This window comes from Microcystis sp. Msp_OC_L_20101000_S702 (assembly GCF_007095705.1).
Lineage (GTDB): Bacteria > Cyanobacteriota > Cyanobacteriia > Cyanobacteriales > Microcystaceae > Microcystis > Microcystis ichthyoblabe_A.
On record NZ_SFBO01000090.1, the window covers coordinates 1 to 82181 of the forward strand.

At 41.5% G+C, this 82181-nt stretch carries 79 protein-coding genes and 4 pseudogenes; 49 read left to right on the plus strand and 34 right to left on the minus strand.

The window, feature by feature from the left end; all coding sequences use genetic code 11:
- Positions 1 to 217: 217 nt before the first annotated feature.
- Positions 218 to 2017, minus strand: a complete 1800-nt coding sequence (gene thrS / locus EWV60_RS09640) for a threonine--tRNA ligase (protein WP_287232069.1) — start codon at positions 2015 to 2017, stop codon at positions 218 to 220.
- Positions 2018 to 2151: 134 nt separating this feature from the next.
- Here thrS and EWV60_RS09645 point away from each other — a divergent pair, with 134 nt between their 5' ends.
- Positions 2152 to 3072, plus strand: coding sequence for a metal ABC transporter solute-binding protein, Zn/Mn family (locus EWV60_RS09645; RefSeq protein ID WP_271935914.1), 921 nt, complete (start codon positions 2152 to 2154; stop codon positions 3070 to 3072).
- 302 nt (positions 3073 to 3374) lie between these two features.
- Here the strand turns inward: EWV60_RS09645 and EWV60_RS09650 are convergent, their stop codons facing one another.
- Positions 3375 to 4478 carry a CobW family GTP-binding protein gene (locus tag EWV60_RS09650; protein WP_193978716.1) on the minus strand — a complete coding sequence of 368 codons (1104 nt, stop codon included), beginning with the start codon at positions 4476 to 4478 and terminating at the stop codon, positions 3375 to 3377.
- 102 nt (positions 4479 to 4580) lie between these two features.
- Positions 4581 to 5018: a DUF4079 domain-containing protein gene (locus EWV60_RS09655; protein WP_287232075.1), complete on the minus strand. Its 438-nt coding sequence runs from the start codon at positions 5016 to 5018 to the stop codon at positions 4581 to 4583.
- Between the two features lie 4 nt (positions 5019 to 5022).
- On the opposite strand from EWV60_RS09655, the gene EWV60_RS09660 reads away from it, so the two are divergent.
- Positions 5023 to 7659, plus strand: a complete 2637-nt coding sequence (locus tag EWV60_RS09660) for a M1 family metallopeptidase (protein ID WP_287232077.1) — start codon at positions 5023 to 5025, stop codon at positions 7657 to 7659.
- A gap of 38 nt (positions 7660 to 7697) precedes the next feature.
- Here the strand turns inward: EWV60_RS09660 and EWV60_RS09665 are convergent, their stop codons facing one another.
- Positions 7698 to 8315, minus strand: coding sequence for a 7-carboxy-7-deazaguanine synthase QueE (locus EWV60_RS09665; RefSeq protein ID WP_024968899.1), 618 nt, complete (start codon positions 8313 to 8315; stop codon positions 7698 to 7700).
- Between EWV60_RS09665 and EWV60_RS09670 the strand changes: the two genes are divergently transcribed.
- The 8 genes from EWV60_RS09670 (at position 8292) to EWV60_RS09705 (ending at position 13541) form a co-directional block, all read left to right on the plus strand.
- On the plus strand, positions 8292 to 8849 hold the full coding sequence (locus EWV60_RS09670) for a Ycf51 family protein (protein ID WP_271935911.1): 558 nt from the start codon (positions 8292 to 8294) through the stop codon (positions 8847 to 8849). The two genes, EWV60_RS09665 and EWV60_RS09670, sit on opposite strands and share 24 nt — an antisense overlap.
- 19 nt (positions 8850 to 8868) lie before the next feature.
- Positions 8869 to 9978 carry an iron-containing alcohol dehydrogenase family protein gene (locus EWV60_RS09675; RefSeq protein ID WP_002750186.1) on the plus strand — a complete coding sequence of 370 codons (1110 nt, stop codon included), beginning with the start codon at positions 8869 to 8871 and terminating at the stop codon, positions 9976 to 9978.
- 171 nt (positions 9979 to 10149) lie between these two features.
- A complete protein-coding gene (locus tag EWV60_RS09680) occupies positions 10150 to 10359 on the plus strand; it encodes a type II toxin-antitoxin system HicB family antitoxin (protein WP_002739801.1) in 210 nt (69 codons plus the stop codon).
- A 40-nt stretch (positions 10360 to 10399) separates the two neighbouring features.
- Positions 10400 to 10480: a type II toxin-antitoxin system HigB family toxin gene (locus tag EWV60_RS09685; RefSeq protein WP_370445040.1), complete on the plus strand. Its 81-nt coding sequence runs from the start codon at positions 10400 to 10402 to the stop codon at positions 10478 to 10480.
- 4 nt (positions 10481 to 10484) lie between these two features.
- Positions 10485 to 10706, plus strand: a complete 222-nt coding sequence (locus EWV60_RS09690) for a hypothetical protein (RefSeq protein ID WP_024968901.1) — start codon at positions 10485 to 10487, stop codon at positions 10704 to 10706.
- Positions 10707 to 10797: 91 nt separating this feature from the next.
- The gene (locus tag EWV60_RS09695; protein ID WP_002740048.1) at positions 10798 to 11097 is read left to right on the plus strand and encodes a hypothetical protein; all 300 of its coding nucleotides are present in this window, start codon (positions 10798 to 10800) and stop codon (positions 11095 to 11097) included.
- A gap of 319 nt (positions 11098 to 11416) precedes the next feature.
- Positions 11417 to 12022: a hypothetical protein gene (locus tag EWV60_RS09700; RefSeq protein WP_002739496.1), complete on the plus strand. Its 606-nt coding sequence runs from the start codon at positions 11417 to 11419 to the stop codon at positions 12020 to 12022.
- A gap of 601 nt (positions 12023 to 12623) precedes the next feature.
- Entirely contained in the window at positions 12624 to 13541 is a 918-nt protein-coding gene (locus EWV60_RS09705) for a hypothetical protein (RefSeq protein ID WP_002740064.1), read from the plus strand.
- A gap of 67 nt (positions 13542 to 13608) precedes the next feature.
- Here the strand turns inward: EWV60_RS09705 and EWV60_RS09710 are convergent, their stop codons facing one another.
- From EWV60_RS09710 to EWV60_RS09725, 4 genes are all read right to left on the minus strand, one after another.
- Positions 13609 to 14475: a hypothetical protein gene (locus EWV60_RS09710; protein WP_002739646.1), complete on the minus strand. Its 867-nt coding sequence runs from the start codon at positions 14473 to 14475 to the stop codon at positions 13609 to 13611.
- 18 nt (positions 14476 to 14493) lie between these two features.
- Positions 14494 to 15138 (minus strand): hypothetical protein, encoded by a 645-nt coding sequence (locus EWV60_RS09715; protein WP_002739853.1) that lies wholly within the window; start codon positions 15136 to 15138, stop codon positions 14494 to 14496.
- A gap of 3 nt (positions 15139 to 15141) precedes the next feature.
- Positions 15142 to 16170: a GUN4 domain-containing protein gene (locus EWV60_RS09720; RefSeq protein WP_002750179.1), complete on the minus strand. Its 1029-nt coding sequence runs from the start codon at positions 16168 to 16170 to the stop codon at positions 15142 to 15144.
- A 73-nt stretch (positions 16171 to 16243) separates the two neighbouring features.
- Positions 16244 to 17452 (minus strand): hypothetical protein, encoded by a 1209-nt coding sequence (locus tag EWV60_RS09725; protein WP_002739520.1) that lies wholly within the window; start codon positions 17450 to 17452, stop codon positions 16244 to 16246.
- A gap of 373 nt (positions 17453 to 17825) precedes the next feature.
- Here EWV60_RS09725 and EWV60_RS09730 point away from each other — a divergent pair, with 373 nt between their 5' ends.
- The 6 genes from EWV60_RS09730 to EWV60_RS09755 all read left to right on the plus strand — a co-directional run bounded on the left by EWV60_RS09730 (position 17826) and on the right by EWV60_RS09755 (position 22179).
- Positions 17826 to 17966 (plus strand): hypothetical protein, encoded by a 141-nt coding sequence (locus EWV60_RS09730; RefSeq protein WP_002740097.1) that lies wholly within the window; start codon positions 17826 to 17828, stop codon positions 17964 to 17966.
- A 352-nt stretch (positions 17967 to 18318) separates the two neighbouring features.
- Positions 18319 to 19452 (plus strand): HetZ-related protein 2, encoded by a 1134-nt coding sequence (locus EWV60_RS09735; RefSeq protein WP_287232085.1) that lies wholly within the window; start codon positions 18319 to 18321, stop codon positions 19450 to 19452.
- Between the two features lie 110 nt (positions 19453 to 19562).
- Complete coding sequence (locus EWV60_RS09740; RefSeq protein ID WP_287232087.1) at positions 19563 to 19721, plus strand: hypothetical protein; 159 nt, start codon at positions 19563 to 19565, stop codon at positions 19719 to 19721.
- Between the two features lie 2 nt (positions 19722 to 19723).
- On the plus strand, positions 19724 to 21238 hold the full coding sequence (locus tag EWV60_RS09745) for a cryptochrome/photolyase family protein (RefSeq protein WP_149107089.1): 1515 nt from the start codon (positions 19724 to 19726) through the stop codon (positions 21236 to 21238).
- Between the two features lie 122 nt (positions 21239 to 21360).
- Positions 21361 to 21702, plus strand: coding sequence for a translation initiation factor (locus EWV60_RS09750; RefSeq protein ID WP_287232089.1), 342 nt, complete (start codon positions 21361 to 21363; stop codon positions 21700 to 21702).
- 9 nt (positions 21703 to 21711) lie between these two features.
- Positions 21712 to 22179, plus strand: coding sequence for a TspO/MBR family protein (locus tag EWV60_RS09755; protein ID WP_002750165.1), 468 nt, complete (start codon positions 21712 to 21714; stop codon positions 22177 to 22179).
- A gap of 71 nt (positions 22180 to 22250) precedes the next feature.
- On the opposite strand, the gene EWV60_RS09760 is transcribed toward EWV60_RS09755, so the two are convergent.
- The gene (locus EWV60_RS09760; protein WP_193746286.1) at positions 22251 to 22409 is read right to left on the minus strand and encodes a hypothetical protein; all 159 of its coding nucleotides are present in this window, start codon (positions 22407 to 22409) and stop codon (positions 22251 to 22253) included.
- 135 nt (positions 22410 to 22544) lie between these two features.
- Positions 22545 to 23333, minus strand: a complete 789-nt coding sequence (cobM, locus tag EWV60_RS09765) for a precorrin-4 C(11)-methyltransferase (protein ID WP_002750163.1) — start codon at positions 23331 to 23333, stop codon at positions 22545 to 22547.
- Positions 23334 to 23524: 191 nt separating this feature from the next.
- On the opposite strand from cobM, the gene dnaB reads away from it, so the two are divergent.
- From dnaB to EWV60_RS09780, 3 genes are all read left to right on the plus strand, one after another.
- Entirely contained in the window at positions 23525 to 25282 is a 1758-nt protein-coding gene (gene dnaB, locus EWV60_RS09770) for a replicative DNA helicase (protein ID WP_271935324.1), read from the plus strand.
- A 1-nt stretch (position 25283) separates the two neighbouring features.
- Complete coding sequence (locus EWV60_RS09775) at positions 25284 to 26861, plus strand: glycosyltransferase family 39 protein (protein ID WP_287232090.1); 1578 nt, start codon at positions 25284 to 25286, stop codon at positions 26859 to 26861.
- Positions 26862 to 26953: 92 nt separating this feature from the next.
- Complete coding sequence (locus EWV60_RS09780) at positions 26954 to 28270, plus strand: family 10 glycosylhydrolase (protein ID WP_287232091.1); 1317 nt, start codon at positions 26954 to 26956, stop codon at positions 28268 to 28270.
- Positions 28271 to 28642: 372 nt separating this feature from the next.
- On the opposite strand, the gene EWV60_RS09785 is transcribed toward EWV60_RS09780, so the two are convergent.
- Positions 28643 to 31063 (minus strand): phosphoketolase family protein, encoded by a 2421-nt coding sequence (locus tag EWV60_RS09785; RefSeq protein ID WP_002739607.1) that lies wholly within the window; start codon positions 31061 to 31063, stop codon positions 28643 to 28645.
- A 536-nt stretch (positions 31064 to 31599) separates the two neighbouring features.
- Between EWV60_RS09785 and gap the strand changes: the two genes are divergently transcribed.
- From gap to ygfZ, 3 genes are read left to right on the plus strand one after another with little or no spacing between them, the layout of a single operon-like run.
- The gene (gene gap, locus EWV60_RS09790) at positions 31600 to 32634 is read left to right on the plus strand and encodes a type I glyceraldehyde-3-phosphate dehydrogenase (protein WP_002793129.1); all 1035 of its coding nucleotides are present in this window, start codon (positions 31600 to 31602) and stop codon (positions 32632 to 32634) included.
- Between the two features lie 59 nt (positions 32635 to 32693).
- On the plus strand, positions 32694 to 33062 hold the full coding sequence (locus EWV60_RS09795; protein ID WP_149975807.1) for a hypothetical protein: 369 nt from the start codon (positions 32694 to 32696) through the stop codon (positions 33060 to 33062).
- Positions 33059 to 34072: a CAF17-like 4Fe-4S cluster assembly/insertion protein YgfZ gene (gene ygfZ / locus EWV60_RS09800; RefSeq protein ID WP_287232093.1), complete on the plus strand. Its 1014-nt coding sequence runs from the start codon at positions 33059 to 33061 to the stop codon at positions 34070 to 34072. The genes EWV60_RS09795 and ygfZ overlap by 4 nt, the downstream gene beginning before the upstream one ends.
- A gap of 256 nt (positions 34073 to 34328) precedes the next feature.
- Here ygfZ and EWV60_RS09805 read toward each other — a convergent pair whose 3' ends face one another.
- The 8 genes from EWV60_RS09805 to EWV60_RS09840 all read right to left on the minus strand — a co-directional run bounded on the left by EWV60_RS09805 (position 34329) and on the right by EWV60_RS09840 (position 39884).
- Positions 34329 to 35987, minus strand: coding sequence for an NAD+ synthase (locus tag EWV60_RS09805; protein ID WP_287232094.1), 1659 nt, complete (start codon positions 35985 to 35987; stop codon positions 34329 to 34331).
- Between the two features lie 12 nt (positions 35988 to 35999).
- Positions 36000 to 36728 carry an NUDIX hydrolase gene (locus EWV60_RS09810; protein ID WP_002739973.1) on the minus strand — a complete coding sequence of 243 codons (729 nt, stop codon included), beginning with the start codon at positions 36726 to 36728 and terminating at the stop codon, positions 36000 to 36002.
- A complete protein-coding gene (locus EWV60_RS09815; RefSeq protein WP_159252016.1) occupies positions 36725 to 37291 on the minus strand; it encodes a nicotinate-nucleotide adenylyltransferase in 567 nt (188 codons plus the stop codon). The genes EWV60_RS09810 and EWV60_RS09815 overlap by 4 nt, the downstream gene beginning before the upstream one ends.
- Before the next feature lie 580 nt (positions 37292 to 37871).
- Entirely contained in the window at positions 37872 to 38312 is a 441-nt protein-coding gene (locus EWV60_RS09820) for a hypothetical protein (protein WP_287232097.1), read from the minus strand.
- A 136-nt stretch (positions 38313 to 38448) separates the two neighbouring features.
- Entirely contained in the window at positions 38449 to 38769 is a 321-nt protein-coding gene (locus EWV60_RS09825; RefSeq protein WP_002793132.1) for a hypothetical protein, read from the minus strand.
- Between the two features lie 42 nt (positions 38770 to 38811).
- Entirely contained in the window at positions 38812 to 39297 is a 486-nt protein-coding gene (locus EWV60_RS09830) for a retropepsin-like aspartic protease (RefSeq protein ID WP_287232099.1), read from the minus strand.
- Positions 39298 to 39312: 15 nt separating this feature from the next.
- Positions 39313 to 39549: a hypothetical protein gene (locus EWV60_RS09835; protein WP_287232101.1), complete on the minus strand. Its 237-nt coding sequence runs from the start codon at positions 39547 to 39549 to the stop codon at positions 39313 to 39315.
- Between the two features lie 101 nt (positions 39550 to 39650).
- On the minus strand, positions 39651 to 39884 hold the full coding sequence (locus EWV60_RS09840; protein WP_287232103.1) for a DUF1830 domain-containing protein: 234 nt from the start codon (positions 39882 to 39884) through the stop codon (positions 39651 to 39653).
- 288 nt (positions 39885 to 40172) lie between these two features.
- On the opposite strand from EWV60_RS09840, the gene EWV60_RS09845 reads away from it, so the two are divergent.
- The 3 genes from EWV60_RS09845 (at position 40173) to EWV60_RS09855 (ending at position 43396) form a co-directional block, all read left to right on the plus strand.
- Positions 40173 to 40301: a hypothetical protein gene (locus tag EWV60_RS09845; protein WP_002739494.1), complete on the plus strand. Its 129-nt coding sequence runs from the start codon at positions 40173 to 40175 to the stop codon at positions 40299 to 40301.
- Positions 40302 to 40694: 393 nt separating this feature from the next.
- Positions 40695 to 41195 (plus strand): hypothetical protein, encoded by a 501-nt coding sequence (locus tag EWV60_RS09850; RefSeq protein WP_502705820.1) that lies wholly within the window; start codon positions 40695 to 40697, stop codon positions 41193 to 41195.
- 41 nt (positions 41196 to 41236) lie between these two features.
- On the plus strand, positions 41237 to 43396 hold the full coding sequence (locus tag EWV60_RS09855; RefSeq protein ID WP_287232107.1) for a pentapeptide repeat-containing protein: 2160 nt from the start codon (positions 41237 to 41239) through the stop codon (positions 43394 to 43396).
- A 78-nt stretch (positions 43397 to 43474) separates the two neighbouring features.
- Here EWV60_RS09855 and EWV60_RS09860 read toward each other — a convergent pair whose 3' ends face one another.
- Positions 43475 to 43681, minus strand: a complete 207-nt coding sequence (locus EWV60_RS09860) for a UPF0223 family protein (protein WP_002750139.1) — start codon at positions 43679 to 43681, stop codon at positions 43475 to 43477.
- Positions 43682 to 43911: 230 nt separating this feature from the next.
- On the opposite strand from EWV60_RS09860, the gene EWV60_RS09865 reads away from it, so the two are divergent.
- On the plus strand, positions 43912 to 44523 hold the full coding sequence (locus EWV60_RS09865) for a Uma2 family endonuclease (RefSeq protein ID WP_287232108.1): 612 nt from the start codon (positions 43912 to 43914) through the stop codon (positions 44521 to 44523).
- A 117-nt stretch (positions 44524 to 44640) separates the two neighbouring features.
- On the opposite strand, the gene EWV60_RS09870 is transcribed toward EWV60_RS09865, so the two are convergent.
- Positions 44641 to 44895 carry a hypothetical protein gene (locus tag EWV60_RS09870; RefSeq protein WP_002750132.1) on the minus strand — a complete coding sequence of 85 codons (255 nt, stop codon included), beginning with the start codon at positions 44893 to 44895 and terminating at the stop codon, positions 44641 to 44643.
- On the minus strand, positions 44892 to 46598 hold the full coding sequence (locus tag EWV60_RS09875; RefSeq protein WP_287232110.1) for a potassium channel family protein: 1707 nt from the start codon (positions 46596 to 46598) through the stop codon (positions 44892 to 44894). Before EWV60_RS09875 ends, EWV60_RS09870 begins: the two co-directional genes overlap by 4 nt.
- A 150-nt stretch (positions 46599 to 46748) precedes the next feature.
- On the opposite strand from EWV60_RS09875, the gene EWV60_RS09880 reads away from it, so the two are divergent.
- The 9 genes and pseudogenes from EWV60_RS09880 (at position 46749) to EWV60_RS09925 (ending at position 55460) form a co-directional block, all read left to right on the plus strand.
- The gene (locus EWV60_RS09880; protein ID WP_287232112.1) at positions 46749 to 47687 is read left to right on the plus strand and encodes a DUF4351 domain-containing protein; all 939 of its coding nucleotides are present in this window, start codon (positions 46749 to 46751) and stop codon (positions 47685 to 47687) included.
- A 57-nt stretch (positions 47688 to 47744) separates the two neighbouring features.
- A pseudogene (locus EWV60_RS09885) lies at positions 47745 to 48636 on the plus strand (DUF4351 domain-containing protein).
- Between the two features lie 57 nt (positions 48637 to 48693).
- Positions 48694 to 49075, plus strand: a pseudogene (locus EWV60_RS23185) (DUF4351 domain-containing protein); the annotation flags it as partial.
- 212 nt (positions 49076 to 49287) lie between these two features.
- On the plus strand, positions 49288 to 49425 hold the full coding sequence (locus EWV60_RS09900; protein ID WP_287232141.1) for a type II toxin-antitoxin system RelE family toxin: 138 nt from the start codon (positions 49288 to 49290) through the stop codon (positions 49423 to 49425).
- Between the two features lie 215 nt (positions 49426 to 49640).
- Complete coding sequence (gene larE, locus EWV60_RS09905; protein ID WP_002740227.1) at positions 49641 to 50450, plus strand: ATP-dependent sacrificial sulfur transferase LarE; 810 nt, start codon at positions 49641 to 49643, stop codon at positions 50448 to 50450.
- A 257-nt stretch (positions 50451 to 50707) separates the two neighbouring features.
- Positions 50708 to 51718, plus strand: a complete 1011-nt coding sequence (locus tag EWV60_RS09910) for a permease (RefSeq protein WP_002750120.1) — start codon at positions 50708 to 50710, stop codon at positions 51716 to 51718.
- 24 nt (positions 51719 to 51742) lie between these two features.
- Positions 51743 to 52534: a TIGR03943 family putative permease subunit gene (locus EWV60_RS09915; protein WP_002750118.1), complete on the plus strand. Its 792-nt coding sequence runs from the start codon at positions 51743 to 51745 to the stop codon at positions 52532 to 52534.
- A 39-nt stretch (positions 52535 to 52573) separates the two neighbouring features.
- A complete protein-coding gene (locus EWV60_RS09920) occupies positions 52574 to 54052 on the plus strand; it encodes an Ig-like domain-containing domain (RefSeq protein ID WP_287232120.1) in 1479 nt (492 codons plus the stop codon).
- Positions 54053 to 54083: 31 nt separating this feature from the next.
- Positions 54084 to 55460: an aldehyde dehydrogenase gene (locus EWV60_RS09925; protein WP_287232121.1), complete on the plus strand. Its 1377-nt coding sequence runs from the start codon at positions 54084 to 54086 to the stop codon at positions 55458 to 55460.
- An 11-nt stretch (positions 55461 to 55471) separates the two neighbouring features.
- Here the strand turns inward: EWV60_RS09925 and EWV60_RS09930 are convergent, their stop codons facing one another.
- From EWV60_RS09930 to EWV60_RS09940, 3 genes are all read right to left on the minus strand, one after another.
- Complete coding sequence (locus tag EWV60_RS09930) at positions 55472 to 56881, minus strand: isochorismate synthase (RefSeq protein WP_287232122.1); 1410 nt, start codon at positions 56879 to 56881, stop codon at positions 55472 to 55474.
- A gap of 235 nt (positions 56882 to 57116) precedes the next feature.
- On the minus strand, positions 57117 to 57521 hold the full coding sequence (locus EWV60_RS09935) for an NIL domain-containing protein (RefSeq protein ID WP_002739790.1): 405 nt from the start codon (positions 57519 to 57521) through the stop codon (positions 57117 to 57119).
- A gap of 32 nt (positions 57522 to 57553) precedes the next feature.
- On the minus strand, positions 57554 to 57820 hold the full coding sequence (locus tag EWV60_RS09940; protein ID WP_002740128.1) for a ssr2422 family thylakoid membrane protein: 267 nt from the start codon (positions 57818 to 57820) through the stop codon (positions 57554 to 57556).
- A gap of 103 nt (positions 57821 to 57923) precedes the next feature.
- Between EWV60_RS09940 and EWV60_RS09945 the strand changes: the two genes are divergently transcribed.
- The 3 genes from EWV60_RS09945 to EWV60_RS09955 all read left to right on the plus strand — a co-directional run bounded on the left by EWV60_RS09945 (position 57924) and on the right by EWV60_RS09955 (position 60825).
- Positions 57924 to 58475 carry a thioredoxin family protein gene (locus EWV60_RS09945; protein WP_002750106.1) on the plus strand — a complete coding sequence of 184 codons (552 nt, stop codon included), beginning with the start codon at positions 57924 to 57926 and terminating at the stop codon, positions 58473 to 58475.
- Between the two features lie 111 nt (positions 58476 to 58586).
- Positions 58587 to 58940: a hypothetical protein gene (locus EWV60_RS09950; RefSeq protein WP_103111515.1), complete on the plus strand. Its 354-nt coding sequence runs from the start codon at positions 58587 to 58589 to the stop codon at positions 58938 to 58940.
- Positions 58909 to 60825 carry a hypothetical protein gene (locus EWV60_RS09955; protein WP_287232123.1) on the plus strand — a complete coding sequence of 639 codons (1917 nt, stop codon included), beginning with the start codon at positions 58909 to 58911 and terminating at the stop codon, positions 60823 to 60825. The genes EWV60_RS09950 and EWV60_RS09955 overlap by 32 nt, the downstream gene beginning before the upstream one ends.
- 196 nt (positions 60826 to 61021) lie before the next feature.
- On the opposite strand, the gene ftsH is transcribed toward EWV60_RS09955, so the two are convergent.
- Positions 61022 to 62986, minus strand: a complete 1965-nt coding sequence (gene ftsH, locus EWV60_RS09960; RefSeq protein WP_287232125.1) for an ATP-dependent zinc metalloprotease FtsH — start codon at positions 62984 to 62986, stop codon at positions 61022 to 61024.
- Between the two features lie 132 nt (positions 62987 to 63118).
- Here ftsH and ccsB point away from each other — a divergent pair, with 132 nt between their 5' ends.
- The 5 genes from ccsB to EWV60_RS09985 all read left to right on the plus strand — a co-directional run bounded on the left by ccsB (position 63119) and on the right by EWV60_RS09985 (position 68766).
- Entirely contained in the window at positions 63119 to 64105 is a 987-nt protein-coding gene (gene ccsB, locus EWV60_RS09965; RefSeq protein WP_002750103.1) for a c-type cytochrome biogenesis protein CcsB, read from the plus strand.
- A 128-nt stretch (positions 64106 to 64233) separates the two neighbouring features.
- Entirely contained in the window at positions 64234 to 65127 is an 894-nt protein-coding gene (locus EWV60_RS09970) for an aspartoacylase (RefSeq protein ID WP_002750102.1), read from the plus strand.
- A gap of 56 nt (positions 65128 to 65183) precedes the next feature.
- Entirely contained in the window at positions 65184 to 66506 is a 1323-nt protein-coding gene (locus EWV60_RS09975) for a serine/threonine protein kinase (RefSeq protein ID WP_069474805.1), read from the plus strand.
- A gap of 384 nt (positions 66507 to 66890) precedes the next feature.
- A complete protein-coding gene (locus EWV60_RS09980; RefSeq protein WP_002740076.1) occupies positions 66891 to 68135 on the plus strand; it encodes an ATP-binding protein in 1245 nt (414 codons plus the stop codon).
- Between the two features lie 46 nt (positions 68136 to 68181).
- Positions 68182 to 68766: a Uma2 family endonuclease gene (locus EWV60_RS09985; RefSeq protein ID WP_287232128.1), complete on the plus strand. Its 585-nt coding sequence runs from the start codon at positions 68182 to 68184 to the stop codon at positions 68764 to 68766.
- Positions 68767 to 68779: 13 nt separating this feature from the next.
- On the opposite strand, the gene EWV60_RS09990 is transcribed toward EWV60_RS09985, so the two are convergent.
- Together EWV60_RS09990 and ntcA are read right to left on the minus strand one after the other, a co-directional pair.
- Positions 68780 to 70267 carry a DUF3084 domain-containing protein gene (locus tag EWV60_RS09990; protein WP_002750098.1) on the minus strand — a complete coding sequence of 496 codons (1488 nt, stop codon included), beginning with the start codon at positions 70265 to 70267 and terminating at the stop codon, positions 68780 to 68782.
- 7 nt (positions 70268 to 70274) lie between these two features.
- Positions 70275 to 70952, minus strand: coding sequence for a global nitrogen regulator NtcA (ntcA, locus tag EWV60_RS09995; RefSeq protein ID WP_002750097.1), 678 nt, complete (start codon positions 70950 to 70952; stop codon positions 70275 to 70277).
- Between the two features lie 214 nt (positions 70953 to 71166).
- Here ntcA and fabI point away from each other — a divergent pair, with 214 nt between their 5' ends.
- The 3 genes from fabI to glyQ all read left to right on the plus strand — a co-directional run bounded on the left by fabI (position 71167) and on the right by glyQ (position 74212).
- Positions 71167 to 71943 (plus strand): enoyl-ACP reductase FabI, encoded by a 777-nt coding sequence (gene fabI, locus EWV60_RS10000; RefSeq protein WP_002740281.1) that lies wholly within the window; start codon positions 71167 to 71169, stop codon positions 71941 to 71943.
- 286 nt (positions 71944 to 72229) lie between these two features.
- On the plus strand, positions 72230 to 73153 hold the full coding sequence (locus EWV60_RS10005) for a serine/threonine protein kinase (protein ID WP_287232131.1): 924 nt from the start codon (positions 72230 to 72232) through the stop codon (positions 73151 to 73153).
- 183 nt (positions 73154 to 73336) lie between these two features.
- Positions 73337 to 74212, plus strand: a complete 876-nt coding sequence (glyQ, locus tag EWV60_RS10010) for a glycine--tRNA ligase subunit alpha (RefSeq protein WP_002739739.1) — start codon at positions 73337 to 73339, stop codon at positions 74210 to 74212.
- Between the two features lie 145 nt (positions 74213 to 74357).
- Here glyQ and rpsJ read toward each other — a convergent pair whose 3' ends face one another.
- The 5 genes from rpsJ to rpsL all read right to left on the minus strand — a co-directional run bounded on the left by rpsJ (position 74358) and on the right by rpsL (position 79367).
- A complete protein-coding gene (gene rpsJ / locus EWV60_RS10015) occupies positions 74358 to 74675 on the minus strand; it encodes a 30S ribosomal protein S10 (protein WP_002740287.1) in 318 nt (105 codons plus the stop codon).
- Positions 74676 to 74767: 92 nt separating this feature from the next.
- Positions 74768 to 75997, minus strand: coding sequence for an elongation factor Tu (gene tuf, locus EWV60_RS10020; protein ID WP_287232133.1), 1230 nt, complete (start codon positions 75995 to 75997; stop codon positions 74768 to 74770).
- Positions 75998 to 76150: 153 nt separating this feature from the next.
- On the minus strand, positions 76151 to 78226 hold the full coding sequence (gene fusA / locus EWV60_RS10025) for an elongation factor G (RefSeq protein WP_016517178.1): 2076 nt from the start codon (positions 78224 to 78226) through the stop codon (positions 76151 to 76153).
- 131 nt (positions 78227 to 78357) lie between these two features.
- Positions 78358 to 78828, minus strand: coding sequence for a 30S ribosomal protein S7 (gene rpsG / locus EWV60_RS10030; protein WP_002739653.1), 471 nt, complete (start codon positions 78826 to 78828; stop codon positions 78358 to 78360).
- Positions 78829 to 78983: 155 nt separating this feature from the next.
- A complete protein-coding gene (gene rpsL / locus EWV60_RS10035) occupies positions 78984 to 79367 on the minus strand; it encodes a 30S ribosomal protein S12 (protein ID WP_002740176.1) in 384 nt (127 codons plus the stop codon).
- Between the two features lie 424 nt (positions 79368 to 79791).
- On the opposite strand from rpsL, the gene EWV60_RS10040 reads away from it, so the two are divergent.
- A complete protein-coding gene (locus EWV60_RS10040; RefSeq protein ID WP_130756796.1) occupies positions 79792 to 80076 on the plus strand; it encodes a type II toxin-antitoxin system RelE/ParE family toxin in 285 nt (94 codons plus the stop codon).
- 43 nt (positions 80077 to 80119) lie between these two features.
- A pseudogene (locus EWV60_RS10045) lies at positions 80120 to 80257 on the plus strand (XRE family transcriptional regulator); the annotation flags it as partial.
- Between the two features lie 19 nt (positions 80258 to 80276).
- Here the strand turns inward: EWV60_RS10045 and EWV60_RS10050 are convergent.
- Positions 80277 to 81523: pseudogene (locus EWV60_RS10050) on the minus strand (RNA-guided endonuclease InsQ/TnpB family protein).
- 53 nt (positions 81524 to 81576) lie between these two features.
- Here EWV60_RS10050 and tnpA point away from each other — a divergent pair.
- Complete coding sequence (gene tnpA, locus EWV60_RS10055) at positions 81577 to 81978, plus strand: IS200/IS605 family transposase (RefSeq protein ID WP_287232138.1); 402 nt, start codon at positions 81577 to 81579, stop codon at positions 81976 to 81978.
- The last annotated feature ends 203 nt before the right edge of the window (positions 81979 to 82181 follow it).

Sequence of the window (82181 nt, forward strand, 5' to 3'; positions counted from 1 at the left end):
AACCTATTTGTGCCTTAAGTCCTTTCCTGTATGAATTTCAGCTACTTTTGAGCGTAGTTGCTCTCATCGAATTTTATTTTAAGTTAATTATTTGCATAACAATTCCCGAAGAGCCGAAAGTCACAAATATCAGATGCACCCGAAAAATCTCCTGGGTTGATCAAAAATACTGGGACAGAAATATTTTCTGTCCCCATAGAATTAGATAAGCAAACGCTTAAAAATTACCGTGATTTTGGATGGCACTTTCTAATTTTGCCCCCACTTCCTCGACGCTAATTACTCCTAAATCGCCCGTGGCACGGGTGCGAATACTTAAACTATTACTTTCCATTTCTTTTGCCCCCACCACTGCCATCACGGGAATTTTTGCGGTTTCAGCATTGCGAATCATTTTACCCAAACGTTCGCCACTGGTATCGGTTTCGGCGCGAATTCCTAACAACTGCATTTTCGCTGTCACCTCTTTAGCGTAATCCAATTGACTATCACTAACCGGTAATAATCGTATCTGGACAGGGGCTAACCAAAGAGGAAAATCCCCCGCGTATTCTTCGATTAAAATACCGATTAAACGTTCCAAAGAACCAAAAGGTGCGCGATGAATCATCACCGGACGTTTACGATTACCATCTTCGGCAACGTATTCTAATTCAAAACGTTCGGGTAAATTATAATCCACCTGTACCGTTCCTAACTGCCATTCTCTTTCGAGGGCATCTTGGAAAATAAAGTCTAATTTTGGACCATAAAAAGCCGCTTCTCCGGGGGCTTCAAAATAATCCATCCCCAAAGTTTGCACCGCTTTTCTAATCGCTGATTGTGCCTTTTCCCAAGCTTCATCGGAACCGATATACTTATCCGATTCGGGGTCACGAAAACTCAATCGCGCCTTAAAATTCTTTAATTGTAAACTCTTAAACACCGTCAAAATTAAATCAACAACGCTTAAAAATTCCTTGTCTAATTGTTCGGGAGTGACAAACAAATGGGAATCATCGACGGTAAAACCGCGAACTCTAGTTAATCCTCCCAATTCTCCCGATTGTTCGTAACGATAAACTGTCCCGAATTCTGCCAAACGCATCGGCAATTCCCGATAGGATCTCAAATCACTTTTATAGATTTGAATATGAAAAGGACAGTTCATCGGTTTGAGGACAAATCCTATTTCTTTACTAGCAGATTCCTCATCGTCTGCCATCATGGGAAACATATCTTCTTTGTACTTTTGCCAGTGACCGGAAATTTTAAACAAATCGACGCGAGCAATATGGGGAGTAACTACGGGTAAATAACCGCGTTTTAACTGTTCTTTTTTGAGAAAATCTTCTAACAAAGAACGAATTAAAGTGCCTTTCGGTGTCCATAAAGGCAATCCAGGACCGACAGAATCAGAGAAAATAAATAAACCTAATTCTTTGCCTAATTTGCGATGGTCCCGTTTCAGTGCTTCTTCCTTGCGGCGCTTGTATTCGGCTAATTGTTGGGGATTTTCCCATGCCGTGCCGTAAATGCGCTGTAATTGGGCTTTATTCTCATCCCCGCGCCAATAAGCACCCGCTACCGTCTCTAATTCGATCGCTTTCGGGTCTAGTTCACTTGTATTACTTAGGTGCGGACCGGCGCACAAATCCCACCAAGCGTCACCAAGATGATAAAGGGTGATGGGTTCTTGAATTCCCGCCAGAATTTCCAGCTTATAGGGTTCATTAATCGCTTTAATGCGCTTTTCCGCCTCTTCCCGAGAAACTTGCTCGCGAATCACCGGCAGTTTTTTATTGATAATTTTGACCATCTCTTTTTTGATGTCCTTGAGATCCTTATCGGTAAAAGGTTCCGGCACATCAAAATCGTAGTAAAATCCGGTTTCAGTCCAAGGCCCGATAGTAACTTGGGCTTTCGGGAATAATTTCTGCACCGCCATGGCCATCACATGGGAGGTGGTGTGACGAATGCGCTTGAGGTGGTCGGATTCGCTGGTTTTCGGTAGTTTAATCGGGGCTTGGTTATCCATATCTCTTCAATTTACACCTTCTCTATTCTCTATTTTAATGGTAAAAGGAGTCTTTAGTCAGGAAAAAAATCAAGATAGATATCAATGCCATTTACCCTCATCTCTAACCCCTAAACCCTCATCTCTATTTCTCGATGAAAAAACTAATTTTATCCTGTTTATTTTTGGTATTGGTTGCTTGTCATGCCTCGGTTAATACTACTGATAACCAAAAACCCAAGGTAATCTCCACTAGCACAATTATCGCCGATTTAACCGCACGAGTGGGCGGTGAAGAAATTGACCATCAAGACATTTTAAAACCCGGGGATGATCCCCACGTTTATGAACCAGTTCCCGCCGATAGTGTGGCTTTAGAAAAAGCCGATTTAATTCTCTATAACGGTTATAATCTCGAACCGGGGTTAATTAAAATGATCAATTCTACGGGAATTAAAGCTAAAAAAGTGGCTGTGGGAGAAGCAATCAAGCCTTTACAATTGGAAAAAGAGGGGCAGAAAGTCCCCGATCCCCACGTTTGGGGTTCAGCAAAAAATGGTATAATCATGGTGGAAAAAATCCGAGATCAATTGATTGAATTAAGTCCCGAAGATAAAGAGATTTTTACCCAAAATGCCGCCCAATTAATCGCAGAATTAGAAAATCTTGATCGCTGGATTACTGTGGCTATTGAAACTATCCCCCCTTCCCAAAGACAATTAGTCACCACTCATGACGCTTTTCAGTATTATGCCCATGCCTACGGGTTAAAAGTTGCGGGAACTTTAATTGGCATTAGTACGGAAGAACAACCTAGCGCCCAAACGGTGAAAAATTTAGCCGATGCTATTAAAAATCTCCGGGTTGCTGCTATCTTTGCCGAGACGACTATTAATCCCGCTTTAATTACCACTGTAGCCGAAGAAGCGGGGGTGAAATTAGCACCACAACAATTATATTCTGATTCGATCGGTGCGGTGGGTACTAGAGGGGATAGTTATGTAAAAATGCTCAGGGAAAATACTCGCTTGATCGTGGAATCTTTAGGAGGAAAAGTACCTCAAGAAGGTCAATAGACCTCTTGTAAAAATCAAAAAATTGTCCTTAGAGTCAGGAGTTAGGAAGGCAGAAATACCGACAATCAGCAATTATCGGTGACTTTTAGATGATGACAAATAGATCAGCAGCTGCCTGTAAGCATCCCACCGAAAAGCTAATGCGCGGGGGGTTTGGGGGCGGCGCCACGCCCCCAACGGGGGGTTTGGGGGGTAGAACCCCCCAAAAGCTTGGATTGAGGGAAAAAATCGAAAGTAACGCCCGACTTTAGCAGAGAGTTTCCCCTTAAAAATCCCAACTTAGTAGATTTACAAAGCGGGGTTTATTTCCCAAATCCTTTACCGCGATTGACAGCAGGTAAACTGAGACAATTGTTAATCTGTTCTTTTAGGGTTTCATGATCGAGATTTTGACCGATAAGAACTAGCTGATTTTTGGGAGTACCTTTCCATTCGTCATCTTCGAGAGTGAAACGCTTACCACTGAGGTGGAAAATATGACGTTTAGGACTTTCATCAAACCAGAGAATACCCTTAGCGCGGAAAACGCTTTCCGGTAACTGATTATCGAGGAAATATTGGAACTTCCGAATCGAAAAAGGTTGGTCACTAGCAAAGGAAATAGAAGTAAATCCATCCACCTCTAAATGATTGGAATGGTCGTGATGGTCATGATCGTGATCGTGGTGGTGATCATGGTCGTGATCATGATCGCAATGCTCGTGATCGTGGTCGTGGTGATCATGGTCGTGGTGTTCTTCTTCTGTGTCGAAATATTTATCCGATTCAAATAGTCCGACGCTGAGAATTAAGGGTAAAGGGACTTGACTTTTGCTAGTACGAAGAATTCTCGCTCCTTCCTTCATGTCCCGGATTCTTATTTCTAAAGAATCCACATCCGCTTCATCCACTAGATCGGTTTTATTGAGAACAATAATATCACCGTAGGTGATTTGACTTAAGGCCGCTTGCGAGTTGAATAAATCAAGACTAAAATTGGCACAATCCACCATAGTGACAATGGAATCTAAACGGGTCATTTCCCGTAATTCCGTCCCTAAAAAGGTTAAAGCTACCGGTAAAGGATCGGCCAATCCCGTGGTTTCTACGACTAAATAATCGATTTTTTCGGGACGTTCGAGAATTTTATAAACTGCTTGAATTAAATCCTCGTTAATCGTGCAGCAAATACAGCCATTATTTAATTCTACCATGCTGTCATCACTGCTGATAATCAGTTCGTTATCGATACCGATTTCACCGAATTCATTGACAAGAACAGCAGTTTTTAATCCCTGTTGATTGCTGAGAATATGATTGAGGAGAGTAGTCTTACCACTACCAAGAAACCCAGTAATAATTGTTACCGGTAGCCCTTTTTTTGGCACTGACATCGTGTTAATAGCTTGTGATTCGACGGTTTGCATAATGATTTGGGGGTGAGTATTCTGTCACTAAAAAGCGATTTTTCGGGATGAGATGGCTAGTTTTTCTTGATCAAACAGTCTCCACTCGATCGCCGACTATTTTTATTGTAGATATTTTTGGACCACATCCCATCCTGTTAGGGTAACAAAAAGAAAACCCAGAAACAATAAAAGATTAGTGCCGATGTGGAGAGACCGCGCTAGAGGTGGACGAGTTGTAATGTTCAGGCCGGTAATTGCGGAAACAAAAACCAGAAAAACCACCAATAAACCCGCTATCAGGTGGGAAGAGTGGCCTAAACTGCCATAATGACCGATTGTTCCCACTAATCCGATTCCCAGCAGAATTAAGACCAAAGCAACCATGATCAGGCCGCTGAGGAGATGAAAGGGTCTTAACCATTTCGGTCGAGATTGGCCCGCAAGTCGTCGATAACCCATGTTTACCCCCGAAACTGCCAGTAAAAAATAGGCAAAGAGGGTAAATCCCATCGACCAAGCGGCAATTTTCCATAACCAGAGAAAGGAGGGGAGATTCATAGGGGTGGGATTATTGTTAGCAAGGAAAGGGACGACCGATCGTGTTAATTTAAGTTTACCGGACAAAAATCAGCAAGTTAGGGCTAATATGTCTCATCTCACCATCGACACGGAAAATAATCAGCGTCAACCCTTTGAATTACCGGGGGCTAAACCCCATTATAACCCCGATCGACCCGGACAAGTTAATCATATTTTTCTCGATTTAATTATTGATATTCCCCGACAAAGTTTTCAGGGCAGCTGTCAGATTACCCTCACCCCCATTCGTCAGGGAATTAGCAGTTTAACTCTGGATGCGGTGGCTCTAAATATTAATTCTGTGTTCATTGAAGGTATCAGTCAACCCTTTGACTATGATCGTTCTCTTCTGACCATTCATCTGCTACAACCCACCACCGATAAACCGATTATCCTGACGATTAACTATCAGGTTAACCAACCACAACGGGGATTATATTTTATCGGACCCGACGAATATTATCCCGACAAACCGATGCAAGTTTGGACCCAGGGAGAAGATGAAGATTCTCGCTTTTGGTTTCCCTGTTTTGATTACCCTGGCCAATTAGCCACTTCCGAAATTCGGGTTAAAATTCCCCAACCCTATATCGCTATTTCTAACGGGGAATTAATCTCAGTGGAACCCGTGGGTGAAGACAGAATTTATCACTGGTCACAAAAGCAAATTCATCCTACCTATTTAATGACTCTTGCGGTGGGAGATTTTGCTGAATTATGCGACTCATGGAATGGTGTTCCTGTCACTTATTATGTGGAAAAAGGACGGGAAGAAGAGGGACAAAGAAGTATGGGTAAAACTCCCCGCATGATCGAGTTTTTTAGCCAAAAGTTTGGTTATCCCTATCCCTATCCTAAATACGCGCAAGTTTGTGTAGATGATTTTATTTTTGGTGGGATGGAAAATACTTCCACCACAATTTTAACCGATCGCTGTTTAATTGATCAAAGAGCCAGCATCGATCATACTTGGACAGAAAGCTTAGTTGCCCATGAATTAGCTCATCAATGGTTCGGTGATTTAGTCGTGATTAAACACTGGTCTCACGCTTGGATTAAAGAGGGAATGGCTTCCTATTCTGAGGTTTTATGGACAGAATCGGAATACGGAAAAGCATCCGGTAGTTATTATTTATTAGGGGAAGCAAGAAGTTATTTAGAAGAAGATACTTCCCGCTATCGTCGTCCGATTGTTACTCATGTTTATCGAGAAGCGATCGAACTTTATGATCGTCATCTCTACGAAAAAGGTGCTTGTGTTTATCACATGATCCGCTCTATTTTAGGGGAAGATTTATTCGAAAAAGCGATTCATACTTTTGTGCGGGATAATGCCCATAAAACCGTAGAAACCGTGGACTTATTACGGGCGATCGAAAAAGCGACCGGGTACAATTTATTATTCCTCTTTGATCAGTACGTTTATCGCGGTGGTCATCCCGATTATAAGGTGGCCTACAGTTGGGACAATCAGAATAATTTAGCCCAATTAACTGTCACCCAAACCCAGGACGAAAAGGAACTATTCGACTTGAAAATTCCCGTCGCTTTTGCCTATCTCAACTCTGAGGATATTACCTACAATCTGCGGATTCACCAAAAAGAACAAAGTTTCTATTTTCCCCTAGCACAAAAGCCCGATTTTGTCAAGTTCGATCGGGGTAATAATTTCCTCAAAACCGTCACTCTTGAGTATCCCATCGGCGAATTAAAAGCGCAATTACAACAGGATCCCGACCCAATTTCCCGTATCTATGCAGCGACGGCCATTGCTAAAAAAGGCGGTTTAGAAGCGATCGAAGCTTTAGGGACATCCCTAGAAAATGAGCCTTTTTGGGGGGTGCGTGTGGAGGTTGCCAAACAGTTAGCAACTCTTGGTTTAGATCAGGCAGTTACTGCTTTAATTAAAGGTTTAAACGACGAAAAAGCCCAAGTACGTCGGGCAGTTGTCGAGGGATTAAGTGAAATTAAAACCTTAGATAGTTATAACGCGCTTAAATCCCTACTAGAAGCTGGAGATGCTAGTTATTATGTGGAAGCGGCCACAGCGCGAGGATTAGGCCCCATGGCCGTGGGACAATTGCAAAATCAAGAAGGGGAAATTATTGACCTGCTCAATCAGATTTTACAGTCAAGAAAGGGGTGGAATGAGGTAGTAAGAGCGGGCGCAATTGGCGGTTTAAGCCAGTTAAAAACCTCGCCGGCGGCTTTAGAGTCAATTTTGACCTACACGGCTTTAGGCACGCCTCAACCCCTGAGATTAGGAGCTATCCGCGCCCTAGGAGCGATTTCTTCCGGACAAACCACCGACAAATTAACCGTAATTTTGGAACGTTTAGAAACCATTGCCAAGGAAACTTTTTTCTTGACACAAGTGGCAGTGTGTAACGCTTTAGGACAGATAGAAAATGCCAAAGCTATCGCTATTTTACAAGCTTTGAGCGATCGAACTCCCGATGGTCGCGTTCGTCGTGTAGCGGAGGAAGCAGTACAAAAAGTCCAGAAAAAATTAGGTTCCGACAAAGCAATTCAGGAAATTCGCGAGCAATTAGAAAAAATGAAACAGGAAAATCAGGAACTTAAAAGTCGTTTGACCAAATTAGAGGCGAAAAATAGTTAGTTAACCTGAGTTATCAGTTATCAGTTATCAGTTATCAGTTAGCGGACTCCTAAAAACTTATGGGTTTGGAGACTGAGACGCCATTGGGGATGCCGAAGAACATAATTAAAGACTAACTCTTTGCTTTCTGCTGTATTCCATTCGGGTTGTAGATATTTAATCACCCCTTCCGATAACTTACTTTCCTGCATAGCTGCCCAGTCTAAATCCTCTGGATGAGCCACGACAATTTTTAACTCATTTACCCGTGCATAAATACTAGGATCGGGCATTTTATAAGTTTTAGGAGAAAAAGTCACCCAATCGAAAACCCCAGTAAAAGGATGAGCGCCAGAAGTTTCTAAATGTACCCGTAAACCCTGATTTTTTAATTCCCTGGTTAAAGGATCAAGATTGTGCATCAAAGGTTCACCCCCGGTAATCACCACCATAGCGGGGTTAGCCCCTTTTGCCATCTCAACCAATTCCCCCAGGGATTTTTGGGGATAACGGTGGGCATTCCAAGACTCTTTTTGGTCGCACCAAGGACAATAGACATCGCAACCTCCCAAACGGAGGAAAAAAGCATTGCTTCCCGTCCAAAAGCCTTCGCCCTGCACAGAATGGAAAGTTTCGACAACAGGATAGGTACAATGGTTTATGCTAACCGTTTTCATAGAATTAGTATTATAGAAAATATGGACATTCCCCTGAACTTCGCCAAATACATCCAATGGTCTGGTATTGCCACGCTGGTTTTTTTGGTACTCACGATTATCGCTTTTCTCGTCGGTTGGGGAATCCGCTTTCGTCTCGTCGGTGTCACTAGCTTTATGGCTGTGTTGACGGTGGGAATTTTCGGTCTTGGGTTGGGACTGTTTACCCGCACAGAAATTCCGGGAGCGGTGAGATTCTCCCTTGTCTATGATAACGGAGCTAATCAAGCTGTTATCTCCCTGCCCAATACTGTTACTCCCGAGCAGGTGGAAGCAACCCTAAAACAAGCCGCTAGTGACTTGTTTTCCTCCGGTCGCGCCGGTGCTGGCGGTAATAATCAATTTATCATTAGCGCTCGCACTCTCGTTCATCCTCAGCCCGGTTTATCTTCTCCTTTGTACCTGGGACAGATTAAAAAATCCTTCTCCGCCCCGGGGGATAATACTCCTGAACTACAGCTTTTTCCCGAAAGTTTCGCTAAAATTAGCCAATAATCCTTGAGGTTGTCAAAAAATGTCCAATGCTGTCGCTGTTTTGCCCCTGTTAATCGCCCCCGCACAAGTGATTCGGGGTGACAATGCCCTAGAAGAATCCACCGGCAAGTTAGCGGATTTGGGTAAACGTCCCCTGGTGGTGGGCGGCGATCGCAATTTAGCTTTTTTGTCATCTCCCCTGAAAAATCTCACTCCTAGCTATCACAGTTACGCCCCCGATTGTTCGGAAAATTCCCTAGCATATTTAAAGGCATCTGTCAAGAGTCATGAGGCAGATTTTATCATCGGTGTGGGTGGCGGCAAAGCCCTCGATACGGCCAAATTACTCGCCCATCAGTGCCATTTGCCGATCGCCACAATTCCCACCTCCGCCGCCACCTGTGCCGCTTGGACAGCCCTATCTAACGTCTATTCTGACGCAGGGGCGTTTCTTTACGATCTGTCCCTAGCCCGTTGTCCGGATTTATTAATTCTCGATTACGGTATTATCCAAACTGCCCCGAAAAGAACCTTAATCGCCGGTATTGGCGATGCGATCGCTAAATGGTACGAGGCCTCCGTCAGTAGCGGTCATTCCACAGAAACCCTGATCATTGCCGCTGTCCAACAGGCCCGGGTTTTGCGGGATATCCTTTTCCAAAAATCCCCGGCAGCTCTGGAAAATATCGGCGGGGAGGACTGGAAACAGGTAGTAGATGCCACCGTTTTATTAGCCGGAGTAATTGGTGGTTTAGGGGGTGCTAATTGTCGTACCGTGGCCGCCCATGCAATTCATAATGGTTTAACCCATATTCCCGCTTGCCATCATGCCCTGCACGGGGAAAAAGTCGCCTACGGCATTCTCGCCCAATTGCGTCTAGAGGAAATAGTTTTGGGTAATCAATTAGCAGTATCGGCCCGGGGGCAACTAATCCAGTTTTATGAACAAATTGGTTTACCGAAATCCCTAGAGGATTTAGGATTAAGAGATGTTTCCCTTGCCCAATTGCGCCACGCAGCCGCAATTGCCTGTCAGCCTAATTCGGACATTCATCGTTTGCCTTTTACGGTTTCCCCGGAACAAGTTATGGCGGCCATGGTTTCTACTACCACTGCCGATACAATCGGGCAGAAAGTTAAGGCTAATTAAGGGCAATATTTTCGGGATTTATGGCTTTATCTGCTGCGGGTGAGTAGTGATTTTATTGTAGTGGTGATAGCTCAAATCTTTGCTTTGTTGGTCGAAATCCAGCGTTGATGTTCCTATTGGGACTCTTAAAAATATATGGCGACAAGCTCAAATTGAGGAGGACAAAATATAATGCGATATGCAGTTGTTATTGAAAAAGGAGAAAATAGCTACGGTGCTTATGTTCCCGATCTTCCCGGTTGTGTTGCGGTTGCAGAAACATTAGAAGAAGTTAAACAATTAATTGCTGAGGCAATAATTTTTCATTTGGAAGGCTTAAAAGAAGATGGATTAACTGTTCCTGAATCATTGTCGATCTGTGAGTATGTAGATGTAGCTTAGGGGGTTCCAAGGTGGAAATAAGATTAGACTAATAGCAGCGATTCATTACAATCGACAAAAAATTTATATTCGAGAAGTTTTAACTCATTCTGAATACGACAAAAACAAATGGAAGGAGTAAAAAAATGCCGACGATAGATATAGAGAAAACACGGCAAGCCTGGACAAACTTAAAGCCAATACTCTTTATACCCCGTAGCGAATCAGAATATGAACAATTAGTAATTATGTTAGATAATTTGATAGATGAAATAGGAGAAAATGAAAATCATTCTCTTGCTTCTTTAATGGAAATTTTGGGAATATTAATAGAAAATTATGAACAGGAAAATGTTCCCGAATTATAAATGGTAGGGGTGGTGCGTTCCCAAATATTGGTTAACCTTGAAATTGTCATGTTTTCAGGGAACACACCCTAGGAAAGAATGCGATCGCCCTGTGAGAAAATATCTTACCCTCCTGATCGCCTACGAAACCGCCGGCGATCGAGAACGGGCGATATCAGCCCAACTGTCCAATCATGACCTCTTGACCAGGATTACCGAGATAGATTACCGTCTGGGCGGTTCATCCACCGAAACCTATCTAACAAGAATCGCCCAACGAGAACAGTTAGAGATTCAGTTGAACCGTTACCGTCTCGAACGGGAAACCGCTAAACGACAGCTTCTATCCCTGACGGGGTTTTCCACTCCCCAACCCGCCGGAGAAACTTCTAACGAGTCGATAGCTCTATAGACAGTCCATTAATTGCGTCGAATAATTGTAAATTTTTGTGGAGAAGTGCGGTCAGAACTAGAAATCTTAGCTAGTCTTTTAGAAGAGTTCCGTTATTTCAGCTTACTGTCATAAATTTAGTTAATGGGGTGATATACCGAAAGTTTCTACATATAGCAGTTTTCATCAGAATAAGGTATGGGCAAGGGTCTTAAACCCTTTGTTGGCAAAACTTGTCGATACCTCAGTAACGTGAAAAGTGCTATATCGTTACTCTGGAGAGTGTTGTACAGATATTCTCTCGTAAACCCCTGAACATTTACGCATTAAGGAGACTCTCGTGATTCCATATAAACCAAAACAACTGCCCCACGCGCTCAAGGTTTTGCGGCAGGCATTTCTAAGATGGATCGCAGTCGGTTTTAGCAGTGCAATTCTTGCTTCCTGTGGACTCCAAAATCAGACCAGCGGGTTGAGGTTGCTGGATACAGCGAAAAATCGAGTGACGAACGATTTGCAATCCAACGATTTGCAATCCGAACGAGGGGTGGACTACACCCGCCTGCGCGACCTGCTGAAGGAAGCGTACGTTGTAACTGTAACTAACATCGAGACGGGATCTCTGACGAGAGAGAGGAGTGAAAAAATCTTAAACGATTATCATTATCCAGCTCTTGACGAAACTCAAAAGGTAATTGCCCAGTCCGTGGGATTAGAATCGAGCTGCTACGAATCGAATCGAGCCAGAAAAGATCCGACGTGGTCTGCCCTTTGCCCGCGAGATAAATTACTGAACATACCCTGTACTGACCTCAATACCATAGAACGTCTGTGGACAAGCGGCAATCCGGAGCGCTCGCGCTCGGTGAGGGAAAGATGGATAGGCCCGCTACCGGAGCTAACGAGGGCTGCTATCTTCCACTCCTTGAAAACATGTAAACTATAGATTGCCATCGCCGTAGGGTGCGTTCCCTAATAGACATCTTCAAAAATTATAACCCAGTCACAGCTTGCTTTTAGCCTATATACTAATTAAGTAGTTCGATAGCTGAAATGTATATCTATCGTTGCTAATTCAATTTCACTGAAAAAATATGAGGCAATTAAAATAATTTTTATTCGGGTAGATTCCTTAACTAGAAAGACTTTTGGTCTTGAGATAATATTAGGTCGAGGTCTAATGCAAGTCCTACTGCTCCACCGATCGATTTTGGGTAACGCACCACGCACATTCTATCTCCCGATAGCGATCGCTAAGGGTCGAATAATTGTAAATTTTTGTCAAGAGGTGCGGTCAGATTGACGAATAGTTGTTATAACACCAGAAAACTCGTGTTATTTCAGCCTATTGTCAGGAATTTAGTTAAACAAGGTTTTTGGCAATGTGCTATGGCTAACACGCTTTTGGGTATGATATGGGGAAATTTTTCTTGCGATTGCACTAAAATAGATGGATATACAGAAAGTTGACCCATATCGTTACCGTAGAAAGTGTTATACAGAATAATGACAGACATTTATTTTTATTACAATTTAGGGTAAAACTTATGGTTTTGAAGGATGGTTTAAGTGATGATGAGTTTAAAAAATTGATTGAACGACTTTCCTATAGAAAACAGTATAATCAAGAGGTTATCACTCTTGATGCTGTTAAAGAGAGTCTTCAAGAACTAGGATTATCTGACTTGTTAATGGATAATGACATTGAGGAGGTTCGCAGACAAGTGAATAAAGAATTTAAAAAACAACAAAGAAAAAATTACCTAATATTTGCTTCTGTTTTATTAGTTTTAACTATTCCCTTATCTGCTTTTGGCGGCTATAAATTTAAGGAATGGATTTCCAGTTTTTTTCAGCAATCTAGCAATTCCGATTTAGTTCAGTTATCAGAAAAATTAAATACACTTGAGTCGGAAAACAAAGATTTGCAAAGAAAAATAAAAGAGCTTGAAGATGAAAATCAATCTTTAAAAGGTTCAAATGTACCCAGTCCCTCGGCTTCATTCGCACCTGATAATGAAACTGTGTCAGAGCCGTCTTCTTTTAATACGGATAAGATTGTTAAAGTCCAATCTTTAATTTTTCAGTTCAAAGAATGCCAAAGATCAGCAATTTCTTCAACACTTCAAAATATTAAGTGTTCTCTTTTGGTGACAAGTACACAAGATAAAAACAAGCTCTATATACACGGAAATTATAATTCTAACAATAGAAGTCGAATCATTGAGGATGGCAAAGAACTAATTGCAACCAAAGTGGATTTTGGCAGTAATTCTGGCACTTATCAAGCCGACAATATTTTGATTAAAGATACTCCTATTGAGGTTATTATTACTTTTGAAAACGTTCCACAAAGTATTAATAAAGTTGGGGTAATTGAAGTTAGTTCTTATCTAGAAAGTCCTGAATTTAATGATAATGTTAAGGCCGAATTTTATAATAAAACGTTATCAAGTTCTCAATAAGTTTACTGGAGGCCATCGTGCCAGTGAAACTCCAGTTCTCTACCTGATTATGGTTTAACTGTTTATCTCAGTCACTTAAAGTTTGTTTGATAATTTTCCTGAGTTCTTTCCATACTATTTCACCTCTGAAAAACTCCCAAGGTTTAGACTCTAACACTTCTTCGTAAAAATAAACTTGCTTTTCATTAAGAGTGTAAACAATTGGTACAATATACCATAGAAGATCTACCGTTTCTTCAAAGGGATTTGTCTCTGTAATTTGTTGTTTTGTTTTCTCATCTATGAAGTTTGTCATAGAGATAGAAAAACAAATATTTGTAGGTATCTTCAAGTTAAAAACAGTTTGTAAAATACTAGAAAAGTTAGAGTTTTTTTTGGCGTAATTGAAACAATTCGTTGCAAACTCTCTTAATGAGTTATCATTAACAGAAGAAAAATAGGAAAAGATAAAAAAAGCTTCTCCTCTCATTGGCAGACCACCAATTGATGTTTTAAAACTAGCTGCCTTAGCTACTTGTTTAAAAACTTTGCCATCATAGATAATATCATTGTAAATGGATGAGCAACCTTGACTGATAAGTTTTGGTTTGACTTTTACTAAGTATTTAGTGATGCAATCTTCGTTGCTATTGACGTAATCAAAGTTTTGATAAAGTGAATTCCTCGCTTTTCTTAGTGATTCACAGCCTGGATTTTCTTCACATAATTTGGTGAATACTTGTCGTAATTGCAGAATATTAAGAGAATTACATTGACAAATAAAGTCTTGAATGATAATCCGTAAAGTTTGTTCATTCCTCAAATTTGCTGTAGAAAATCCCCCTTCCCAAATGATAGCAATAAAAAGAGAAGGGTTAGATTCATAGAGAGAAATTAAATCTCTAATAATTTGATTTTTGAGAGAGCCTAAATAAGATTCAAAAGGAGTATTCATAAATTAAATGTTTAACTGCTATATTTGGTTTGAGGATTTTTCTTGTAGCAAAGCACTCACCAATTGCAAAACTTTACTATTTGGATTTTCTTTATGTAGTGCTTTAAATATTTTAAACTGATCGTTAAGTTTCAAAGTATAACAACGATTAATAAATTGAAAGACAATAACTTTGGGTGCTTGATTTTGAGGAATTGTTGCTAAAGGAAACCCTGCTGACCCAACAGTTGCTTTAAATAGTTCGCTATCTGCTCCGTAAAGTTCTGACAATTCCTTTACCAAAACATCTTTGGTCAAAAAACCAGCTTCCTCAAGTTTTTCCTTTTGTCGATCAAGTAAAAGTGAAAACTTATCTTCAAAATTTTCAGAATTTTGCAATAATTCTTGATTTTGCATAAGAATAGTAAAACAAAATTGTATTCCTAAAATAAATTGTTCTCGTAATTCTTTTATTTCAGTTTTTGTCTCAAAGATAGCATCAAGAGACTTACGAGTAAGGCTTTGACCTTCGGCAATCATTGCATCTAGTTTGGCCTCACGGGAGTTCTCTATTTGATCATCATAAAGACTCAAGACAAACTCAACAGGAACTCCAAATGGGCCTACTACGGAAGCAAGAGATTTGGCGATCGCTCGAAGGTAATTAGGTATTTTTTGAGACATAATTTAAAATTGTAATAAAGGAATACTGATTACTTTTTGCTGGAGAACTGAAATAAAAGTATCTTCGGCAAAATGTTTGTCACCTAAATTCAATGTCCAAGCACTAAAATGGAAGTCTCTCATTTGCTTTTCTGTGGGATATGCTTTTTTCCCCTGTAGCCAAGGTAAATGACCGATTGGAGCGTCCAAATGCCAAGTCAGATCATTGTAACCTAACCACCGTCCATTTTTTCGCCATCCGACACGATTCGCAAAAGCATAGTAATCTTCCCCTTCTTGTTCATAGATACGAGCTTGAGTGGACAAACCAAATTTGTTGTGGCTATACTTTTTCCAAAGATTATCAAGAATAATTAAGTCATTATCAGATATTCTTTTAAGTTCAGTTGATGATAAGGCCTCATTGGGAATTTTTACAACAGAAAAATGAGAGGTTGATGTAAATTCTGGTTTATCGGTAGCTTTATAAAGAAGCCTGATCGTTTCCTGATCAGCTTCTAGCCAACTTTGTGCTTCTAGGAGTTGGCGAAGTTTGCTATAGCTAACCCCTTTATCAGAAATCAACTTATCTCTGTTTAAAAAATCATTTACGCTTTTTTGATCTTTAAATTTAAGCGTTGTTTTTTCTGACAAGTGAGGTAAAAGAGCTTCAATAATTGTATCTGCATTGCCGTTCCAAGTTTGGTATAGTTTATCATTGAGTAACGGTAAACTTTCTAATACCTTTTGTTTTTGTTTATTATCTGAAAATAAGGGAAGTACCTTAGTTTGGTCGGAATAAATTTCCTGATTGAGGACGGCAAAAAGCTCTCGCTTAGGAAAATTTTTGTTTAGAAAAGCTTCGCTCAAGACAACGATCACAAAACGAGAGATTCTTAAACCCTCATTTACTTTGGCTGTAATACTATCTCCCCATTTAATTTCAGCCCGATCATACCAAAAAGTAATGTCAGCTTTTTCTAAGCCTGAAACTAAAGGTTCCACAATCAGGAGTTTGTCTTCACTGGTATGACAAATAAATACGTCTTTCATAGTCTCTTTTACAAATGATTCTGGATTATTCAATTAGAAAAAAAATTGTTAACAGATAACGAATTAGATTGCTTTAAGCTTCTGATTCAGCCTCCTGTTTTATGTCAGAGTTTGATAGGTTTTTTGAGAAAATCCATAATAAACCTAAGATTATTGCCAAACTTATCAAGAAAATGACGACTCCCATTATTAGTTGTGAGCTTAGATAATTATTCGATACAAAAGCAATACTTGATGGTATGTTATAACTTCTATGATGAGAGAGACTATCCTCAACAGGAACCTCAATTAAAACAGACTTTGATGAGCCATCAAAAGCTGATTGATTAATTTGGAAAAATTTAGAATATCGCAATACCCAAAAAAGTGAATTCTTATTATTAGTCATACTGGTTACACCAGTCCCATATTTAGGCTCAGCAATCATTGATGGATTTTGTCCATCAAAATCAGAACGAACAATTCCGTCGCCATAATTAGGATTAAGTAAACCAATAGTAAAGTATAAAAACTTACCATCTGTTAATAAAGTATCCTCATAATTATTAATGGACAAAACTCCTTCACCTGTCCAGTTTCGTAAAATCGACAGTGCATCAATGGCTAATAAAACGGGATTGCTTATTTCTATTTTTAATAGAAGTTCGGTTGGCTTCCCGAAGCCGCCAGATTGATTACGAAGATTGCCGTCAATATGTGTATAAATAAATTTTCCATCTGTTGTTAAATGTTTTATCTGAGGTTTAAATGTTGTAGATTCATAGGGAAATTCAAAAAGCATGGAAAAATTATCCCCGTTGATATCTGATCTATAAATAAAAGGCTTTCCCTCTAAATTTTGTCCTAACCAAAAAAGAAACTTCCCGTCTGTCGTTAAAGAACTAGGAAGCCATCGTACTATTTGAGACCCGGCTTTTTGAGAAAGATCAACAACAACAGATGGTTTAGAACTATCAATGTCCATCTTATAAACATACATGGAAATGTTATTGTCATTACCTTCTTTAAACTCATAATCATAATCCAGCCAAAAAATAGATTTCCCACTACTAACCAGATTGATTCCTGTCTCATATTTCTCCTCAATATTAAATGTTTTTGGAATATCAAGAAATATAGATGGTTCAGTGTTATTACTTCTTAAAATATAAAATATGTCTTCTTTTTTCGTCGTCCAAATTAAATTACCTTCCTTTAGTTGTCCAAAAGCAGGGTACGCAGTTATAACTAGCGACAGTATGAAGATGAATAAAATAGTCAGTAATCTTAGTGTTTTTTTCATATTTAAGCCAGATGCGAATCAATTTAGCTTTCTTGGGTTTCTTGTGATCTATAGCTTTTCAAATGGAGTCTGGACAAGGCTTTCATGGCTTAGTTACCCAAGAAACTGTTCACAATACCCTTTGTCACAAATCGCCGAGAAGAACGTTACTGAGCGTTCGGTCGAACCGTAATCAAACTTAAGGACTTAACCTCCGCATCCGCATGAATGGCTCACTGAAAAAACCTATCCTTATAATATTCCATCACCCCCTAAGCGATCAAGTCCTTACACCGAAGATTGTGTTCTATAGTCATTTCAATTAAGATTGAGAATATTAATGCCAGAGTTCATAAGGGTTTAACTGGTCTAGAGTGTATCAGACTTATCTGAAATGACTATAATTCGCTTCTTATATAACACTTGCCGATTCCTCGCCGAACATTTCTCAGGCAACTTCGCCAGTTGGCTGCTGAAAGAGACTGTCATGATGGCGAAACTCAAACCATCGGAACTTTCCCTCGATCCGATTTGAGCCGATGCGATGATTGTACTCTAATCCGAGGATTCTATTCTTCACATCCAGTTCCAAACGTTGCCAAAGGAGGAAATCCCATTTCGGATGTTAGATTGCCGAGTTCGAGGTTTGCAGGGCTTGCTTTAGGGTGGCTCTTCGTTACTTGGTATGGTTTGATCGGGGGGCATAAATCGACTAAATCCTTATCTGGCAAAAGACTTAATTGATTAGTTCGTTCTAGTCGGGTGTTGGGTAAAATCGGTGCGATCGGCTTTCTCCATGGCTCAGGTTTTAGCATATATCGTGTAAATGCGCTAATATTCAAACTAAAGCCGTCCTAAAAAGACGGGGTTTGGAACTCAATTTTTCGATGACGACAATAATCGACGAGTTAAGGCAACAATGGCAAGATCGCCTCTCTCAAACAGAGGATTCCTTAACCGATCGCCAACGGGATACCATTATCAATTGGTTACTCGGTGAAGATAGCCAACGTTGGGAAAATTTAGACGAGAGAGATTTAGAAATCGCTAAACGGGGATTAGTCTATCTTTGGCAAATTTTGCGGCAACGCTATCTGAAAGTTAATCCCACCCGCGCCTATCGTAACCTGATCGATCGTCTCGGTGCTTGTGTCACTCTCCGGCAAAAAATTCGCACTTGGGTTTCCTTAAGTCGCGATCGTCGGCAAGCGGTGGCCGATGTCTTGCAAGAAATTATTCAAGAAATGTTAAATAGCGATCGCTATCTGCAATCCCAGTTAGCATGGATCGCTCGTTGTACCAACGATCAAGCTACTCGTGATCAGCTGCTGTTAGCCACCCTAGAGGAATACGCTCTGCGTCCGATCCGCAATCAACCCCTGTTAGCCTATCGTTTTGTTAATTATCTCCGTCGTCAATCGAGAAGCGGTATTACTAACGTGCCGCAGCAAGAAATGATCCGGATTCTCTCCGATGAAATTAGTGGCGATGAGGGGGAAACTAGCTTAAGTTTACTGGATCAAAATGCGATCGCTACCTACGAAGATCAACGCACTTGTCAAGAAGCGCAAATTCAACGGGCAAAAGTTCAAGAGAGTTTTGCCAAGTATCTAGAGGAAAATGTTAGTCCGGAGGCGGTGACTTGGTTTAATCTCTATCTAGGAGGCGAAAGCCAAGATGAGATCGCCTTGGCGATGAATATTCCCGTCCAACGGATTTATCGTCTCCGGGAAAAAGTTGGCTATCATGCGATTAAGGTTTTTGCCCTCAAGGAAGGGACAGAATTAATCGCTGAATGGTTAGAAATCAGCCCGAAAGAGCATAATTTTGGCTTAACTCTCAGTCAATGGCAAAGTTACTATGCTGGCCTGTCTCCCACGGGTAAAAGCGTTATCGATGGCTTAAAAGCGGGTAAAACCCTTGAGGAAATCGCTGGCGAATTAAACTGTAAACGCACGCAATTGGTCAAAGAATGGACGAAACTTTATCTAAGCGCCCAAAGTCTCAGGACAAAAACCTAATCAGTTATCAGTTATCAGTTATCAGTTATCAGTTATCAGTTCACTGAGAAAACACCCCACACCCCACACCCCACTTCCCATCCCCTTTTTGATTTTTGACTTCAAGAAATATGTGGATTATTAGCAAAAAAGTCGGGGTATTTACCCATTATTTAACCCCTATGGGGACATTTACCCCCAGCATCGACAAAGCCAGTAAATTTTCTGCTCGGGAAATGGCGGATATTATGGCTAAAAAATACGGGGGAATAGTCGAGGCAATGAAATAATTATGACCATTGGTATTTGGATTTTAGGTGATCAATTATGGACAGGACAAGCGGCCTTAGCTAATCGTCAAGCCTATGCACAGGAAACGCCGGTTATTTTAATTGAATCCCACAATCATATTCGACAAAGACCCTATCATCAGCAAAAATTAGTTTTAATCTGGTCGGCGATGCGTCATTTTGCCGAAGAATTAAAAACTTTAGGATGGTCTGTAACCTACGAAGTTACTGAAGATTTTGAGCTGATTTTATCTGCTTGGATTAAACGATTAGGTATTAAAGAATTACAGATTATGATGCCTAATAATTTGCCTTTTCTTAGATTAATTAAAAATCTCAATTTAGACTGTGTTATAACCCTAATTGATAATAATCACTTTCTCTGGACTAGGACAGATTTTAATAATTGGGCTAAATCTCGTAAAAGACTATTACTAGAGGATTTCTATCGAGAAAGTCGCAAAAAATGGCAGATTTTAATCGAGGATAATCAACCCATAGGAGGACAATGGAACTTTGATAAACAAAACCGCAAACCGCCCAAGGATGGATTAAAAACTGCTGCTCCTCTTTGGTTTGAACCCGATGAAATTACCCTTCAGGTTATCGCTGATGTGGAAGCTTTAGATATTCCTAAATATGGAAAAATCAAACCTTTTCCCTGGGCAGTAAACCGCAGACAAGCTTTACAGGTTTTGGAGCATTTTATTACTAATTGTCTGCCCAACTTTGGACCCTACCAAGATGCGATGGTAACGGGAGAAGAAACCCTCTGGCATTCCCTATTATCTCCCTATCTTAATCTAGGATTACTAACGCCGTTGGAAGTGATTCAAGGGGCAGAAATTGCCTATAAAAAAGATAATTTAGCCCTAAATAGCATCGAAGGATTTATCCGTCAGGTGTTGGGATGGCGGGAATATATGCAGGGTATTTATCATTATTTGGGAGAAGATTACGCTAATCATAATTGGTTTGAGCATCAACAACCCTTACCGGCTTTCTTTTGGGATAGTAACCAAACCGAGATGAATTGCCTCAAACAAGTATTATCACAGGTGGAAAATACTGGTTATGCCCATCATATTCAAAGATTAATGATTTTGAGCAATTTTGCCTTAATTTTTGGTTGCTCTCCCCAAGAGATTGAAAACTGGTTTCATAGTGTTTTTATCGATGCCTACGATTGGGTAATGCAGACTAATGTACTGGGAATGGGACAATTTGCCGATGGGGGAATTCTCGCTTCCAAACCCTACGCTTCCTCGGCCAACTATATTGATAAAATGAGTGATTATTGTCGGGGTTGTCTGTATAAAAAAAATGAACGAGTCGGGGATTTAGCCTGTCCTTTTAACTTTCTTTACTGGGATTTTTTGGCACGACATCGAGAAAAATTAAAATCCCAAGGTCGAGTTAATATGATTTTAGGTCATCTCGATCGAATGTCGGCAGCTGAACTTAATCAAATGCGCTGCCAGTCCAACCAATTAAGAGCTATCAGCAGTCAGCTTTGAATCAGTTATCAGTTATCAGTTATCAGTTATCAGTTATCAGATGCCAGTTTTCAGTTCACTGATTACTGTTTACTGTTTACTGGTCACTGAAAAACCCCGAAACCCAGTATGATAATTGCTATATGAGTAAATCTAAGGAAAAAAACCGGATTGCCTATCAGGAATTTGGAGATAAAAGCAATTCTCAAGCTTTTGAGCGTTCCATCCCTGAATTACCCCCAAATCAGCAGAATTTGCGAGTACAAACCTCCCGCTCTGGTCGTGCGGGAAAAACCGTTACCATAGTTACAGGTTTTCAATGCCAAACCGAAACTCTGACGAAATTATTAAAACAGTTAAAAACTGCTTGCGGAACGGGTGGTACAGTTAAAGAAAATGCCATTGAGATCCAAGGAGATCATCGCCAAAAAATTCTACAAATTCTCATTGAATCGGGTTACAAAGCCAAAATTAGCGGAGGATAGCTTAAAATCATGATTCCCTCTTGGTTGCTTATCGGTGTCGTGGGGTTTTTGGTAGCGTTAGCTGGGGGATTACTCAATTCTCGCGATGTGCGTTGGTTTGCGCGTTTGCGTCGTCCCGATTGGTTAAGCTTTGAAAGATTAATCCCTCTTATCTGGACAATTATCTATATTTGTGGGGCAATTTCTGCTTATTTAGTCTGGGAAGCTCAACCGGCTAATCGCTGGTTTTTGATGGCTTTTTATCTGTTGGTGGAATTGACTATTAGTGCCTATACTCCCGTCACCTGTAAACTACGCAGTCTCAAAGCGGGAACGATTATCGGAGGTACGGGTTTTTTCTTGGGTTGTCTTCTGGCGCTCTTGGTTTTCCCTGTTTCTTCTTGGGCGGGCATCCTACTCCTACCCTACCTGATTTGGAGTCCGATCGGTACCTATGTGACTTGGGAAATGATCCATCTCAATCCTCGGGATGTATAGATAGGTAAAGTGGGATGTGTTAATTTTTAACACATCCCACAGGTCTTATTGCCATCTACCAACTTAAAAATCTAGACTGTTTTTTCCGCTCTAACTCGCTCTACCCTGGCAGGACTGGAGCAATCAAGGAAGTTAGGAACCTCCTGACGACAGTGAGGACAATACCAGTAGGCACGACTAGCTACAAGGTGACGAAGGGTAATTCCCGAACAAATCGGGCAGCTGTGCATGGATTGTTAGAGGAATTTTAAACGTTTTTAAAATTGTCCTACCTCTCACTGCGATTTTAAACAAAATCGCCGCTCTTTAAATCTATCTTTAGGTAGAAACCCAGTGTTTCTTTCGATAGATTCCCCAGAAAATACTTAAGGATGAGGACGGAAAAGATGGGAATGTTGCGGGTGATAAAGTTGCGATCGAGTTCCTGTAATCTGGTTTAAAGCGGGACTAATGAGATAAAGGGTAGTTCTAGTTAAATTTTCCCGATGGGTTAGTTTGGCCATCTCTGACAGGGGGACAACCCAGATTTTTTCGTCGGGCCAACCGAGACGGAAACAAACGGCCACCTGTTGCTCTGCCGGATAGTATCTTAGGAGTTTTTCCTGGGCTTTGTCAACATGACGGGCGGCTAAATATAGGCATAAACTGGCTTTATGAGCGGCTAAAGAGGCTAATTCTTCACTTTCTGGCATGGGAGAGGCTTTTCCTTCCACCCGGGTTAGAATAATTGTCTGGACTAATTCCGGAATCGTTAATTCTAGGGCCAATTTGGCCGCTAATCCTTGAAAGGCACTAATTCCGGGGATTAGCTGAAAGGGTATATCTGCTGCTGTCAAAAGCTCAATTTGTTCTTGGATGGCACTATAGAGACTTAAATCCCCCGATTGCAGTCGCACCACCGCTAAACCCCGACGCACGCGATCGATCATTAAAGGGATAATTTCCTCTAGGGTGATGCTACTGGTGGGAATTAACTCGGCATCTTTAGGAGTGTCCTCAAGAATCTGTTTGGGGACGAGGGAATCAGCAAAGACGATAACATCGGCTTTTTGGAGAATTTTATAGGCTTTTACCGTCAATAATTCTGGATCTCCAGGGCCCGCACCAATAAAATAGACGGCCGGGGAGAGCGCCGAGGAGTCAATTAAAGTCATACTAAATCCTGTTTAAAAGGGGTGTGGGGTGTGGGGTGTGGGGTGTGGGGTGTGGGGTGTGGGGATGTGGGGAGAATAAATAAAAACAATCTCCTGACTCCTGAATACTGAATCCTATCATTAACCTGAACATTTGTATTTAATTAGGGTGAATGACTATAATTAATGATAAAGCACAGTCAGCATTGACAATGATTAGCGATCAATCCCTCCCCCCCCAAAATATTGAAGCGGAAGAATCTATCTTAGGTGGTATTTTACTAGATCCAAAAGCGTTAGGTAGAATCAGTGATTTTTTAATTCCAGAAGCTTTCTATGTAAAAACCCATCAAGATATTTATCGTGCGGCGCTTGCTTTACAAGGGAAGGGAAAACCGACGGATTTAATGACGGTTAGCAGTTGGTTACAGGATAATCATCTGCTGGAAGAAATCGGGGGAATGCCGCGATTGTTACAATTAATTGAGCGCACTGTCTCGGCTGCCAACATCGATCGCTATGCTGAATTAGTGATGGATAAATATATGCGTCGTCAGTTAATTTCCACCGGGGGAGAAATTATCGAGTTAGCCAGGGATACGACGCTAGAATTAGAAAATGTTTTCGATGAATCGGAACAAAAGATTTTTCGTCTCACCCAAAAACGACCCCAGGAGGGTTTAATTTTTCTGGGGGATACTTTAATCGAAACTTTTAACGAAATTGAGAAGATGCAGGAGACAACCACCCTACCTGGTATCGAAACTCAATTTTATGATCTCGATGCGATGACCAGTGGTTTACAACCCTCGGATTTAGTTATTATCGCGGGTAGGCCTTCCATGGGAAAAACTTCTTTTGCTCTTAATATTGCCTATAATATCGCTCAACAGAATTTACCCGTGGCTGTCTTTAGTTTGGAGATGTCTAAGGAACAATTAGCCCAACGTTTGTTATCGAATGAGGCTAAAATCGAAAGTAATCGGATTCGATCGGGCCGTTTGGGACAAAATGATTTAGAGAAGGTTCTTGGGGGACTAGAAAAGTTATTAAATTTGCCCATATATATCGATGACAGTGCCAATTTAAGTGTGATTCAAATGCGTTCCCAAGTGCGGCGTTTACAGGCAGAAAAAAAAGGACAAATGGGATTAGTTTTAATCGATTATCTGCAATTAATGGAAGGTGGAGGTGATAATCGCGTTCAGGAAATTTCTAAAATCACCCGCAGTCTTAAGGGTTTAGCCAGAGAAATTCATGCTCCAGTAATTGCTCTTTCTCAGTTAAGTCGCGCTGTGGAATCTCGCAATAATAAAAGACCGATGATGTCCGATTTACGCGAGTCGGGATGTTTAGCGGGTGATAGTTTAGTTGAGTTAGCCGATCCTCGTGCTAAAGTGCCAATTTGTGAGTTAGTGAATTGCTCTAATTTTACGGTTTTTGCTCTTAATGAGGAAACAATGAAATTAGAAAAAGCACTGGTAACTAAGGTCTTTTCCACAGGATTTAAGCCAGTTTTTCGATTAACAACTCGTTTAGGTCGCACGATTAGAGCTACAGCCAATCATAAGTTTTTGACTGTCCACGGTTGGCAAAGATTAGATGAATTAAATATTGGTAATTATATCGCTTTACCTCGCTCTCTGAGTAATTCAGACCTAACTTTTAATTGGGATGAAGTTATGGCAATTCAAGCGGATGGAGAGACAGAAGTGTATGATTTAACAGTAGATAAATTGCATAACTTTATTGCCAATAATATCATCGTCCATAATAGTATCGAACAGGATGCGGATTTAATTATGATGTTATACCGAGATGAATATTATAACCCCGATAGTCCCGATCGAGGTGTGGCCGAAGTAATTATTACTAAACACCGTAACGGTCCCACCGGCACAATTAAGCTACTTTTTCAACCAGAATTTACCAAGTTTCTCAATCTTAAACAAAGTCGCTCTAATTATTAAAATGAAAGCAAATATTAATTATAAAACTCCCAATTGGCTCTTAATACTTTTGGCAATTATCCTAACTCTCGGTGTGGTTTTTCGTTTCGCAAATATCGATAAAAAAATCTATTGGCATGATGAATCCTACACCACCATTAGAACCACTGGTTATCAAGCAAAGGAAATCGCTGATACTATCTTTCAAAACCGTCTTTTATCTACCACAGAATTAGGAAAATTTCAACAACTGAAACCCGAAAGCAATGTTTTTGATACGATTCAATCTCTCGCTAAAGAAGACCCTCAACACCCACCTTTATACTTTATTATCTCTCGCTACTGGGAAAAAATATTCGGTTTTTCTCCCGTTTCTTCCCGCAGTTTAGCGATTGTTTTTAGTCTTCTCTCCCTGCCATTTATTTACTATCTATCCCTAGAATTATTTACATCAAAGTTAACGGCAATTTTAGCAGTAATTTTATTGGCACTGTCCCCAGTTGATATAATATTTGCTCAAATGTCCCGTCAGTATAGTCTTTTAGTTTTGTTAACGATAATCAGTCAATTGATGCTGTTAAAATGTCTCAAAAAAAGAACTCTTGTTAATTGGTCTTTATACACCTTATCTAATACTCTCGGACTCTACACCCATCTCTTTTTTATTCTCAACTTATTTGCTCAAGCAGCCTTGATAATTTGGTATCTTGTTATGAAACCAGAGCGAAAAAATAACTTGATATTTTTCCTGTTATCTGGGTTAACAATGATAATTTTATATATACCCTGGTTACAGGTTTTTTTAACTAACTCTCAAAGAGCCTTTAACTCCACCAGTTGGGCTGCCGTTAACTATCTCGATTGGGGATTGTTCGGTAAATTATGGCTCTTAACTTTTACTTCTCTATTTAGCGATAGCGATTTTGGTTTTAATAACATCTTCACCTATATATATAGAATGATTTTTTTAATCTTAATTATCTATGCTTTTGAGCGAGTTTATCGCTACAATAACCCGATAGTTTTTACTTTTCTGATTACCTCAACCCTAGTACCTTTCCTAGCTTTAGTCATTCCCGATCTAATTTTGACCACCACTAGATCAACTGTCACCCGTTATCTAATTGCCTCCTTTCCCACTATCTATATAACTGTGGCTTTTTTCTTGTCACAATTGCTTAATCAAGGTAAATTTTTAGGTAAAATTATCTTGACTTTTTTGTTAACTGCTAGTATAATATCGAACTTTAATAATGCTCTTTCCGAAACCAGTTGGGCAAAAGTTCCTAGTTATTGGAATGGCGAAGTTGCCAGAAAAATTAATGCTGTACCCAATGCCATTATTATCAGCGACGAAGGTAATGACTGGACTAACTTAGGTGATTTGCTTTCCCTTAATTATCGTCTTAATGCTGATGTACAATACTTCCTGACTACCACTAACCCCGATACCGATAAGTTAAAAGAAGTTCTAGAAATTCCCCAGGCCAACTTATTTCTTTTTCGTCCTTCCAATCGGTTATTAGTGGCCATAGATCAATTCGATATTCGTCTTGATTATTTCTATCCTCAAGGTCAATTGTCGCGAGTGAAGAAATAGGTAAATATATATTTTGGGTCAATCTAGCCTCAAAGAGTTGAGCAAAGCTGTTATTATAACCAGTTAAAACCGTTAATCTTCACCCTAAAGAAATGACTTTTCTAATTCCGACTAACGTTTGGCGGCAAATTCTTAAAAAGTTCCCTATACTACTATTCTTAGCATCTTTTCTGATAGTCGTATTCTTAGGCTATTTTTCTACCGCTTTCTCTCAAAGTCGGGATACCGATATTCGCGGTGTTTGGATTACCACCAACGATACTGCGATGCTGATGGACAGGGATAAACGACAACAGGCGATCGAGCAATTAGTTAATCTTAATTTTAATGCTATCTATCCCGTGGTCTGGAATTCCGGTTATGCTCTCTATCCTAGCGCGATCGCGAAACGGGAAGGAATACAGCCTTTTGTGCCTACGGGAGCGCAGGGACAAGATATCTTGGCAGAATTGGTGGAACAAACCCGTGGCAGGGGATTATTGGTCATTCCTTGGTTTGAATTCGGATTTATGGCCCCTCCCACCTCAGAATTAGCCTTAAAACATCAGAACTGGTTAACTCAAAAACGCGACGGGGGGACCACTTGGGTGGGGGCAGCCGGTGAGGTGGTGTGGTTGAATCCTTTCCGTCCCGAGGTGCAGAATTTTCTGCGGGAGTTAGTCTTGGAAGTGGTGGGACAATACGATATTAACGGCATCCAATTCGACGATCATCTGAGTTTACCGAATGAATTCGGCTATGATCCCTATACTATCGCCCTTTATCAACAGGAAACGGAAAAAACACCTCCGGCTAACCCCCGGGATCCCGAATGGACAAAATGGCGGGCCGATAAAATCACCGCTTTTCTGGCTAATCTCAAAGAATCAATTGAGGCAATTAAACCGAATATACTGCTTTCGATCGCCCCTAATCCCTACGAATTCGCCTATAATGGTCATTTACAGGATTGGCTCGCTTGGGTGCGGCAAGGATTAGTCGATGAGTTAATCGTACAGGTTTATCGTCCCGATCTGCCCAGTTTTCTCAAACAATTAGAGCGTCCCGAAATTCAAGAAACCCAGCAAACTATCCCCACAGGTGTGGGGGTTTTAACCGGTTTACGCAATCGACCGATTGCCCTACCCTTGATTGAAGAAAAGGTATTGGCTGCTCGTCAACGGGGTTTAGGGGTGATTTTCTTCTTTTATGAAAGTCTCTGGCAGCAAGCTTTGGAACCTCCAGAAACCAGAAAAGCGGCAATTCAAGCAATGTTTTCGCAACCCATTACTCCCCGTCTTCCCGTGGTGGACAATCTCCCCTTAGTTAGTACGCCTGAACCTGTTTATCAGCCAGAACTAACCCCCACACCTCCCCCCTTAGCGCCGGACGGTATCGAAATTCCTGTAATTCCCCCTCCAGGTAGTTAATAGCAATTTTTGCCCAGAGAAATTACAGATCAAATCATCGAATTTAAGTCCCCCTTTTTCCCTTTTTTTTAACAGGGATGGAGATGCTGGGGGGATGAAAATTTTTTTAGTCAGATTTTGGAGAATTGGTATGAGTTAGACTTACTCATTCTCCGTATTGACATCTCAAACTGAATTGCTATGGTAAATCCCTTGATAGATAGGCATTTCAGTGTTTCAATCGGGACTCACTTCTGTGAAAACCGCTATATACAAACTCTATTAATTGCACCATAATTAAACTCAAATAATATTTTATTTAGGTGGAATAGGAAGATGAAATTTATCGATAAACTAATAAATTATCATCACCTAAACCACTTTCTAGCCTAATTAATAGGGCCATTTCCAGTTAGTAATCTCGTCCTTATCGATGCCATTGGTAAAAGCATAATCGAGATTATCGATAATGGCATTTTTCATTCGTTCTTTCACATGACCGGCAGCAGAACCTAATTTTGGCACGCGATCAATCACATCAATTACTAGATGAAAACGATCAACTTGGTTACGAATCGCTAATTCTAGGGGAGTATTAATATTCCCTTCTTCCTTGTAACCGCGCACATGAATACGTTCCTGATTACTGCGACGGTAGGTAAGTTTATGAATCAGCCAAGGATAACCGTGGAAATTAAAGATAATTGGCTTATCAGTGGTAAATAAACTATCAAAATCCCGTTCCGATAAACCATGAGGGTGTTCACTTTCCGACTGTAATTTAAACAGATCAACCACATTGATAAAGCGAACTTTTAAGTAAGGGAATTCCTCCCGCAGAATTGCCGTGGCCGCTAAAGATTCTTTAGTGATAATATCCCCACAGCAAGCCATAATTACATCTGGTTCATCGGGATTTGTTCCGTCATCATCGTTACTTGCCCAATCCCAAATACCGATACCTTTAGTGCAGTGTTTAATTGCTTCTTCAATGGTCAAGTATTGCAGGTGTTTCTGTTTATCAGCAACGATAATATTAGTGTAATCCTTGCTCTTGAGGCAGTGATTAGTCACACTTAATAAACAATTCCCATCGGGGGGAAGATAAACCCGCACCACGTCGGCACTTTTATTGGTTACTAAATCGATAAAACCGGGGTCTTGGTGACTAAAACCATTGTGATCCTGCCGCCAAACCACCGAGGATAATAACAGATTCCAAGAGGAAACAGAAGCACGCCAAGGCACATGATTTTTGCAGATATCGAGCCATTTAGCGTGTTGGTTGAACATGGAATCGATAACGTGGGCAAAAGCCTCGTAGGAGTGAAATAAACCGTGACGACCGGATAATAAATAACCCTCTAACCAACCGACTAAAGTATGTTCACTCAGCATCTCCATCACCCGACCATCGGCAGATAATTGGCTACCATCTAAATCCTCCGGATAGGTATCAGCTAACCAAGCTTTTTTAGTCACTTCATAGAGAGCCGCTAAACGATTAGAAGCAGTTTCATCGGGACCAAAAACGCGAAAATTAGTCATATTATTTCGCATTACATCCCGCAAAAATACCCCCATCACTCCCGTGTTTTCCGCTTCCACTTGGCCCGGGTGGGTGACATCTACGGCATATTGACGAAAATCGGGCATTTTTAGGTCTTTACGCAGCAATCCGCCATTAGCGTGCGGATTAGCACTCATGCGACGATGACCAATAGGAGCGAGTTCTTTAAATTCCGGCTTAAATTGACCCGTGGCATAGTCAAATAATTCCTCCGGGTTATAGCTTTTCATCCACTCCTCTAATTTTCTCAAGTGGTCCGGGTTTTCGTGCATGGCACCCATGGGGACTTGGTGAGCGCGCCAGAATCCTTCTACTTTATGACCATCAACCTTTTTCGGACCCGTCCAACCCTTGGGAGACCGGAGGATAATCATCGGCCAGGGGTAACGTTTAGCCACTCCTGTGCTGCGAGCTTCCTGTTGATAGGAGCGAATCTGATTGATACAGTGTTCTAGGGTAGCGGCCATTTTTTGATGGCAGTGCATGAGGTCTTCATCCTCCTTACATTCGACGATGTAGGGAGTGTAACCGTAACCGACAAAGAGACTTTCTAACTCGTGGGTCGAAATACGGGAGAGAATGGTGGGATTAGCGATTTTATAACCGTTTAAGTTTAAAATTGGCAGTACCGCACCATCGCGAATCGGGTTAAGGAATTTATTCGAGTGCCATGCGGTGGCAAGGGGGCCGGTTTCTGCTTCCCCATCACCCACCACCACGGCCGTAATTAGGTCGGGATTGTCAAAAACAGAACCGTAGGCATGGGAAACACTATAACCCAGTTCGCCGCCCTCATGGATAGAACCGGGGGTTTCGGGGGTGACGTGACTACCGATGTGACCGGGAAAAGAAAATTGTTTAAAGAATTTTTGTAATCCTTCCTCGTCTTCACTTTTATCGGGGTAAATTTCCGAATAGGTTCCTTCTAGATAAACCGGACCGAGTACCCCCGGCGCCCCATGGCCGGGACCGGCCATAAAAATCATATCGAGGTCGTATTTTTTGATTAAACGGTTGAGGTGAACGTAGGTAAAACTTAAGGCCGGACTCGCTCCCCAGTGACCAAGTAAGCGATACTTAACGTGTTCGGGTTTAAGATGTTCTTTGAGCAGGGGATTATCGCGCAGATAAATCATACCTACAGCTAAATAGTTACAAGCGCGCCAATAGGCATGGGTTTTATAGAGTTCGTCTTGAGAAAGGGGATTTTGCTCTGTTAAGGGTCTTTCTGGTGCGGATACCATGAATATTTCTCCGATATCTATGAAGGATGAGATTAAGAGAGTTGATAGACAATTTCTCCAGATTATCGAGAGGGTTAACCCTCGGTCAGTTTTCAAACTGTAATCAAGAGTCTAACCTTTCGGAGCGTAAAAAACTATTAAAATAAGCTATATTTTGCCAATCCGGCCAGGGGAATTTATGTCAGTCGGGCGGCGTTTTTAAATCGCTTTTAAAGGAAAATTAATATCTTCTTAACTTAGGTAACAATAATTCTCAGAAAAATTTTAATTATTTTTTAATGTCAGCTTTTCCCAAAATACTATAGGGTTACACCCTAGTTTGTCGGGAAGAGCCTAATTAGGCCTTCTCGATGCCAGTGGTGAGGACTACTAGGATAGCTTTTGAAGCACTGAAACTTAAAATCTTTCTATACTTCATCTAGCGAGCAACAAAAGCTGATTAGCATATATAGTGATTCTCTAGAGGCCAATCAATTCTCAAATTATTGTTTCTTGATCGTGCCTAAGCTTATCGCAGCTGCAAAGGAGTTTTTTTCATGACAAAAGTAAGAGTCGCTATCAACGGATTTGGTCGTATCGGTCGCCTCGTTTTTAGGGCGGGTATCCAAAATCCTGATTTCGAGTTTGTTGGTATCAATGATCTCGTCCCCCCCGATAATATTGCCTATCTGCTCAAATACGACTCCACCCACGGACGTTTTCAGGGTACGGTAGAAGCGAAAGAAGATGGCATCGTCGTGGATGGTAAGTTTATCCCCTGTTACTCGATTAAAGACCCCGCTCAACTACCCTGGGGTGCAACCGGGGCCGATTATGTGGTCGAGTCCACCGGTTTATTTACCACCGCCGAAGGAGCAGGAAAACACCTAGAAGCCGGGGCCAAACGGGTAGTTATCTCCGCACCCACCAAAGATCCCGACAAGATTCGTACTATTGTACTGGGCGTTAACGACAATGAGTACGATCCCGCTAAGGATCTGATCGTCTCTAACGCTAGTTGTACCACCAATTGTTTAGCCCCGATCACCAAAGTTATTAACGATAACTTCGGACTAGCGGAAGGATTAATGACCACGGTACACTCGATGACCGCCACTCAACCCACCGTGGATGGTCCATCGAAAAAAGATTGGCGCGGTGGTCGCGGCGCTGGTCAAAATATTATCCCCTCCTCCACGGGAGCAGCCAAAGCAGTAACCCTAGTTATTCCTTCCCTAAAAGGCAAATTAACCGGTATGGCCTTCCGTGTACCAACTCCCAACGTTTCGGCGGTGGATTTAACCTTTAAAACCGAAAAAGCCACCAGTTACGAGGAAATCTGCGCCGCTATGAAAGCCGCCAGCGAAGGACCGATGAAAGGTATCCTCGGTTATACCGATGAGGAAGTGGTATCGAGTGACTTTATCACTGACCCCCGTTCCAGTATCTTTGATGCTAAAGCTGGCATTCAACTTAATGCCAATTTCTTTAAGGTCGTCTCTTGGTACGATAACGAATGGGGTTACTCCTGCCGGATGTTAGACCTAATGAAAATGATGGCAGCTAAGGAAGCAACCCTAGTAACAGCCTAAATCAGTTATCAGTTATCAGTAAACAGTAAACTGATAACTGATAACTGATAACTGATAAGATGAATCCAAAATTTAAAGATATTATCGCTTGGGAACAGGCACAATTATTAATGCAGCCGGCATTTATTCGGGTGCTGGATAATCTGCGTAAACAGTTAGAAAATTCCCTCTGGAAAGGAACTTATACAGAAATTCAAGATCCCTATCCCAGTTATCTGCTCTGTTTGACTTATCTCGATCGCTCCGTTACTGTAAATATTTGGGAACTTTGTTTTCAAGTCTGTTTTCTCGATTATCCCACCGATGAGGGAGAGAGCGTCACCATCGATACCAGCCTCCTCGATCCCACCGGTGAACTGGATTGGCAGAGTTTGGAAACGAAAACCGAGCGCATTATTAAGCAATTATTCGCTAATTTACCCCAATGAAAGCAGATTTAGAAACGATCAAGGCAGAGTATGCCGCTAATTTTCTCAAAGATTACAGCAATGATCCCCAAAGTTTAGCATCCCAAACAATTTTAATCGATCGCTCCGATTGGGGTTTATTAGAATTAAAAGGCCAGGACCGACTGCGTTTTCTCCACAATCAAACCAGTAACGCGATCGATCGCCTGAAACCGGGTCAGGGTTGTGAGACAATTTTCCTTAACTCTACCGGTCGTACCCTCGATTTTGTCACAGTTTACGCCGGCGATGATTCCCTCCTCATCCTCGTTTCTCCCCAACGTCGTCAATTTTTACTGGAATTGATCGATCGCTATATTTTCCCCTTCGATAAAGTGGAAATTAGCGACTTAACCGATAATTTTGCCATTTTCACCCTAATCGGTGCTAAAAGCGGGCAATACCTGCAAAAAATCGCCATTCCAGAGCAGATTTTAACGGGGGTGCAGCATAGTCATTATCTCCTTTCCGAACCCCCCCTGAGAGTGGCCGTCGGCACCGGCTTAGACCTACCCGGATATACTTTAATCGTTGCCGCCGCCGAAGCCGGTCCCCTCTGGGAAAATTTAATTAAAAATGGCGTTACTCCCGCAGATGAGCAGGTGTGGGAATACCTGAGAATCCATCAGGGCCGACCGGCAGTCGATCGAGAATTAACCGAAGACTATAACCCTTTAGAGGCCGGTTTATGGCGAGCGATCGTCTTTGATAAGGGCTGTTATATTGGTCAAGAAACTATCGCCCGTCTCAACACCTATAAAGGCGTAAAACAAAGACTTTGGGGCATAAAACTCAGCCAACCCGTCCCCAGCAATACCCCGATTATTTTAGAAGCGCAAAAAGTCGGTTTACTCACCAGTGTGCTGGAGGATTTTGGCTTGGGTTATGTGAAAACAAAAGCGGGAGGAGAGGGTTTAAAAGTACAAATCGGCGAGGCAACAGGAGAATTAATCCCTTTACCCTTCCTCTCTCACGAATACCCCTTTCAGTGAACAGTAATCAGTAAACAGTAATCAGTAATCAGTGACCAATCACTAATCAATGATAACTGATAACTCACATCTTATAAGTAGTTGTGCAAAATTAATTTATTGGTTAGGATAGGCAAAAGGCAGGAGGCAAAAGGCAAAAGCTTTATCGAAATGTGTAATTAATTTTGCTTAGATACTTAACTAATAACTAATAACTAATAACTAATAACTAATAACTGATAACTGATAACTGATAACTGATAACTGAAAAACCCCCCTAACCCCAGCGACTAGCGATAGGCATTCGCCAACCAGTGCCAAAAGCGCGATCGCTAATTTTTAGGCCCGGGGGGGCTTGTTTGCGCTTAAATTCGGCATTTTTAACCAATTTAATCACTTTCTGCACAATTTCAGGCTCAAAGCCGGCGGCGATAATTTGTTCGGCGGATTGATGGCGATCGATTAATAGTGCTAAAATAGCATCTAAAATCTCGTAGGGAGGTAAAGAATCTTGATCCTTCTGATTGGGTTTTAATTCAGCACTAGGAGCTTTATTAATCACATTAAGGGGAATAATTTCCCCGTGCCGATTTAACCAGCGACAGAGGGAATAAACCCTCGTTTTCGGCACATCAGCAATCACTGCTAAACCACCATTCATATCACCGTAAAGGGTGCAATATCCCACCGCCATTTCTGATTTATTGCCAGTGGATAATAGTAAATGACCGAATTTATTAGAGAGAGCCATTAATAAATTACCGCGAATGCGTGACTGAAGATTTTCTTCAGCAATACCGAAATCAGTACCAGCGAAAAGCCGCTCTAAAAGTTGATCATAAGCGGTCATAATTTCTTTAATTGCTAACTTCTCACTTTTGATACCTAAATTATTAACTAAAGCCACTGCATCGCTAATGGAATGGTCGGAACTATAGGGAGAAGGCATCATCACAGCGAGAACATTTTCTTTACCCAATGCGTCGCTGGCAATAGCGGCAACTAAACTGGAATCAATGCCACCACTCAAGCCGAAAATTACCCGTTTAAAACCGCATTTCTGCACATAATCTCGTACTCCTAAGACTAAGGCTCGATAAATTTCCTCATCTTCATCGACAGGTAAAGGATGAATAACCGCAGGTAACAAATCTTGATTAAACTCGATCAACTCTAGGCTAGAAGTAAATGCCTGAGCGCGATAAATCACTTCTCCTTGTCGGTTAAAAGCCACGCTGTCACCATCAAAAATTAAATCATCATTTCCTCCCACTTGATTGACATAAACTATCGGTAAATTATATCTAGTGGCACTATGGGATAATAAAGATTCTCGCAATTTTTGCTTACCGACACTGTAGGGAGAAGCGGAAAGATTAACGATTAAATCCACTCCCAAATTAGCTAAATCGGCGATGGGATTAACCGCGTATTGACGCTGACCCCAAAATTGTTCATCATTCCAAACATCTTCACAGATAGTTACACCGATTTTTACATTATTTTCTGTTAGTTGAAAATATTGACTTTCTTTCCCAGAAGCAAAGTAACGATCCTCATCAAAAACATCGTAGGTAGGCAATAAACGTTTAGTAAAAATTTGTTTAATCTCTTGACTTTTTAGCAAAGCTATGCTATTAAATAACGGCTTTTCTCCTCTGACCGTTGCCGAGGGATTTTTTTCGACAAAACCGACTAAGACGGCTAACTTTTCTGGTAATTGTTGGGACAATAATTGCAATTGTCGAGACATTTTCTCCACAAAACCCAGATTTAATAACAAGTCTCTGGGAGGATAACCACAGAGGGATAATTCCGGAGTTAAAAGTAATTCTGCTCCCTGATTAAATGCCGTTTGAGCAGCCTCTAAAATTCTTTGGGCATTTCCTTCGATATCTCCAACAATGGGATTTAATTGAGCGATAGCAATTCTCATATTTTTTCCTATTTAAACAAAAACTAACGGTTGCTCTTTAAAGGGAGCAAAAGCTTTTTCATCAAAGCGATATAAACTAGCAGGACGACCGGCACCACGAGAGACTTTTAAACCCATATCCTTGAGAAATCCTAATTTCAATAGCCGATTTCTGAAGTTAGAATAATCACTAAAATTTTTACCTAAAATTGTCTCATAAAATTGATAAAGATCATTTAAAGTAAATAATTCTGGTAAAACCTCAAAAGCGACGGGACTATATTCTACTTTATTGCGTAATCTTCGCCAGCCATATTCCAAAATTTGACCGTGATTAAAGGCTAAATCTGGCACTTTATCAATCATATACCAAGTGATATTATAATCCCGTTCAGTGATTAACTTTGCTTCTTCAAACCGCACTAAAGCGAAGTAACTCACCGATAGATAACGTTTCCCAAAACTCTCGGCCGCTGCCGGGGAATCTCCCTCTGGACTGCCAAAAGTATATAACTGTTCCAGATAGAGATTATTGACGCTAATTTTCTCGGCTAAAATTCGATAGGCTGCCGTTTCCAGTGATTCCCCATTTCTCACTAAAGTCCCGGGTAAACTCCAGTAATTACTAAAAGGTTCTTCCCGTCGTTTAATCAGAAGCACTAGCAGCCGGTTTAATTGGGTATCAACGGAAAAGATCACGTTATCAACTCCGACTTTAAAATCAGCTAGAGATTTATTAGCTAGGGTATTTGGCGATTTCATGCGTAAAGTTTTTGACCTTCGATATAATCTTTAATCGGTGCAGGAACAGCCTGTTTATCGCCTTTTTCTCGATAATCTGTTGAGGATACAGCCGGAGCAAATACATCGGCAATTAGACAATCACCCCCCAATGTTTGCAGTTGTTCAATATCATCTTGGTTAATAGGATATCCTGGACGAGGAATCACAAGAATTTTGACTTTTTCTAGTAATTCTTGGCTACGATACCAGTGCCTAATTTGTCCGGCTAAATCGGAACCAATGACTAGGGTATATTCCTCCTGTTCTCCCCAAATTGCTTGCGCTTTTTCCACACTAATTAAGCTACGTCGATCGCTTAATTCTCGTCGCAGTTGTATATTATCCCTTGAGGGTTGAATATCCCGGATGAGCAAATTTAACATCCTCAGACGATGTTCGAGACTGGTTTGATGATTTTTAAAGGGATTATCGGCAGCCCAAACCGCAACAATATCGTACTGTTCCGATAACCATTTTAGTATGGCTTGATGACCGGCAGTAGGAGGATCGGCACTGGTTCCAAAAAGGGCAATTTTAAGCATAGGATTCAATTGCTTGCTCACTGAGGGATTAGTTTAAGTCTGCTCAAGCTTGGCAAAGATTAACTTCTCCCCATTATAGTTGATTTTACCAAAATAGGGCAAGAGGATCAGTCATCTCCTGCAAAAGTAAGTTATCGAGCCGCTATCGGGTGAAAATATCTAAAACCCCGGATAAATTCGACATAATCTTAGGTTTTATGAATAGGATAGTTAGGGACTTGCGCTTTGATAATGTACCTTTTGGGCGAACGCAGTTCGCCCCTACATTGTGGACAAAATCCGTTACTGTAGGGGCGCAATGCTTGCGCCCTCCGATCGATCAGGTTTGCTGATCACCCTAAGTAGGGGGAGAGCCTTCGAGGTGTTAGGGACTTGCGCTTTGATAATGTGCCATCTGGCTGGTCTGGTTCTTCTACAGAGCGATTTTCTGGCTGGGATATTATTCCTACGCAAGTCCCTTATCTCTTATCTTTTGTCTGCTACTGAAGATTTTTGATTCTTGCAGGAGATATTATTTTTTATAAAATTGGTGAACTAATTCTCAAACGTACTAACCCACAAACAGAAGGAGGCAAACCCATTACGCTGCGCTATGACTCCCGTAGCACTTAGCGGCCCAAACCACTGGATCGATTTCTCCCTTTTGGAGTTTTTCTAGCGGGGTTGCTCCGTCTAAACGAATATCACCCGTAAGCAGAAAGAGCATTTGTGTCCAAGCACCATCTTCTTTTAAAACGGCTAACACTTGGTCTAAACCTGACAAAACTTTGCCATCAATAAATTGCCAAGCGGGATAAACTAATTCCTCGTTGACAGATAAACCTAAGACCCGATGATTGAGCCTCATAGTTTCTAATTCCAAAGAACTACAGGCTAAAACACTACAAATCTCGGCGCTGGTTAAGGTTCCGCCTTGCTTAGATAGGAACCGCTTCTTCGCTTCTTCGCCTCGTTTAATGGCAGCTGCCAACGGAGGGGCCAAAGCTAAAGGAGATTGTGTTTTTTGTATGGATTCTAACATTTTTAAGCAACCCTACCACCGCGAACGTATTTTGAATCCCTGATTAGTTTCTAGGAAGACCCTATCTACCCCTCATAATAACAGATGGTGGGCATTGCCCACAGGTGGGCGTTATCTACAAAGGCACAATTGCGGTTCATTCTTTTTTCGGTGATATTTTAAGTTTTGCTGTAAATTTGACTCCAAACTCCATTCCTAACTCTAATTCAGCCTCCCATTCGAGATTCCGTTTTTTGCAAGCATTATTAAACTCATCATGAACTTTATCAATCAACTGGCTTAAGTCATCAATTGCCTGCTCAGGATCGATGAAGAGTGGAGCTAAAATCACGGACTCATCTTCACTTTCGCCAGATTTTTCAGTATTTCGACTCAGATCATCTCGTTGTACAAAAACGATTTTAGGTTCTAAGGAAACAATTTTTAGTTTTTGAGTTGGCTGGAGATTATCAGACACTTAATCTTTCCTAAATCTTGATGAATAATAGAGGAAACCACGTTAAAGCGAAATAAATAGCTTTTCTAGTTTAAGAGTTTTTTGAGGATAATCAATGATTACCTTTAATTCTTTGAGAATGTCCCCTCCTAACATCCCATCAATATAGTATTTTGAGGATACTCCTGGAATAGAGCCAAAAAAAACTTCTGTTTCACTAAACAAAATAGAACCTATTTCCAGTCTATCAAGCCTAGCAGTCCTATACCGAGAACTACCCGTTGCACCACTTCCCCGAACAGATGATTGAGATGTCGGTAAATCTAGAAAGTCTAATAAATCTGGATGAAAGACAGTCACCTGTGACCCCGTATCGAGTAGGACATTAACCGTTCTTTGGTTGTCGTTAAACTCAACAGTGACTGGAATCACCCACATAGACAATCTCTCAAGATTGTGGTCTCCCTCAAATGTATGTTCAACGACAATGACGGCCATGTAGAGTAAGGATGATGGAGCAAGGATAAAAGCTGTAGCGTTGATAGCCAAGACTCATTATCAACTTTAAGCAACTTTACTTCCGTCAACAAGACCTGTATAAAACAAATATAAGTCTCCCTTCAAATGTTTAGTCTCTTGTATCAGCTTACTTTTATCGTCTGAATACCCAATAACCTTACCTTTCTCTGGCCAGCCATATTTGTCGCGACCAGTGATCTCTACGACCACCCATTGATCGGGGTAATAGGATGAGACATCGGCTATACTCAAATCTTCTGTTTTGTGGCTAAGTGCTTTCATGGCCAAGTTTGTTTTTGTTACTCTATTTCTATAGATCCTAACATTTTTAAGCTAATAAGAAATAATAATTTTGGCAAGACCTTAATCAGACGATCCTTTCCTTATATCGCCAATTCTCGGCAAGGAATTCTATGCTCCAGAATCATCGCAGCCATCTCATAGGTAAAAATATCTAAGTGTCCCCCTTCAGGAGCGTTAAAACAAAACTCTTCGCCCACCTCAACGACTCGCTCCCGCCATTGTCCCATAAAGTCAATTTTGAGAATAGCCGTTTTTTCTGTGCGGTTTACATATACACAGTTGATAATTGCTTGATTAACAGTTGCCTTCGACATAACATTTCTCTCCATTTCAGCAATATGGATTTGTTTTTGCCTAGTAGTGTTTTGCTCCTCGTGTCAGGAATCCCTAACATTATTAGCTTGACTCAATCTGCCCTCATGGGCCACTATGGGGGGATGATAATGATGAGTAAAGAGCCAGCACCCGCAAGGGTACTGGCCCTCTCCTAGCTTCGCATCATCGGGATTAGCCCTCTCAACAGCCCACCAGGAGACTTAAAAACCTTAGTGTGGACTTAAGAAGCCAGGAGGTCAATCAATATGAAGAACTTACTCACTGTCATGCTCCTAAGCTCCCTTGCTTACGGCGTAGCTGTCGGGAAGATTCATCCCTATGACTACGTTTTTATCTACACCATCAACGAACTAGCAAAACGTCAGGGTGGAGATAATCAAGGCGGGAAGCGATAGGTAGAACGTTTACCGAATTCAAGCTGGGCAGTGCGCCAACACTCGATCCAGCTTTTTTGCCCTCACTATATCTCCATCGGTAGGTAGATCGTTTACTTAATTCAAGCTGGGCAGTGCGCCAACACTCGATCCAGCTTTTTTGTCCTATCACTCTATCTCGTTCGGTTAGGGGGATTCTCGTTCGGTTAGGGGGATCCTCGATCTTAAGGTAATCAACATAGCTGTATTTGTAGTTACCGATACTTTTTCAAAGTGGATTACAACAACAACTGGAAAGTTATGTTGCTACTAGGATTACATGAGACAAAAGAGAATTCAACCAATAATTGTCGGTGCTCCATTTCAAAATATGCTAACTAGCTCGAAAATACAGCCATGAAGACGCTCTCGTCAATGCCCCAAAACCTATCCGAAATGCCCCAAAACCTATCCGATGCCGAAAGGCAGGCAAGAAACTGTAATACAGCCATGAAGACGCTCTCGTCAATGCCCCCATCACTGTGTGATGCCCAAAAGCAGGCAAGAAACTGTGGTTTGGATATACCCAAGCTAGAAGCTTTGTTGGCAGAAATCGAACCCCTATCTCAAAAGTACAAAATTATGTTCTATCTGGCGGCTACAGGGCTTTATTCCGCTGATGATTTGGCTGAAATGTTCAATCATAGCAGCGGCAAAAATCTAAACGGAGATTTCAACAGATATATAGGAGACAATCTTAAACCTTCCCTTGATTTAGATGAAAGTGGTCGTCTGGGAATTACTTCCCTAAGAAGGATTCTCTTTAAAAAGGGCTATTTTGTTGACATTAATGACGATGAATCAGTGGAAGTTTTGCCAACACGCTACGCTGAAAATTCTCAAACAGAGCAGTCTTTTACTGTCAGACAAAATTAGTGCGGATGAGAAGACCACCAATCAAGGAGATTGATTTAAAAATGGAAAACACAGAGTTATTGTGCGAGATACCAACATCGGTCACTCCCCGTGCTGACATTATTAATGATTTGTTAGCTCAACTAGACAATGAACAGGATAGCGATATCCGTGCTGAAATCATAAGGAAATTAGGGGAATATCCTGAGCCTCAAGTGATTAAAAAACTTTGGGATTTGAGAAATAATCTCGAAAACGAATCTGATGATTTTGTGCAGTACGAAATCAAGCTTAGTTTGCATAAAGTGACTAATCATCCTAGTATAAATATTGATTTTTTTCTGGGTAACTTAGAAGTATTCCAATTAAAAGACAACAATTCTCAAGCTCCAAAAGTCTTAATTGACGCTGCTCTGATTGAAGAGTTTTTATTACGAAATAAGACGACTCTTAACAGGGAAGCTACTAGGGTTATGGGACTTGTTTTAGAGGGGAAAATTAATCCTTACATTGGCGAAATAGGATTAATCAAAATTTGGCATAATATCAAAAATCTTAAATCTCAAGAATATGCCAATCGTTCGATCATTGAACTTCTGAGTAAGATTAACGTCGGTCAAGTTGACTTGAAAGAAATTGACCTAGAAAAATATCCTAACGTTAACTTAAAAACGGCAATTCAAGTTGAGATTGCCAGAAAGTATAGCGTAGCAGGTATTATCACCATCAGAGATCGAGAATTCATTGCCAGTGGATATCCTTTTGTGGGTTCCCCTTCCCTATTCTTACAGTCTTTAGGGGAAGATACCTCGCCAGCTTCTATCGAAAGAACTCTCAAAAATCTCGGTAAAGCTGCCATGGAAAATGAAAAAGTAAAACTCAATCAGCTTTTAGAAAACGAGCCTCAACACAACTTATTCTTTGAAGATAATCTTTTGCTTTTTCAAGGCTGGAAAATTGAGAACTTTGAAATTCTTTGTGCTAACAACAATTTAACTGCTGCGACAGTTATTCTATGTAATACAAAAACCCAAGAGCGTTACACTGAATCGGCCTTTAAAAAAGGTTCAGTAGATGCACTTTTTACTGCTTTTAATGAGGCTCTAGCTCATTTAGTTAAAATTAAACATCACCTTAAATCTGTCTATTTGGCCAACTTAAAAGAAGGTCAACAAGGAGACGTAACTGTCAAGGTGATGGTCGAGTATGATGGTAAAGAAGTTATTACCATCCACACCCATGAAAATATTCTCAAGGCTTATTTTTTCGCCTACGTCAAAGCGATGATTGCCGTTTATGCACCCAAGGAATATCACCCCGATATTCATAGCACAAAAGAATTGACATATTTGCACAAAATTGGCCGACGAGATTTTCATGGACTGAATTTCAGCCAAGTCAATTTAATGGATACCCCAGGCAATCTTTCCGATGCAAAATTGATGGGATGTAACTTCAGTCAGGCTAATCTTTCGGGGTTTAATTTAACTGATGCTGATTTAACAGGAGCCGATTTAAGTCATGCTAATTTGAGCAAAGCTAATTTAACGGGAGCCGATTTAAGTCATGCCGATTTGAGCAAAGCTAATTTAACGGGAGCTAACTTGACCGATGTTAAATTAGATGAAAATAATCTAACCCTCCTTGATGGCACAATTTTGGCTAACACAATTATGCCTGAAATTAACATTGAAATTAGCGGCGAATCTCGTTTAGAAAAGGTTGGTCAACTACTCAAACACATTGATCCTCAAAGTCAATCTCGAATCTTGGCTGTTCACTCCATGACAGATTCCATCTGGTGGGATAATCCTCCCGGTCAAAAATTCTGGGAAGTTAACAAAGAACTAATCGAAAGGAAGATTTCTATTCAACGAGTCTTTATTCTTCCTGAAGCTCGGAATCCAAAGCATTTACAGGTGATTCAGGAACAACTTAACTCTGGCATAGAAGTTGCTTTGATTTGTCAGGAAAAAGCCAAAGATGTTGAAGGCTATCGTTGGGATGATACCAACCTATTGATTAGCGAAAACTTATCTGTTCCAAGAAATTCTTTTACAGCGAGAAGAACTATGAATGGTCAAACAGAATCAGGTTATATTTCCTATCAAACAAGAGTTGTCGAGACAGATAAAAGTATCTTTAACGCTCTATGGGAAAAATCCGAAAAACTCTCTACTGAAGCTAATATTCAGGAACAATTAGCAAACCTGAATACCTGACCCCGAATTTTATTGTTTTATTAACTGATGCTCACAAGGCGATCGCTTTTTCTATTTTGTTTTCATAAAAAGCGATCGCTAAAAAGTGAGTTCTCGGTCGTTTGTCACACAATCCTGAAGATATAAATCAATTAATTCCTGATAAGAAATTCCTTTTTCTTTTGCTTTTTTTTCAAAGAAATCAATGACATCAATCCTTAAAGGTAAAGTGACCTGCCGCTTGAGTTGTTGAGCAAAAGGATTAGGACGACTTTTCATATTAGCGAGATCATACTCTGATTTCATAAACAATAACCTCGATGAGGACAGTATAGTATTTTGTTTAAATTTAACGACTCAATTATAGTACATACAATCAAATTAACGATAGTTTGCTCTTAAAAAATTTTTCTCTCTCACCTCAGAAAAACTGCGATCGCCATTCTAATTCTATTTTGATAAAAAGCGATCGCTTCCCCACAATCCCTAAAAAATAACCATAAAATTAATTAATAGAATATCGGAGAAAGACAAACATGATTATCGCTCAAGAAAAACCAACTATTGCGACAGTCACCAAAACCCCTGTCACTTTGGAAGCATATCGGGCGATCGCTGAAACTTCTCAGGAACGTTATGAATATTGCCATGGAGAAATGATTCTTATGCCTGGAGGAACCGCAACCCACAGCGCAATCGCGATCAATATCTCGGTTTTTTTGGGATTTTTATTAAGAGATAGGGATTTTCGCCTGTATAACAGCGATCTGCGGCTGTGGATTCCTGAATATAATTGTGGAACCTATACCGATCTCATGATCGTTAACCATGAACCGGAATTTAACGGCGATCGCAAAGACGAAATTCTTAATCCTTTATTTATTGTAGAGGTGCTTTCCCCCGCCACGGAAGCCTATGATCGAGGTGATAAATTTAGAAAATATCGTTCCCTGCCAAGTTTTTGTGAATATCTGCTCGTTAGTCAAACTGAACCCTACATTGAGCAATATTTTAGACTCGCACAGAGCGATCGCTGGCAACTACAAACCTACGATCAACTTAGTCAAATAATCCCTCTGGAGAGTTTAAACGTTGAACTTCCCTTGCTAGAAATTTATCGTCGTGTTAGTTTTGCCGCAGTTTCATAAATCGCTTAATCCGATTAATACCCTTTCTATTTTGTTTGCATAAAAAGCGATCGCCCCACAGTTTAAACTTATAAAACCGCCATCGACAAAGAAGCGGCGATTAGTAGTTCATTAGAACTACTCTGGATAGTTAGGCAGAGAATGATATTGAAAGATGCCAAATATACTGCCGACACTGCCGACACTTAGAATACTGCCAACACTGCCAATACTGAGAATACTGCCGACACTGCCAATACTGAGCATACTGCCGATACTAACCAGACTTAAAATGCTGCTGGCACTAGCGAGACTTAAAATACTGCCGGCACTGCCTAAACTCAAGATACAGCGATAACTAGCTTTGCTCAGATAATTAAGACCAGAAATCATTTTAAATCGGGGAAAGATTGGGGAATAGTTAGGGAAGTATTTTGCCAAACCTGTTGTAAACGCATAGCCGGCATAGTTAGATAAAGAATATCACCTTGATCGAGAGTAATTTCTAGTAATTGCCAACCGTGGATAGTTTGACCCTGTTTTTCTAGGTAAAGTGGCACAAAATCGGCATTCATCGCCGCTTCCTTGATAATTTGCCCCATAAAAGGATGATTAGGTGTGATTAATGTAGCCAAAGCAACCCAGAGGAGATCATCGGTCATGCCATTACCGAGAATTCTACCGCCCAAAGCGGCCGCAGCGAAGGAATAGGTAGCCAGATCCCGGGGACATAATACCGTATCAAAATCAAAAACCTCTTGAATCGATCGCCCGAATTGTTCCTGAGAGCAGCGTAAAACTAGATTAATTTTAGGAGCGATCGCTTTAGCAGTGAGGGCAATCTCCACATTAATCATATCCTCGTAAGTAACCACGATCAAAGATTCGGCGTTGTTAATATTAGCGGTTTCTAGGGTAGCCACTAGACGCGCATCCTCGATGATAACGGGGATTCCCCAGGAGCGCACGGAATGCAAAAATCGATTATTGGGGTCCGATTCGATCACCACCACTTCACAGCCTTGGTCGTGCAATTGTCGCACAATGCGGGTGCCGATACCTCCTAAACCACAGATAATGTGATGATTGCGGACGGGAATGCGGGTAGCATCCCAAAACTGCTTAAAGCGACTACCGAGAATAAAATCGTTGAGGAGAGCATAACAGATACCGATAACCCCGGCACCGACAATCATCATGACCACAGTAAAAATTTTGATACTATCGGGGGTAGATTCGGCGACTTTTTCGTTACCTCCGGCGCCGGTAATCATCCCGACAGAGAAATAGAGGGAATCGACGAGGGAAATTTTTTGATTAACGCTGAGATAGGTAATGGTAGCAAGGGAAATCATCCCCAGGAGGGAAAGGGTGACAAGAATTACCGGTTGGATATAGTGCTGATAGGGACGGAGATTGAGTAGATTTCTCAGCCACTTTTGCAGTTTAAAACGCTGTTTTGCCTTAATTGTCGGTTTATTGCCGATAATGAGATGATCGCCAGTTTGGAGTTTTTTGCCTAAAAGAACTGCTGAAACCAGATCAATTTCGTCGTGGGCTGGGAGATAATAGATTAACATTCGGGCCGGATCGTCCCAAAGTTCGTAGAGGGGTAATCCCCACCAAGGATGATTTTCCTCGATAATTATCTCTTGAATTGGCCAAAGGCGATCGAATAGCTGTAATTGACCGATAGCTTTATTACCAAGGGCAGCAAAGGAAAAGATTGGAGCCGCTAGGGAAGCAACGCTCATGCTAACGTGAGCAGGGAGGGTTTGATCGAGTCTTTCTCCTAAAGTTTCGTTAAATAGTCGGTTAACTATCCGAATTTTCGGGTTAATTATCCTTGCGCGGGTGAGAATTTCCAGATTGAGTGCGTCGTTATCGATGGCCAAAACTAGGGTTTCTGCATCCGGAAGGCCAGCTTGCAGGAGAGTTTTAGGAGAGCAGGGATCGCCGATAATAATATCAGACTGGTATTCACAGACCATTTGGCGATCGCTAATCGCTACTACTGCCGCAGATTGTTGTTTGAGTAAACAAAAGATTTTATAACCGGTGCGACCTAATCCACAGACGATGATTTGCGGTTTCATTCGTCGAGCGCGTTTTTTGCTGATTAACCTTTCAGTTCTAGCGCAAAAACTAGGAAAAATCTGTAACTAAAGCTGCAATGCTGCCAATTTTCCTAATCAGGCTTTTAAAATGATAAAATAACCCTGATCATCGATTGAATCACTTCAGCCTTGACTCGCTTTCTTTGGGACAAATTTAGTAAAGATTACCTCGAAACTTTTCTTGCTTCTTCCGGTGACGTGAAAACCAGCCTTGATGTGACGGCAGAAACTCAAGAAATTGATGTGTATTTTCGACCGACTTCCTCCAAAATACCGCCCGAATTAGGCTTATTGGGCCGATTAGCTCAAACCCCTTGTCTATTAGAACCCTATCGCAATCCGGTCACGATTGATGGCATTATTGCCTGTTTATCTAAACTGTTTACTGTGCGGGAACAATTACAAAGAGAAGCTCACCGCAATCAACAACCCTTATTAGCAGAAAATATCCCTAGACTATGGATACTAACTCCTACGGCCAGTCAGAGGATTATAACTGCTTTTTCCGCTCTCAATCATCCAGATTGGGGAGAAGGAATTTATTTTTTACCTCCAGCATTAACCACAGCCATTATTGTCCTGCATCAATTACCTGAAACCCCTGAAACCCTTTGGTTAAGATTATTAGGTAGAGGAGGAACCAGAAGCAGAGCGATTGATGAATTAGAGGCCTTGTCTCCTAGTCATCCCTTTAAATCAGCTTCCTTAAAATTATTATACAATTTGAGTAGGAACTTGCAAGCCTTACCCAAAAGAACCCAGGAGGAGAGAAAATTTATCATGCGTTTAGCCCCTTTATACGAACAAGATAGAGAAAAAGCTATTCAACAAGGAGAAGCTATCGGACTTCAAAAAGGTAGAATCGAAGGGATTCAACAAGGAGAAGCTATCGGACTTCAAAAAGAAGCATCCAAGTTAGTGCTACGTCAACTAAAGCGACGTTTTGGTGAATTGCCCCCGCATATCACCGAAACTATTCAAAAACTCTCAGTAGAAAAATTAGAAGACTTAGGAGAAGCATTACTAGACTTTGAGACTCAAGCTGACTTAATTAATTGGCTGAACTAATAAATAGGCTTTGAAGATGATAAAATAACCATCATCATTGATTGAATCACTTCAGCCTTGACTCGCTTTCTTTGGGATAAATTTAGTGAAAGACTACCTCGAAACCTTTCTATCTTCTTCTGGTGACGTGAAAACTAGCCTTGACGTGACGGCAGAAACTCAAGAAATCGATGTGTATTTTCGACCGACTTCCCCAGAAATACCGCCCGAATTAGGCCTATTGGGCAAATTAGCTCAAACCCCTTGTCTATTGGAACCCTATCGCAATCCGGTCACGATTGATGGCATTATTGCCTGTTTATCTAAACTGTTTACTGTGCGGGAACAATTACAAAGAGAAGCTCACCGTCATCAACAACCCTTATTAGCAGAAAAGATTCCTAGACTATGGATACTAACTCCTACGGCCAGTCAGAGGATTATAACTGCTTTTTCCGCTCTCAATAATCCAGATTGGGGAGAAGGAATTCATTTTTTACCTCCAGCATTAACCACAGCCATTATTGTCCTGCATCAATTACCTGAAACCCCTGAAACCCTTTGGTTAAGATTATTAGGTAGAGGAGGAACCAGAACCAGAGCGATTGATGAATTAGAGGCGTTGTCTCCTAGTCATCCCTTTAAATCAGCTTCCTTAAAATTATTATACAATTTGAGTAGGAACCTGCAAGCCTTACCCAAAAGAACCCAGGAGGAGAGGAAATTTATTATGCGTTTAGCCCCTTTATACGAACAAGATAGAGAAGCAGCGATTCAAAAAGGTAGAATCGAAGGGATTCAACAAGGAGAAGCCAACCTAGTGCTACGCTTGCTTAACCGACGTTTTGGTGAACTGCCCCCGCATATTACTGAAACTATCCAAAAACTAGCCGTTGAACAATTAGAAGACTTAGGAGAAGCATTACTAGACTTTGAGACTCAAGCTGACTTAATTAATTGGCTGAACTAATAAATAGGCTTTGAAGATGATAAAATAATCATCATCACTGATTTAATAACTTAGGTCTTGACTTGCTTTTTTTGGGATAAATTTAGTGAAAGATTACCTCGAAACTTTTCTCGCTTCTTCCGGTGACGTGAAAACCAGCCTTGATGTGACGGCAGAAACTCAAGAAATCGATGTCTATTTTCGACCGACTTCCCCAGAAATACCGCCAGAATTAGGTTTATTGGGCTGATTAGCTCAAACCCCTTGTCTATTGGAACCCTATCGCAATCCGGTCACGATTGAGGGCATTATTGCCTGTTTATCTAAACTGTTTACTGTGCGGGAACAATTACAAAGAGAAGCTCACCGTCATCAACAACCCTTATTATCAGAAAATATTCCCAGACTATGGATACTAACTCCTACTGCCAGTCAAAGAATTATAACTGTTTTTTCCGCTAAAGAAAAGTTATTATAAATCCAACAAAAAAGATTACAAGGAAGAGCGACTATTCCCGCAGCTGAGGTGGATAAAATATATGGGATAGAACCTTAAATGAGCTATTCTGTTACTTTTGAACCAGAGTCGATAACTGATTTAGATTTGATCACCGATTTTATCAGACTGAGATTCTTAATAAAATTGAATGGTTAGCCATCAACTTTGAACAGATAACCCCCCTTCCTCTTACGAGAGAATGGTCAGGGTTTTATAAATTAAGATTAGGAGATGATCGGATTATTTATGAATTTGATCGAGAGAGTAGGATAATTATTAGAGTAGGTCATAGAAGTGAAGTTTATGACTAAATACTTACTAAAATAATTGGGATCAGCAATAAGCTAATACCCATTTTAAACGCCTATCCTTAGAATAGCGAGATTATTTTCTAGTAAAAATTGCCAAAGACAGCCCAATTATTGACAAAATTATGGCAGTATAAATCGAGCGGTAGCCCTGATTAATTACGGCACGGCATATAATAAAAAACGGTCTCCCTAAACCAGTTGCCAAAATCGCCGCCATGGACAGTCAATTACTTGATAAACTCGGACAATTACAAAACCTCTTACAAACCAGTGAAAAGGCTCTGATTGCCTATTCTGGGGGCGTGGATAGTACCCTAGTGGCCAAAGTGGCCTATGATTTGCTAGGGAGTCAAGCATTGGCAATTACGGCGGTTTCCCCTTCCCTACTGCCGGAAGAATTGGAAGAAGCGATCGCTCAGGCCGATTATATCGGTATTCGGCATGAATTGGTGGAAACCGAGGAAATGAATAACCCTAATTACACCAGTAATCCCGTTAATCGCTGTTATTTCTGCAAAAGTGAGCTACACGACACCCTTAAACCCCTTGCTCTCGCTCGTGGTTATTCCTACGTCATCGATGGCGTTAATGCTGATGATTTAAGGGATTATCGTCCCGGGATTCAAGCAGCTAGGGAACGGGGCGCTCGTTCACCTTTGGCGGAAATTGCTATCACAAAAAGCGAAGTTCGTCAACTATCCCGTTACTTAAATTTACCTTGGTGGGATAAACCGGCGCAACCCTGTTTAAGTTCCCGTTTTCCCTACGGGGAGGAAATTAGCTTGGAGAAATTGCAAAGAGTCGGGCGGGCAGAGATTTATCTGCGAAAATTAGGTTATCGTCAATTACGGGTGCGATCGAGCGGCGATACGGCACGGATTGAATTACCGGCAGCAGAAATCCCCGACTTTATTAATCGGACAAATTTAAGCGAATTAGTCGCTGATCTGCAAAAATTAGGCTTTATCTATGTCACCCTCGATCTAGAAGGTTATCAAAGCGGCAAGCTTAACCGAGTCCTCTAGTTCAGTGGTCAGTAAACAGTAAACAGTGGACTGAAAACTCAAATCTGCTCTAACAGTTATCTTAATGATGAGGTACGAAGCTTTCCTTTTGGGGAGTAGGTCGTCAATACCAAATTGGGTTATACTTCATCTTGACGAGAAAGGCTGTAACGGATAACTGGTCACTGATAACTGGTCACTGATAACTGATAGATGAACCTTTTTCTAGGGTTCCTAAGTCTTTACCCTTAAACCTCTAATTGCCAAGGCGAGGATAGATGAGTCAACTACAAAATGCCTTTACCCTATTCCTGAGCCTGTTGGTGGAAGCGATGCCTTTCTTACTGCTAGGGGTGATTCTCTCTAGTATTCTTTTAATATTTGTCGATGAACGTCGCCTAGTTGCCTTGATGCCTCGAAATGCTGTTTTAGGAGCATTTGTGGGGGGATGTATTGGGTTTTTGTTCCCCGTCTGCGAGTGTGGCAATGTGCCGGTGGCGCGACGTTTACTTGTGCAAGGAATGCCGAATGCAGTAGCGGTTAGTTTTCTCTTAGCAGCGCCGACAATCAACCCGATTGTTATCTGGTCTACCTGGGTAGCTTTTCGCGATCAACCGGAAATTGTTTTCTATCGAGTTATCTTTTCTTTGTTCATCGCTACGGTTATCGGGATTATCTTTAGTATCCAAAAAGATCCGCGACCACTCCTCCAAACCTCTTTGGCAAAAAGTCTCAATTGGCAACCGCAAACACCGGAAAAAGAATCTATCCCACTACTACTACAATCCGGGTCTTTTCTGATCGGTAATTCCGGGCAAACTTTGCGCTTAGACGAAAGTTTTGCCGCTACTGCTGTCCTACCGGCAGTGCAAGCTATCCCGATGAAAAGGCGCTGGTTAACTTTTCTGGAAAACGTGGTGATGGAATTACGCGAATTAGGAGGAGTGTTAATCTTAGGAAGTGCTATAGCGGCCGGTTTACAGGTGTTTGTTCCCCGGGAATTTATTCTTAATTTGGGTCAGGATCCGATTACTTCGATCTTGGCAATGATGCTGTTAGCGGTAATTGTTTCGATTTGTTCCACAGTTGATTCTTTTTTTGCTCTCTCCTTTGCCTCTAGTTTTACCAGTAGTTCCCTGCTGGCTTTTCTAGTGTTTGGTCCAATGATTGACCTGAAAGGGATTGGTTTAATGTTGTCTATTTTTAAACCGAGAATGTTAATTTATCTCTTTGCTTTAGCAGCGCAAATGACTTTTTTACTCACCTTGGCTCACAGTTATTTATTTTAGGTCAGTCCCTAGATAGTTTTTCCCATGAATTCATCACGTCTAAAAATAATCGCCCCCCAATTTATCGATATTATTGCCCTAATCGGTTGGGGTTCATTACTATTTAAATACTGGATAACTGGACAATTAAATTTACTGATCCATCCTAATTATTTTATTCTTGTTCTCATCACCAGTATTGCTTTATTTGCCCTAGGATTAGTCAAGCTTTGGACATTATTAAAACAGTGGCAAAAAAAGATTAATTTAGATAGTAACGATAATCGATCGCATATTACCATTCTTCCCCAACATTTTGGCTCAGGTTTATTAGTAATAACTGCCCTTTTAGGCCTATTTATCGCTCCGCAGCCCCTCAGTAGTCAAATCGCATTACAGAGGGGAATTAGTGAATCTTTACCCCTAACTCGCGTGCAAACTCAATCCTTTGGTACTACCGTTAAACCGGAGGAAAAAAGTTTAATTGAATGGGTAAGAACTTTGAATGCTTACCCTGAACCTGATGCTTACACAGGACAACCGGTAAAAGTCACAGGTTTTGTGGTGCAATTGCCCCAATTACCCGATAATTATTTATTAATTAGTCGCTTTATTCTTACCTGTTGTGCCGTGGATGCTTATCCCGTGGGTTTACCAGTGAAACTATCAGGAAGTCGCAGTCAATATCCCAATGATACCTGGTTAGAAATCACCGGAGAAATGGCCACGGAATCTTTACCCGTAGAGGTAGGAAAATCAACCACCAGAAGACAATTAGTAATTAAGGCCAAATCCGTGAAACCTATACCCACTCCTGCGGATCCCTACGGATATTAACAGTTAACTGTTATCAGTTGTTTCTAACCATCTACTATAATGCTGAAAACCTTACAACTACAACCGATTGATAAATTAGCGATAACATTAATTGTATCCCTAACCTTAGTAATTGGTGGCTTAATTTGGTTGGGTAATAGCTGTGGTAATCAATGTCTTTTACAAACTGGTCCAAGAGTCAAGGAATTTAGCTGGGAAAATCGAGAAATTGGAGCGGAAGATCAAGCATTTATTATCACTTTTGATCGCCCCATGGATCATGCTAGTGTAGAAAAAAATCTAGTTATCGATCCTGCGCTGCCGGGGAAGTTTAGTTGGGCCGGAAGACGATTAGCTTATACCCTCACCTCTCCCATTCCCTACGGAGAAAAATATCATCTGCAAATTGAAGGTGCGAGGGAACAATTTCGCAGCGGTAATCGATTAGGACAAACCCTGGCAATTTTTGAAAGAGAATTTAAAAGTCGGGATCGTGCTTTTGCCTATATTGGCACTAATGGGGAAGAACAGGGAAGATTAATTTTTTATAACTTGACCGAGGAGAAGAAAACCCTCTTAACCCCCGCAAATTTGACCGTTATGGCTTTTGAATTCTACTCTGATGGTAAAAAAATCCTCTTTTCGGCCGTGGCGAAAAATCAGGGAATACAGGGAATTCGTGAACTACAGCTTTACCAAGTTGATTTTGGCCAATCTTCCCCAAAAATTGAGTTAGTGCTAGACAATAAAGATTATCAAAATAATCATTTTGATTTATCTAAAGATGGGGAAACTATTGTCGTGCAGAGAATTGAGCGCCGCAATCCGATTAACTTCGATTTATGGGCAGTTAAATCGGGGGAAAAACCCAAACAATTAAACATTCAAGGTGGAGAATTTTTGATTGCACCTGATAGTAAAACTTTGGCTGTCACCCAGGGGGAAGGAATCGCACTTTTGCCTTTAAAAACTGAAACAAAACCCCTGGATTTTTTACCAAAATTTGGGCGAATTTTGAATTTTTCTGCTGATGGTACGGCTGCGGCAATGGTAAATTTTAATACTGATAATGCCAAAATGCGTTATATTCGATCGCTTTTTTATGTCAATAATCAAGGATTACAAAAACGCTTACTCAATCTACAAGGTTCGATTATAGATTGTCAATTTAATGCCACTGGTAGTGATTTATATTGTTTGTTAACTGAGTTAGTTACTAACAGTCAAGAGTACAAAGAAAAACCCTATTTTGCTAAAATAGATGTGAAGACTGGTCAAGTGACTCCCCTACTGGAATTAGCCGATTATCGTGATATTCACATTAGTTTATCTCCCGATAGTTTAGCGATTATTTTTGATCAACTTCGCACCAGTTATGATACTAATCCGACTAATCCCTTGACTACTGACTCAGGAGAAACAATTATCGGTGGTCGTTTGTGGATGTTAATTCCTCCCCTACAAGATGGAGTGAAAGCAAGTAAATCTGATTTAATTGAATTACCTCTAGCGGGAATTCGTCCCCAGTGGATGCCATAGAATTACCATCATTAAGTTAGGAATTATTTCGATGCTGTCAAACTCAGAAAAATTAGCCAAATTGCGTCAGTATTTTGTTAGTGGTGCCACTCGTTCCTATCAATTCCGTCGTCAGAAGTTAGAGAAGTTAAAACAGGCAATTATTAAATATGAAGGAGAGATATATCAAGCTTTATATAGGGATTTAAAGAAAAGTCCCGAAGATTGTTGGATTACTGAAAATGGTTTCCTTTTGGGGGAAATTAATAACGCTTTAAAAAATTTGCGCTCATGGATGCAACCCAAACCTGTTAAAACTAATCTCTTAAATTTTCCTTCCTCCAGTCAAATTATTCGGGAACCTTTGGGAGTGGTGTTAATTATTGGTGCTTGGAATTATCCCCTCCAATTGTTATTAGTGCCTTTAGTTGGTGCTATTGTTGCCGGTAACTGTGCGGTATTAAAACCGAGTGAATTTGCCTCAGCGACGGAAAAATTAGTAATTAAAATAATTCAAGAAATATTCCCTGAAGAATATGTGTTAATTGTACCCGGAGATGGTGCGGAAGTAATTCCGAATATGTTAGACAGTTTCACCTTTGATCATATATTTTTTACTGGCAGTACAAGGGTAGGAAAAATTATTTATCAACTAGCGGCAGAAAAGTTAATTCCTGTTACTCTAGAATTAGGGGGAAAAAGTCCCTGTGTTATCGAAGCTGATGCTAATATTTCCGTGGCAACTCGTCGCATTGCCGTGACAAAATTCTCTAATTGTGGTCAAATGTGTATCGCAGCTGATTATGTTTTAGTACATCAATCCCAGCAGGAGAATTTGATCAGAGAATTAGCTAATACTATTGTTAATTTTTTTGGTGAAGATGCCAGATTAAGTGCTGATTATGGTAAGATAATTAATGATAAACAATTTGATCGCCTGATTGACTTGCTCAAAGATGGTGAGATTGTTTTTGGTGGCAAAACTGATCGAGAAAATTTATATATTCAACCAACTTTATTAACTAATGTTTCCCTTGATGCTCCTATTATGCAAGGGGAAATATTCGGTCCAATTTTACCGATCATTGCCTTTAGCACTTTTGAGGAAGCTTTAGCAATTATTGCTAAAAACCCTAACCCTCTAGCTTTTTATCTGTTTACTACCAAGGCAAATACCGAAAAGAAATGGTTAGAATCAGTCCAGTTTGGGGGAGGTTGTATTAACAACAATAGTTTTCATTTTACTAATCCTAGTTTACCCTTTGGTGGTCGAGGAAATAGCGGTATTGGTAGCTATCATGGTCGTTTTTCCTTTGAGAATTTTAGTCACCAGAAAGCGATTATGAAAACACCTCTTTGGTTCAATCCTGTTTTAAAATATCCGCCTTTTAAGGGTAAATTAAACTTATTTAAGTTATTAGTTCGCTAAAAAGCTATAGTTTAGGTTAAAGCTTTTAAGAGAGCTTGAAATTTAAGCTGAATTTCTGCTAGTTCTTTTTCTGGATCGGAACCGGCAACAATACCCGCACCGGCGTATAATCGCGCTTGATCGCCTTTAATTAATGCCGAACGAATACCAACAATAAACTCACTATTATTGTGACAATCAATCCAACCCAAAGGAGCGGCATAAAGAGAGCGATCAAAGGTTTCATAATGACGAATTTGTGCTAAAGCGATCTCGGTGGGAACCCCAGCAACAGCAGGAGTGGGGTGTAGTTGGGCAACAATTTCGAGGGGATGGATAGAGGGTTTTAGTTTGGCATGGATAGGAGTCCAGAGATGTTGAATATTGGAGAGTTTTAACAATCTAGAGGGAGAATTTTGCGGATTTAAGCCAATTTGTCGCAGTTTTTGGTTAATAAAGTCACTAACAGCCCGATGTTCCCGTTGTTCTTTTTCACTAGCGAGGAGTTTATTGGCAAAGAGAGCATCTTCGATCGCATTTTCTCCCCGGGGGGCGGATCCCGCTAAAGCATCGGTGATTAATTGCCCCTGATGGACAGTTAACAATCGTTCGGGACTAGCACCGATAAAATGATCTCCCCGTCCATTGCCGAGGGAAAAAGTGTAGCAATCGGGATGACGCTGACGCAAATTATCGAGACAGTTTACCAGATGAAAAGGACGAGGAGAAATCACGTCAAGAGCGTGAGCGAGGACAATTTTGCTAAATTTTTGAGCATGGATAGATTGGATGGCATCGGCAACAGCCGCTTGAAAATTATAGGTAGGATGAATATAATAACTACAGGAATCCTGGTGAGGATTTTGTCGGCAATTGCTGGAGTTATTTTGGATAATTTTGAGGTTATTAATAGTTTCTTCGAGGGAGTTTTCTATTTCTTTTTCGCCGGTGATTAAGAGATTAGTCAGGAAAAAATATTCCGATTGTTTTTTGATAATTTGAAACTTAGGCAGGGTTAGGGTAGCTGAGGGAAAGGGGGTAGCTGTTGCCGAGTCGAAAAAAGTGAAACTACAAAAGATGCGGGGAGTAATCTCGCTATAGTTATCAATTTTAATAATTCTTTGTTGACAGTTTTCAATAAATTTTTGAGCTTTTAAAAAACGTTGTTTGCCGTGGAAAGTAGCAGTAAAAGCGATGCCGTAGCCGAGAAAAGCAGTTTCTCGTTCGGGATTTTCCCAATAACAATGGGTGGGATAGCTAGAAGCAATCCGAGAGAGAATTTCTAGGAGATCAAGGGGGGAAATTTTTTGACAAAAACTGACGATCGACCGATTTCCCTTTTCTGCGGCTAACAGTTGCGGGTTGAGGATAAAGTTATAGAGGCCGCGAAGATCAGCAATCGGACTATCAGGATAGGAAAGGCGAGGAACGGCAGAAGTCATGTCAAGTTTTTTGTATTTTTTGCAAAAAAACCATGATTAATGGTATGTAATCCCCACAGATGTGGCCAGAGTCAAGGCTCTCTTTTTAACTATGGTATCGGAGAAAGGGTCTTTAGGCAGAAAGCGAGCGGGATATTTGTGGCGATTAACCTTCTTGGCAACACATCAAGGCTTAAAATCTCCAGAGATGGCTATTATTTAAATGGGCAAAAAAATTAATTTAATAATTTCTATTTTACAAGTTTGTGGAAATTGCCACCACGGGACAAGTGGGGATACATTGTTCACAAACCACACAACGGGAACGCAAAAACTTAAGACGAAAACTTTCGGGATCAAGGGTTAAAGCTTCCGTGGGACAAACTCCCGTACATAAGCCACAATCGACGCATTTTTCTTCATCAATAACGATTTCGCGACTAACTTGGGAAACGCCAATATTTTGTAATTGTAACCATTCGATCGCCGCTTCTAACTCATCGATATCTCCCGATAATTCTAATACTAATGTTCCCACTTGATTGGGGGCAACTTGGGCGCGGATAATATTAGCGGCGACGTTAAAATCCTTTGCCAGTCGATAGGTAACGGGCATATGGACGGCTTTTTTGGGAAAAGTGAGAGTAACGCGTTTTTTCATGCAGCCTTTCCAATCAAAGAATCTTTTTTTGCTTATTTGCCGAAAACGGCTGGAATTACAATAGTAGCAGTGGCGGCAACGATCAGACCAAAAGCCAAATTAACTACCTGTTGATCAGCTTTTTGGTAGGTATCGATGCTAAGACTAAGTTCACGGATTTGGTTGATCACGTCTCCTAGCTTTTTTTCAATGTTTTGAACGTTACTTTCTAAAGTTTCTAATCGCCCCTCAATTGTATGAACGTCCCCTCCTAGCCTTTTTAGCTGTCCCTCTATTCGATCGAGTCTTTCTTCTGTCATAATTATTACCCATCTCTAACTTAATTGTAACTCAATCGACACCAATACTAAAAGAGCGCAGCAGTCGTTACAATAGGACAAAGTAAACTTTGATTAAATATCCATGACAGCCACCACACCCACCAACAAAACCAGAAATCTTCTGCTGGCAGTAACGGCAGTTATCCTTAGTGTAGCGATTTTCTTCGGCTTTCAAACCACCGCTAGTTCCGTATCTTTGGAAGCGCAAGCGGAAAAAGCGACACCTTTCGATCTTGCCGTCAGCAATGGTAAACCCACCCTGACAGAATTTTATGCTAATTGGTGTACCAGTTGTCAGGCGATGGCCCCTGAAATTGCCGAAATTAAAAAACAATACGGTAATGCCATTAATTTTGTTATGCTCAACGTTGATAATAATAAATGGTTGCCGGAAATTCTCCGTTATCGTGTGGATGGGATTCCCCATTTTGTATTTTTAAATAACCAAGGACAACCGGTTGCCCAAGCGATCGGAGAACAACCAAAATCAATTTTAACTGCTAATTTAGAAGCACTTTTAACTAATTCTACCCTACCCTATGCCACCACTACGGGAGAGACTTCTGATTTTAATATCCTTGTGGGTGCTAGTCAAACCGATCCCCGCAGTCACGGCAGTCAAGTTAAACAGTAAGCAGTAAGCAGTAAGCAGTTATCAGTTATCATTGGAAAGCTTCGGGCTGAAAGCTATCATTCAAGAGTCAACTATCAATCAGTACATTTCATTGACTAAAACCTTTTAACTATGGCGATTATTGTTCAACATTTGACCACAGGTAACGAATATATATTCCTAGGAGTTAGTGGGGGTGAAAGTAAGAATATTTTACCCACCAAAATGTTAGGAGATTTCTTCGCAACCGAGACTCCAGATAAATCGCGATCGGTGACGGTTTGTGACGATCAAGGCCGCCTACTTTGGTTTCCCGTCACAGAAATAATTGTGGTGGAGGTAGATGGTCAAAAACCCGAAGAATTATTACCAGAAATTATCGCTCCTGAACCAGTTCCTTTACAATTAGATAAAGAGAATCAAACTCAGTCCCCAGAAAATCAAGGAAACATCGATGAATTTGCCGAAGATGACGATTGGATCTAGAATTAAATATCTAATTTTAGCGGGAATCATTGCCCTATTTACTGTAGGCTTTAACTCCCTCTATTCGGTTTCTCAAAACTCGATAGCTTCCTTCCCTGTTGCCGAAGTTGAAGCCCAATATCTTAACGATTGGACACCGGAATTAGAGGCAGAATTTCAACAAAGGGCAAAGCAAGTTATTAACCGTTTTGCTAGGGCAGAAAGTTATGGCAATTTGTGGGGAGAAAACGAGAAAAAATCCTATGCTATGGCCATGTTTGATTTCTTGGCAGGAAACAGGCAAAAAGCCCTAGATTTCCTGCAGCAGGATGACCCACAAAAACGGGAACAGTCCCACACTGATTATATAGATTATTATTTTTCTTTTACCCTAAAAGGACAAATTAGAAAATATTTTCTTCTCGGAAAGTATCTCGATCCAGTTTATCGTCAGAGAATGTATAATGCGGCGAAAATTTGGACAGAAACCGACCCTTTACAACGGCCCCATCCTATCCACGGCACCGGCCAAGGAACGGGTAATGATTGGAGTATGAAAAGACGGGGTTTATGGGTAGATAGTCGCAATACTGATAACCTGCGAGCGATGCGCGAAACATCGGTTTATCTGATGGCCGAAGAAACAGGAAATGAGGCAACTCGTCAACTTTATAAAAGTAAAATTAAGCGCTACGTTTCAGCTTTATATAACATCGGTATGGGAGAATGGGATTCAGAAGTTTATCAAGGTCATACCTTTGCTGCCTATCTCAATCTCTACGATTTTTCTCAAGATACGGAAGTTAAACAATGGGCAAAAATGGCCTTAGATTGGTTATCCATGGCCGCTAGTGTTAAATATTATCGGGGTGGTTGGGGTGGCCCTGTAAAACGTGATTATGGTGATGGCCATGGCGTAATGCGATCACACGCAGGTCGCACTTTTTGGTTATACTTTGGTGATACTCCTGTCGCCAATAATCGTCCAGAATTGGACTCTCTTTATCTAATTACCAGTCATTATCGTCCTCCTTTAGCAGTGATGGAATTAGCCCGAAAAAACTTTAATAAACCGGTAGAAATTCTCGCCAGTAAACCCCTATATGAAAACTGGAAACCGGGCAATAATCAGAGTCCGGGTTATTGGGAAACTCAATTTATTGGGGCTAGTTATCAAATGGGTAGTCTGGCGGGAACTTTCCCCGATGGCGATGTGGCCCCGTTTAAATTAATGGCCTTTAATCAACACAAAGGTGTGGATTTTTTTGTGGCTAACACTGGCAAAAATGGCGTAAAACCGGGCAAAAATCCCGGGGATGAAATCGGACAATATCGTAATCTTTTAATCTGGTTACGTCCAGCAGACCAAGCTTTTTTCTGGCAATTACCGAAAACTGCCAAGGTAGAAAAAGATGATAATATCTGGTTTATTCAATTAGAAAAAACTTGGTTAGCCCTGAGATTAATAAATCTTTCTTCTCCTGAAATGATCGAGATTCCTAATTCCCCTTATCCCGATGATAATACCTACCAAGCTTTACCCACAGGTAACAATTATGCGGGTTTTGCTCTGGAAGTGGGGGAAGCGGCAACCCAGGGTAGTTATGAGAATTTCAAGAGCATATTTAAGCAAAAAAGTCAAGTAAATTTAACTCAAATTAAGCAAGGCAGGGTTTTATTTAAAGGCAGTCAAGGGCAGAGTTTACAATTTACCTATAATCAAATCAATCTACTGCCGATGTTAATTCGTAACGGTCAAAAGCACGATTGGTCAAAAAATTTCGCCCTTTATAACAGTTTAAGTCGAGATAACTCTCCCGTTTCTTTAGGATGGAAAGAGGGCAAATTAACCGTCAAAGCAGGGAAATATCAATTTTCTAATGCTTTGATTCTGTCTTCTCCTTAAGTTAGATATTCTCGACTATTTATTCAGCAGACCCTAGTTATGAGGAGAGGCAAAAGGCAAAAGGCAAAAGGCAAAAGGCAAAAGGCAAAAGGCAAAAGGCAAAAGGCAGCTTTGTTCTCCCCACACCCCACACCCCACACCCCACACCCTGTCCCCACGAAAAACTTTTTCAGCAGACCCTGTTTATGAGGATTGCTCAGACCATTTGCGCTTGATTTAATAACTCTTGCAATTCTTCTCCTTCGATTACTTCCGTGGTCAAAAGATTAGCGGTAATCGACTCTAATAAATTGCGGTTATAACTAAGAATTGCTAGGGCTTTTTGGTAACTAGCGTCGATAATTTGTTTAACCTCTTCATCGATCACTTTCGCCGTATTTTCCCCGATCGAACGCCGGGGACTACCCTGATTATTACCTAAAAAATTAGCCTGTCCTGTTTTATCGTAGGCTAGGGGACCCAAGGATTTACTCATACCATAAATTGTCACCATTCTTTCCGCAATATCCGTCGCCCTTTGTAAATCATCGGAAGCGCCATTAGTAACACTGCCAAAGATTAATTCTTCGGCTGCCCGACCGCCCAATAACATAGTAATTTGTTCTTTAAATTCGGTTTCTGTCATCAAAAAACGGTCTTCCGTGGGAATTTTCAGGGTATAACCCAAAGCGGATAAACCCCGGGGAACGATGGAAATTTTCTCGACGCGACCACCTCCCGGCATAACAGCACCAACTAAAGCATGGCCGACCTCGTGATAAGCGACGATTTTCTTTTCTTTTTCCGATAAAACCCGACTTTTCTTTTCTAAGCCAGCGATAACTCTTTCTATCGCCTCTTTAAAGTCGATTTGACTGACTTTTTCCCGATTATTACGGGCAGCCAAGAGGGCAGCCTCATTGACGAGGTTGGCTAAATCGGCACCGGCAAAACCGGGGGTTTGGGTGGCGATCGCTTTGAGGTTAACATCTTCACCCATCTGGACTCGTTGGGCGTATATTTCCAAAATTGCCAATCGTCCCGCTAAATCGGGACGATCCACCAAAACTTGGCGATCAAAGCGCCCCGGACGCAATAAAGCGGCATCAAGAGTCTCCGGGCGATTGGTGGCGGCTAAAACGATGACGACGGCTTCTTTGGGGCTAAAACCGTCCATTTCTGTCAAAAGTTGGTTTAAAGTCTGCTCGCGCTCATCATTACTGCCGCTAGTTCCCGATCCCGAACTTCTTGATTTACCGATCGCGTCCAATTCATCAATAAAAATGATGCTAGGGGCATTTTTCTTCGCTTGGGCAAATAGATCCCGCACCCGGGCTGCCCCAGTGCCGACAAATAATTCCACAAATTCCGAGGCCGAAATGCTAAAAAAAGTTACTCCCGCTTCTCCCGCGACCGCTTTTGCTAAGAGGGTTTTTCCTGTCCCCGGCGGTCCGACTAAGAGAACACCCTTAGGAATACGCGCCCCAATTTTATTAAAGCGCTCGGCATCCTTGAGAAATTCGACGATTTCCTTTAACTCGGTTTTTGCTTCCTCGGCCCCGGCCACATCAGTGAAGGTAATCGGATATTTTTCGTCGTCTCCGTAAACTTTAGCGAGATTTTTGTTAAAAAGCAGCGATTTACGCGTGTCATCGTTGCGATAGAGCAGAAACTGCATAGCGGCGACTAAAATTAAGGGGGGAACCACCCAAGCGAGGAGAGTGCTGATCCAACTGTTTTCGGCTACGGGAATCGCCTCGAATATTACGCCTTTTTGCTGTAATAGTTGGGGTAATTGGGGGTTATCGACTGGAATTGTGGCCAATACTCGTCCGGGGGCTAGATTACTGCTTGGTTTGCTGGCCAGAGAACTAGAATCACTGTGAAAGGGATTACTTGATTCTGGGGGATTAAGGGGGGGATTACCCGGAATAGCCAGGGATTCTAAAGGATTTTTTAATTGATACAAGATGACTTGATTGCCAATTCTGACCCTACTGATGTCGCCCCGTTCCACTTTATTGATAAATTCGCTGTAGGGTTCGAGGGGAATATTGGATAATTCTGAGGGACGAGGGATAAGAAAATAGCCTAAAGCGGCAACACCAGAACAAATGATCAGGATTTTGCCTAACCGCGGCAACCGTGACCAGGAAAATTGATTATCTTCTTGATTAGTCATAATTTTTAGGGTGGGTCAGAGTGAAAATGCAAAGTTCATACTAACAATTCCCTATCTCGATCGCCTTACCGATGGGATAGGATAGAGGATGGAATACTTGGTAGCGAGCGAGCGACAAACGAGAGAAATCCCATGAATTTAGTTAGCTTAGAGAACTTTCTCGATAACACTTCTTTTTTAGTCCTGTTTTTAACCATGCTGGTTTATTGGGCCGGGACAGCCTTTCCTAGCATACCTTTGTTGCCGGGCCTGGGCAGCACAGGAGTGGCCATCGCTAACCTCTGTATCGCCGCTTTATTGGGAGCGCGTTGGTTAGAAGCGGGTTATTTCCCCATTAGCAATCTTTACGAATCTTTATTCTTTCTCGCTTGGGGTGTAACTGCGGTTCATTTAATTGCTGAGTACACTAGCCGCAGTCGCCTGGTGGGGGTGGTGACGACTCCTGTAGCCATGGGGATTACCGCTTTTGCCACTTTGTCCTTACCCGGAGAAATGCAAACTTCGGCACCCTTGGTTCCGGCTTTAAAATCGAATTGGTTGATGATGCACGTTAGCGTCATGATGTTAAGTTATGCTGCTTTGATGGTGGGTTCCCTGATGGCGATCGCTTTTCTGATCGTCACGAGAGGTCAAAATATCGAGTTAAAAGGCAGTTCCGTGGGTACGGGAGCCTATCGTCTCCAAAATAAGTTATCTACCACTCTTTCTGCGCCAGTTTTCATGGAAACGGCTAACGGTGGCACAACCGCCCTTTTAACTCCCACCCTAACAGCGATGGCGACTCTTTCGCCCCAACGTCTTAGCTTGGCGGAAACCCTCGATAATATCAGTTATCGGGTCATTGGTCTCGGTTTTCCCCTTCTCACTATCGGTATCATCGCCGGAGCAGTTTGGGCGAATGAAGCTTGGGGTTCCTATTGGAGTTGGGATCCGAAAGAAACTTGGGCGCTAATCACTTGGTTAGTGTTTGCCGCTTATCTCCATGCCCGCATTACCCGGGGATGGCAGGGAAGAAAACCAGCTATTCTAGCAGCGAGTGGTTTTGTTGTGGTTTGGGTATGTTATTTAGGAGTGAATCTTTTAGGTAAAGGTCTTCATTCCTACGGTTGGTTTTTCTAAATCAGTTATAGGGGTGGGTTGGCAAACCTGCCCCTCTAGACTACCCTTTTTTAAGGCTTATAATTGTTATTTAATTACGGCAATTTTGCCCTAGATAAATAATTACAAATTCTCAAAACTTATAAAAAATGATCGATCAGAAAACTACTATTAAAAATCTGGCTTTAATTGCCGGTGTGCATGGCAATGAACTAACTCCCGCTTATTTGGTTAAATACCTGCAAAACTCACCTAATCTTATTGCTCGCAGCAGTTTTCAATCCCACAGTCTCATCGCTAACCCCTTGGCCCTAAAGCAACGAGTTAGATATATCGATACGGATTTAAATCGTTGTTTTAACCAGAAAGATTTAGTGAATCCCGATTGTCAGCAATACGAACAAAAACGAGCCAAAAAAATAGTCAAAGAAATCCGAGAAAAATCCATTGATTTATTAATCGATATTCACAGCACCACATCTAACATGATGCTGGCGATTATTTATTCTAATCCCCATCCTTGGCTATTAAAACTCTTTACCTATCTGACTAAAATTAATCCTGATGTGCGCTTAATTTATCATCCCGTCAGCGAGGAAGAAAATCATTTTCTGAAAGGAATTTGTCCCCTAGCTTTTACCCTAGAAATCGGTCCAATTAACCATGGTGTCATCTGTCCCTATCTTTTTCGTCAAACCGAAACACTCATTTATCAAATCCTAGACTACATCGAACAGGAAAATTATCTCGCTGCCCATCTCGATACTTTCAGCGAATCCCTAACAGTTTACCAACGTTTAGGCTCGATCGATTATCCTAGGGATGAACAGGGTGAAATTAAAGCCATGTTACATCCTCAGATTCTCCAACGAGATTATCAGGCAATTCAACCCAATCAACCGATTTTTCTAGGATTTGATGGTCAGGAAATTATCTATCGTGGTGAATCTGAATTATATCCTATCTTTGTCGGAGAATCTTCCTACAAAGAAAAGGGAATCGCCCTTTGTTGGACAGAAAAAAAACAAATCGATATTAATTAGTACCTCCACAGCAGTTTTACTGACAAAAAACAGGTCTAAATAAGGGAAAAGCCACTATGACCTTTACTTCTGATTCTTTTTTAGCGGAACGTTACCGACTACAACAACGCCTGGGAAATACCGCTATCGGTCGTCAAACTTGGTTAGCTACCGATGTATTATCTCAAGAATCGGTAATTATTAAACTCCTCGCTTTTAGTCCCCAGATGGAGTGGGAAGAATTAAAATTATTTGAACGAGAGGCAGCCGTCTTAGCTTCTCTCCATCATCCCCGTATTCCCCGCTATCGCGATTATTTTTCCCTCGATAAAAATCAAGGTGATGGGATTCCTTGGTTTGTACTTGTACAAGATTATATACCGGGAGAATCCTTAAGTGATCACTTAGAAAGGGGGCAACATTTCACCGCTACGGTAATTCGGACTATTGCCCAAGAAGTTCTCGAAATTCTCATCTATTTGCATGAATTATCGCCCCCAGTATTACATCGAGATATTAAACCTAGTAATTTAATTATTAACTCGGAAAATAACGTTTATTTAGTGGATTTTGGGGCAGTCCAGTCCAGGGGTGCAGTGACGGGAGTTACTTTTACCGTGGTGGGGACGAGTGGTTATGCACCCCTAGAACAATTTTGGGGCCGAGCAGTTCCGGGTTCTGATTTATATGCCTTGGGTATGACTTTAATTCATTTATTGACAGGAATTGTGCCAATAGAACTGCCCTACCGCGACTCTAAAATTCAATTTCGCCAACTGGTGACAATCGATGATGATTTAATCGATTGGTTAGAAACTATGACCGATATGGCAGTAGAAAAGCGGTTTAAAAGTGCCAGAGAAGCTCTGAAAATTCTCCAACATCCCTACTATCGTCAAGTATCAAGTTTAATCGATCCTAAGAAATTACCAAAACCTCCCCACAGTTCCATCCGTATCGCTAAACACCGGGATAATTTAGAGATTAATTTACCACCAACAATTAAGCTACCTTCCGATGCGCCTACTCTCTGGTCTTTGGCGATTTTCCTTACTGTCACTGTCTTTATCTCCCCAATTATTACCTTTATTATAGCTCTGATTGGTTTTATTTTTTCGCGGGAGATGCAATTAATTCTTACACCTCAAGAAGTTTTAATTAAATATAAACTTTTCAATTTTATCTACAAAAAATTTGCTTTCAAAACTCAAGACTTATGGGGTATTTTTCTTCATAGCAATGGTACAGAAGGTAACTATCAGATTCGTCTGCGGACAGCTAAAAATTATTATCTTATCGGTCAAAATCTCCGCGAGGATGAATGTCTCTGGTTAGGACAGGAAATCCAAGATTGGTTAAATTTTATCAAATATAACGTTTCTCATCAAGAGGAAGTGTAGCCCGACAGGGTATCTTCTCCTGGCTCTCTTGGATAATGTATTCTAAGATACATTCTCAAGAGCGAGGGGGTGGAACGAACCACAAAGACACAAAGGACACAAAGATTGATCGATCATATTGTAAGTTTAACTTATCACACAGAACCTAGAAGAGCCTTCTCCTGACTCCCCAAAAGGAAAACCTTGTACCTCATCTCAAGAAATCTGGGGAATTAGTCGGTAGGTATTTTCCCTTTTTTAACCTTAATTTTGCAAAGATTAACCTATCTTGATATAATAACAACTGATTGGCATTCCCTTAGCTACAGGACGGCAATTATTAAATCGAATTAGGAATTACAAAAAAACAGCCATGAAATGTTAGTTATTAGTGGAGAATAAAAAATGATTTCTGAAATTTACCAAAAAGTCAGCTTGTTAGTTTTGTATCAAGGGGTTTTTGATAATGCTATTGGCAAGGCATTTATTACCCTATTATCTACGGATAATATTGCCGATTTTCTTAAAGCCTATGGTCAATGGTTTCAAGCTTTAGCATCTAAAGATATCAGTTGGAATGATTTTCTAGTCGAACAAATTTTATTAGATGACAATCCCTTTAGTCAACAGGTACAGAAAAAAAGTTTTTGGGAGTTACCCGAATCTTTAATTAATGGCGTGAAACAGGATTTATCTATCCTTCAATCTCTCTATAATTCTAGCATTTATAGCCTCAGCAATTCGACAATTTTGGAACAAATTAAATTTCTCAGTTTCCCCGCTTGGGAAATGGACAATAAATTAGAAAGTTTTTTACATTCCGGTTTAGATTGGAGGGAATTAGTTGAAGATTTAGCAGATTATTATCGCGAATGTGGTACGGGAATTTTTGCCCGTTATCAAGCTTTAAGGTGGCAAGAAGGTCGATTACAAGGAATTACTCATCCCGATCCCGTGCAGATTCAAGAAATAGTCGGTTATGAAATGCCCAAGGAAACCTTGATTAAAAACACTGAGTTTTTATTAGCAGGTTATCCCGCTTTAAATGTGCTACTCTATGGCAGTCGTGGTTCGGGAAAATCCTCTCTAGTCAAGGGATTATTGCAAAAATACCATAGTCAAGGATTGCGCTTAATTGAAGTGGCCAAATCCCAATTAAAAGACCTACCATTAATTATTGAAATTCTGCGATATTTACCGCAAAAATTTATTATCTTTGTCGATGATTTATCCTTTGAAGAAGACGATGAAGCTTTTAAAGCTTTAAAGGTTGTTTTAGAGGGAAGTATCACCGCTAGACCGAAAAATGTCGTAGTTTATGCCACTTCTAATCGCCGACATTTAGTCAGAGAATTTTTTGCCGATCGACCCCGACCAAAAGATGGGGATGAAGTGCATAATTGGGACACAGTACAAGAAAAATTATCCTTTAGTGATCGCTTTGGTTTAACCCTAACTTTTGAACCAGCTAATCAAGAAAAGTATCTGGAAATAGTGCGTCATTTAGCCAGTTTAGCTAAATTAAAAATTAGCTTAGAAGACTTAGAATTTCGTGCCAAACAATGGGCAACCCAACATAATGGGCGATCGGGAAGAACTGCCAGACAATTTGTTGATTTTCTCCAAGGGGAATTAGAATTAAATAGGTAGCATTAATTGTGTTATGATTAAATAAAAGAATATCTAATCTGGAAAAATGTTGACTCAATCTCCTCCCAAAACCCTCAGCTTAGAAGAATATCGTAATTTAGAAACCATTGCCGAGGTTAAACACGAATATCACGACGGGGAAATTATCGAGATGACAGGGGGAAGCATCAATCATAATAGTATTCTCATTAATCTTATTGTCCTGCTAAAATTAGCTTCAAGAGGAACCAATTATCGTCTTCAATCTAGCGATCTACGTCTATGGATACCCCAGTATAATCGCGGTTTATACCCAGATTTAATGATCATTGCTGGGGAACCATTATTTAGTGATAATCGCAACGATGAAATTTTAAATCCCTGTGTAATTATCGAAGTTTTATCCCCTTCCACCTCTAGTTATGATCGGGGTGATAAATTTCGTTATTATCGTTCTATACCCCAATTAAACCAATATCTTCTCGTCAGTCAAGAGGAGATACTAATAGAATCCTATAGCAAAACCTCGGAAAATAATTGGTTACTGCAAGAATACACCCCAGCAAGGGGAATTATATCCCTAGATTCTTTAGGAATTAGCTTAAATCTTGTCGATATTTACGAAGGAGTTGATTTTAATCTCAAATCCTAACTTTAGCTATCTTTTAAGAAGACGTACTAAAAACAATTTTACCATCTTTTACCGCTACTAAACGCAAAGTTAAAGGTCCAGATGTATTAGTTTTACTAGCAGCAACTGCCTCAAGTGTCTCGATAGAATTACCCGACTTTTTCACTTGACCAATAAAGTTAACTACCGTAGTTAATAAACCATCTTCCACTTGAATTGACCCTAAAACTCCCGCACTTCTAGCGCGAAATTGAGCCGAAGCTAAGAGTAAATCTAATCGCTTTTGTAGGTCTTCTTCTGTCATATTTTGGGGATCAATAGAAACGGTAGCGATCACCTGTTTCTCCTCAAAAACTCTTTGATTGGGAACCACATCAGCAAAGACACGAATCTCGCTTTCTCCTAAGACATAATTACCTGCGGAAAGGATTCTCACCACATATTCTTTACCGTCCTGTAATTGTTGACTTAACTGTTCTACCTGTGCTTTTGTGATCTTAACTAAACGCTGGTCAAAATTAGGCTGATTCGGTTGGGTGGCACGGATAGCATTTATATTCGCTTCCCGCAATAACTTATCAATAACAGCGACAATAGCTTGGGGATCGACAATACGAAAAGCTCCAAAAGATAACACCTGTCCCCGGAAAATAGCGATTTGTTTTTCCCGCAATTCTTGATAGGTTTGATAGTATTGTTCTAAAACTTCCACTTCCCGCTTAAGAAAAGCCATTTGGGTTTCTAAATCTTTTAATTTTCCCTCGCGCTGTTCCAAAGCAAAATTTTTATCCACAATCGATCGATCGAGTTCTCCAATACGTTGATCCCGGCGATCAATTTCTAGCTGTAGGGTTTTTTGTTGAGTTTCCAACTGTTGAAGTCGCGCTTGTCTGGTTGTTAATAATTTTTGTTGATTAGCTAACTCTTTATCTCTAACTTGAAGGGTGGTTTGTAGTTGATTGATCTGACTAGAAAGAATTGATTTTTGTTGGGACAATTGATCCCGTTGACTGATTAACTCTGCCTTTTGATTAGTTAAAATAACTCGTTCATTATTTAAATTAGCCACTTCCTTGCGAAACTTTTCCAACTGTCCCGAAACTAATCGCAAACGTTGACGAGAAGCTTGATAATTTTTATTAAGAACCTCTAGACGTTTCTGCACAGCTATCTGTTCACTTTTAGCCGTTTTTAAAGCCTTTTCCACTCGATTTTTTTGTTCGGTGGTTTTTCTTACCTGACTTTCCAAATCCTTAATAGCGGCACGACGTTCATTTAATAGGCGATCCAGTTCAAAAACCCCTTGACGCAGGGATTTACTAGAAGCAAATAAGACAATTAAAGTCGAACCGGCGATCAAAATTCCCGTTACAATCGTCATCAAAGTTGCGGTTTGTTTCGGACGCAGATTAAATAAACGCATCCTTTTCTTACCGATACGGCTACCTATACGATCGCCAATCGCCGCTATCAGACCACCTAAAACCACGATGGCCAAAACTAAAATATAAGCGCTAGTCATCCAGAATTTAGGTAAATTGTTGACTGAGAGCGACGGGATTATGGACGGTAATTTTCTTCTTGTAAATTGAGACCATTTCTTGATCCCGCAGCTCTCCCAATAAACGGGTGACAGTGACGCGGGTAGAACCGATCGCTTCGGCGATCGCTTGGTGAGACAATTTTAGATCCACCCGGATGCCATCGGTGGTGGGAACCCCAAAATCACGACAGAGAATTAATAAAAAACTGACCAAACGTGAACCCATATCCCGGTGAGCTAAGGTTTCGATCATCATTTCCGTTTGCAGAATCCGCGAGGACAACCCCTGCAGCATCAACATTGATAAATCGGGATTATTGCGGAGGGATCTTTCTACCTGCTCGATCGGGGCCGAGAGTAATTCTACCGGAGTAAAAGCCACGGCATGATAAAAACGATCCGATCGCTGACCAGTCAGTAAGGATAGCACACCAAAGACGCTATTTTCCCGCAGTAGAGCCACGGTAATTTCCTCTCCCGCTTCATAGACTCGCGATAACTTAACGGCTCCTTTCAGCAAAAAATAGACTCTTTCGGCGGGATCTCCCGGGAAAAAGATCGTTTTGCCACGCTCGAACAACTCCACCACCGGGGGGAAATTGCCGCTGCCGATTCGACGGAACACATCTGCTAGGGGTTTATCTTGTATTAATGATAAGTCCATCTCACATCCAAAAAAGGGGAAAATTGTTTTTATTATCCAACGAGTGTCACCTCTATTAAACACAACCGCTCGCTAAACTGGGAAAAGTTTTGGGCGCTTTTTGCCAGACAATGGGGGAGGGGTGATCATTGCTGCCCCGTTATCTGTATCCCTATTATACCGAATCTCGCTGGGGTCGGCTATTGGGGAGATTTTTGTAAGAGAAACGAGAACTATGTTAGATTTAACGGGAAAAAACGCCCTAGTGACAGGAATTGCCAATAATCGCTCGATCGCTTGGGGAATTGCTCAACAACTCCATCAAGCTGGTGCAAATATCGGTGTCACCTATCTCCCCGACGAAAAAGGCCGTTTTGAGAAAAAAGTGCGAGAATTGGCCGATGAACTTAATCCCGCTTTTTATGTCCCCTGCGATGTCCAAAATGACCAACAGGTAGAAGATACTTTCGCTACAGTGGCGGAAAAATGGGGTAAACTGGATATTTTGATTCACTGTCTCGCTTTTGCCGATAAAGAGGGTTTAACGGGCGATTTTACCGCCATCCCCCGGGAAGCTTTCACTAAATCCCTAGATATTAGCACTTTTTCCCTAACCCGTCTAGCGCGATCGGCTAAACCCTTGATGACGGAAGGGGGAAGTATTATCACTCTTACCTATCTCGGCGGTGTCAAGGTAATTCCTAACTATAATTTAATGGGGGTGGCAAAAGCCGGTTTAGAAATGAGTGTTCGCTATTTAGCTGCGGAATTAGGTGGCCAAAAGATCCGAGTCAATGGTATTTCTGCCGGTCCAATTCGCACCTTAGCATCTTCGGCCGTGGGGGGAATTCTTGATATGATCCATCATGTGGAAGAAATCGCTCCTTTACATCGCACCGTGACACAAATTGAGGTAGGAAATACGGCCGCTTTTTTAGCCAGTGATCTTTCTAGTGGTATTACCGGTCAGATTATTTATGTAGATTCCGGTTACGAAATTATGGGAATGTAGTTTTATTCAGTTATTAGTTATTAGTTATTAGTGTCACGGGGTTCTGAAGGGGGATTTTTGACTTCTTTGGGGTTAATTGTGATCGGTCTGAAGGTTCATTTAATTTTTTCACAATTTATTCCCTATTTTCAAACAATTTCTCAATGATGCTTTTCATTTTTGCATTGGTGAAGGGATTGGGGAAGATTCGGCGAATCTCAGGATAGGCGATTAAAATGCGTCTTAGCCTATTATTTGTGTTAATCTCATCTTTACAGACCAAAACCCTAAATCGTCTAAGAAGACAATGGCCGCCAATTCTCGGAATAAATCGCCCGTTTTTCTCGGCTGTTCTGGCAGAATCGCTATTTTTTGCCTCTTGATGTTATTATCGGCGGCAATAGGCTGGTTAATCGGGAAACAGTGGGTTAAACACAGCAATCAACACGAAACCGTTAAACCCGTTTTTGTCACGGAGGAAAATAATTTTAATTCTGCCACAGATACGGCATGGCAACGGAAAACTGAGATGAGAAAGCGTCGTCTAGAGTTGGGAATTGATAGTCAGTTTTTTAAAAATCTCGTCAATGAATTGTTTAACCTCCGCTATGGGGATATCAAAGAGGAAAAACAGAAACAGGAACAAAGAGACATTCTAGGAGCAGAAATACTCGATCGCTTAGAACGTCTCGATTCTGGCACTAGAGAAGTATTAAGTAGCTACAACGAGCAACAGCGAGAAAAATGGCGAGAACAAGTGAATCAATTACGCTTAAGCGGTAGAGTCTTTAATTTACTCACTGATACTGCCTTTTTTCAGTTATTTCCCGAATTGACAGAAAGACCAAGTTTTGATACAAGCCTGGGTCAACTATGGAGTGGTTTGGCCTGGAATCAGTTACAATCTTTACAGTCTGGCCTATCCTACCAAGCGATCGAAAGTTTAGACGCGGGGGGGGAGGAAGTTATCGAGGCAATTCTCAGCGAGGGACAAGGAAAAGCCTATGCAATAAAATTGCGTTCCAGTGATCGGTTAAACTTAAATTTAGAGGCGGAAGGCGAAGTTTTACTATCTTTCTACTCTCCCACGGGTAATATTACCCTTTTAGATAAGTCTAGCGATCGGCAATGGTCTGGTCAATTACCTGAAGAGGGATTTTATGAATTAGTTATTCTCCCCCAGTCTTCTACCCCCGTCCACTTTCGCTTACAGTTAAAAGTAAGTCAATGAATTTAACCGTCAGTTATCAGTTATCAGTTATCAGTTATCAGTTTACTGATCACTGAAAAGCTCCCCACTTCCCCACTTCCCCACTTCCCAATTTATAATTTATAATTCATAATTTATAATTGATAATTTATAATTTATAATTCCCACTTCCCCAACCCCTAACCCGCTTTTTTACTTTTTCCCATGTCTCTAACTTTCCAAGCTGTTATCGCTAAATTAAATGAATTTTGGGCTGATCGCGGTTGTTTAGTTGCTCAACCCTATGATACCGAAAAAGGTGCAGGAACCATGAGTCCCCACACTTTTTTAAGGGCAATTGGTCCGGAACCTTGGGCCGTTGCCTATGTGGAACCCTGTCGTCGTCCTACGGATGGCCGTTATGGCGAAAATCCCAATCGTTTTCAGCATTACTATCAATATCAAGTCCTAATTAAACCCTCTCCCGATAATATTCAGGATATCTATTTAGACTCCCTGAGGGTGTTAGGAATTAACCCAGAAGATCACGATATTCGCTTCGTGGAAGATAACTGGGAATCTCCCACCCTCGGCGCCTGGGGTGTGGGTTGGGAAGTGTGGTTAGATGGTATGGAAATCACCCAGTTTACCTACTTTCAACAGTGTGGAGGTATCGATTGTCGTCCCGTGGCGATCGAAATTACCTACGGTTTAGAAAGATTAGCCATGTATCTGCAAGATGTGGAGGCAATTAATAAAATTCAATGGAATGAAAATATCCTCTACGGTGACATTTTTCTACAAAATGAAATCGAACAATGTACCTACAATTTTGAGGCTTCTAATCCTGAGTTATTATTTAGTTTATTCAGTTTATATGAACAGGAAGCTAAACAATTAATCGATCGCTCTCTGGTGATTCCCAGTCTAGATTATGTTCTCAAATGTTCCCATACTTTTAATTTACTTGATGCTAGAGGTGTGATTGCTGTAGCTGAAAGAACCCGTTATATCGGCAGAATTCGCAATTTAGCTCGACAGGTTGCTCAATTGTATTTACAGCAACGAGAAGCTTTAGGTTTTCCCCTACAAAAGGTCTAGCGATCTGGGCATCTTTGGTGATGCACCCCTACCAATTGTACTGCCCTTCTTTTAATAACTTCCTTTTATCAAAAATCCTGTTTAAAAGTTATGGGATAGTGGGGAAGAAAAAAAGATGTTAGCGATAACATCTTTTTGGCATTTTTTACAATTTAACTTCAATATCAACCCCTGCGGGTAAATCTAATTTCATCAAGGCATCGATTGTCTTAGAAGAGGGTTGGTAAATATCAATAATGCGGCGATGGGTGCGGGTTTCAAAATGTTCACGGGAGTCCTTGTCAACGTGAGGGGAACGCAGGACACAATAAATCTTTCTTTTTGTCGGTAGGGGAATCGGTCCGATCGCTGTGGCGTTAGTTCTATTGGCAGTATCGACAATCTTCTCACAGGAAGTATCGAGTAAGCGCTGGTCAAAAGCTTTCAAACGAATGCGAATTTTCTGTTGTTGTAGCGTAGCCATAATTTCACCTATTGCAATTGTCAAGGTACAAAATAAAGACAGTAACGGAGCAGTTTTTTGTCATTAACTGCCCCGTTAATTAGTAGATTAGCCTACTTGATAATTTTCGAGATAACGCCAGAACCGATGGTGCGACCACCTTCGCGAATAGCGAAGCGCATACCCTGTTCAATAGCGATCGGGTTGATCAGTTCCACGGTCATTTTGATCCGGTCTCCCGGCATGACCATTTCTACAGTGCTGCCATCATCGGCGGTGTAGTCTTGGATCGTGCCAGTTACGTCAGTTGTCCGTACATAGAACTGAGGACGATAGTTTTTAAAGAAAGGAGTGTGACGACCACCCTCTGCTTGAGTTAACACATACACCTCCCCTTCAAACTGGGTGTGGGGTTTGATCGTACCCGGTTTAGCGATCACCATGCCGCGCTCGATGTCGGTTTTTTGGATACCACGCAGGAGGATACCAGCGTTGTCACCGGCCATCCCTTGGTCGAGACTTTTCTTGAACATTTCGATCCCGGTGACGGTGGTGGGGCGAGTTTCTCTGATCCCGACCAATTCCACGTTATCACCCACTTTCACAATACCGCGTTCGATCCGACCAGTAGCCACCGTCCCCCGACCAGTAATCGAGAATACGTCTTCTACCGCCATCAGGAAGGGTTTATCGATATCCCGTTCAGGGGTGGGGATATAGCTATCTACCGCGTCCATTAATTCATAGATCGCATCTACCCACTCGTTTTCGCCTTTTTGGGCCTTGGGGTTTTCGGTCATGTAGTTGAGGGCTTCTTTCGCAGAACCGGCAATAATGGGGATATCGTCGCCAGCAAAGTCGTAACTGGTGAGAAGTTCGCGCACTTCCAGTTCCACCAGTTCCAGTAATTCCTCATCGTCCACCATATCTTTTTTGTTGAGGAAGACCACGAGGTTAGGTACACCCACCTGACGAGCCAGCAGGATATGTTCCCGGGTTTGGGGCATCGGGCCATCGGCGGCCGAGACCACGAGAATACCACCGTCCATCTGTGCCGCACCGGTGATCATGTTTTTTACATAGTCGGCGTGGCCGGGGCAGTCCACGTGTGCATAGTGGCGACTGGCGGTTTCGTACTCAACGTGAGCGGTGTTGATGGTGATCCCGCGGGCTTTTTCTTCGGGAGCGGCATCGATTTCATCATATTTTCTAGCTTGGGCATTACCCAGAGCCGCTAGGGTCATCGTGATAGCGGCGGTGAGGGTAGTTTTGCCGTGGTCAACGTGACCGATCGTACCGATGTTAACGTGGGGTTTCGTCCGTTCAAATTTAGCGCGTGCCATTTACTTTCTGTTCCTTTGTTTTTTTTTCTTCTTCAGCTGGGTGAACATTAATCAGTTACTGGAGATCAGTTTTAAGTTAGCAGTTATTAGGGTTGACCGATCAAATTTAAATGATCGGTTTGTCTTCACTGCTCACCGGTCACTGGTCACTGATTATCCGTTTCCTTTACTTTTGGCGATAATCGCCTCGGCCACGTTGCGGGGGACTTCTTCGTAATGGCTAAATTCCATGGTGAAGATGCCCCGTCCTTGGGTTTTGGAGCGAATATCAGTGGCGTAACCAAACATTTCCGCTAAGGGAACTTTAGCGGAGACTTTGGCGATGCCGGCCTCGGTTTCTTGACCTTCGATTTGTCCCCGACGGGAGTTAAGATCACCGATGACGTTACCGATGAAGTCTTCGGGTACTTCCACCTCGACCTTCATCATCGGTTCTAGGAGAACGGGGGTAGCTTTCATCACCGCTTCCTTAATCGCCATGGAACCGGCAATCTTAAAGGCCATCTCGGAGGAGTCCACATCGTGGAAAGAACCATCCACAAGGGTTGCTTTCAGGTCGATGACGGGATAACCCGCAACGATCCCCGATTCGCAAGCTTCTTTCATCCCTTGTTCTGACGGGTTGATGTATTCTTTGGGGATAGCACCACCGACAATTTTGGAGACGAAGACAAAGCCAGATCCCGGTTCACCCGGTTCGAGTTCGATGACGACGTGGCCGTACTGTCCTTTACCGCCACTTTGACGGATAAATTTACCCTCGGCCCGTACGGGTTTCCGCACAGTTTCCCGATAGGCAACTTGGGGAGCGCCCACCGTCGCTTCGACTTTGTATTCCCGCAGCATCCGATCGACGAGGATTTCCAGGTGCAGTTCTCCCATCCCGGCGATTACCGTTTGATTGGTTTCGGGATCAACTTTGACCCGGAAGGTGGGATCTTCATCGGAGAGAGCTTGCAGAGCTTTGCTGAGTTTCTCGATGTCCTGTTTGGTTTTCGGTTCCACCGCCACGGAGATAACCGGTTCGGGGATAAAGAGGGATTCTAGAATAATCGGGTTCTTATCATCACAGAGGGTATCCCCGGTAATGGTGTTTTTCAGTCCGATCGCCGCTCCCAGATCACCGGCGCGCAGTTCATCCACTTCGATCCGTTCGTTGGATTTGAGGACGATCAGGCGAGCGATCCGTTCTTTGGTTCCTTTGGTGGAGTTGTAGGCGTAGCTGCCTTTAGCTAGTACACCGGAATAGACCCGCAGGAAGGTTAAACGACCGAAGGGATCGGCCATGATTTTGAAGGCGAGGGCCGAGAAGGGCGCATCGTCCTTGGCTTCCCGGATTGCCTCGCTACCATCGGGGAGAATCCCTTTAACGGCGGCTACTTCCGAGGGTGAGGGCAGATAATCGACGACGGCATCGAGGAGCAGTTGTACCCCTTTGTTTTTGAAAGCCGAGCCGCAGAGGACGGGAACAATTGTACCAGCAATCGTCCCTTCTCTGAGACCACGTTTGATTTCGGCTTCGGTGAGTTCTTCACCTTCTAGATATTTTTCTAGGAGTTCTTCATCAGCTTCCGCTACAGCCTCCACCAGCTGCACGCGGAATTCTTCGGCCTTTTCCAATAAGTCTTCGGGAATGTCGGTTTCTTCTATGTCTTTCCCTAGATCGTCCTTATATATATAGGCGCGCATCTTGACGAGATCAACGATCCCGCTCAGTTGGCTTTCTGCGCCGATCGGCATTTGGATGGGAACGGCGTTAGCTCTAAGGCGATCTCTTAATTGTTCGTAAACTTTGAAGAAGTTCGCTCCCGTTCTGTCCATTTTGTTGATAAAGGCAATCCGGGGTACTTTGTACCGATCGGCTTGTCTCCAGACGGTTTCCGATTGGGGTTGTACACCACCAACAGAGCAGAAAACCGCCACCACGCCATCGAGTACCCGCATGGAACGTTCCACTTCAATGGTGAAATCGACGTGGCCAGGGGTATCAATGATGTTGATGCGATGATCTTGCCAACTGGTACTGATGGCGGCGGCGGTGATGGTGATTCCTCGCTCCCGTTCCTGTTCCATCCAGTCGGTAATTGCCGTTCCGTCGTGGACTTCGCCCAGTTTATGAGCGACTCCCGTATAGAACAGGATTCTTTCTGTTGTCGTTGTTTTGCCCGCGTCTATGTGAGCGGCGATTCCGATGTTTCGCACTCTCTCTAGCGGGATAGTCCGTGCCACAGCAACCTCCTTGCTTTGCTTGCCAGTGATGGGATTTTGTTCTAGGATTTTTTACACTATTTACAATTCTATACTTTTCTTGACAGTTTTTTGGCGGCAGCGGTGTAGTCCACCGCCCTTAAAGTATCTTTTTAGTAACGATAGTGGGCAAAGGCTTTGTTTGCCTCTGCCATCCGGTGGGTTTCTTCCCGTTTTTTGATCGTGCCGCCGGTTTCATTGGCCGCATCCATGATCTCGTTAGCTAGTTTACCAGCCATGGTTTTGCCGCCTCTGGTTCTGGCATAATGGACTAACCAGCGTAGTGCTAATGTACTACCACGATTGGTGCGTACTTCCATCGGCACTTGATAGGTGGCTCCACCGACCCGGCGGGCTTTCACTTCCACTAGGGGGGTGGCGTTTTTAACGGCTTTTTCAAATACTTCTAGGGGTTCTTGACCGGTACGTTCGCCGACGGTTTTTAGGGCATCGTAAACGATGTTAGCGGCCAAGGATTTTTTGCCCGATCGCATGATCCGGCGGATGGTCATGCTGACTAAACAGCTATTGTAAACGGGATCGGGGGGAATAGGACGTTTTTTGACGTTTTTACGGCGAGACATCGGAATATTCCTGAATTTTCTAGGTTAACTTTAACTTTTGCTTGACAGTCGGATGATTACAGCCCATCTCAAACCCTCTCCTGCGAGTCTTCAGTCTCTTGGGTTAACTTTGACCGACTCGGTGGGAGTATTTTTTTGGTTAATCAATTTCCTGTTTATTTAGCGGCGGGTTTGGGGCGTTTGGTTCCGTACTTGGATCGCGCCTTTTGACGGTTTTTCACCCCGGTGGCATCAAGGGTGCCGCGAATGATGTGATATCTGACTCCGGGTAGATCTTTGACCCGACCGCCGCGAATGAGGACGACCGAGTGTTCTTGCAGGTTATGACCGATGCCCGGGATGTAGGCTGTCACCTCAAATCCAGAGGTTAAACGTACCCTAGCCACTTTCCGTAGGGCTGAGTTGGGTTTTTTGGGTGTGGTGGTATATACTCTTGTACAAACTCCCCGACGTTGGGGGCATTGTTTGAGGGCGGGAGATTTGGTTTTTCTTTTCGCTTTGGATCTTTCGTCGCGTATTAATTGCTGAATGGTGGGCATGATAGGGCTGTATCTAAGGTTACTCTGAACTCCTTGTTACCGAAGGTCAAATCGTTGACAAAAGGCCATTATAGCAAATTGCCGCTGTTGTTGTCAAGTCGCTTATTGTGCTTTTCTCTGGTTTCGGAGGTTAGAGATTGTCTTTTTCTTGGGCAGCGGCGGCACTCAATTCGGGCGTTATTAGACGATAAAATTACAGCTTCGTTGTTTTGGCTTGATAGTGCGATTTTAGCGATAATTATCACCTGATTAATCGGCTAATATCTGAAAAACTGTCTCTAGCTAACCTCATTTTCAGAACTGGTGTCTAGACTATTAGCTCTTAACGCTATATTTAGAGCGTTTGTACTGGATGCAACCCAGGTGTGCTGCCATAAAATATTGTTAACCTTTGAGGTTAACAATATTACAAGGGTCATCTACAATGGATATTGTATTTAAGGAAAAAAAATTTGAGAACGAATGCAATAGCCAAAGACTACTGAAAAAACAGTATGGAGAGAAGATGGCTAAGAAAATCAGGCAAAGACTCGACGACTTAAAAGCAGTTATTGTCTTGGAGGAAATGCGATCGCTGCTGGGACGTTGCCACGAATTGTTACATAACCGTGCTGGACAACTATCTCTAGATTTAGTTCATCCCCTAAGACTAATTTTTGAGCCGGCTAATATACCGATTCCTCAAAAAGCAGACGGGGGAATTGATTAGAAGAAAGTAACCGCAGTCGTAATTATTGGCATAGATGACACCCATGACTAATACTATTGAGAACAGATATGCACTGGATTTTATTTCTCCACCGGGAGAAACCCTTGCCGAAATCCTAGAAGAAAGAAATATGTCTCAATCGGAACTCGCCCAACGCATGGGCAGACCAAAAAAGACTATCTAATGAGATATTGACATCCTCACCGCCGGGGCCGGACGGTGATTCCCGGCAGATCAAACAAACTTAATTGAACGATCTTCGGCTGGGTTGACGCTTCACGGGATGCTGCTTCTTTAACAGAAGTCTTACGCTTTCCTCCACGTCCGTTTTTTGAAGTCTCCGATTGCCCACCGGCGACCTTGATATTAATTGCGGCGTTCACGTCTCGATCATGAAAAGTCCCACAGAAAAGACATTCCCACTCACGGATATTTAACGCTTTTTTCCCGCCAATATTCCCACAACAGGAACATCGCTGAGACGTTGGCTCCCATCGGGAAATTATCCGAAAATTACGCCCATATTTATCAGATTTTGCCGATAGCATATCTCGGAAAGAACGCCATCCTAAGTCTGATATGGCACGGGATAACTTGCGATTCTTAAGCATTCCCGATGTGTTTAAATCCTCTAAAACTATCGTTTGATTCTCACGAACGATTCTAGTGGATAGTTTCTGCAAGAAATCAGTGCGAGTGTCTTTAATCTTTGCATGGATTTTAGCCACTCGTTTTCTTGTTTTTTCCCGTCGGTTACTTCCTTTTTGCTTTCTAGAAAGGTTTTTCTGTGCCTTTCTTAGCCGTTTTAATTGTTTCTTTAACGGTTTCGGTGCGTCTATCTTTTCCCCTGTTGAGAGGGTAGCAAAAGTAGCAATCCCTAGATCGATTCCCACGGACTCCCCGTTATTAGGAAGTATTTCGGGCTGAATCTCGACAACAAAGCTGAGAAAATAGCGATCTGCTGCATCTTTAATCACGGTGACGCTAGAAGGTTTAGAGGGTAATGGGCGACTCCAAACGATTCTTAAATCACCGATTTTTGCTAAAGTAACGTGATATTGATTGATGGTAAAACCATTGTCAGTAAATCTTGCCGATTGTTTAGATTTACGTTTTTTAAACTTGGGAGGTTTGACTTTCTTTCCTTTTCTCTCTCCCTTGCAAGATGCAAAAAAGTTAGAATAGGCTGTCTCTAAGTCTCTCAAAGACTGCTGCAAAGGGATAGAAGAAACCTCGGTCAGCCAGACTTTTTCTGTGTCGTCTTTTTAATTTGAGTTAGTCTTTTAGATAACTCAGTATATTTTGGCTTTTTCTCCCCTTGTCGATAGAGTTCTTGACAGTAAGCTAAGGTATCGTTCCAGACAACGCGCACACACCCGAACAATTGAGACAAAAGCCTCTTTTGTTGGTCTGTTGGGTAAATACGGTATTGATACCTTGCTTTCATTGTTGGGTTAAAATGTGTCTGTCTGTACTCTATTTTAACTAGGTCTATCAATAATGTCAAGTCGGTTGCGAAAAGAAAGAAACTCTGTTTCCGATCTAAAGATACACTTGGTCTATGTGACAAAATACAGAAGAAAGGTTTTTACTGGTAAAAGTCTGACTTTGGCTGAAAAATCTTTTAGGGAAGTTGCGGAAAAGATGAATTTTCAGATATTGGAATTTAACGGGGAGTCCGATCATGTACACGCATTGATTGAATATCCACCGAAATTATCTATTTCCGTGATGGTCAATTCTTTAAAGGGAGTCTCTAGTCGCAGGCATGGACAAGCTGGTTATCCTAAACCGTACGGGAAAGACGCTCTTTGGTCGCCCAGTTATTTCGTCTCTTCTGTAGGAGGTGCGCCACTGGAAGTTCTTAAGTCTTATATCAAAGATCAGGAAAAGCCGTCGTAAAACGACGGGGTTTTAACCCAAATTTTCGATAAAAGGTAAAGCGGAGATTACTATCGATACCGCCTTACAGATAGAGTTAGTGTTATACCAATTCTCCAAAATGTGACTACAGATAGGCTAGAATATCATATTAGTAGAGTTAAAGGAAAAATATGGCAGGAGTTTATAAGATAGAAATATCTGAAAGTGAAGCAGAACTCAAG

Coding starts and splice junctions, on each gene's coding strand:
- EWV60_RS09920 (WP_287232120.1), top strand. CDS start 52,574: ATGCTGAAAACCTTACAACTACAACCGATTGATAAATTAGCGATAACA.
- EWV60_RS09915 (WP_002750118.1), top strand. CDS start 51,743: ATGAATTCATCACGTCTAAAAATAATCGCCCCCCAATTTATCGATATT.
- rpsJ (WP_002740287.1), bottom strand. CDS start 74,675: ATGGCTACGCTACAACAACAGAAAATTCGCATTCGTTTGAAAGCTTTT.
- cobM (WP_002750163.1), bottom strand. CDS start 23,333: ATGACTTTAATTGACTCCTCGGCGCTCTCCCCGGCCGTCTATTTTATT.
- EWV60_RS09910 (WP_002750120.1), top strand. CDS start 50,708: ATGAGTCAACTACAAAATGCCTTTACCCTATTCCTGAGCCTGTTGGTG.
- EWV60_RS09990 (WP_002750098.1), bottom strand. CDS start 70,267: ATGACTAGCGCTTATATTTTAGTTTTGGCCATCGTGGTTTTAGGTGGT.
- EWV60_RS09940 (WP_002740128.1), bottom strand. CDS start 57,820: ATGACAGAAGAAAGACTCGATCGAATAGAGGGACAGCTAAAAAGGCTA.
- EWV60_RS09780 (WP_287232091.1), top strand. CDS start 26,954: ATGACTTTTCTAATTCCGACTAACGTTTGGCGGCAAATTCTTAAAAAG.
- EWV60_RS09745 (WP_149107089.1), top strand. CDS start 19,724: ATGACCATTGGTATTTGGATTTTAGGTGATCAATTATGGACAGGACAA.
- EWV60_RS09760 (WP_193746286.1), bottom strand. CDS start 22,409: ATGCACAGCTGCCCGATTTGTTCGGGAATTACCCTTCGTCACCTTGTA.
- EWV60_RS09975 (WP_069474805.1), top strand. CDS start 65,184: ATGACCTTTACTTCTGATTCTTTTTTAGCGGAACGTTACCGACTACAA.
- EWV60_RS09925 (WP_287232121.1), top strand. CDS start 54,084: ATGCTGTCAAACTCAGAAAAATTAGCCAAATTGCGTCAGTATTTTGTT.
- EWV60_RS09985 (WP_287232128.1), top strand. CDS start 68,182: ATGTTGACTCAATCTCCTCCCAAAACCCTCAGCTTAGAAGAATATCGT.
- EWV60_RS09955 (WP_287232123.1), top strand. CDS start 58,909: ATGAATTTGCCGAAGATGACGATTGGATCTAGAATTAAATATCTAATT.
- EWV60_RS09945 (WP_002750106.1), top strand. CDS start 57,924: ATGACAGCCACCACACCCACCAACAAAACCAGAAATCTTCTGCTGGCA.
- EWV60_RS09970 (WP_002750102.1), top strand. CDS start 64,234: ATGATCGATCAGAAAACTACTATTAAAAATCTGGCTTTAATTGCCGGT.
- EWV60_RS09875 (WP_287232110.1), bottom strand. CDS start 46,598: ATGAAACCGCAAATCATCGTCTGTGGATTAGGTCGCACCGGTTATAAA.
- EWV60_RS09645 (WP_271935914.1), top strand. CDS start 2,152: ATGAAAAAACTAATTTTATCCTGTTTATTTTTGGTATTGGTTGCTTGT.
- EWV60_RS09775 (WP_287232090.1), top strand. CDS start 25,284: ATGAAAGCAAATATTAATTATAAAACTCCCAATTGGCTCTTAATACTT.
- thrS (WP_287232069.1), bottom strand. CDS start 2,017: ATGGATAACCAAGCCCCGATTAAACTACCGAAAACCAGCGAATCCGAC.
- glyQ (WP_002739739.1), top strand. CDS start 73,337: ATGTCTCTAACTTTCCAAGCTGTTATCGCTAAATTAAATGAATTTTGG.
- EWV60_RS09815 (WP_159252016.1), bottom strand. CDS start 37,291: ATGCTTAAAATTGCCCTTTTTGGAACCAGTGCCGATCCTCCTACTGCC.
- EWV60_RS09725 (WP_002739520.1), bottom strand. CDS start 17,452: ATGAAAAAAACACTAAGATTACTGACTATTTTATTCATCTTCATACTG.
- EWV60_RS09785 (WP_002739607.1), bottom strand. CDS start 31,063: ATGGTATCCGCACCAGAAAGACCCTTAACAGAGCAAAATCCCCTTTCT.
- ygfZ (WP_287232093.1), top strand. CDS start 33,059: ATGAAAGCAGATTTAGAAACGATCAAGGCAGAGTATGCCGCTAATTTT.
- EWV60_RS09860 (WP_002750139.1), bottom strand. CDS start 43,681: ATGAAATCAGAGTATGATCTCGCTAATATGAAAAGTCGTCCTAATCCT.
- EWV60_RS09750 (WP_287232089.1), top strand. CDS start 21,361: ATGAGTAAATCTAAGGAAAAAAACCGGATTGCCTATCAGGAATTTGGA.
- ccsB (WP_002750103.1), top strand. CDS start 63,119: ATGAATTTAGTTAGCTTAGAGAACTTTCTCGATAACACTTCTTTTTTA.
- EWV60_RS09720 (WP_002750179.1), bottom strand. CDS start 16,170: ATGAAAGACGTATTTATTTGTCATACCAGTGAAGACAAACTCCTGATT.
- EWV60_RS09980 (WP_002740076.1), top strand. CDS start 66,891: ATGATTTCTGAAATTTACCAAAAAGTCAGCTTGTTAGTTTTGTATCAA.
- EWV60_RS09795 (WP_149975807.1), top strand. CDS start 32,694: ATGAATCCAAAATTTAAAGATATTATCGCTTGGGAACAGGCACAATTA.
- EWV60_RS09820 (WP_287232097.1), bottom strand. CDS start 38,312: ATGTTAGAATCCATACAAAAAACACAATCTCCTTTAGCTTTGGCCCCT.
- EWV60_RS09710 (WP_002739646.1), bottom strand. CDS start 14,475: ATGAATACTCCTTTTGAATCTTATTTAGGCTCTCTCAAAAATCAAATT.
- EWV60_RS09665 (WP_024968899.1), bottom strand. CDS start 8,315: ATGAAAACGGTTAGCATAAACCATTGTACCTATCCTGTTGTCGAAACT.
- EWV60_RS10040 (WP_130756796.1), top strand. CDS start 79,792: ATGGATATTGTATTTAAGGAAAAAAAATTTGAGAACGAATGCAATAGC.
- EWV60_RS09730 (WP_002740097.1), top strand. CDS start 17,826: ATGACTATAATTCGCTTCTTATATAACACTTGCCGATTCCTCGCCGAA.
- gap (WP_002793129.1), top strand. CDS start 31,600: ATGACAAAAGTAAGAGTCGCTATCAACGGATTTGGTCGTATCGGTCGC.
- EWV60_RS09950 (WP_103111515.1), top strand. CDS start 58,587: ATGGCGATTATTGTTCAACATTTGACCACAGGTAACGAATATATATTC.
- EWV60_RS09865 (WP_287232108.1), top strand. CDS start 43,912: ATGATTATCGCTCAAGAAAAACCAACTATTGCGACAGTCACCAAAACC.
- EWV60_RS09670 (WP_271935911.1), top strand. CDS start 8,292: ATGGTTTATGCTAACCGTTTTCATAGAATTAGTATTATAGAAAATATG.
- EWV60_RS09870 (WP_002750132.1), bottom strand. CDS start 44,895: ATGATTTCTGGTCTTAATTATCTGAGCAAAGCTAGTTATCGCTGTATC.
- ntcA (WP_002750097.1), bottom strand. CDS start 70,952: ATGGACTTATCATTAATACAAGATAAACCCCTAGCAGATGTGTTCCGT.
- EWV60_RS09690 (WP_024968901.1), top strand. CDS start 10,485: ATGCCGACGATAGATATAGAGAAAACACGGCAAGCCTGGACAAACTTA.
- EWV60_RS10005 (WP_287232131.1), top strand. CDS start 72,230: ATGGCCGCCAATTCTCGGAATAAATCGCCCGTTTTTCTCGGCTGTTCT.
- EWV60_RS09675 (WP_002750186.1), top strand. CDS start 8,869: ATGTCCAATGCTGTCGCTGTTTTGCCCCTGTTAATCGCCCCCGCACAA.
- EWV60_RS09835 (WP_287232101.1), bottom strand. CDS start 39,549: ATGAAAGCACTTAGCCACAAAACAGAAGATTTGAGTATAGCCGATGTC.
- EWV60_RS09840 (WP_287232103.1), bottom strand. CDS start 39,884: ATGTCGAAGGCAACTGTTAATCAAGCAATTATCAACTGTGTATATGTA.
- dnaB (WP_271935324.1), top strand. CDS start 23,525: ATGATTAGCGATCAATCCCTCCCCCCCCAAAATATTGAAGCGGAAGAA.
- EWV60_RS09855 (WP_287232107.1), top strand. CDS start 41,237: ATGGAAAACACAGAGTTATTGTGCGAGATACCAACATCGGTCACTCCC.
- EWV60_RS09735 (WP_287232085.1), top strand. CDS start 18,319: ATGACGACAATAATCGACGAGTTAAGGCAACAATGGCAAGATCGCCTC.
- fabI (WP_002740281.1), top strand. CDS start 71,167: ATGTTAGATTTAACGGGAAAAAACGCCCTAGTGACAGGAATTGCCAAT.
- rpsL (WP_002740176.1), bottom strand. CDS start 79,367: ATGCCCACCATTCAGCAATTAATACGCGACGAAAGATCCAAAGCGAAA.
- EWV60_RS09680 (WP_002739801.1), top strand. CDS start 10,150: ATGCGATATGCAGTTGTTATTGAAAAAGGAGAAAATAGCTACGGTGCT.
- EWV60_RS09755 (WP_002750165.1), top strand. CDS start 21,712: ATGATTCCCTCTTGGTTGCTTATCGGTGTCGTGGGGTTTTTGGTAGCG.
- larE (WP_002740227.1), top strand. CDS start 49,641: ATGGACAGTCAATTACTTGATAAACTCGGACAATTACAAAACCTCTTA.
- EWV60_RS09740 (WP_287232087.1), top strand. CDS start 19,563: ATGTGGATTATTAGCAAAAAAGTCGGGGTATTTACCCATTATTTAACC.
- EWV60_RS09850 (WP_502705820.1), top strand. CDS start 40,695: ATGCCCCAAAACCTATCCGAAATGCCCCAAAACCTATCCGATGCCGAA.
- EWV60_RS09845 (WP_002739494.1), top strand. CDS start 40,173: ATGCTCCTAAGCTCCCTTGCTTACGGCGTAGCTGTCGGGAAGATTCAT.
- tnpA (WP_287232138.1), top strand. CDS start 81,577: ATGTCAAGTCGGTTGCGAAAAGAAAGAAACTCTGTTTCCGATCTAAAG.
- rpsG (WP_002739653.1), bottom strand. CDS start 78,828: ATGTCTCGCCGTAAAAACGTCAAAAAACGTCCTATTCCCCCCGATCCC.
- EWV60_RS09715 (WP_002739853.1), bottom strand. CDS start 15,138: ATGTCTCAAAAAATACCTAATTACCTTCGAGCGATCGCCAAATCTCTT.
- EWV60_RS09655 (WP_287232075.1), bottom strand. CDS start 5,018: ATGAATCTCCCCTCCTTTCTCTGGTTATGGAAAATTGCCGCTTGGTCG.
- ftsH (WP_287232125.1), bottom strand. CDS start 62,986: ATGACTAATCAAGAAGATAATCAATTTTCCTGGTCACGGTTGCCGCGG.
- EWV60_RS09930 (WP_287232122.1), bottom strand. CDS start 56,881: ATGACTTCTGCCGTTCCTCGCCTTTCCTATCCTGATAGTCCGATTGCT.
- tuf (WP_287232133.1), bottom strand. CDS start 75,997: ATGGCACGCGCTAAATTTGAACGGACGAAACCCCACGTTAACATCGGT.
- EWV60_RS09935 (WP_002739790.1), bottom strand. CDS start 57,521: ATGAAAAAACGCGTTACTCTCACTTTTCCCAAAAAAGCCGTCCATATG.
- EWV60_RS09650 (WP_193978716.1), bottom strand. CDS start 4,478: ATGCAAACCGTCGAATCACAAGCTATTAACACGATGTCAGTGCCAAAA.
- EWV60_RS09805 (WP_287232094.1), bottom strand. CDS start 35,987: ATGAGAATTGCTATCGCTCAATTAAATCCCATTGTTGGAGATATCGAA.
- EWV60_RS09705 (WP_002740064.1), top strand. CDS start 12,624: ATGGTTTTGAAGGATGGTTTAAGTGATGATGAGTTTAAAAAATTGATT.
- EWV60_RS09810 (WP_002739973.1), bottom strand. CDS start 36,728: ATGAAATCGCCAAATACCCTAGCTAATAAATCTCTAGCTGATTTTAAA.